Raw genomic sequence first — 115,343 nt, 5'->3', positions numbered from 1 at the left:
ATCCATATTGAGGAAATTTTAAAGCTATTGCCACCTGAGCTCCTATAGTTAGCGATGGCAGGGCAATTTGAACGCCTCTATTTAAAATTAGATTTTTATCCATATTTTAATTTAATAACCACTTGAGGCCAGCATATTATCTCCCCTGTTTGTTTCATCAAGCTCATCTACTTCTTCTAGTTCTACTGTTTCATGACGCTCTATAATCATCTGACAAATACGGTGACCTTTAGCTATTTTGTAAGTTTCTTGCCCTAGATTAATCATAATGATTTGCACTTCACCACGAAAATTGGAATCAAAAACTCCGCCCATAGTGTGAATGCCGTGTTTGGCTGGCAGACCTCCACGATCCCTGACATTGCCCCAATAGCCGTCTGGAATAGCAATAGCAATGCCAGTTTCTACTATTATCCTTTCGCCAGGTTTGATTTCATAATCACGATAACTATAAAAATCCATCGCTGCGTCGCCTGGCCTCATAGTCTGGGGCATCTGGGCATCTGGATATATTTTTTTAGCTTTTATTTTCACCCCGTTAGAAATTAATGATTAAATAACTTTTTCCCTGTTAGTAAAATCAACACTGATTTATTATACTTTAACACCATAACGTTATCTGGTGAATTTCTAACGGGGTTCATGGCTGTCTATATTTTCTAAAACTTTTAATACTTTATTTAAAATTTCATCTCCTCTATCTACATCTTCTTTCTCTGTCCTATCTTTTTCTATGAAATCAGGGCTAGTACAATAATTTACAAAAGTATCTATTTCTGTCACCAATGTTTGAGTCTCATTATTGTCACTGCCCTCCAAATAATCTTCTTTAAATAAGACCAGCTGGCCAACCAAAGCTGTAAACCAGCCTCGTCTTATCTTAAAGTTGCTATCAATGGAATTGCTATGAATAATTTCTTTAGGTACATCATTACTATATCCGTCCCTCAATTTTGTAAACATACCTATATAATATTCAATACTCTCCGATTTTGATTCAGGCAAAGACTCATTACTAGGTATTTCTGTTCTCATATATTTTATCTGGTCAATTCTAAATATTTAAACTTTGTGCCTTCGTATTCTTGTGTTTCTGATTCTGAAACAATATTTTTAAATTCATCGTACTCCGGAAAATAAGTATCTGCTTCAAAAGTCTTGTCTATGATAGTCAAATACAACTTGTCAGCATACTTGATAGATTGTCTATATATTGAGGCACCACCAATAAAAAAAATTTCATCATCGCCTGATGCCTTGGCATATTCAATGGCCTCTTCTATAGAATGTAGCACCACTGCATCATCCACTTTCCAATCTTTGTCCAAAGTAAGCACTATATTTTGTCTATTGGGTAGGGCCTTACCCATAGATTGGTAAGTAGTTTGCCCCATGATGACCATGTGCCCCTGAGTAATTTTTTTAAAATGCTGCAAATCCGGTGGCAAATGCACCAATAATTTATTTTTGTAACCAATACCTCTGTCACGGGCTATGGCTGCTATTAAACTTATTGTCATGATTTTTTATCTGTCATTGCGAGGAACTTAGTGACGAAGCAATCTAAAAGATTTTAGATCGCCACGCCCTTTGGGCTCGCGATGACAATTAATTAAACTGCAATTGGTGCTTTTATAATAGGATATGGATCATAGCCCTCTAATGTAAAATCTTCAAATTTAAAATCTTCAATATTTTTGACATCTGAATTTATTTTCATGATCGGAAGTTGTCTTGGCTCACGTGATAATTGTTCTTTAACCTGGTCAAAATGATTGCTATAAATATGCAAATCACCATAGACATGAACGAATACACCGGGTTTCAAACCAACTACTTGAGCTACCATCATCAAAAGCAACGAATAAGAAGCAATATTAAAAGGCACACCCAAAAATGTGTCACAGCTCCTTTGATACATTTGTAGTGACAATTTACCGTCAGCTACATAAAATTGGTAAAGCAAATGACAAGGTGGCAAAGCCATCTTGGGGATTTCTGGTGGATTCCAAGCAGACACTATCATACGCCTGTCATTGGGGTTTGTTTTTAATCTTTCAATCACATCCTTGAGTTGGTCTACCCCGCCAAAATCACGCCACTGTTTGCCATAAACTGGACCGAGATCACCCCACTTTTTGGCAAACTCGTCATCATTTTTTACATTATCTACAAACTCTTGCATTTTTTCTTCCCACTCAGGTGTATATTTTGGATATTTATCTGCCAATCCATTGGCTTCCAGATATTTTTGGTATGGCCACTCATTCCAAATACGCACACCATTGTCTACCAAATATTTGATATTGGTATCCCCCCTGACAAACCAGATAAGCTCATGAATTATTCCTTTTAAAAATACTTTTTTGGTAGTGAGTAATGGAAAGCCTTCGGACAAATCAAATCTGGCCTGAGCACCAAAAACACTACGCGTACCTACACCAGTACGGTCACTTTTGTCTACGCCCTCATCCATTATTTTTTGAAGTAGTTGTAAATATTGTTTCATTTTCTTACCGTCATTGCGAGAATATTTAGCGACGAAGCAATCTACAATATTTAGATTGCCACGCCCTTCGGGCTCGCAATGACAAATTAATCAACTAATTTATCAAGTTGTTTATATAACTCTTCCAAAGTTCCGTTATTATTTATAGTAATATCAGCTTGTTTCATTAAATCTGGAATATAAATTTCTGTTTCCGCTTTGTGCTCTGCTTGAAATTGCTCCCAAGTTTTTTCTTTATCATCAGAATTCTCTCCTCTGGCTCTTAATCTTTCATAACGCACCTTAGCATCTACTTCTATAGCTATCATTTTAAAACCAGAAATTTTTTTAAGATATTCTATATCAGCTGGACGACGCATTCCATCTATAACTATCATCTCAGCCTGAGAATTTTTAACATCCTCCGATATTACTTTAGCCATTAAGTCTTGACCAAAGGCCTCTCTTAATACTGGAGATATAATTTGAAAATTCTCCCTAGATTGAGGCAAATATAATCTATCTAATATATCTCTGAGCATAGTAGAAAAACGAAAAGTATCAGCATTATATTTGCTTGCAAAATATTTAGCAGCTGTACCTTTGCCACAAGCTATTAATCCAGTAAATCCTAAAATTATTTTTTCTTGTTTCATTGTTTTATTATTTTTTTTCAGTCATACCTTCATAAGTCTGCATTTCATCATCATATATGACATCCAACTCTATACCTGCTTGCTTCAAAATATCTTGTCCACCCTGATGATAGTGTCTTTCAGCTACTACTCGCTTGATACCACAATTGACAAGGAGCATACAGCAGACAACACAAGGTACCATACGACAATAAACAGTCGCCCCTTCTATAGACACTCCCCTTTTGGCAGCTTGGCAAATTAGATTTTGCTCAGCATGAATGGTGCGTACACAGTGATTACTGACTGTACCATCGCCATGGTCTACTTTTTTTATCAAATGACCAACTTCATCACAATCAGGCAATCCTTTTGGTGCGCCGACGTAACCTGTTACCAAAATTTGGTTGTCTTTGACAGCAATTGAACCACTTCTACCGCGACTGCAAGTCGCACGCTTGGAAGCAGTTCTAGCCATTTCCATAAAATATTCATCCCAAGTTGGACGGACATATTTTTCTTCCTTGTTATTGTCTAGGCCTCCGGCCTTCTTTTCTTCTGCCATATAGGTTTATTTTAAAATTTCTAAAATTTTATTATTAATTATTTTGTTGTTAGTAATCAAAAAAGTATTATTTTCATCATCCTTATCTGGATTACCAGCCAAATCTGATATATATGCTCCGGCTTCTTTGGCAATCAATTTGCCCGCCAAAAAATCATGAATATCTAAATTGTTGTGAAGTATTGCCTCTATCTTGCCGGAAGCTAACATACAAAAATCAATTCCTACCGACCAATTAAAACATAATCGTTTAATATCTGATTTGATAATTTTTTGAGTCCAGTCGGCATCCAAATCTTTGTCATGCTCATAACCCCAAACTACTCCAATTGATATGTCTTGAATATTTTCTTTATCGTTGACCAATATCTTTTTTCCGTTTAAAAAAGCGCCCTGGCCTTTGATAGCATAATAGCTCAAATCCAAAATAGGCTGATAAACTAGCCCAAAAATTGTTTCATTATTTTTTTGCAAAGCAATGATAACCGAAAAATTGGGAATGCCAAGTACAAAATTGTTTGAAGCATCTAGTGGATCCACTACAAAAGTATATTCTGATCCATTGTCAGTATTACCATCTTCTTCAGAGTGTATATTGTAGTCTGGAAAATCTTCTTTGAGTATTTTTAAAATAACTTGTTCTGATTCTGTGTCGGCCTTGGTTCTGATATCAGCTGGAATAGTTTTTTGTTCAATATCCAAATTTTGCCCAAAATAGTGCTTCAAAACTTGGCCGCCGGCCTGGGCTGCCTCAATTATTTTTTGATATTTTTCTTCCATACTTGTCTTCTTATTTTAGCAAAATAAGCTAGATTGTTCAAATCAACCTCCGAGGTTACTTTCTTAACTAATATTAGCTAAAACCAGCACCTTTTTATAAAAAGGTGCTGGTTAAATTTTCTTGAGTAATTTTTCTTTATTTTTGTAATCCGGGACAGTCTGAGCAACTAATTGCCAAAAAGCCTTGGAATGATTCATCTGAGACAAATGGCACAATTCGTGGACTATTATATAATCTGCCAAATCAGGTGGAATAAGTGTTAAACGATAATTAAAATTAAGATTTTTATCTGACGAGCAGGAGCCCCAGCGGCTTTTTTGGTTTCTAATTGCAATCCTATTTATCTTAAAACCATAAAACTGATTAAAATAATCAAGCCGACTTTTCACCAATTCTCGAGTAATTTTTTTATATTTTTTTAGCTCGGCCTCACTGTGTTTGATACCCATGACACTAGCTCTGTTTTTTACTTTGGCCAAGCCATTATCTATCCATAAAACACGACTGTGCAAAAACCTGTTTATCAAAAAAATTGGATAAGATAATGGAGCCGTCAAAACCAAAGACCCGTCATGCTCAATAGACAACCTGACATATCTGACACGCCAACGTCGACGCAGTGTATATGAATACTCACAGTCATTTATATTTATTTTTCTTTGTTCTGTTCTAATAGACATAAATTTTCTTCCAAAGTAAGCTGTCCGGCGCTGGTATAAGCTCTGACTAATCCTCCGGTGCCTAATAAAGTACCGCCAAAATATCTAACTACTACTAATAGACAATTCATTACACCTTTATTTTTGAGAAGCGACAAAAGCGGTGGTCCGGCCGATCCCACTGGCTCACGGTCATTGTCAAATTTTTCACGGAGCACCCCATTTTCTTTTAATCTATAGGCATAGACAGTATGAACCGAGCCTTTGTATTTTCCTTCAAAGCTATCAAGAATTTCTTTTACTTTATCAACTGACTCTACATAAAAGCAAAAGCCCAAGAATCTAGATTTCTTGGCTTCTACCTGAGACTCTTTTTCTCCAATTATTTTTTGCATTATTGCTCGTCTACTATTTTGTGTTTTTTGTCCTTTTTTTTGGACGAACACCACCAGTGCCAGCACTCATCTTTATTCTGGTTTTTATTCATCAGACTAAATCCTACGACTATCAAAATGACTGACCAAAAGTAACCCCAAAAATCACCACTAATAATGCCCATTTCCTGAAAAAGAAATAAAACACCTAAAATTACTAATATAAATCCAAACATATTTTTAAAATTAATATTTAATAAGCTTTTAAGATATTAAAATAATCAAAATCTCTAGTAAAGAGCAACATCCCAATATATAATAATGCCGCAAAAGTAATGATTACTCCCAAAAATACAGCTATAGAAACCAATATCTTTTTTTGCCCTTCGTCCATAAGATAATTATAGCAAATTTTTGAGTCATTGACACCCCAAAAGTACTCGTTATATAATAAACATGGTGGTTGACGAAAGCCCGCCATAGACCTGGTTGACAATCACGTTACCAGAAATTTGGTACATCTAGACACGGCCGACACGGCTGTCCGTGCCAAAAAACTGCTTGGGATGCCACAATCTCAAACAGCACGGGAAGCTCTAGAACCAATGTCTGCGGACCAAAGGGTCACACCCAGAGCTGTAGCTAAGGCGGAGAGAAGCGCCTCTCCAAACAAATTAGAAAGGCCGCCTGCTCTCAGAGAGGCAATAAGTCCATTCTAAAAAACGGGGGAATTGACCCCAACGTGCCGAAGCTCAGACGCCTGGATTGCCTCAATCCAGTATAGTGCATGGCGCAAATCAGTGCCTCACTAGTCGTGGTAGCAGCCACCATTCATCGTAGACGGGGCCACCGCTCAGCGCGTGGCCCCTAATTTTTTTTGACAAAAAATGACTGCCTAGAGGCTACCTGTCAGTAGAAATGACTATTCTCAGCAAGGAGGGGCGCTAAGAAATAATCAAAACTGACAAATAGCCTGCAAACAGCCAACTAAAAGATATAATAAATTAACAAAAAAAATTTTCTCTGTCAATGTCAAAGTCCTGTCAGGGGAAAGGCTAAATATTTGTTTTTCTTGGATATTGTCGCCATATTACACTTCACGGGCTCTTTGAAAAGATCAAATTCCATGCTACTCTATATATAGAGTAGAGCGCTTGTTTACTCGCAAATTTCATATCACTAAAAAAGATCAATGTCAGTTTTGGCCAAAAATAAAGAAGCTTATTTTAGTTTCAAAATTGTAGAAGAATTTGAAGCTGGTTTAGTATTGACCGGCCAAGAGGTAAAATCTGTAAAAAGCGGCCACTTAAGTCTAAAAGGTTCTTTTGTTTCCATCAAAAATGGTCAAGCTTACCTAAAAAAGGCTCATATACCAGCCTATTCCAAAGCTTTGGCCAGTAGCCTCAAAAATTATAACCCTGATCGTGATCGCCAACTCCTACTAAATAAGAAAGAAATTGGATATTTATCCAACAAAACCAACGAAAAGGGCTTGACAATTATACCTGTTTCAGTGTATACTACGCGAAGGTTAATTAAGGTAAAAATCGCCTTGGTTAAAGGAAAAAAGAAATTTGACAAGCGAGAAGATATCAAAAAACGTGATATCAAAAGGAATATCCTTAGAAAATTAAAAAATTTTTAATTTGAGGGGATGTTATATATTTGATGTCAAATGAAAAAATATACGGCAAGTGGAGCTATGATCTCCTAAAACATCATCAAAATAAGTGCAAAAAACACTTTTGCGAGAGTCAAAGCATTGTTTACAATGCCTCAGCTTTCCACAGTTGTAGCATAAATTTGCAACAACCATCTCACTTTGACTGCCTAGAATCAATTTGAGGTGTCATTTTACTAGGCTAGGGAAAGCTATCGTTGGAGTGGCCTACCCAAAAACATTCCCAACTGGACATTTGGTTTTTTGCCAATTTTAGAGCCAAGTGTCGAGACAACAAAACTGGCTAAGCTTGTAGAAGTATGTTTGGAAATTTGTCAGACAGGGGCGTAATACCCCTCATCTCCACCAGTTGAAAAAATCCCTAAAGGATTTGATCAAAACCAATAGATAATTATTAAAATAAAATTATAAGAGCACGAAGACCACAAGGCTTTAAAGACACCACCAAAAAATTTCGACGCAATGACAGAATCAGAGTACCGCAAGTAATGGTCATTGACGAAAATGGTGAGCAGCTAGGCATCATGGATACTTTAGATGCGCTTGATTTGGCTACCAATCGGGGATTTGACCTAGTAGAAGTATCTCCATTAGCCAATCCTCCGGTTTGTAAAATCATAGATTACGGAAAATTCCAATATCAGCAAAGTCGTAGTTCACAAAAAGCCAAAAAAGTTGATACCAAAGGTATTAGATTGTCGCTGAGCATAGGTCAGCATGATTTGGAAGTCAAACAAAAACAGGTCAATAAATTTTTGAGCAAAGGGCACAATGTCCAGATTGAACTAAGATTAAGAGGACGCGAAAGAGCCTTCCGTGCTAAAGCTCTGCAAGTAATAAAAGACTTTTTAGAGAAAATAGAAGTAGAATACAAGATGGATAAAAATATCCAACAACAAGGATCTATAATATCTGCCTTGATCAGTAAAAAATAATCTCTCGACTTTGCTCGAGACAAAAAGTATTATGAAACTCAAAACCAAGAAAATTCTCAAAAAAAGAGTAAAACTAACTGGCAAGAAAAAAGTGTTTATCAGAACCGGTGGTCAAGATCATTTTAATGCTCGCGAATCTTCGAAAGTTACCAAAAATAAAAGACGCGACAAAGAATTATCTTCAGTTAACACCAAAACTGTTAAAAAGCTTTTACCTTATCTATAAATCAGTCAGATAACTTTAAACTTTAAACTAACATATGCCAAGAGTAAAACGAGGTACAATCCACAGCAAACGCAGAAAGAATATCCTTAAGAAAACCAAAGGTTATAATTGGGGTCGCAAATCCAAAATCAAACAAGCCCAAGAAGCAATACTTCATGCTGGCAAAAATAGTTTGAGAGACCGACGTAAGAAAAAAAGAGTGAATCGTCGCTTGTGGCAAACCAAATTGAATGCTGCTTTACGCGAACTTGATTGGACATATTCCAAATTTATTGATGCTCTAAAAAAGAACAACTGTGAACTAGATAGAAAGATATTGTCTGAAATTGCTGAGAAAGAACCAAAAATATTTAAGAATATTGTAGAGTCTCTAAAATAAATAAAAATCCCGGTGAAATTCCGGGGTTTTTTTTATTTGATAAATTTTAAAATTTTTTCAGGCGGATGTACCTTATAAAACCAAATACCCAGATAAACCCCCAAAGAGTCTATGACAACGTCCTTGGGGCTGCCCACTCTACCACTTACAAAGGACTGATGAAGTTCGTCTATCAGAGCATAAGATACACCTGCTATTATAACAAATAAAAGATAAATCCTCTCTTTGCTGTCCAAACTGGAAGCTACTAAATATGTCAAAATAAAAAATACAAAAATATGGGCTATTTTTCTAAACACAAAATCATAGCTATGAGGTAAACCACTAGATAAATCAGGTGTAGATGAAAGATAATAAATCAAAGCTCCCCATAAAGCCGCTAAAAGCAAAAATAATAGTTGCTTTTTTTGTTTGCTTGAAATCATAAATATATTATAACAAAACTCTGGTAAATAAAATAGCCCGCGCTAAGTCGCTTTAGGCGACTTAGCGCGGGCCAACAAACTACCTCACAATCCGCAACTCTTGGAGTTGCTTGAGATAATCCCTTGCTTCCTTCTTGGCTCGCATCACCACATTGAGACCCACCACCCTAAGGACAAGAGTCACGATGTGACTCTTGAACTCCACTTTGGGATGAGGTGCCTTGTGGGCAAGCCATCTCCTGAAAGTCCGCCAGTTGCTGACCAAATAGATGTCAGCAGTCTGCCAGAGGTTGTAACCCTTGGGCATAGCTTCCAGCATCACTGCCGCATGCAGCTCCCAAGGTTTCATCAGCTTAGGGAAAAATACAGTGTGATGTCCGTCATACTTCTCCCAGTCATTGTGGATTATTCTACCTTCTCTCTTGAGGCGTGTCCTAAGTGGCGAACCTGGCAAAGGCATCAACACCAAAAATTGATTGGTGTCTATCCTCCATCTGATAGCCGCCTGGACAGTACGTTTGACTGTGTCAAGCGTATCATGATCAAAACCAAGCACCCACATAGCATGGACAGAGATTCCACACTTATGGAAATTGGCTGTCTGTTCTTCCATACGGGAGAAATCCAGCTTGCCACCAGTGGCTTTGGCATTGTCCGGATTGATAGACTCGTAGCCAATGTAGACCCGGTCAAAACCGGCCATGGTCATGACTTCAAGCACCTCGGGATGATCAGCCAAGGCCAGACGAACCTGACCAGAATAGACCCCTTCCAGCCCCCAGTCAATAATCATCTGACAGAGATTACGCAGACGATCATGACCAAAGGCTATCACTAGCCCGTCGTCGTTTTTCAAGTCAGCAGCGATGTTGTCATCGCCAAAGAAGATGGGTACATTACCATATACCCGACGATAGTAAGCAATGTCCCTCATCACCTTTTCCGGCGAACGGGAGCGGTATCTGGCTCCATGCATTGCCCATTCTGAGCAAAACTCGCAGTTGTGGTCACAGCCCTCCGATGTGATCAAAGTGATAAACCGGGGTTTGTAACCACGAATCAGTCCAAGGTCAGGCGTCGGCCAAGTATCAGGATGAACCTGCTCCGGCATCCCCGTCTTGTGCATCTGACTGCCGATCTTGAAAGCCAAGCCTCCGATCTGAGAAAGACTGATCAAATCATCAGCCGACAGCCTGCCGGGTTCTGTAAGCGACTGAAACCAGCCTAGCCACTGGAAAAAGCTTCGGTCAGCCCAGTGACGAAAGACATAGTCTATGCCATTGTCGAGCGCCTCCTGACACTCAAAGGTAAAGTGTGGACCACCACCCAAAATCGGTACCCGTGGGTTCATTTTTCTGATTTGTCTGGCCAACTGATAAGACCGCGGCGCAGTAGAGGTGGTGGAAGAGATCATGACCACATCAGCACAAGCCACATATCCCCAATCGATTTGAGAACTACGCAGCTCTTCACAGAAAATGAAGCAACTATGCCCCAAATTCTGGGCTTGAGTGAGCAGTCTAGGCAGGCCAATCCTAGGGGTATAGGCCTGAGTGAAAATGTGCAGTCCAGGAGCTCGGGGTTCAATCGCTACGATCAACATGACTAGTACCTCGTTTCTTTGTTTTAGGTTTTCTATTGCCAAACAACAATTAACCTTATAAATTTACTACCATAAGCATAAAATATCAAGCAAAACCCCGGCCGCGCTTTGCGCGGCCGGGATTAAAAAAAATATTTTATTCTATTATTTACTCTCTTCTACTTTTCTCTGAGCACTATCTAGCGCCCCTTGAAGCATTGACTGAAGATTATTTTCTACCAAAAATTCTGCCCTATCGCCTTCTCCAAGTTTTTTATATTTAGCTGAAAGCTCTTCATAGCCGACTTGCCAATTTTCTATCACCTTACCGTCTGCGCCAGACAAAACTACGATTTTCATAACTCGTTTGTAAGCATCCGCGCCTGGAAATTCTTCAGTTGCTTTTTCACTATCTAGCTCATCAATAGCTTTTTGAGCCAAATCAATCACCTCTTGGGTAGACAAAGCATCTTCCTGCTCTACTTGAGATTGTTCCATTGTTTCCATTGCCATATATCTTTTGGGTTAATTATAAAAAATTATTCTTTTCTTTCTTTCAAAATTTTATCTCTATACTCATGCGCCAGTAGCTCTAGCTTTTTTTCATTGATCTCATAGCTTTTACCACGCAGTTTGAGTCTGACTTCTCTTTTGCCATTGTCATCTGTTGCAACCTCTATTTCAAAACTTTCTCCTGGTTTGATGGCATCTCCCATATCTTCCAATGTCTTAAAATCATCAACTATGGCCAACAAAAATGGTTCCAATTTTGGTCCGTGAGTAATATTTACCAATCTTATTTCCGTATTATTTAAAAATTTTTCTGTCATACCTACTTCTCTGGCTACCCGATAAGCGATCTGAGTAGCTACTTCATGAGGAGTGTCTACTCCCTCTTTTTGACACAACTCACTATTGTCCAGATAATATTGAATTATCAAATCATAAGCTGACCTTTTTGAACCATCGCCTATTTGTTGTTGAGCCCACTCCTTGGCCAAAGGCATGATTTTTTTAAATTCTTCTACTGTATCCAATTCTTGAGCCAATTTGACCTTAAACTCATTGCCTTCTTTTTGAGAACTGTCTTTAGTCAATCCTTCTGGCAAATTGGATAATTTTTTGTTTACTACATTTACAGCCCCTTCAGAAAATATATCAGCTGATTGCATTTGCAAATCAACTGTCTCCTGAGCTCTTTGTTTTGGTGAAGCATAAGCAGCGACATTGGCTTCATCAATACCTCTACCTCTATTAGCGGCGTTTTGTTTACCTGTCTCTGTCAGATAATCTGCACTCATACCCTCTGGAGTTTTTCCGGGCTCTTCATGACGTCCAAATTCTAATACTGCACGAACATTAAGGCCATATTTTTTATCGACATTTTCCTTACCAGATTCAAAAGTTGTTTTAAAAGGATTTTCCATAATTTTATTTATCAATTAATAAATTATAAAGTTGTAATCGGTCTAGACTGGACTATATAAAATTTATTTTTTTCCATAGCCCACTCTATATCACAAGGAAAAGCGTAGTGTTTTTCAATACCCACACAAATCTTGGATAGTTCCAATATCTGAGCACCTGATAATTTTTGATCATCGCGTTTGTCAGCTGGTACATTAGTAAATTTATTTCCTTTTGGAGTATAAATAATATATTTTTCCTGACTAGCCACATTGATATCCATAATAGATAAATCCGTCTTGTCTATCACATAAGCATCGGGGGTAATCATACCAGATACTATTGCTTCTCCCAAGCCAAAACCAGCTTCTATCACCATCTGTTTTCTATCTTCAGTGACAGGATGGACTGTAAAAGTAATACCAGACACTTCGGACTGAACCATTTTTTGTATTACTACAGCTACAGATACTTTACTATCCTGCAATCCTTTTTCAAAACGATAAAAAATAGCCCGTGGGGTAAATAATGATGACCAACACATCTTTACCTTATTAAGCAGGTCTTTTTCTGTAGTATTGAGATAGCTTTCCAGCTCTCCTGCCCAGGAGGCAATAGACGAATCTTCAGCCGTAGCTGACGAGCGGACAGCCACAAATTTGGCACCTAGTTTTTTAAATTCCGCTTCTACACTTTTGGCGATATCATCAGGAAATTTGGCATCTCTTATCAAATCACGAATTTTTAGAGAAGCTTTTTCTACGGAATTTATATCTTCATGTTTGACTTCTTTTTTGATAATATGATCTATTTCTACATTTAAATCTGTTTCCTCCAAAAATTTTTCAAATGAATCGGCTAGCACGACAAAGCCTGGCGGTACTGGTATCCCTGCCTTGGTCATTTCACCGAGTGATGCGCCCTTACCTCCGGCCAAAGATACATCTTTTTTGTCTAATTTATTAAAATTTCTTACAAATTCCATAATGTTGATATTTTAAATTAAGTTTAATATATACAAAACAAAAAGTCCACCAACTATTTTGTCTGGTGGACAATATTAATTTTCCCATGAGTAGCATCAACCGCCACCAAATCTCCATCTTTTAGAACCTTAGTGGCAATACGAGTGCCTATTACACAAGGTATACCAAGCTCACGAGATACGATAGCCGCATGACAAGTAATACCCCCTACATCTGTGATAATAGCCGATGCCTTCTTGATAGCCGGCACCAAATCCGGATTAGTAGCAATAGAGACCAAGATATTGCCCTCTTCCATTTTTTTCATATCTGATACTACATTTATAAGTTTTATTTCTCCCTGAGCCCTACCAGGAGAAGCACAATCGCCCTCCAGTATTTTGATATCTTTTATTTCCTCTTTGATTATATTAAATCCTGACAAAAACTTTTTTGCCTCGTCGCCAGTCAACATTTTGTCATCCCGCTCCATATCTCCGGTAGAATAATGTAAACTAAATTTATATCTATCATTGAGCTTGGCAGCACTAAATTTGTCTTCCAAAAGTAGATACTTGAACTCAAATGGATGCATAAATCTGACTTGGTTGACTGATAGATAATAACGTCTTCCAATTTCACGATAAAGATTTTCTGAGACCTGATAGCTATAAAACATTGATTCTTTGCGGCTACCCTTGGTAAAAATAATACCGCGAGCTACCTTGAATAAATCTTGGTGATTTTTATCTATCTTAAGTACTCTGACAAATTCCGTCTGTTTATTTTTAGTATTTATTTTTTCCTTTTCCAGTTTGTCCAAGAGCTCTGACGGCTCAGCTTTTTGTCGGGCCAAACTACCTAATATGTCTACAAAATAATCCTTAGCCCAGCCTGGACCGGTGGTACCATAACCAAGAAAAGAATATTTTGCCACGTGGTTATTTATCAGGCTGTCTAATTTTTTATCCAAGTTGACCAAATCTTTAACTATAATTCTGACCTCAGTTTCTTTAAAATATTTTTCTACTTTTGGCTTAGACAAAATATAGCTTAAAATTTTCAGTAAATCCTTATATTCTATAGTTGGCAAACCATCTTTTGTTGGCGTAGTCATCACAGAAAATACTTCTCCCAAAGTATATTTGGTATTTTTTATTTTATCTTTTAAATATTTCATCAAATATTTAGAAAAAAGGTTGTCCCCAAAATCAGCGACCGTTTGAATCCAATGAAAAATATGCAAATTTGTGTAGACATTATTATAATAATAATCAAAAACTTTAAATAATTCCTTGTTGGATAGCTTAGCCAAATTCATTTTTTCCAAATCCTTGGTTGCTTTGATTAGTTTTTGCTCTTCCAAATATAAATCATCCACATATCTTTGGCCCCATTCGGGGCTTTCTTTACATTTATCCAGAACTTCCCGAGACAAAGCATCAAATTCAGTTTTGATAACTAATAGATTATTCATATTGTCATCAAAAATATTTAAAAGCTTGGAAAGTTTATTTTTCAACCCCCGTCTTTTGAAAAAATCGTTAGCAATTTTCACATTCCAGACAACTGACACCATCATAGGATAATAGTTTGGTATTTCTTCCAGTGACATCCATTCTTCTCCGCTACTCTTTTTATATTTAGTAAATATTTTTTTTAAACCAACATAAAAATCATTATCCTTATTAAGCTTAAAAAATTTACGATGATTCTTGGTCTCTGCCAACAAAAAACCACCTTCTAGTAAATTGGCTAACTCTTTATGCACATTAGCTGGATCCAGCTTAGTATTATTTATAATCTGTTGGGCATAAAAACTCTTATCTTGATTTTGAAAAAATAAAGACAAAATAGCTAGTCTGGTTTTTGAGTTTATTATTTTTTCTAACATATACTAAAAATATATTTAAATATATATTGATATATATCAAAATATAGTAAAAATGTCAATATGTATAGTAAAAAATACTACATACCCCCTACTTGGTCTATATTATACCAAATAGTGGTCCATAAAAATTATTTTAAAATATTTTTTGCTTTTCTTACATCTTCCTCTATATTGGCCACCAACTTATCTTTATTATAAAATTTTTCTACATCACGCAACTTGGCAATAAAACGAAAAGAAATCTCAGACGATATATTATCAATATGCCCGTCTAAAACATAAGCCTCAAGCGAAGGTTTTTTTTCTTTAAATGTAGGTATAGCTCCATAATGAAAAGCTGCTTTGTATTGTTTGTTCTCTATCATCAAATAGCCACAATAAATACCATAAGAGTGTTCAAACCCTTTAGGTATATTCATATTGATAGTTGGAAATCCTATCCTATGCCCCCTGCCCGCACCGCTGACAATCCGAGATTTATACAACTTATCAAAAGATGTGTTTTGTCTAGCTACCATATACATAGCCAAGAGTAAAATAACAGCCGCTAAATATTGGCTGGCTTGAAGAAAATTTTTGTACAATATTATATCTATCAAAACTGCTACCAAAGGAAAAGTCAGTTCTAAAATTGTAGATACTTTTACTTGGGTATTTTTGAGGCCTTTATAATAAATCCATAGAGCCAACATACCGGTTGATAGGGCAATCACTACAAACCTCAAAAATTGACTGTCGGTCGGTGCTCCCAGAGAAGAAGTGCTACCCAATATAAAAACAAATACCAAAGACAAAATAGAAGTCAGTAAAAATCTCAAGCCCGTTATCAAAGTATTGGAATGACGCAACAATAGAAATCTGGAAAAAGCAGTAGATGAGCCCCAGGCAAAAGCTGCTCCCAAAGCAAACAAGGCCGCTATAGCTGTGCCCTGGCCAGTTTGTAAATTTATATTACCACTAGGAAAAGTCACAAAATATGCAGCTACCAAAGCCGCCAAAGCCCAGGCAATGTATCTGGTAGTTATTTTCTCTTTTAAAAATACCACCGCAAAAAACATAGCAAAAATAGGTTGTAATTTCTGCAATAAAAATACTACCGAAAAAGAAATAAAATTTGTCTTAGTCAATGCTGTAGTAAACCACAAAGTGCCTAATACTCCTGACAATAGAGATACTAAAAATAAAGCTCCCCATTCTTTTTTGGTAAAGCTAATAGTTTTGATTTTAGGTAAAAGCCAAAAAGATAAAATGGCCAAACCAATTATATGTTCATAAAATACTACTATAATTGGTGGTAAGTCAAACAAAGAACGGCGCAACACACCGTCTAGACCCCACAACAGGGCGGCAAAAAATATAAAATAGGGACCGAATTTTTTTAAATTTTTCATAGTACTATTATTTTATCTTAAAATAGACTAAGGGACAATAACGCAAAGCCCTAGTAAACCTTGACTAAAATATGTAAATAGTGTATACTTTTTTTCGTAAATCAAGTTATATGGGGTCGTAGTTCAGTTGGTTAGAACGTCTGCCTGTCACGCAGAAGGTCGAGGGTTCGAGTCCCTTCGATCCCGCCACTCGATTCGCATTTTGCTTCGCAAAAGCTCACTCGTAATCTACGGCGTTTTTAACGCCTCCGACCATTTTATTATTAGAATAAAGTGTCTCAAGCGACTCCGAGTTTATCGAGGAGGAGTTGAATGGCCTAACCTGCTAGCACAATAACATTAAAAAAGATCTATCAAAAAGGATAAAAAAGATAAATTTGTAACTGGTCAGTCTCGCTATTGTCAAAGCTGCGGAAAAGAATCTCATCAATTGGTGGAAGTCACCAAAAGCGGACAAAGAAGCAGCCAATTAAAATATTGTCCTGACTGTGCCAAACAATACAACAAAAAATAGAACATTTTTTTGTTATGAAAACTAAATAAATATAAAAATATTTTATATCGCCTATTTGGCGATTTTTTGATACCTATTTATTTTAGTATTTTATCAGACATATGTCTGAGGTAGAAAAATGAAATAATAGCCGCGCTCCAGGTAATAGCAAATATACCCCACCAAATACCAACTATGCCCAAGCCTAAAGCTGTTGATAAAAAATAAAAAACAATCGGCGGACTTAGCAACTGCCTATATATACCTATCCAAATAGCATAAAAAGGTTTTTTTAGTCCCTGCAAAAGTGAAGTAGAAATAAATAAGAAAGTGTAAGCTACATAAGCAAATATTGAAATATGTAAATAAGTGACACCGTGTTCTATAATACTAGCCTCTTTGGTAAAGACACTCATTAAAACTCTAGCCAATATAAAAACCAAAAACCCACCAATCAGGCCAACCACTGCCCCATACTTGGTGGTTTTTTTGATTACTTCTCGACAACGATCATATTGCTTGGCACCATTATTTTGACCAATCAAAGACAAGGCCGCCACATTGACACCAATGGCCGGCAAAAGTGCAATCTGATCTATACGAGTGGCAATACCATAGGCAGCTACAGCCTCTGAGCCGTACTTACTGATAAAATAAGTAATAATAAAAATACCTAAGGCCACAGTCATCATATTTAAGCTAGCTGGAAAGCCTTGCTTTGATATTTCAAAAATATATTTTTTTTGGGGTCTTATCATCTTTAGGCAGTCTTTACAAAAAACTCCCGTCTTGGAAACTCTCCAAAACATATAAACAACACTAATAAACTGAATAAAAACCGTAGCCACAGCTACTCCCCTAAGACCCATAGCTGGCAGACCAAAACCGCCAAACATAAACCAAGGATCAAACAAAAGATTTAGTACAAAACCAACAATCAAAATGTTTCTAAAAGTCTTGGTGTCGCCTTGTGAGTTCAATATACCATTTAATATAAAATTGAGGAGAAAAAATATTGCTCCATAAAATATAATATTTATATAAGAAACTGCTAAATCCAAATATTGACCACTAGCCCCTAAAATACCAAACAGCCATGGTGCTAAAAATAATCCCAAGAAACTTAAAGCCACAGCCACCATCACTGAAAAACTAATCGCCTGAATAGCATAATATTTGGCGCTTTGAGAATCGTCCTCTCCCGAAGCATGAGCAATTAGAGCGGTTGCTCCGGTAGAAATACCCGAACCCATAGCAATAATAATAAAAAACACAGGGAAAGATAAAGATAAAGCGGCCAAAGCTTCGGTAGACACAAAGCCAGCATAATAAGTATCTACTACGTTATACATAGTATTGAAGAAAAAACCTATACTAGCTGGCATAGCAATGTTGCGTATAAGCTTTGGTATAGGTTCAGTGACCAAATCTCTATTTATATTCATATATATAAGAAAATAAAAATTAAAAATATGCAAATATAATATCACTTAATAAGACATAAAACAACCTGCCGAGGCCTATCGCCAGAGGAGATATTTTTTGATATACTCAAATTACTTAATATTAATTAAATAATATGAAAAAATTTACTATTATTCTACTTTTTGCTCTTGGTTTTGTCGTCATAAGCGCGCTTATATACAACTTTCTGCCTAGCAAACTAGAGCCTATCCAAATCCCGGGAAATATAAATGGTAACCAGAATATTGCATTAAAAGAGGGCTTTTCTGCCAAAAATACATCTTATATCATAGACGGGCAAAAAATTACCCTAATAAATGGCCAAGCGAGTGAGGGAAAGATTAAAATTTTTGATGAGGAGGCTGGTCCTGATCTTGATTTTGACGCCAAAGATGACACAGTAGTAATATTAACCCAAGACAATGATGGTAGCAGCACATTTTATTATGCAGCCGTAGCTTTAAATACTGAACAAGGATATATTGGTACAAACGGCATATTATTGGGTGATCGTATTGTTCCGCAAAATATAAGCTTCAAAGAAAATCTTATTATAGTAAATTATGCTGATAGACTCCCCGAAGACCCTATGACTACGCCGCCTACAGTCGGTACTTCCAAATACCTAGCTGTAGAAAATAACTCTTTGATAGAAATACCATACCAAAATGAAAATATAATATTAAAAACTCCAACCTTAGGTTCAGTAATCTCATCCCCTTTGACTATCAGTGGATTAGCCAGAGGAGCTTGGTATTTTGAAGCCAGCTTCCCTCTCATCCTAGTAGACTGGGACGGCAAAATCATCGCCGAGAGCTACGCTACTGCCAAAGACGACTGGATGACCGAGGATTTTGTCGAATTTGAGGGGCAGATTACTTTTGATCAGCCCGAATACGGTAGTCGAGGTGCTTTAATCTTAAAAAAAGACAACCCGTCGGGTCTACCTGAGTATGATGAAGCTTTGGAAATTCCAATATTTTTCAAATAGCCAAATTCCCCTATTTTTGCTATAATATATGGAGACTAAATAATTAATCCCAACAATAAAAATTGGTGGGGTAGAAAGGAAAAGTACTATGAAAGCATTGCATATGCTAGCTTTTCTCCTACTAGTAGTCGGCGGACTAAATTGGCTTCTAGTGGGTATATTAGGCTGGGATGTAGGACAACTCTTTGGTGGACAAGAGGCCATGGTATCTAGAATTATCTATGTACTAGTTGGTCTGGCAGCTTTATGGGAAATTTTTACACACAAAGCAAATTGTAAAATGTGTGAACAAAAAGTCCAAAAAGAAATGCCTGCAAACGGAAATCCAAACATGTAATATTCTCTTAAAAAGAAAAAGTCCCTTGTCAGGGACTTTTTCTTTTTCACCAAAATATTTTAAAATCTTCTATTATCTCTTCCAAAATCTTTTCTTGGTGGTTTGTTTTTGCGATAGCAATCTCTGCAGAAGATTGGTCTATCACCATCTGGTTCAAATGGCAATTGAGTAATCTCAGTACCGCAGTCAGAACATTGCCAGTTTCCTTGAACCTTCGGTCCTTGACCGAAATTTTGTTGGTCGTCCATCTAGATGACTTTCTGTATTTTGTCTATATAAAAATTAAACAAAATACTCTTAATTATTAGCTATTTTAGCTTATCATACCCTATTTCTTTTATCAATATGTATATAATAAACAAAAAATAATACAAAAATAAAACCCCACAAACTAATCATCTGCGGGAGACGCATTCCAAAAACAACCGGTGTTTCATCAATACGGACAAACTCCATAAAAAATCTAATCACAAAATAACCAGCAAAATAAAGGAGCGTAACAGTACCTTTTTTAAATCTTTTTTTCCAAAGAAAATAACGTAGGACAAAAAATAAACAAAGATTTAAAATAAATTCGTACAAAAAAGCTGGATGAAAATAATTAAAATATTCATAACCAATCACTCTGTTTACTCTAGCTATAGCTATACCCCAAGAAACAGGTTGTCCATAAAGCTCTTGATTAAAAAAATTCCCCCAACGGCCAAAAGATTGTCCTAGAGCTACAGCTGGCACCACTGCATCAGTCAGTTGCCAAAAACTTATTTTGTTTTTTCTGGCCCAAAAAACAGCTGTCATCAAGCCAAAAAGTAATGCTCCTTGTATAGACAATCCGCCATGCCACACTTTGATAATATCCTGAGGATTTTGTAAATAATAAGAAAAATTAAAAAAAACAACATGCCCAAAACGAGCACCAAATAATCCAAAAATTATCAACCAAAAAGCCAAGTCTTCAAACTGTTCTTTATTTATTAAGGATTTTTTAAGTAAATATTTTCTAGCCACATAGCTGGCCGAAATTATGGCTATGACCAAAATCAGACCATAAAAACGAATGCTAATCGGTCCAAATGATACTAATATAGGATAAGGAAAATAATTTTGCCAAAAATACATTTTATTTTTGTGATGATACTATATAACCTATAATTTGCTCCCAGAGATCATAAGAAATAGTGCCCGGCAACATATTGCCATTTATAACATAAGTAGGTGTGCCTTCAACTCCAAACTCAACACCCTCGGCATAATCCTGTCTTATCTCCTGACTATATTTTTGACTATTCAGACATTCATCAAACTGTTTACTATCCAAGCTCAGTTCTTTGGCATAAGTTTTTAAATCAGCTATCTTAAAATCATTTTGATTCTCAAAAAGTTTTGCCCCATACTCCCAGTATCTATCCTGCTCAAAAGCACAACTGGCCGCCAGATGAGCCTCAAAAACTCCCGGATGTATTCCTTCTGTGGGAAAATCTCGAACCGTAAATCGTACAATCGGAGAAAATCTCTCAATCATGCTTTTGATATTGACCTGATCCTCTTTACAAAATGGACAACCAAAGGATTCGTAGACAACTACATTTACAATTGGCTCCTCTGCTCCTAACCACGGGTCATCATCAGTCAAAATATCAGCCGCCAATTTTTGACTAGCTAGATAATCCTCACCAGTCATCCATATGCCTAGCTCTGGATTAAATATCTCCCCTTTGTTGATATGAGATAGCTGACCAATTACTTTGATGGCCATAAAAATCGCCAATATAAAACTGATAATCAATAAAACAAAAATTGTCTTGACCCAACCTCTCTTGTACCAAGGCCTATAGTAGCTGTGGGCAACTGCATCAGCTACCCTTTCTTTTATTTTTCCGGTTGCCATATATTTTTAATTTTACCCAGTTAAATAAAATTTGAGTTTCTCAAATTTTAAATTTAAATCATGACTATACTATATTATATACTATTCTACTAGATTATATAAATATTTATTTTTATTTAAATTTATTTAACTGGGTGAATTTTTCTATATAATTTCCCAATTTAAATAAATTTGATTCCTTAAAAGGAGCAGCTAGTAATTGCAGGCCAATAGGTAAATTATCTTTATCTTCAGCAATCGGCATAGCTAAGCCGCAAATACCAGCGATATTAGCCCCGACTGTAAATATATCTGCCAGATATAAAGATAAGGGGTCATTTATTTTTTCTCCCAGTTTAAAAGCTGTGCTCGGTGTAACAGGTGTAAGCAGTACGTCCACCTCATCAAAAGCTTTGGCAAAATCATTTTTTATCAAAGTCCTGACTTTTTGAGCTTTCTTATAATAAGCATCATAATATCCAGCTGACAAAACAAAAGTACCAAGTATTATCCTTCTCTTTACTTCTGCTCCAAAACCCTGACTGCGCACAGTCTTATACCAATGATCCAGTGTCATTTCCTTGTCAGGACGAAGGCCATACAAAATACCATCATAACGAGCCAAATTGGAGCTCACTTCAGCCGGCACTATTAGATAGTAAGCGGCCAGTGCATAATCAGTATAAGGCAAGCTTACTTGCTTAATTTGAAAACCTTCTTTTTCCAAAACTTTTATCTTGGCCTCTATTGCCTGTTTTATTTCTTTGTCCAGATGATCAGAAAAATATTCTTTAGGAACTCCGATTCTCAGACTTTTTACATCCTTTTCTATGTCAGCAATGTAATCATCCGCCTCTTGTCTGGAACTGGTAGCATCCAGCTCATCAAACCCGGCCATAGCTTGCAAAAGATAAGCACTGTCTTTGACTGTATTGGAAAACGGCCCAATCTGATCCAAAGAAGAAGTCATTGCTATCAAACCATAGCGTGATATCCGACCATAGCTTGGTTTGAGGCCAACCACACCACAAAAAGCTGCCGGCTGCCGAACTGACCCTCCAGTATCTGTCCCCAGTGATATTGGCGCCAGATTGGCAGCTATAGCCGCCGCTGAACCACCAGATGAGCCACCAGGCACCCTGGTTTTGTCTCGTGGATTCAAAACTGGTCCATAAGCAGAATTTTCATTGGAAGTACCCATGGCAAATTCATCACAGTTGGTTTTGCCCAAGATAACTACAGACTGCTTCTGTAGTTTTTGAATAGCTGTCGCTGTATAAGTAGCCTGATAATCTGCCAGCATCTTGGAACCGGCTGTAGTTTGACTACCTTTTACCAAAATCACATCTTTGACAGCAATGGGCAGACCTGTAAATAAACTGGCTTTACCTTGCTTTATTTTTTTATCCGCTTCTTTGGCTTCACTGATTGCCTGTTCATTTATCGAAATAAAAGAATTGGTATCATCTTTTTTGATCTGTTCCAAATAGGCTGTGGTTATTTCTTCACTAGAAAAATCCCCAGCATCAAGACCTTTGCGAATTTTATCTATTGTAAGTTTATCCAAATTTATCTTAGGCATATTGAATTTGTCGAAATATTATTTTTCAAAAACATTAGGCGCCAAAACATAATCACCTTCCAAACGACCAGCCTGAGAAATAATACTTTTATCAGACTCCACTACCCTATCAGGCCTTGGTCCATTGTCCAGATCTACCGCTCCACTCAAGCTTTCTTTGATGTTTTCCAAATCAAGCTGATTTACTTTTTCTATATAAGACAAAATATCTTCCAACTGCTCATTGTAAGTCTTTAATTCCTCTGGACTGAGCTCCAATTTGGCCAAATCAGCTAAATGAAGCAAATCTTTTTCCTCAAATTTCACCTTGTTAAAAATTTAATTTGTTAAATATTATCTAAGCCCAGTTATTATTATACTTTGTTATAAAAATTATGTCTTGTAAATTTCTAAACCTGTCTTTACATTTTATAACAAATCTATGCTATTAGTCTACCTTTTTATCCAATTGTCAATTCGTAATATATATATAGTGTAAATAGAATGAGCATTATAGTCTGAAAAATAAATAAAGCCAGATTGATTAACCACCAATAGATAATACCCACCGTATGATAATGCCAGACTATAGGCAAAAGTACCAATCCTGACAATAAAATGCTTAGATAATAATCTCTTGGCAAGCCAGCAAACCACTTTTTGTGCCACCAAATATGATCACCGGAAAATGTCTTGAGAGGATGATAAGGATTGAGCACAAACCATAAAAAATCCCATAAAACCACAAAAATAAAAAAGAAAGAAATAGTCCTCAACCAATTGAACATAGAAGGAGCCATACCAAAGACATAAGGCAAATGTAAAATCAAAAATACAAAACTAAACATAGTAATATGATAGCCAGTCACTTCCCTATCACTCATAAATTTTTTGTAAATCCTTATAAAAAAGTTATTACCTTTGGGACGCCAAGTAGGCAAATTTTTTGCCCAGCCGTTTGGACCCTCAATCTGTATTTCCAAAATTGCCAAAACAGTGGCCAAGACAAAAATATAAATATTAGTAATAATTAATTCTCTCATTTTTATTTACCCTGTCAAATAATTTTTAAGCATTTGCTTAAAAATTAAATTTAAATTATTAGAAAAAATATATATAAAATTGTTATAATTTAAAGTATTAAGAAATAAAGTAGTCATGATTATTTTAAATTTATTTGACGGGGTGAATTAATTTTAAAAACTCACTTTCGTTTATGATTTTTATACTATCTATTTCTTGAGCCTTGGCTAGTTTTGATCCTGGCTTATCCCCTACTACCAAATAATCCAAACTCTTGGAAACTCCGGAGACTACTTTAGCACCTGTTGACCTGACCATTTTTTTGGCTTCGTCCCTATCAATATCCATAGAACCAGTAAACAAAAATGTTTTACCAGCCAATTTATGGCTAGAGATTTTTGGGTTATTTATTTTTACACCATTAGCCAATATATCATCTATCAGGGATTTGTTTTCTTCAAACCAAGCTACTATAGAGCCCGCCATTTCAGGCCCAACATCTGGCACATTTTCTAAGCTTTGATGATTGGCCTTGGTAATTTTTGATATTGATCCAAAATAATGAGCCAGTAAAATAGAAGTCTCCTCACCTACATGACGAATGCCTAGTGCATAAATAAAATTACTCAGCTCAATCTGTTTGGCTTGATTGATAGCCTCAATAAGCTTATTGGCTTTTGTTTGAGCAAAACCTTCTAGAGGCTCCAAGTCACCAGCTTTGAGACTAAAAATATCAGCCGGTGAAACCACCAGTCCTTGGTCTATAAGCTGAGCCACAATGCTATTGCCTAATCCGTCAATATTAAAACCTTTTTTGGAAACAAAATGAATAATATTTTCTACATTTTGGCCGTAGCATTTTTTGTTGGTGCAATAATAAGCCACCTCCCCACTCTGTTTACTGACGCTATGCCCACAAACTGGACATTTATCTGGAAAAATAAATTTTTTTTCACGTCCGGTTCTCAATTTTTTTAGGACTTGGATAATATCTGGGATAATGTCACCAGCTTTTTGGATAATCACCGTATCATCTATTCGGACATCAAGCCTATCTATCTCGTCTTGATTGTGTAAAGTAGCCCTGGAGACAGTAGTACCAGCCACAGCAACAGACTCAAGTATAGCTACTGGCGTTAGTGCCCCCGTCCTACCGACCTGAATTTCAATGTCCAGTACCTTGGTAGTAACCTGCTCCGCCGGAAATTTGTAGGCCAGCATCCAACGCTCTGCTTTGCCCACGTGACCGAGTTTTCGCTCCTTTATGATATCATTTACCACTATTACTGCTCCATCGGTCTGATAGGGCAATTTTTTGCGTTTGTTGACCCATTTTTTGAGAAAATCCTCTACTTGATCAAGGTTTTGGCATCTTTGACTATAAATACTAGTTTTAAAACCCATAGCTAGCAAAAGCTGATGGACATCCTCATGGGTTTTTTGTCCCATGTCAGTAATCAACTCAAAAGTCATGCAATCCAGCTTACGGCTGGCCGTCACCTTGGGGTCAAGTTGCCTGATAGAGCCAGCGGCGACATTTCTAGGGTTGGCAAAAAGCGGCAAGCCTTTTTTCTTTTGTTCTTTATTTATTTTTTCAAACACATTTTTGTGCATCACTATCTCACCACGTACTTCTACAATCTTGGGCAAGGTTTTACCTTTTATTGGCTTGAGTTTCAAAGGTATACTTTCTACAGTTTTTAAATTGTTGGTCACATCTTCTCCTACTGAACCATCTCCTCTGGTGGCTCCCCGAAAAAATATACCGTCTTTATAAGTTAAAACAACCGTCAAGCCATCCAATTTTAACTCGGCATAATAATCATTTATTTTTTCTTTTAAAATCTTTTCATTCCTTTCCCGCCAATCTTCTATATCACTTCTAGAAAAGGCATCTACTAGTGACAAAACTCTTTTGGAATGAGCTACTTTGGTAAATTTATCCAGTGGCAAACCACCTATTCTCTGAGTCGGTGAATCAGGCGTCAAAAATTCCGGAAAAATTTTTTCCAATTCCACTAGTTCATTTTTTAGAGAATCTAAAGCACCGTCAGAAATTTCCTGACGGTCCAAAACATGGTATAGATAGCGATGATGATTTATCTCATCTTTCAACTTTGCTATCCTTATTTTTGCTTCAGCTTTTGTCATTGATTAAAGATTTTTTAAAATTTCTTCTTCGGAGAAAATAACATAACTAAATATGTCAGAAACTGGAACCAAAGCAGGTACTTCTGCTTTTATTTTAAAACGTGAATTTTTATAAGAACCTTGAGAAGTCACTGTCATTTCCGAAGGTATGCCAATAGACACAGAATCAGCTAATAAATCAAAATTCAAATAAGCTATTGTATCGTCCAATGCCCTAAAATTGAAACGATAAAATCTATCATCGGCAATAGGAAAAGAACTAATGGAACTGTCACAATCAGGACTGGAAGCATAACTGCAATTGCAAAGCACGACTTTTTTGTCTACATCTGCCCTAGCATTACTAATATCATCTGTAAAAACATTTTCATCAAAAGAATATACAGTAATTTCTAACCTGTCAGAAACATGAGTTGGAAAACAGTCTGCAATACCCCAAGACACAGAATAATCATGACTAATAGCCGCCGAAGGATCCCAATCAATATTTGAAATATCCCCTGACGGGTCAATAATATCTACATGGGCTGGCGTAGTAGTAGTGATATTGTAAGCATTAAAAGTCGGCCTACTAGAGCTAGCCTGCACTATCTCAAAATTTTGATTGTTGCCCACCGAATCACTATATTGATATAGATTATCAAAAGGATCCAGATTACTAAAATCACGAACAAATTTGATATAATACAAGCCTTTTTCTATCCCACTTTCAGCAGCATAAAAAGAAGAAATAGAATTCCCTGTATTGATAGACATCCTGACCTCACCAATGATAATACGACTAAGAAAAACCACTGAGGCCATCATCAAAGACAAAATCATAATAGCCATTATCAAGACCATGCCTTCTTGTTTCTTTATTTTTGAATTTGGTAAATTATCTGGCATATATTCTCGATGAAATAGTAGTTTGAAGCGTCTGACTGACCTGCTCATTTGGAACGGTACTATAAAATTCTGTTTCCAAACGAATAGTTACCTTTGGCTGGAGATCCTCTCCTCCTGCAATATAAGGGTCTGTACTTGGATTGATAATAAAATCAAGAGCTGATACATTTACATTATTTAATTTTCCCGACAAAAACACTGCGCTGTTATTGTTTGTACTACTCCAACTGGTATCACAACTAGTATAATCATCATCGCAATCCAACAAAATATAACGCAAGTTAAGTACCGTCGGATTGAGAGTATCTACCTTATATAAAGCAAATACTACAGTTTGACCGTCTTCTCTTTCCAAAAATATACAATCACTAAAAAGACCCAAGCCATTGCTAAGCATTGTGTCACACCAAACATCAGTAATATTAAAATTTACAATTTTGTCTTTTCTAATTTCTCTAGCCATAACCTCCAAAGCGTACTGGCTATTGTTCAAGAGCTGCTGAGAGGCTCTGGTATGCAACTGACTATTATTGAAAGACGCGTATATCATGGCAATCACCAAAACAAGCAGAGAAAAAACTGAAACCGAAATCAAAAGCTCTAGCAAGGTGAAACCTGAATTTTGACTTTTTATTTTTTTAAAAAATATATTCATTATCTACGCCAATTATAAAGTTTTTCTGAAATATCTATATAATCCAAAGAACCATTGCTCCTAGTCCACTGGACGTGAGATGTCACCTCCATACCTATGTAGCTGTCACCAGCATTACAATTTTCGGTCATGTTTTTCAAATATTCATTGTCCTGTGGATCGACTTCGCCAGGATCGGTACATATTTTTTGTAGGCGTATTAACCTTTTCATATTGGTAGCTAATCCAGTATTGTTATGATCCAAAAAACTCTGGGCATTTCTGTATAAAACACAAGATGTGCAATTGGTTGTGCAATTTATCAAATTATTATTACAGCTATATGACCTACTAATCAAGTCTGGCAAATCATCAAGATAATCAATATATAAAAGATTAGTCTGATAAAGACCAACATCCGGACGACAAATAGTACTGCCGCAATTGGCAACATTATTTGAATCAATTTTTAGCCAATTACTATCTCTGACATTTCTGACAAGCTCTAGACCCTCTCTAGCTAAATTGGCGCCTGTCACCCTCAAAAAATTATCACGATTATTATTAAAATTGGATATGGCTAGCCCAAGAGCCGTGACAATCCCAATAGTTAAAACAGCAATAGATATAAGCACCTCTATCAAAGTAAAGCCCGCCCTATTTTTTTTAAAAAAATGGCGCTCAGTAAAGATTTGGTTTTTATGTTGACTAAACACGTAAAATATTTATAAACTAATTTCATCTATTGGATCTCTCGGTGCAGGGGGCGGCGCTGGTGGGCTATAAGTGGAGTACTCTATACCAATATTTGTCCAAATATAAGAGTCAGTCGATGCCTCTCCCAAATGAAACACAGATTGATAACCTTTGGCCGGATAACCAGTGCCAGGATATCGCAAGAGAAGCTCATAGTTGCCTTCAGTATCAGTAGAAAAATTTGTGTCTACTTCATTTTCTGATTTAAAAGTAAAATAATGAGAAATGCCAGCTGCATTATAATCATCTAAATACAAATCTGTATTAGTGATAGTAACTTCCTTTATAATCGGATCTTTATCAGAATCATAACCAAGTGGACTTGTGCCACCATCTGCGCCATCTACACCAGAATCAGCAAAAATAGTATAAGAAGAGCTACCACTGCTAGGCTTGTAAATATATATTCCATATCCGCCAGGTGGATAGACTTCTCCTAAAGCAGGATATGGGGCTGCAAAATTGTAAACCGTACGAGATACGGCCATATTTCTGGCTAGTCGCAAATCAGCTGCTAAAGCTTCGGAATACATCTCTACCTCATCATTGATATTGCCCCTAACATACAAAACAGACACCGCCGAAATAATAGCAATCACAGCAATAGCCACCATCAATTCCATCAAGGTAAAGCCAGAATTTTTTTTGAAAAAATTTCTAAACATAAGACAAAAAATTAATATTTGATTATGTAAATAATGAAAAATACCAATTGACCAAACTTTGACCATAAAGCATGACCACAAAAGTAGCCACGGTCAAAAAAGTACCAAAGGGAATCTTGTCACCCCAATCTTTTCTGCCCTTTATGAGCAAAAATATACTAAAAATACTCCCCAATATATAAGCCAAAAATAAGGCGGTCAAAACATGCGGCCAGCCCAAAATAAAACCCATCAAAGCTCCCAACCTTATATCGCCTCCTCCTATCCAACGTCCTTTGGAAACTACAAATTGAAAAAGAAAAAAACCACCACCTACCAAAGCTGCGGCCAATAAATTTAAGGGATTAAAACCTAACAATAGATTGGCTACAAAAGCAAATAAAGCGGCCGGCAAAATAACTTTATCCAAAATAAGATAATATTTAAAATCATAGACAAAGATGATTATTAAAAATGAAACAATCACCCACCAATTTAAAACTTTCAATATATCAACAGCTGCTAGATGATAAAAATTGAACTGTGGCAAAAAATGATAAAAAATTAAAACAAAAGCTAAAGCTGTAACAAATTCTACCAAAGGATATTGAGGAGAAAAACGATGTCTACAATAACGACAACTTCCTTTGAGATACAAATAGCTAAAAAGTGGCACTAAATCTTTGGGATAAAGCCTGTGATCACAAAATAAGCATTTGGATGCTCCTTTGACAAATGATTCTTGCCTATGCAAACGAAAAACCACGACATTTAAAAAGCTACCAATAAAAAGCCCGATAATAAACACAAAAACTACTATCATAGTAGCTTTATTATAACATATTTGATAGCTCTTTGGCTATTTTTTATTTATCTACACAACGCATGACCAGATTGTTGCCTATACGACACTGGCCACCATTTCTAGAATCAATCTGCCAGGTGTCCCAGCTATTATCTAGTTCAAACTCTATTATATAATTTTCGCCATTACTAGCCAGCGTAGCGCTTCGTATCCAATCAAAAGACTGTCTAAAATAAATTTCATCGCCAGCTACATTGATGCCATTTTCTGAAATACCTTGTATCAAAGATACTTCGCTCTTGGCCAAAGTAGGATAAGCATTGTACTGGTCATAATATATTTCCAGACCATTGCCCAACTGTCTCAGTTGAGAGACAAATTCTAGATCTCTTGATTTGCTGTTTAGATACAAAGTAATTACAGACAACAAAACCACTAGTGAAACTAGAGCTAATATTAAAAATATTTTTGTCCTGGTACTGTATTTAAACATGACAAATTAATATCATATACATTTATTATCAGTTGTGCCAAAGTCAGTATTATAAGGAAAACCATTGGCCGCTCCACCTTGTAATACAATTCTAAAGGCATTTGTTCCAACACCATTATTGCAATACAAAGCTGAAGCTATTATTGAGTAATACATTTATTATCATTTGGGCCGCCAGTATTATAATCACAAATTATGAGATTATAAGGAAAACCATTGACCGCTCCACCTTGTAATACAATTCTGAAGGCATTTGCTCCAACATCACTATTGCAATACAAAGCTAAGGCTACATCCGAAAATTGAGGCCAATTAACATTGGTACACATAGCCGTGCCAGCTGTAACTGGCGAAGGTTGTGGAGCTGAAAATCCAACACAGGGATTAGTACCATTGTAGCTTATATTTTCCTGCACATTGATGCAATAACTAGCCGCATCATATACACTCCTAGAAGCAGCTTGTATAGCTGCTATTTTTGCTTTGGTTCTAGCACTTTGCAAATTGACCACTGCTACAGTTGATAGTATACCAATGATAGCTATCACAACTAATAACTCTACAAGAGTAAACCCAAAAACATTTTTATTTTTCATATTTTTATTTATTATACAGCTATATTATAGCACAAAAAAACAAATATCCAAAAAGAAGCCTAAATAAATAGGCTTCTTTGGAAATTTATAAACTAATTTATATTAGATACAGCCATCCTGATCGCAAGTAACTGTGGCATGCCCTGAACCAATAATCTGTATTTCCCAAGTACCATCCGAAATAGCGGCATCAATAACGGAAACTGTAGCATAACCTTGAGGAAGCGCAGAAGGCCAAGAACTACCAGTAGTAGCACTACAAACATCTGCTCCGGCAGTGTAGGTTGAAATATTACCCTCTTCATTCTGACAAAGTACTACGGCTGGACCCAATGATGAGCCCCAAGCTTTGGCTGAAGCAACTACTGCTTTTTCACGAGCAGAGTTCAAATTTACTACGGCTACAGTAGACAAAATGCCGATAATGGCAATGACGACTAATAGCTCGACCAATGTAAAACCTTTTTTGTTTTTCATTTTTTTGTCACCCCCTTTCATATCGGCACTTTTTATTTTGTAAAAGAGTTAAAGCCTGAGATCCCCGAGGTTCTAACTCTAATTAAATAAAAAGCACCAAGGATGTTAAAAATTAATTATAAATAAACTTGAATGTATTATAGCATTTTTTTTGCAATTTGCCAATTAAAAAAAACTAACTAATGCTTTGAGCTACCTTAAACATCGGCAGCATTATAGCTGCTACCATACCACCAACTCCCACACCCATGATAATAAGGATCAAAGGTTCAATCAAAGATGTCAGTCCACCCACCAGATTGTCTATTTCACGGCTATAAAAGCTACTAAGCTTTTCCAATACATTATCAAGCTTACCAGTCTTCTCACCTATTACCATCATTTGGGAAAGCATTTTTGGCATTAACTTTGATTTGACAAACAAAGTAGCAATAGAATTACCTCCTTCTACCTCGTCGACACTGTCCAAAATAAGTTTTTCATAAGCTCGGTTATCCACAACCTCAGCGGTGATAGCCAGAGCTGAGGCAATCGGCACCCCGCCTCTTATTAAAGTGGCCAAACTCCTGGTAAATCGGACAATATATACTTTTTTAAATAAGCCACCAAAAATCGGCATTTGTATCTTGACAGTATCCCAAGTAATTTTGCCCGGCTTGGAATTTGTCCACCAGCGGAACAAAAGTATCAAACCAGCTACACCAAAAAGTATATAATACCAATAGCTTCTCATAAAGCCGGAAACATTTATCAATACTCTTGTCAGCAGTGGCAACTCAGCGCCTGACTCTTCAAGCATCTTTACCATATTTGGCACTACAAATGTCATCATCAAAAATCCTACTACAATCATACCTGATACTATAAAGGCCGGATAAATCATGGCACTTTTGATGCGGGAAACCAAATCATAATCTTTTTCCATCTGGTCAGCCAAGTATTGGAGTATTTCATCCAGCTTACCAGAGGTCTCACCAGACTTGACCATGGCCACATAAAAATTACTAAAAATTTTGTCATGCTTGGCCAAGGCATCAGAAAATCTCATACCACCTTCTACATCATCAGCCATTTCCACAATCTTTTCTATAAAAATTGGATTGACGGTTTGTTGAGTCAAAATACGCAAAGCCTGTACAATCGGCACAGTGGCCGAAATCATGACTGATAACTGGCGCGAAAAAATTACCAAATCTTTATGTTTGACTCGACCTATATTTATATTTAAACCTCTTTTCTGTCTTTGAGTGGTTTCAGACAAAGCTAGGACTATCAGTCCTTTTTCAGCCAAAAGCTCAGCCGCTTCATTTTCGGTCACTGCCTCTACCGCTCCTTCTGTAATGCGGCCATCATTGGTTCTAGCTCTGTATTTAAAAATTGCCATAAATCAAATTATTTGAACGATTGTATATCAGCCGATTGCTCTTTGGCATCTTCTGGGCTTATCTCACCTACTCTTACCAACTCCAATAAAGATTTGTCAAAATTGATCATGCCTTCGTCTTTGGAAGTCTGCATAATACTATAAAGCTGACGCAAATTATTATCTTTGATACTAGAACGCACGGCCGGAGTACTAGTCAAAACCTCAGTCACCATACTCAGTCCCCCACCTACACGCGACAACAATTTTTGAGCCAAGATTCCCAAAAATACATTGGCCAATAAATCTCTACCCCAGTCTCTTTTTTCCAAGGGAATGTTACTAATGAATCTTTCCAAAGCTGATACTACCGAGTCAGCGTCCATAGTCATTATCACTAGTTTGCCACTTTCTGCCAATTCTAAAATTAATTCTTCAGAACCTTTATCATGCAAACCATCTACCAAGACAACATCCACATCCTCATCAAGTAAATCTTTTAAACCGTCTTTGAAATTTATTACATCCTTACCAACTTGTCTCTGCTCAATTATTGATTGATTGTTGGAAAAAAGATACTCTACCGGATTTTCCAAAGTCTGGATATGGAGGCCTTTATTTTGATTGAGGGTTTCTATAAGGCTGGCGGCTGTAGAAGTCCGTCCACTACCAAAAACACCAGTGATAATAATCAAACCTTTATCTTTGTTGAGTAGCTGGATAATAACATCTGGCACACCCAAGTCTTTGGGCGGATGTATTATGGCAGAAATCAAACGCAAAGACATAGCCAAATAACCTTTTTGATAAAATACCTTAGCACGATAGCGTGAACGATTGGCCCAACTATAAGTAGTGACAATCTCCCTCTCTTGAGTAAGCATTTCTCTGTCTTCGGGACTCAAAAAAGACTCCGCCAAACCAGTCAAAATATCCGGCGTCAAAATCGGCTGGTCTGTCAAAGTAACCAGTCGTCCATCTACTCGAATCACCGGATTGTTGCCAGCTACCAAATGCACATCAGTAGCCTTTCTTTCCGCAGCAGAATTCAATATATTGTTGATAATCAAAGTATCAGGCATTTATTTTTCTTCGGCTAAGACTGTTTTTATCTTATCTACTACCTCAGATGGTACAAAATGAGCCTTGATAAGATAGTCGTCAGCTCCCAACTCCAAACAACGGTCAATATTGTCCTTTTGAGAGTAATTGGTCAAAATCAAAACTCTGATATTTTTGGTCTCATCGTCTCTTTTGAGCTGACTAAGTACCTCAAAGCCGCTGAGCTCGGGCAGGTTCAAATCCAAAAGTATAAGACTGGGCTTTTCCCGCTGAGCCACTTTGAGACCCTGTAGACCATTGGTGGCCTCCAAAACTTTAAAACCTTCCAGATCAAGCTTGGTAGCATACATCTGGAGCAAAAACTCATCGTCTTCTACTATGAGCACTTTTTTATCTTCCATATAATTACCCGATTAAATAAATTAAATTATTTATATTTTTTAAACTTTACTGACACGCATTACCTCTTCCATAGTAGTCAGACCGAGCAAAACTTTTAATATACCATCTTGCTCCATAGTAATAAAATGTTGTCTTTCCAGCTCGGCATCAGCATCAGCCCTAGCATAACCTTTGGCCACAATATCTTTGAGATCTCTGGTAATATTGATAGCTTCTACAATAGCCAAACGGCCTTTGTAGCCGGTCTGCCCGCAATGAGGACAGCCTTTACCGCGATAAAATTTTAGCTGTGAAATATCAATATCTCCATAAATAGCCTCTTTGGGGATGTTATTTAAATGCCCTTGAGCCATTTCCACAATATCTGGTGGCAAAGTTTCCTCTTCTCGGCATTTGGGACAAATCTTTCTGACAAGCCTCTGGGCAATCACAGCGTTTAAAGTACTAGCCAAAAGAAAGGGTTCTACTTTCATATCAAAAAGTCTGGGGATAGCGCCAGTAGCACTATTGGTGTGTAGTGTAGTCAGCACCGAATGTCCTGTCAGTCCAGCATGGATAGCCAACTCAGCTGTATCATTGTCACGAATCTCACCAACCATGATAATATCTGGATCCTGACGAAGTAGAGCTCTGAGGCCTGTGGCAAAAGTAAAATTGACTTCTGGCCTAATCTGAGATTGATTGACACCTGGAATATAATATTCTACTGGATCTTCTAGAGTAGATATATTTATATCTTCTTTATTCAAAAAACTAAGTGCTGCAAACAAAGTAGTTGACTTTCCACTTCCCGTAGGTCCAGTCAATAGAAAAAGACCGTTTGGCTTGTGAATATTTTGTTCTATTACTTTGAGTTGCAAACCCATAAAACCAAGATCATTGAAAGTCGGAGCCTTATCTGGAGTTTCCAAAATACGCATTACGACTTTTTCTTGACCCATCAAAGGAATAGTGGAAATACGAAAGTCAATTTCCTTGTTGTGTATTTTCATCCTAATACGACCATCCTGAGGAATACGAGTCTCATCAATCTTTAGATTGGCCATAACCTTGATCCTAGATATCAAAGCCGCATGCACATAAATAGGTAAGACAATAGTCGTGTGTAGTACGCCGTCAATCCTATATCTGACTTTGCTTTGGTTGTTTACTGGCTCAATATGAATATCCGAAGCTCGGCCTTCTATGGCGTGCCTGAGTACGACAGACACTATCTTTGACACTGGCGCGCTTTTTACTACATCACCTACTTCGCCCTCCAAATCCAGATCTCCTTCTTTTGGAGCAAAGATAGCTTCAGCTGTATCCAAAGCTTCACCTACTTCCTCTCCCAAAGTCTCATATTGTTTGGCGGCCGCTCGATAGCTGTCCTCGGTAATTATATAATACTTTACTTTATACTTTTGTTTTCTGGATAAAAAATTTAGAGCCTCAAATGCTTTGAAATTGGTCGGATCAACCAAACCGGCATCTATATTGTTGCCTTCTTTATTAAAAATTACCAACCGATAATTTTCTGACAAATCTTGTGGCAATATATTTAAAACTTCAGAATCTATATTTCGGCCTACTAGGTTGACATACTCAATATCATAAAAATTACCTTTGACTTGGGCCCAATCCTCTTCTGAAATCAAAACAATCCTACGGAGCTGTTTTTCTAAATCTTCAAAACTAGAAAAATTTCTCTGGGCTAGTTCTTTATATTGATCTTCATTAATAAAACTCTTTTCCTGTAAAAAACTAAAAATTTTTTGTAATTCCTGTTGGGTCATAATAAAATTTGCAAATTATCGCTCTGACAAGACTTCTTCCGTTGTACTAGCAGCCATAAAAGGATTGGGATTACCCACATTGTCTTTGACATTTATCTCAAAATCAATTTTTTTCAATTCTTTGAATTGATCATTGCTATACAACTCATCCCATACAGTACCTGGATAAAACTCCAAATCCAAAAAATCTTGGACATTTTTGATAGCCACATCTTTGGCACGATAAACATGACCTATCTGTACATCTGTCTGTAATTCTGGCGGCAGCTCAATCGGTTTTAAAGCATTGTATAGCCAAAAAGCGCTACCTGCAGACACCACACCCAAAACTATGAGTAGAATAGTTACTGTTTTTTTGTCGCTCTTTTTGTCCATACTATTGGTAATAAGTGATTATATCCAAATTAAACACTTGACTTTCTGTAGTTTCAAAACTTAATTCTGGAAAATTGATAGCCTGGATATCCATCAGACGGACATAATTTTCCAAATCACTAATATAAGCTTTAAAATCATTATATATTTGCCCTCCGCTCTCCTGCTCCACTCCTTCCAACTCCAATGGTTCACCATTTTCATCAGTATTTTCTATCTGTCTCATAATACTCATATGCACTACCATTGATTTGATACCACTCTGTAAGAGAATATCTTCAATGGTTTTTATATCCGCACTAGCATCAGTAGCTGGCTCTTGTGTATTTGGTATATCAATATCATCTTCAAAATTCTGGTTGCCTGAAATATTTTCCATATTATTTTCACTCACCTCAATAGATAATAATTGAAAATTATGGCTTGCAGCCAAACGATCAGCTATGACAAATAATTCAGCAATCCTAGTGCCCTCTGGTACCATTTCTTTTAGATAATCCAAATCAGCTTGGCGATTTTGTAAAATATCTTTATATTCATTTTCTAGTTCTTTGAGCTTGATAATTAATGCTTCATTTTGCATTTTTCTTTCACTGGTTTCAGTAGTTTCTTGTTCTACGGACCTAATCTGGTCTATTTTTGGTTTGAGTAAAAAGAAATAACCTAACAAGGATACGCTTAGTATTATCATAGCGACAAAGAACATGATATAACGATTAATAAATATCAATATATCAGATGGCTGTTCAAATTTTATATCCTTCTTATCTTTCATAATGTATTAATTTCCAATGTTCATATAATTTTCATCATAAATAAACAAGAACGGATTGAGAACTAATGTAATATCAAAACTTACTTTTTTGTCAGATTCTGAATAGTTAGCTCCCGATACATCGGTAGCAATGACTAGTCTCTTAGCATCTTCTTGCTCAAATACTTTTATCTGGCGGGCTACTGAATCAAAATCATCAGCCACAGCACGGAGAGTAAGTGCTCCGCTATTTCCGGCTGATAGTCCTTCATAATGCACTTCTGGAATAGTATATTTTTCTAACTGGGTAAAGAAATTGCTCCAATAAAAATGAAAACTAAGTAAAAAGTGCATATGCCTAATCTCGTCACCCAAATCACTAATATCATTATTTAATTCTTCATAAGTCAATATCTGTTTTTCCAAATCACTAATTTGGTCTATTCTTGTATTTTTTTGACCTTCTACATTTTTACTTCTATAAAACAAATAACCATAAAAAATACCTAATATAATTGCCGAACCTACAAAAGCTACCAAAACTAGCTTGCTGACTTGTCTCCAGCTTCTGGTCTTGGCCGCGGTTGGTATCAAGTCTACCCCTCCACCACTATCCAAAAATCTAGCCCTAATCCTAGGTTGTGGCTGATGAAATCTAGAAACTTTTTCTTCTTTTTCAGGCTCTTTATGTGTTTTATCCGGCTCTGACTTATACTCACTTGGCCTTAACTGAGGAATGACAAATTTGGAAGGCTCTTGTTCTTGTTTTATTTCCGCTTGTTTGACCTCAGATATTATTTCTTTTGCTGGCTCTGGTTTGGGTACTTCCGGTATTTTGGGTAAAATATCGTCTTCGGCTTTTTCAAATTTTATCTCCGGACTAGGCGCTGTTTTTGGTATTTCTTCTTCCTCTCTGAGCTGACGTGGAGCTATTTCTTTGTTCGCTGCTCTTTCTATTTTTGGATATTTTTTCTTGGCAGTAAAAAGCTTTTTAAATTTATCCCAAAAAGATTGACCATCTTTTTTTTCAGATTTATCAGACTTTGGTTCTGATTTTTTTTCTTCTTTGACAGGCAAGGTCATATCCTTTTCCGGTTCTTTTTTGCTATAGTCCACTGTCAAACTTGTTTTTTCATTGGAAGTAGGTAGATGAAACTCCGGCTTGACTGGTTTTGGCATATCAGGTGTACCAGACTTTGACTTATCATCGTGATGATTCTTATCGTCGTGTTTTTTATCTTTTTCTTTTTTTGGCTGAGCAAAATAACTAATCGGCTTTTTAAAAATCAAGCTAATTTTTTGCCAAAAAGATGTACCACTCTTAGGCCTGGCTGGCTGAGCCTGATTATCGGGCAAAACTAAATCAAAATCAAAATCAGATTTTTTCTTGGCCAAAACACTATCTTCCTTGCTACGCAAGTCTTCTGGCATCAAATTTATGGATTTTTGATCTTTATCTTCCATAAGTTAAATATCACGCATAGCTAAACCAACTGAAGTAGCCATACGAGGGCCTATTTCTTCCAAAATAGGTTGCAAATCTAAAGGATAAATAATCCTATCCCAAGGATCACCAATGATAACCTGCATATTCAAAAGCTCTGACAAATAACCAGGCAAATTTGGCAAAAATGCACTACCACCAGTCAAAACTATTTTATCAATATTATTTTCTCCCTGCCTCTGGTACAACTCAAATACATACTTGATTTCATTGATGATAGAATTTAAAGATTTTTGAATAACATCTGGTATATTTTTAAAACCACCGCCAGCCAATCCAAAATCACGCTTAAACTGCTCAGCTCTGTCCTGATTGACATTGAGACTGTTCATGATGGTTTTGGTAATAAACTCTCCACCAGTATCAATACCTCTGTTGAGAATTGGCACGCCTTCTTCAATAATACAAATATCAGCTGTAGTAGCTCCGATATCAACTATCATGACCGTAGAATTATCATTGCCAATCAATGACCTGGACAAAGCAAAGGCTTCTGTTTCCAAGCTTAGCAGATTGAGCTTGGCTCGTTTGAAAATATCAATGTATCTGGCCACTAAATTTTTGGGAGCAGCTGTGAGTAATATTCTATAATTATTATCGTCTTTTTTGGGTCGTATAATCTGGGTATCATTTTTGGTCACTGCTCTACCTGGCTTGCCTACGCCTTGCGCCAATTCTCTAGCTGATTGATTGAGTTCTTCCATCAAATCAGGGCTTTTGTCTTTTTCCAGCGAAGCATTAGAATTATCTGCTTTATTATCAATGTCTTTATTTTGATTGTCCAATTTTACATCTGGAACTTTTGTCTTAGCTTTGATTTTCTTTTTGTTCAAAATCTTCCAGTCTAAAATCATTTCTTCCAAAGGAACTGGTATAAACTTTTTAGCTTCCCATTTGATAGCTGAAGCCAAATCTTTTTTTGGCATCGGCGGTAAAGAAACAATAAAATTAAAAACCGAAAAAGTAGGCAAAGCTGTCACCACCTGTCTGGTCTGTACATTGGATTTTTGAGCAATCTCGCCTATATAATCGGCAATCAACTGGTTATTTTTATCTATAGAACTGCTCAATATATTTACCGAGATATCAGAATAACCATAGGTCTTTAATCTAGCCTGATTTTTGAAGTTTTCAAGCTCAACCATTTTGATACTTGATGTACCAATATCAACTCCCAAATAACTGCTGGCACTAGAAAATAAACCCATACTTTTTGTCTATATTTTTTATTAAAATTTTATCCAAATTTCTATATTATTATAACATATTTTAGCTAGTAAATCCAAGAAACTAATCTGGATTTTCACTAAATCTGGGGATAAGCTTACTAAAGTCCACAAAACCAGGTGGCGGATTGACTTGTAAACGACCATCATTGATAAATTTTTCAGCCGGCTCCTTAGTCCCAGCATCTATAAAAGTCCTTGATAAATCAAAATATCTAGCTAAAACATTACCCTTTATAGATAAAGAATAATCCCTACAACTTGCATCTTTTTCCTGACAAGTTACAAATTGACCACAACCAGTGTCTAAAGCACTACAATCAGCCGCCCTGTCACTATCCCCCAACACAATAAATGTACCGGCCAACTTATCTACTTGGGAACTTATATAAATATCACCTCTGACAATCCAGACCAAGGAGGGTATTTGTTTCAAATTTGCATAAGTACCAGTGCCATATACAACGTTTCTATTTATAGTCAAATCACCATCTACTACCACAACACCAGAGCCATTGGCATTGACTAACCCAGGTTGAACTACCAAATCAGAGCCAACTGGTAAAGTAAAGCTATTACTATTACCAAGATACAAGACTGAGCCATTTAACGCACTATTAAAATAATTTATAAAATTTGCAGGGGTAGAACCGTCAATATCTATAATAAGAGAACCAAATTTGTTGTAAGGAATACTTCCCACACCTGTAATAATGCCAGTATAATCCAAAGAACCTAGGACATTAGTGTATTTTGAATTAGTGTCTGACCAAGAAAAGAAATTAATTGCCGGCCTATAAGGCAACTCGCCCTGATAAAATACACTCAAGGTACTGGAACTTATAAAATTGGTAATTGTTCCACCTGATTCAATAAGATATGAAGCATTATATTTACCAAATGGCGGAGTGTACCTAGCTTTAATATTTCCTTTGGAGTAAATATCACCGCCTTCTGAAGAAATATATGGCCTAGTACTGGTCACTACCCGAGGGCCAAATTGGAACCAACCAAGACCATAATTATTTATTCCGTCTGTCCAACCGTTCCAAGCCCAACCACACATCTTAGCTTCAGTACTAGGGTCCAAAGCGTAATGCTGATGATCAAGTACTACCCCTGGTGTATAGTAAACTGCCGCGCACGAATCACAACGATTGATATTGCCCTGATAAGCGTTGGTGCCACAGACATTAGCGTAATTTTCTATAGTACAGCTACTGCAAGTATAGCCACCCACTACTTTTTTCAAACTACCTATTTCACGCTCTACACAAAAACTATAACAGTCTGAATCATCTGTACAACCTATATATTGATTATTGCTGCAAATTCCAGCATTGCAAATTTCAGTCAAATCTCCACAATCAGGAGTATCACTAACACATTCTGTATCTACAGCCATACTACAAGTACTAATAGGCTGACAGCTCTCGCCTGTTGGACACTCATCATCGTTGCGACACTGTATAGAATCTGTGGTATCACACCTACCCAAATAATAAAAATATTCCATGCAGTTGTCGCAATTTTGGTTGATACCAGATACTACACAAGCCTGAGGAACGCCAGCAGCAGGAGGGCAACCTATCAACGGATCACAAGCTTGCCCAGTGACAGCACACTCATACAAATACTCTTCATAGCAATTAAAGCACCCTTCCAGTGGATTGGAGCTACTGGGATAATCAATATCATCACTACTATCACCAATCTCATTGGCAATAGGAAAACCAAGCTTCCAAGCTTGATTGCCCAAAGGCTCCTGAGTCAAAATACTGGCATAAGAGCTGGGATCTAGAGCGTTTGGTAAAGCTGGATCAGAACTAGTTGGCACACCATCTATAAGCGCCTCGTTTCCCCCTAATCTAGAAAAACAAACCCAACCCAAAGGATCAGCTCCGTTACTTAATGATGTACCAGCGTAAGCACAACCTTGCACGTGAGAATCATTATTAATATTTACAATATCAAGACCCCAATCATATGGATTGCCACCAGCCACACACTGATCATTTGGCTGTCCGTCACCATCAGTGTCATTTAGACAATCCAAACTAAGCCAACCAGCTGCCTCTGACCAAGCCCAACCATTGATATCATAAGCAGACTCCAAAGCCGTAGTTTCAACCGATCTTTGCATAAATACCAAGGCAAAGGCAAAAACAGCCATAATAGCAATACGACTATAAAAATGGAAATGAAAATCAGATTTCATTAATATCTAAAAAAATAAAAATTAAATTAACCATTTATAAAAAACTACAATGAAGCAGCGCTTTCATAGCGATCCCAAACCGGAGTAACATTTTTGTGAAAATTACAAATTACCAATTGACCAGTCTCAGAATTGAATACCGCCTTTCCTCTATCCAACACACTACCGCAATCACTATCCGGTGGATCTGCCGACACTACCGGAAACTGAAAATAACCATTAGTCACCTTTACTGTACCATCAAAATAACCAGCATAAGCACCAGAACCCTTTGAAGCTAAAATGGCCATACCGCCCGACCTGTTGGATGTAGCCATAAAAGCAATATCACCTAAGGAATACATACCAACGCCATTGTCAGCCGTATTTTCTCCATACACAGCATATTTTCCAACCGTAGCAGTCTTGGCATAAACAGCATTTTGATCTACAGATTCAATATGCAATTGATGAGCTGGTATAGACACTCCAATTCCAACATAACCCGAGTCAGAAAAAACTACTCTATTGTCAGTATTCCAAAAATTCAAATCAGACGTGGCCGAATCCTGATAAATACCCCAATGGGTCAAACCGCTGCCGCTTTGGATGTCAATCTCAGAGTTTGCTCCTTCAGAAAATATATGCAAATTTTTATTTGGAGCATCAGTACCAATACCAACATAAGCGACCGTGCCCATATCATCAATATATAACATGGAATTTCCACTCAAATCTTTTACCTTGAGGTCATTACCAGCTAAATTGAGCCCATCAGAACTATCCAAATATATGATGCTATATTCAGAGCCACTTGAACTGAGTTGTTTCAAACTTTGGTTATTGTCCAATAAAATATTGCCCCCTGATACGTGCAAAAGCTGTGCCGGACTAACTGTGCCCACTCCTACTCTACCACTTGTTCTATAGACATTTCCTCCTGATTCAGTCCAATCGGTATCCACACCCGTTGGCCAGGCAGAGGCACAATCAGTAGTATCAAAACAAATCTGACTGTTTTTAACATTTATTGCTGTACTACCAGCCGAATCAATAGTAACTTTTTCTCCTGTCAAAGTCTGACCATTGAGATCGAGAGATGAAGTCATAGGGCTGACCACTATATTTCTAGAAACCGACGTCCCTGGTAAGGTGTTGGGCTCCTGCCATTGAGCAAAAACATATTTTTGCACCAAAGAAATACTTAAAACTGACACTATTATTACCAAAATTGAAATGTGCCAGTTATTTGTTTTTTTAAACATAACTTTATAATTAATATTTTCTAAATTATTAATATATTATAACACAAAACAATATTTATTAAAAACAAAAACAACCTCGTCATTGACGTGGTTGTTTTTTTAAAAAATAATATTATAGAATAGTAAAGGAAATATTTTTATTTAAATAATTTATCTAGCACAGGTTACTGAAGTGATTCTGTAAGGAAAAGTATTCAAATAGAATCTTGCCGGATTACTCGCGAATCCATCATCAAAATATGTATAATAATTACCACTACTTACCAAATAAGTATAGGCGGAATTCCAAGGAGTGCCCGGAGAGCCCAAGGCCCAACAAATCGCCTCGGCTGTTGCCACTTTTAGTCCAGTGCTAGATTCACCTGGACTATACAAACCAGTTAAATTATTACCTGTTTTAATAAGAGGGTTTACACAGTCAAATTCCCCGTCAGTTATATTTGAAATACTACCACAAGTAACAAAACCGTTATTAAAACTGCCTGAACCAGCAATATTTGCACCAGTGGTAAAGGCCTTGCCAGTAGTCAGTGTATTACCAGTAACATTGAGCATCACTGAAGTATCATCTGGCTGTATACCTATTCCTATCCTATCAGCAAAATAATTTGAAGTGCCCCCATAACCCCAAGAAAATCTATTTGTTGCCCCTCCGTGCCACAAAGCTTCTGTTGAGCCAATTTTTATGGCTACCTCTGAAGTATTTTTACCAATACTTATAGCTCCGTTTGCCAAAAGCCCCTCTCCTGTAGGAGAATTACTCATAATAACCACTTGGCCATCATTTGCTACCAAAATACCCTCCGAGCCACCATCACCACTAAGATAATTGCCATTAAGCTTAATATTTTCCGTAGCAGTATGATTACCAAGATCGTCGCCTCCTCCAGCCGTTACCGTAGCCCAGGTCAAGCCACCTGAACCATTATTTTGTAGATAAGTATTGGCTACTCCTTGAGAACTTGGCCAAGAATAAGTAACATTTTTTATTTTGACTAAATCACCAGTTGAATTGACCTGAAAAAGATCGCCACTACCAACCGTAAGTAGTGATAAAGGTGTAGTATCCCCTATGCCGACATTGCCAGAATTACGATAAATATTTGCACCACTAAGTGTCCACAAACTGCCACTACCACTTTGATCCAAACGACATTTCAGTGAACCGTCATCATTTACACCATAGACATAATTGTTAAGACTACAATCTATGCCAATATCATCTTGAAAGACAGTAGCTTGCTGTCCATCCAACAAATCTGCATTTAAATTTGTTACTACATAAGTGGAATCAACGGAAAAAGGAGAACTGGCGCCTGTAGTGCCGCCATTAAAAGCTGGCCGAGTATTATAAGTCCAATTGCCAGTAATTGTCCAAACTCCCGGTACTGTTTCTACATCATTGTCAAAAATATATCCTTCAACTGTTGGTTCATCAACTGTACCTCCTGTGCCCAACTGATCTGCAGCACAAGTCAGTGTTCCATCAGCGGCAATAGCTTGAATATAATTACCAGAAGTACAATCACCAAAGAAATTAACGCCATTGTTGTCTTCTAAACTGCCTATTTCCAAGTCACCAACCACTTCCAATTTGGCCGAAGGACTGATAGTACCAATACCAACATTGCCATTATCGTCAAAAGTTACTTTATTAGCGCCAGCCGTGGTATTGCCAAACCATAGACGCAAATCATTAGTTCCGTCATCCTGATAAATTGCCCACCAGTCAGGATCTGTTCCGCTTTGGATATCAATTTCCGCATTGCTACCAGCTGGAGTTTTGATATGCAGTTGTTTGTTTGGAGTGCCGGTGCCTATACCTACATAGTTGGTGGCAACAACATTGCCATTGGCTAAAACACGTATACCTTCACTGCCTCCGTCACCGCTAAGATACCAATTGCCAAGAATAATATTCATATCAGCCACATGGTCACCAAGATTATCAGCAAGCCCGCCACCAGTTGGCCAGGCAGAGGCACAATCAGTACCATTAAAACAAATCTGACTGCCATTTTTTACATTGATAGCTGTACTACCAATAGAACCAGTAGGATTTAGCTCAATATTCTGACCAATAATGCTATAGTCCCCCATCTGGAGATCTTCTGCCAAAGGATTGACTACCAACCGGAAGTCTGGTGTCTCACCAGGCAGGCCAATCGGATCAACCCATTGAGCTTGGACATATTTATTTATAAAAAGGACACTTAAAAACGAGACTATCACTACCAAAACTGACAAATGCCAGTTATTTATTCTTTTAAACATACTTTTAAAAATTATTTTTATTTTAACTAATTTATTATAACATATTTTACAAAAATATGGTAGAAATTTTGAGATTTGCTAAAAACCCGGCTATTTAGTAAAATTATATTATCTAAATTAAGTATTAAAAATAAAACTATGGATACAGTGCTAATTGTAATATTAGTAGTAGTCATATTGGTCGCTTTGTGGCTGGTTGGTGTATACAATAGCCTGATTAGGCTCCGAAACAGGGTCAAAGAAGCCTGGTCAGACATTGATGTACAGCTAAAACGCCGCTATGACCTAATCCCCAATCTAATGGAGACCGTCAAAGGCTACATGAAACACGAAGAAGGTGTGCTAACCAAAGTCACCGAAGCTAGAGCCAGTGCCATGAAGGCCAATGGCATTGAAGAAAAGGGTAAGGCAGAAAATATGCTCTCAGACACCCTAAAAAGTCTATTTGCAGTAGCAGAAAATTACCCTGATCTAAAAGCTTCACAAAACTTTTTGCAGCTTCAGGACGAAATATCTGATACCGAAAACAAAATCCAAGCTTCTCGCCGCTTTTACAACGGTCAGGTTCGAGACTTTAATACCAAGATAGAAATCTTCCCAAACAACTTGATTGCTGGCATGCTAAAATTTACTGCCTGGGAATTTTTTGCCATTGGTGATGAAAAAGAAAGAGAAAACGTACAGGTAAAATTTTAAGTTAAACTCTAACAACCTTCGAGGTAACCTCGAAGGTTGTTTTTTATTATTGACAAAACACTAATATTAGTATAATTTTTAATCAAACTAACTAAAAATTATACTAATAACATGGCAAAAAAAATCATTGACCACCTGCCTAAAATAGCTATTTTGATTATTATAGCTTCGGCGGGTATTTTTTTATTTATCAAATCAAATAAAGTTACTGCCGAAACTAATATTATTGGTTTTACTCAGGAAATAATAACTAATGTAGCTGTTGGTGCTGAACGTTCTATAGCTGTAGATATGGATAATGACACAGATATGGATGTCCTGACTACCATTTTGGGCGGCACTACTTTAACTTGGTACAAAAACGACGGTCATAACAACTTTACCCCACATTTTATTTATCTTGCTGATCATATAAATGACCTTTATACTGAAGATATAGATAATGATGGGGATATAGATATCCTAACTATACATAGATATGGTTTGCTATGGCACGAAAATGATGGCAATGAAAATTTTATTCACCACGGTCTTGATAATAGTTACAATTATGGCGAAGTAGTACGAGCCGAAGACATAGATGGAGATGGTGATATGGATATAATAGCTGGTGTTGCAACTGTTGCTAATATTTATTGGTATGAAAATGATGGTAGCCAACATTTTACCAGGCACTCAATACCTTCAGCAACAAAAATTATTAACATATTTCCCGTAGACATAGATGGAGATGGTGACTTAGATTTAACAGCAATAACAGCAAATTATGATGGAGCTATTTATTGGTACGAAAACGATGGTAGTCAACATTTTACTCCGCACAGCATAGCATCTAATGGATTTACCAGAGGCCTTTATATTACTGACCTGGACAATGATAATGATGCTGATATTATAACTGCTAGAGTTCCCAGCGGTATTTATTGGTATGAAAACGATGGCAGTCAAAATTTTACTATACACTCAATAAGTAACTCCAATTATGCCAATTCCATATACGCCGCTGATATAGATGGGGATCAACATATAGACCTTGTAAAAGCCTATGACACTAACAATGAAATATCCTGGTATAGAAACGATGGCAGCCAAAACTTTACCGAAAATATTGTAATTGGTGGTTTTAAAGCTACGTATATCGCCAATATGGATAGTGATGACGATATAGATATTTTGGCTATATCATCTGACGGCAGTACTTTTGCTTGGTATCAGAACGATCTACAAGATCCTGTAGCGACTTGTAATGATGGCGTACAAAACGGCGATGAAACCGGTGTAGACTGCGGCGGAAGTTGCCAATATAGTTGCACAGTGCCAATAATACTTGTACATGGCTATACACAAGATTGGGAAGATATAGGACCACTGATGACTTTACTAGATGATAGATTAGATTCTAATGATCATCCTATATATGCTTTAGACTATGCTCCTGGTCAATGTACTGTGGAAAATAAATCCGCATGTACTATAGGTAATATAAAAACATATGCTAAAAAATTATCTGACAATGTAGAGTATGTTAAAAAAACTCATAATGCTAGATATGTTGATATAGTAGGTTACTCTATGGGCGGACTAATATCACGCTGGTATGTACAAACTACTGATACAAATAAGGTCAGATATCTTATCCAGCTAGCCACACCAAATCATGGCATGCCTACCGCATTAAGGTGGATGAGTCAAGATGGTGACATAATTGACAGAGCTCTCCCCGGATTTATAGTACCTAATTATATAGAAAAATTTGCTGACACAACTGCCGCCAAACAAATGTATAATGCTCATACTAACTTTATGAAAGATTTGAATGGAGGCGATGATTATGATTATGAAAATGTAAATAGTAAAGTATCCTATGCTATAGCGGGTGGCACAAAAGGTGATTTTCTAAGTCAGATAATTTGGCCAGATGATGATGGCGTAGTCAGTACAAATAGTTTAGCCATATATAATTCAAGTGTATCAAATATTTTAGGCCCAGTGTTGGGATATTATAATCATGGGGAAATTTACAAACGCAGTGGTGTTGCAGATTTTATAGCTAATATAATACTAGGAACCTATTCAGCTAAATCTCTGACAGAGCCTCAACAAGCTTTAGATGTCCTTACTGAAGACACCCAGGAAATAAGCTACATTGAAGATAGTGTAGTTGGTCAAAAATCTCATACTGTAAATTTGAACAATGAAAATTATGTATATTTCTTAATGTCCTATGATGGTGATTATACTGATCTGACAATCGAATCACCGGATAGTACTATCTATAATACCGAGGCCACCAGTACTATGAGATATTTACAAATAAACAATCCTCTAGCTGGTGAATGGACTTTAACCGCTAGTTCTACTAATGCTAGTTATCATATATATACTTTTGTAAAAACTGATGTGCTCCTAGAAACAACTATGGAATCAATAGTGGCCCCCGGACAGGATATACTAATTTCAGCTACTTTAACTGCTAGTTCCACTCCTCTGACTGGCGCTGATGTCACAGCTCAAATGATTGATAACCAAGACAATCAATATACCTTAAATCTCATTGACCAAGGAGACGGTACTTACTCCAATACATTTTCTCAAACATCTAACCTTGGCTATTATGATGTTAATATAACTGCCTCTACTACAATTGCCGGTCTCAATATCAATCGAAACGCCTATGATATTTTTGAAGCAATAGATTATCCTGACTTGCGCGCTCATAATATGAATGCTGTATTTAATAATGCAAACTATGAAGTGACCCTAAGCGCTGATGTAGAAAACTTGGAAAATGTAGCAGCTGATGATTTTACTTTAAGATTTTATAATGGCTATCCGGGAGATGTAATGTCTATTATGATAAAAGAAATAGATTTTTCTCTAGGAGCCTTAAGGCAAGCCCAATTTACAGCCACTACTACTCCTGACGCCGGTCAACAAGTATACTATGTAAGCATCTTAAAATACAATGAAGAGGATAACTATGATAATAATGACGATGCTTTTTCTTTAGAAATACCCGCCAAATGTTCTGATGGCACTAATCCTAACCAATGCTCTACAACTAAACCCCTCTATTGTGCCGACGGGGAACTAATAAATAATTGTCAAACTTGTGGCTGCCCCGGCGGTAATAAATGTAGTTATTTAACCGGTGCTTGCGTACCCTATAGCATACCCTACCCCTATCCTCATTCTGAAGCAAACTCAGAAAAACTCAGATAAAACAAAATAATTTATTACCATAAAATGCTTTAGTTAATAAGGTGTTTTGTAATTGACAAAACATAGTTAATATTGTTATATTAAGTTGAAATAAACTCATAAAAATGTATAAACAAATAGATTCAAACAAAAGAAAAAGCTTTTTATTTATGACCATTTTTGTTTTGGTTATTTTTGGCCTGAGTTGGGTCTGGGCTCAGTATTCTGAAGGTGGTTATTTTGTAGTAATATTAGCCACAATAATGGCTATTATGACTAGTATGATTAGCTTTTATGCCGGCGACAAAGTAGCTCTTTCTACTGCTGGAGCCAAAGAAATTACTAAAGATGACAATCCTTATGTCTGGCGCATGGTGGAAAATCTTTCCATCACCGCCGGCATACCCATGCCCAAAATATATATTATAAACGACAGTGCTATGAATGCCTTTGCCACCGGCCGTGATCCAAAGCACTCCTCTATTGCTTTGACTACCGGCATTATACAAGGCCTAAAAAATGAAGAACTAGAAGGTGTGATCGCCCATGAAATGTCGCATGTCAAAAATTATGACATCCGACTAATGATGGTAGTTATAATCTGTGTTGGTATCATCACTCTACTAGCTGACTGGCTACTGAGAAGTTTTATATGGCGCGGACACAGCCGTGAAGAAAACAAAGGCGGTGGTATCCTAATAATAGTAGGACTGGTCTTGGCAATACTCTCTCCTCTTTTTGCCAAATTAATACAATTGGCAATTTCTAGAAAACGAGAATTTTTGGCCGATGCCTCTGGATCACTCCTGACCCGCTACCCAGAAGGTCTAGCTAGAGCCCTAGAAAAGATAAATTTACAAAATAAACCACTTAAAAGAGCCAACAAAGCAACTGCTCACTTATATATATCCAATCCTTTCAAAGATGGATCGGCGGCCAAATTATTTTCTACTCACCCGCCTATTGAGCAAAGAGTAAAGGCTCTAAGGAGTATGTAATATGATAGACCACACTCAAAATATATTGGACAAATTCACTGAGCACTTCAAAAAAGTACTGATTGGTGCCCAAAATCTGGCTTATTCCAAAAAAAGAAATTTTATTGAGCCGGAAGATCTTTTTGTGTCCATCTTAAAGACTAAAGGATCACTTGGTTCAGACATTTTGATAAAACAAAAAATTGACGCCAGTTTTTTAAATAACGACAATATCTTGGATACCTATCAAACTATTGGTATCAATCCGGAAAATCTACCTCAGCCATCTGAAGAAGCCCAAAGAATCATCGAAAAAGCTGTAGTCACTGCCTACAAATTTAGGCACAAATATATTGGTACTGAACATCTGTTGTGGGGTATCAGCCAAAGTGAACATGAAAATACCCTCAAGATACTCAACAAAGCTAATATTAATATCAGCAGTCTTAAACAACATCTAAATTTGATACTCAAGAGTACCTCCAAATTCAGTGAGCTGACTATAGACGAAGACATCAAAGAATTGGAAAACATTTTTGAAGAAGACAAAAGCCCCAACAATCTAGAGAGCTATACTGTCAACCTGACTAGTTTGGAAATCCAAAAAGACATTGATCCGGTCATTGGACGCGTCCAAGAAATAGACAGATTGATTGAGATACTATCTCGCCGTACCAAAAATAACCCAGTGCTTTTGGGCGATGCTGGCGTTGGTAAAACTGCCATTATTGAAGGCCTAGCCAAAAGAATAACTGAAAACAAAGTACCTGATGTACTTCTAAACAAAACTATATTAAATCTTGATATCAGCAGCTTGATAGCCGGTACAATGTATAGAGGTGAATTTGAAAGCCGCCTCAAGCAGACTATCAATGAAATAAAAAATAATCCTGATGTTATTTTGTTTATAGACGAATTACACACTATCATGGGTGCTGGAGCAACTACCGGCTCACTTGATGCCGCCAATATCCTCAAACCAGCCTTATCACGCGGACAGCTCAGATGTATCGGTGCTACTACTTTTGATGAGTACAAAAAACACATTGAAAGTGACAAAGCTCTGGAAAGACGCTTTCAGCCTATCATTGTTGATGAATCCTCCGAAGTAGAGACTCTGGAAATTTTACAAGGTCTACGCCAAAATTATGAAAAATTCCACAAAGTAAAAATTGAAGACAGCGCTTTGAAATCAGCGGTGGTACTGAGCAAAAGATTTTTACCAGACAAAAAACTACCCGACAAAGCCATAGACCTGATAGATGAAGCTGCCGCCAAAATCCGCGTCAAAAATACCAAAAATGGCTTGAGTAAAAAAATTAAAGAAACCCAAGAAAAAATAACTGACTGCCAAAATAATAAAAAACAGGCTATTTTATCAGAAAACTACCTAGATGCCTTGGAGTACAAAAATCAAGAAGACGAGCTACTGGAAGACCTTTTGAGATTGCAGGCCAAAGAAGACAAAACTAAAAACATCCATCTCGGCCTGATAAATGAAGATAATATCAAAGAAGTAATCTCTCGCATTACCGGTGTACCTCTGTCCTCTATCAACCTGGAAGAAAACAAACAACTGGTCAATCTGGAAAACAAACTATCTAGTCAAATTTTTGGTCAGGATATTGCCCTAAAATCCATTGCCGATATTATCCGCAAATCCAAGGCCGGACTACACGACAAAAATCGCCCTCTGGCTAGCTTTATGTTTTTGGGACCCAGTGGCGTAGGCAAGACCGAAACTGCCAAACAAATCGCCAAACATGTTTTTGGTGGCAGCAAAAATATGACTAGGATTGATATGAGTGAATTTTCCGAAAAATTCAATATTTCCAAGCTGATTGGTTCACCCGCCGGCTATGTTGGCTACCGCGAAGGCAACAAGCTGACTGATTTGGTCAAAAACAAACCCTATAGCCTAGTCCTATTTGATGAAATAGAAAAAGCGCATCCCGATGTCTTTAGCCTGCTTTTGCCAATCCTAGAAGAAGGAGAATTGACTGATGCCACCGGCAAAACTGTCAATTTTAGAAATACTATTATTGTCATGACTTCCAATGTCGGCCTCAAAGAATTTAATCGTCAAGCAGTGATGGGTTTTGACACTGACGAAAGTAAAAATGATTTCAAAAATCTCAGCCAAGAAATATTATCTTCTCTTAATCGTTATTTTCCACCAGAGTTTACCAATAGAATAGACAAGATACTGGCCTTTGAAGCCTTGGACAAATCAGCCGCTCGCAAAATAATCCGCGCAGAGCTAGAGCAAATAAAACAAAGGCTCAATGAGCAGGGTATAGCTATAGAGCTAGATGCCAAGATAATCAATTATCTACTTAATATAGAAAATGCCACTCAAGATGGCGCTCGCAGCCTCAAAAGACTGGTAGACCAATATCTGACCAATACTCTAGCCTCTCAATTACTAGACAAAAAAACCCAAAAAATAAAAGTATTTTTACAAGGCAAAAAAATTGCCATAAGATAATTTTTCTGTCATTGCGAGCGCCGAGCATAGCGAGGCGCGTGGCAATCTAAAACAACATAGATTGCTTCGTCGTCTCGCCAAGGCGTGACTTCTCGCAATGACAAACAATAAAGAAAAGCGATGCTAAACCCAGTTAGAAATTCACAAAATTTTACTATTTTAAAAAAGGAAAATATTTTCACTATAATTTTTAATTGGGTAAAAAAAATTCTAAACAATTTACTAGATTTTATCTGGCCACAATTTTGTATAAATTGCCACCGAGAAGGTAGTCTTTGCTGTGGCTATTGTTTGAGTGACATAATACTAGAATACGACAATCAAGTCAGCTGGCCCGACCAGACAGATTTTTATTTTGACGCCTGTTATATCTGTTGTCAGTACCAAAACAAAACAGTCCAAAAAATTCTCAAAAAATACAAATATAGCTATCTGGAACATATGGCCAATCTTTTGACTGATATTTTAGAAAAACAAAGCCGCCGTCTTAATCTGCCAAATAATACTATAATTTGCAACGTACCACTACACAACAAAAAAAGAAAAATTCGTGGCTTTGACCAGACAGAACTCGTAGCTAAAAAACTAGCCCAGCGCCTAGACAAGCCATACTATCCTCTACTGAAAAGAGTAAAACACACCAAAGCCCAAGCTCAGCTGGACAAAAAATCCCGAGAGCAAAATGTAAATAATGCTTTTAGGCTATCAAAAACAGCCCTGGGATTTTCCCAAAACTGTCCGAGTATACTTTTAATAGATGACGTAGTCACTACTGGCTCAACACTCAATCAGGCCGCCAGGACTCTAAAGTCACATGGCTGGCAAAATATCAGTTGTCTGGTGATTGCCAAAAACTGATATTTAAATCTGCAAAAATTCCAACAAGTGATAAACTAGCATCGCTGGCCAGATTACTGCTTTGAGCATGCCAATAAAGCCGGCCATAAATGAATCTGCGTTTTGTATATAGTAGACCAGAGCGCCTATCAAGCCAAGACCATAGACTGCTCCACCCCCTGCTCCGCTGCCTTTTGCCATAATTTTATTTTTAATATTTATAAGCTATTTATTTTTTTGAATCAGCCCGCCTAAAAAGTAGAGCCGATAGGACAAAAATCGTAGCAAAAAATACATTAAGAGCAAACACTCCCAACACGCTAGGATCAAAGTCCAACTGTTTCCCAATCAAAGCAATGACTGGCACCAACATTTGAAGAACAGCCATAGACAATAATATATAAATCATGCCGCGCGCTTTTAAGCGCACTACAAAAGAACCAATCAGTCCAATAAGCAACACGAAAAAATATAGCAAATTAATAGACTCATCCTCACTACCAATAATACCAACTGCTCCATTTACCCAAAAAAGTAAAAACCCTCCCAATAGTCCAATGCCAATAGCCGCTTTGTATTCATACTTATCTGATCTTTTGGATATTAATTCATAAGCTAGCCCAGTGCCAAATATCAAAATACCCATCAAAATAAAATCAAACCAGTCCCACTTTACATCTTTGGTAAATTGACTGGCAATCAAAGGGATTAGTAATATAACCACTGTTATAATGGCCAATCGGATAATCTTTTTTTGCATAATAATATAGTTATGTATTAATTATAGCAAAAAAACCCTCCCAAAACCAGCCCCAGACACGTTTTATGCATATTTTATAATAAATTAATTACTCTTTACAAAAATGATAGAATATATTATTATATAGCAGTTATTATTGACTAGAAGAGTTAGCAGAGTGGTCGAATGCGGCGGTCTTGTTCCCTGTTTGTCCAAGAGTGTAGCGATTGGGAATAAACAGCAATCCCGCCTTTGGCGGGAAAAACTTTCAAATTTGTTTTATAATAAGGAGAGTTGGCAGAGCGGTCGAATGCGGCGGTCTTGAAAACCGTTGAGCCGAAAGGTTCCGGGGGTTCGAATCCCTCACTCTCCGCCAGAAAATAATAGCTAATAGTATAATTGCTTAATTGATTAATTGCTAGATCAATTAGTTTATTATCCTACTAATTAATGTGGAGAGGTGGCTGAGTGGTTGAAAGCGGCACCCTGCTAAGGTGTTACTCCGATTTATTGGGGTCGAGGGTTCGAATCCCTCCCTCTCCGCCATTCGACTCCGTTCTGCTTTGCAGAACTCTGCTCATGGCCTTCGACCACTTATTTAGTATATAAATTGATAAGTTATCGAATGTCCTGAGCGAGTGAACGAAGTGAGTGAGTCGAAGGGCACAAGAATTTCGTGCTAGCACGAGGATGTTAAAAAACACCCTATATTTAAGGGCTGTTTTTTTGTTTGACCATTAATTATAATTGAGATAATATGACTATATTAAGTATATAAATTATGTTAGATAAAGTAAGTTTTAAAAATAAATTTGAATTGCCGTTTTCGTCTTTTCATGAACCTATTGATTATGTTGATGGTACTTTTGGGTTTAGTACAATGAAGGAACATTCAGGTGATTATGCCTCTTTGTTTAAAATTACTATCCCTAAAAAAGAACTAGATAGTATAAATCCCTTAAAACAAATTTATGTGTCAGTAAGTTATGGGAAAAAGACAGAAGAAGGAATTATACTTGCATCAAGTGGGGAAAGAATCAAGGGCTTATTTGATCGGATTGATTTGCGATCAGATGATTTTTTTTGTAATTTTGAAACAGGAGAATTTTTTGAAAAAAATAAGAAAATATACAAGCTTATTGATGCTCATGACATACTTGTAAAACTTGAAAGTTTACATGAGAAACCCCTTAAAAAATTAAGAGGATTTCCACTAAGAATAAAATTGTTTTGGTTTCGTATAGTACTTGCAGGATTTTTTAAATTTCTTTTTTATACATTGTCATGGATTGAAAGTTTAAGATCAGGACAAAAGTTTGAAATTTTTCAGAATCCTATTGATCCTAAAACTCGTGCGGGGGTATTTGATCCTTCTATTGGTAAGTCTAAAAAAGAAGAACCAATAGATATATTTGGTTACAAAGTAAAGCCACAAGTTGCTTTTATATACAGTTTTATACATCTGCTCGTCTATTCCATTTTTTTTGTTAATAACTATAAGTCAGAGTGGATGATAAATATATTTAGTAATATTTTTTTAACAGTGATGTATGTTATTATTTCACTTGGCCTTATGAATATTATGTTGCCACAACTACTAAAACCTTTTATGATGTTGATACCGTCTGGTTTAAAGAAAATGCAATCTCTATATATAAGTTTTTTGAGCAAGAAAATTAACATATAGCGCACGAGCATCTATTAATTTATAATGAAAAATATTGTAGAATCTCCTTACTGGGCTTACTCGGAATACGGTTCCAGTCCGATGTAGCCCGCCACATCGTGCTAGCACGATGAGCTTTAGATAAAGCACCCAAATTGGGTGTTTTTTGATTTAAATTTACAAATACGCAGAAATGAGTTATTGGCGTTTCAATAGAGAATTTGCTAAAATAAACTTAATTAATCATTAAGATAAAAAAATATGTCAAAATATATAGATGGTTTTGTGCTCGTAGTCCCCAAAGACAAAACACAAGAATATACCAAGATGGCCAGCGAAGGCCGCGATATGTGGATGAAGCACGGTGCCCTTGAATATTATGAATGTAAGGGTGATGATCTTGAGCCCAAAGAAACAGGCGGTATGAAACCACTTGCCTTTACTGCGCTGGCAAAAGCAAACGCAGACGAGACTGTCTGGTTTTCATTTATTGTATTTGAGTCCAAACAGCATCGCGGCGAAGTCAATAAAAAAGTGATGGATGAAATGAACGAAAAATACAAGGACGCAAAAGATCTTTCTATGCCTTTTGATATGCAGCGTATGGCCTACGGAGGTTTTAGTGTGGAAGTAGAAGGATAGAAAACCCATAATACAAAGGATTTGCCGTAAAATAAAAAATAAGTTAATATATATAAATATTGGAGTTTGTACTCCGTCTTGCTCTTGAGACACACCAAGGAGTCCCAATCAAAAAAAATCAAGAGCCCCAAAATTATCCAAAAAGGTCGATTGGATAATATAATTCAATTTTTTATTATACTTTTTATGGATCAAAAAGAAAACGACAAACTTAGTCTTACGGCTGATGAGAGATATTGGCTAGAGCGAAAATCTCGCAGACAAAAGTGGGACGAGTGGGGCTCTCCGATTGGCTTAAGCCTTGGCTTCGCGATATTTATCGTCTCAATCGGACTATTTCTCTACTTACTACGCCTAGCAGGATTGCTCAGCTAGTAAATACTAAAAACCACCCCTCAATGCCACTCGGGGTGGTTTTTTAGTTGTCTGTTTTCTACTTACTTAATTTTTTTCATCAACCGCTGGAATACCTTCTTCTTCTATAGCAATGCGGGCACTAATCTCTGTCGCTATATTACGATACGTATCATCAGAGCTTTTTCTTGCCAAGAAGTGCCACCAAGGATATTTGACTTTTACCTCACCATCCTTGGCTACTCTAGCTTCAGCTTTTATTTCTACAGGGATAAAACCAAATACTGAGAGCTTGGTAGTATAAGATACAACCGTTGTATCATCTTCAATATTAATATCAGTTATGGCCTCATTGTCCAGTGCTTGAAGGGCTACAAACAATCCAATATCAGCAGTATCATTTTTGGCATCCCTACTAGCTAGACGGCTACGAACAGCCTCTTTTGTTTCTTGATCCCAAGCGCGCACTAACTTGGCATCTACCCTAATATGAGTACCAAGTTTATATGGATATTGGACAGAGGTTCTAGCTTCGCCTGCTTGTCCCTTGAGTGTAATCTCGGCTTCGTGATCAGCCTCCAAATTGTCATCATCTGAATCATCATCACGATAGTCAATATACAAACCATCAAGCCCTACCATCTTCTCATCGCTCTCACCATCAATCGGTGGAATTTTGATAAACACATCAACCGCAGCGCTTGTTTCATTGTCAATTGCCACATCAATCTCATCAGGCTCAATACCAGTATTGGCTACACCTTCTTCCTGAACTCTCACTGTTGTATCTTGACCTGAATCTTTGGTTTCATTTGAATCTTCGCCGCTATTACCACTATCTAAAAGCACACCAAAATTTGTTTCTTGAGAGCTATCATAGTCAATCTCATCTGGCTCAACACCAGTAATACGCGTTTCGGCGCGCCCATCGCTATCCAGATCATCTTCTCCATTGATATCAATACCAGAAATTGGAGGACCAGATTCCTCAGCTTCTTTTGACTCACCTTGAATATCGTCAATTTTCATATAATAATCAGTGCTCGCTGCCCAGACTGGACCGGCTAGCCCTATCACTACTACAAATAAAAGACTCCCTGATGTTTTGCATATAAAATCTAATTTCTTTATATATCTCATATATTTTATATTATTTAATTATTAAATTAATAATATGTCACTTTTTAATAAAAAACAAGCGCCACAAGTCTCCCTTGATTTTTTAATCAGAATATTGTAGAATCTTGTTACTGGGCTTATTCGGAACACGGTTCCAGCCTGATGAGTTTAAATTTAGTCCTCGTAGCTCAGTGGATAGAGCGTTTGGTTGCGGTCCAAAAGGTCAGAGGTTCGACTCCTCTCGGGGACACCAATATACACCAATTGGGTGTTTTTTTTATTTAATAAACTATGATATAATAAAACCATCACTAATAGGATAAAAATATGACCAAAAAAGAAAAAAACCAACAAAATACAACCGAACCAGAAGAAATAAATTTGGAAGACATTTTTGGTAAAGTAGCGGCGGCTTGGGAATTTTCTGAGTATATAAAACACGAAAAAAGCAAAGTTTGGTATATTAGCTTTACCGTGGTCTTTCTGGCAATGTTAGTCTATTCTTATTTTAGCGACAACCTACTCTTTGCCATCATCCTTCTGGTGTTTGCTGTTGTCTATCTGTCTTTAGAAAAAAAAGATCCTATCAATGTCCAAGTGGCCTTGGCTGAAGACGGTCTACTGATCAATGATAAATTCATGGAGTGGAAACAATTTGCTAATTTTTATATTATCTACTATCCTCCAGAAATAACCAATCTATATCTGCAGCCCAAAAATAATTTTAAACAAAGAATAACCATACCACTGGAAGACCAGGATCCGGTCACGATCAGAGAATTTTTGCTGAGATATATGGATGAAGATTTAGAAAAAGAAGAAATGCCGGCCAGCGAAGGAATCTCCCGCCTGCTAAAATTATAAAAATATTTTACAAAATTTTTACCAATAAGCTGGACTGTCAAAGTTCAGCTTATTAAAACTAAATATCATGGAAAAAGCAAAAATCAACTTGAAGACTAATATTTCCAACCTGCACGCTATAGCAGCCAAGTTGTCTAGTAGCTTCAAAAAAATTGGAGTTGAAAATATCTCTGATTTGCTTTGGTATTTCCCCTATCGCTATCAAGACTTGAGCCAAATTAGCAAAGTGTCCGAACTAACTGTTGATCAAAATGCCATGATCCTGGTAAAAATAAAAACCATCAAAAGCTACCGCTCCTGGCGCAAAAAAATGATAATTACTGAAATACTGGCCAGTGATGATAGCGGTGATATCAAAGCTGTTTGGTTTGGCCAAAAATTCGTGGCTCAAATATTAAAAAAAGACGATTGGGTATATTTAAGCGGTAAAGTTCAAAAAAATGGCTTATTATTGCAACTCGTCAGTCCAACATATGAAAAACTAAAAGACGAGCCAATTCATAGTGCCCGACTAGTCCCAATATATCATCTAAGCGGTGACATATCCCAAAAGCAGCTACGCTTTTTGATCAAAAAATCTCTAGAAGACATCAAAGAGATTGATGATCCATTGCCTGTTGAAATACTCAACAAAGAAAAATACCCTTGGCTCTATGATGCTCTCCGAGAAATCCACTTTCCCAAGGACGACAAGTCTTTGAACAACGCCAGTCAAAGACTAAAATTCCAGGAGCTCCTCTATCTACAGATGAAATACCAACTAGCCAAACAAGACTACCAAAAACAGGCTAGCTACCCCATACCTTTAAATGACAAAACAGTCAATCAAACTATCAAAAATCTGCCTTTTAAACTGACTGTAGATCAACAAAAAGCCTTGTATGACATCTTATCCGACTTAGCTCAAAAACACCCTATGAATCGCCTTATTGAAGGCGACGTAGGCTCTGGTAAGACTGTATTGGCCTTTTTGTCGGCTCTCAATGTCGCCAGCTATGGCTTGCAGAGTGCTTTGATGGCTCCGACTGAGATACTGGCTGCCCAGCACTTTGAGAGTGCCAAAAAAATACTGTCTCAAAAATTTCACACCCAACTGGCTCTGCTGACTAGATCCCAGACTCTGCTGGCTGACAAAGAAATAAGTAAAAAAGAACTTCTAGCCAAAATCAAAAGAGGCACGGTCAAATTTGTAATTGGCACTCATGCCCTTATTCAAGAAAAAATAAATTTTTGCAATTTAGCCCTAGTCACTATAGACGAACAGCATCGCTTTGGAGTAAAACAAAGAAAAACTCTCAAAGAAAAAAATCCTGATGATAGAGTACCTCATCTTTTATCTATGACCGCTACCCCCATCCCTCGTACTCTGACTCTCAGTCTTTATGGAGATTTAGATATTTCTATTATCAAAGAAAAGCCGGCCGGCCGGCAACCGATCAAAACTTTTGTAGTGCCAGAGAAAAAAAGACTGGGCGCTTACAAATTTATCAAAGAAAAAATAGCCGAAGGTCAGCAAGCTTTTGTCATCTGCCCCTTGATTGATGAGAGCGATAAGCTAGGCTCAAAATCTGTCAAAGCAGAATATGAAAAACTAAACGATAAAATATTTACTGATTTGGAAATACGAATGCTACACGGCAAGCTCAAAAGCGCAGAAAAAGAAAAAATAATGAGGGATTTTAAAGATAATAAATTCCCCATACTAGTAGCTACTTCTGTGATTGAAGTAGGAGTTGATATACCAAATGCCACTATGATGATTATAGAAAGTGCCGAAAGATTTGGCCTCAGTCAGCTCCATCAATTTCGTGGTAGGATAGGTCGCAACGACCTGGAAAGCTTTTGTCTTTTATTTAGCGACCAAGAATCAACTGTCAGTAAAAAAAGGCTAAGCGCCTTGACCAAGACCAACGATGGATTCAAGCTGGCCGAGCTAGATCTAGAGCTACGTGGGGCCGGCGATGTCTTTGGTACCAAACAAACCGGTCTGATAAAATTAAAAATAGCCAAACTGTCTGATGCTGACTTAATCAAAAAGGCCCAAAAATGGGCCCAGGATATGCTGGTCAACAAAAAATATTCTAGTCAAAACAACCTACAAAATATAATCGCTGAGCTAAAAAGCGAAACTCATCTGGAATAATTTTAACCTTCGAGGTTAAATTCATCATCTATTTTTGAAAATGCCTTTTTGTAAGAATTTGTTATTTTTTTATATTCTTTAAAATCAACTAAGTAATCATGGTAAATAAGATTATTTTTTGCTTGACCAATATAATTATGGTGAGAGGTATAATACCAATCTTGAATTCTAGTAACCATCTTATGCTTTAAAGGATTCAAATTTATATAAGACAACAAAACATTTAAATAATCATCATCATCTACTAGCTTTGATTTATACGGCCCTTGAAATACCCTGCCCGAATGTTCTTTATTTAAATTAAAATATTTAGTATAAGAGTTAGACAAAAGAGAAATAAATCTAGCAATTGCTGTAATTTTAACCTCCGAGGTTGATTTTGGCTCTTTAAGTAAAAAATGAAAATGATTCGGCAATACGCAATAAGCCAAAATTTTTATTCCTGTTTTATCTCTATAAAAAGCGACTTTTTCAATAAAATATTCGTAATCCTTTTCTGTATAAAATATCGTCCTCTTCTCAACCGCCCGATTATAAATATGATAATAATTATTTGGATAAATATCCCTCGGTTTGTTAGGCATAAATAAAAAATAAGGTTAATACGACCTTATCTAACCTCCGAGGTTGGATAAAATCGCTTTTCTTCAAAACAATTTTAGCTTAATATAAAATAATATAGTTGTCAAACAACCTTCGAGGTTAACCTCGAAGGTTGTGTTTCTAAAAAACAAAACTCACTTAGACTAATTTAATTTTTACATTTTTCAGAATCTATACCATCTGGACCGCCTATTGGACTACATTTATCCCGTCCCAAGATTCCCGGGACGTCCTCACAGCACCACCCCCTAGTATCAGGATTATTAGCTAGTATACAATCTGCAGTTGTGTCACAAGTTTGCTCACTCAGGGGCTTGCACTTGTTATCATCTTTGAGTATACATACAGCGCTCATAGGATCTGAATCCTCTTTTGTAGCTTGACCAAAGCAATAATTTTGTTCACAAAATTCGGGAGTTATGTAATAACCACAAGCCAATGGCCAGTCGTTCGGACCAAAATACATATCACTGCAAAGACTTGATACACAACCACATTGTACATTAGAGGATATATATGGTACCGAATCTGGACATAGCCCTTTACCTTTTGTGCTGACACATATTTGATCTTCCGGACACCTAGTATCAATACAGGTTATCTCTCGACCGGTATAGACTGCGCTAGTAGTTACAAAACTACTACCACAATAACTATAAATACCTTCTTCTGCTCTTTTAGCAAAACCGTCTTGGCATTGAGCAGCATCCTCTTTGATAGAAGTAATCGCTGGTAAACTAAGTTCCTGGAAAACTACCAAATCTTTACTTATCTGTGAAAGTAAGAGTTGTCCACCAAACAAAAGTGCCAAGCCAACCAAAACCCCATTTATCATTTCTTTGGCTGAAGTTATTTTTTGGGAATTACCAGCTGCCATCAGCCACTTCCAACCAGCCAAAACCAGCATAAACATAGCCACAATTCCAGCAAATCCTGCCCCATAAGTATAAATAGCTACTACATAACGACCTATTAATGCCCCGTCGGCTTTTACCGGTACCAGACCATCAAAATCAGTACCAGGAATCCTAACATTTGGTACAAACCAAACTTTTTTATCCCCAAATATATCTGGTTCCGGTAATTCTTCGGGAAACGCATAGACTCCAGCTGCTGAAAAAATAGCCCAAAAGAGCACAGCCACTAGTATTAGTTTAAAAAAAATTTTACCCTTCATGATTTTATTTATCCTATTAAATAAAATTTAAGTCATCTTAAATTTTAAATTCAATTAGTTATTATTACCATTTTATTTTATCTAATTCTAATACTTTGTAAAGCCCCTGTGCTAGAGTCTGTAAAATACAAAATACTGCCGTCAGGAGATAAGGCGAGATTATAGGCATTGTAGCTACCACTATCACCGACTGGGCTAGCCACCAGTGTCTTACTACCAGAATTCAAATCAATATAATAAAAATTGTCAGGATAACGATCAGCTACTTCTGGATAAAAACCAGCTCCTCTAGGCAAGCCCTGTGGTACTGCACAATACAAACCATTTTCTCCGACAAAAGTACATTTGTCTGGCCAAGTGGCAATATTGAGGGACACTTTGATATCACCAAGCTCACTGGTATTACCTTTAGTCACCCACAGGTTTGGATTGTAGTTTGTATCCTGATTATAAACACTATAAAGCATAGAGCTACCTTCCGGTGACCATTCATAATTAAAACCAGCTCCATTGACCTTGAAAGACTTAAAATTCTCTCCATTTAGACCTATTGGATAGACCTCCTGGCGCTCGGCATCAACATATTTGGTATGAAGCACCGCTACCTGATTATCAGGTGAAAATCCCACACTAGTGGCATAGCTTTGGTCGCCCAAAGGTTCTATCAAAAACATGCCCGAGCCGTCATCATTGGCCGCTACCAGCCAATTGTCTTCATCGGTAGGTCCTATCCATTTTGCGGCTATTTGATTACCATTACTATTAAAAGAAAAATTTTCCATTTCCGCTGGCAAAGTTATCTGCTGACCGCTAGTAAAATTGTACAAAATATTTGAACCATCAGGATACTCTAGTATTGCTTTACCCCCGTTTCTATCCCAAGTGACATTGTCTACCTGAAAAAACTTTTCGTCGCTTAGCTCTACCATGTTTCCATTTTCATCCAAACGATAAAATTTTTGACTATTACTGTCATAAAATTGTACACCATTTTGACCGGTAAACACCCCACTTGCTTCAGCTTCTGTTATTTTATTTACCACTGTCAAACCGCCATTGGCTACTTCAGAAACTTTATCAGTGACATAAGGCTGCCAAGGCAAAATATTGATGTTGCCATTGGTGTTGCCATTGGTATTTACAACATTCAAGTTGCCATTGCCTATAAAAGGTAAATTTCCTATAGCCTGATTGTCATTGGGTTGCTGTATACTAGGCGCTGTCCTAAAAAATACCCAATACAAAGCAAAGCCAATTCCCAAGACAAAAAGGAAAAATCCTATTACTATTAATATTTTTTTGATATTCATATAAGGTTTATTTAAGGAATAATGCCTCTTAATGTCTCAAATACTTGCAACCCTAAAGCAGATATTGCCGCCACTGGTTCAAGTGCTATAGCTATTAAAATTATAAATAATATGAAAATACCAATCAAAAGTACTATCAAAAATAAAGTTAAAAATCCCCAGATGATTACTTCCCATGAATCTAATTTTACAGACTCATTGCCCAACCAATTACCAGCTATAAATTGGAATGTCATTATAAGATAGGTCACTATTATACCCACCACTGTTACGGCAAATGCGCCATTTAAAATACGCAGTATGACTTTGGTACTTGTCTTAGCAGCTAATCTTGCAAACTGTCTTTCAGCGACCTGCTCTGATTTTTTTATAGCTTGTTTTTTAGCTTGCTCAAATTGACGCCTAGTAATATCTTGGCGAGCACCAACATTTGAGCCAGCTATATTTTCTTCTAGCTCCTCATCAAGCTCGGGTGTGTATGGTGCATCTAAAACTTCCGCCATTTTTATTTTATATTATTATTCTTGCCAAAAAGCACTGGTGACCAACCACTGATTAGCCGATCTAGTCATACTTATTTCAATATCTTGATAAAAAACATTTTCTGATAAATCCGCCTCGGTCTTTATCCTCTGACAAGAGACCCTAATATTAGCGCTAGTATCATCTATATCCAATATTTCATAAGAAATTGCTTTGGTAGTAATACCACTAAATTGATCGGCTGACATATCTGTATTTATACCGCTAAGATAATTTTTCATAGTATTGCTACTGAGCGGCATTAGCTCTTCCAAGTTGTGTCCCGGATTGTCAGTTGACCAAGTACCAAAACGTTCGGCATAAATCTTGGCCAAATTAGCAGCATCAAACTCTAGATTTGTCTGCTTGGGAACTGTCGGCTCCTGATAAGTAAAATTGGCACTAGGCGGAGTAAAAATAATAGGCGGCTCTTCATTAGTATTTTGAATTGGCGGTTTTTGGTCACTAGTTCTCAATATCCAGAATAAAAAAGCAATCAGTAATATAAGAATAATGACAACTGCCCAAATTATTTTTTTCTTTTTACTTTCTTCCATAGTATTTACCCTGTTAAATAAAATTTAAGTCATCTTAAATTTTAAATTCAATTAATTATATTATTTAAAATTTTACCTGGAATTTCTATACTTATACCCCGCTATATAATGAATCTAGCAATTGAATTTATTTAACAGGGTAAATTAAATTACAAATAAACTAGAGCTTACCCTCAGCTTCCAAAAGCATTTGCTCTTCAAATTCCTTTTTGGCCTCTTCTATTTCTAGTAGCTGTCTTGGATCTGAAGTAATAATCTGATGTTCGGCATAGGATGCCTGTACCTTTATAGCCGCGTGCTTTGAACCGGCAAAGAAAATCCCCTCTCCCAGACCTGATTCCAGCAAAAGGTATTTTTCACCTTCGGTCAACATAAAAGTCTTTTGGATGAGATTGACAGCCGCTGGTGTCTGCTTTAGTAAAAGCTGGAGAGCACAGTTGGTCACAATCGCATTACCATAGGTACTAGTCAAAAAGTCATTGACGTCCTGGGTAATGGTGGTGACTCCTAGATAATATTTTCTACAACGTTTTACCAAAGCGTACATAAATTTGGCACTATCTTCATGTCTCATCATAATCCAGGCTTCATCTACTACCAATATACGACGTTTTAGTTCGCTTCTGATAATATTCCAAATATAAGTCATGATAGTATACATAGCTATTGGTCTAAGCTCATCTTCCAAATCACGAATACAAAATACTATCAGCTGGTTGTCTACTTTGACATTGGTCGGACTATTAAATAAGCCCGAAAAAGTGCCTTCAGTATATTTTTTGATTCTTAAGGCCATATCCTCGCCACCCTCCATACTCAAAAGTACTTCCTCCAAATCAGACATGAGAGGTGGCTCTATTTTGGACAAATCACTGGCTGGAGAAATATCTTTTTTAGCATAAGTTTCAATCAAGGCTCTATCCAAAAGAGAATCTTCAACATTTGTAACATCACCAATCATAAGCCTGATCAAGCCTTTTAGGGTAATGACAGCGCTTCTTAAGATATCTTCCGGCTTACTCTCGCCACCAATACCTAGCGGCAAATCAAAAGGATTTAATTTACTCTCAGAGTTAAGAGATACATTAATATAAGCACCGCCTACTGCCTCTGCCAAATGCTGATACTCATTTTCAGGATCAATAATAATCACATCTGTACCAAGCATCATTGACCTCAAAACTTCTAGTTTAATGGCATAACTCTTTCCCGCTCCGGATGTAGCAAACACTACCATATTGGCATTTTGCAGACTAAAACGGTCAAATAATATCAAACTATTATTATGTCTATTGATACCATATAAAATACCTTCATCTGAAGTAAGCTCTGATGAAACAAAAGGAAAAGACGAGGCAATCGGTGAGCTATTCATATTGGTTGCAATCGCTAATTCATCGTTACCAATCGGTAAAGTAGAATTAAAACCCTGCTCTACCTGAAATAAAGCCCGCTTGGAATAGATAAGCTGCATACCCAAAAGATTTTCTATCCTATCAGTAGCCAGATCAAGCTCCTCTTTATCTTTGGCATAAACTGTCACATACAAAGCAAACTGGAAAAACTTTTCAATACCTTGACTCAGCCCATCACGAAGAGCTTCAATATCCTGTAAAGCTGTTTCAGAAATAGGATCACGAGGAGCTCCTTTTTCATGATCAGCTATAATTTGAGCCTGCATGGTACCTACTTTGTTTTTGAGTTGTTTTAAAACCATTTGGATATCCATAGGATAAAAAAACATGGAAATATCCAAAGTCAAACTTTCATTGATAATCGGGGCAAACCAACCAATAGAAACATACCTCGGATAAGTCACTACAAACATGGTCCTGACCAAACTATCATTGAGCTGCAAAAAATTGCTACTGATTTTGAAAGAAGCTGGAGCAATAATATCTCGGACAGATACTATGCCCTCCCTAAAAGCTTTTTCCGCTTCTAAGAGCTCTTTTTCTTTGGTCAGCTTTTCTTTTTCAGATTGCTTGAGTTTGACCATAGACTCCCCGACTTTGTCAGAGCCGGCGTTTTTTTCAACTTGTTTGATTGATTTAAAGCCAAACATTATTTTTCAACAATTAATTGATTTATATCTTCCAATTTTTCCCGTTGGAATAAATCGGGATTATAACTATTATAATAAAGCTCAATAAGAGCCTGAGTGCTGAGCCTTTGACTGCGCAGCCCCATACTAGATAAACCGCCACCAATAAAATCACAACGTTTATTTAGTTGAGCAGCAAACTCTTCAAAACGTTTACGACTGAGACTGACCACTTTGGCAGCAGAAAATACGGCCGACAATCGGCTAAAGAAGCTCCTTTTTTTGTCTGTGGCTGAGCTATAAGGCACTATCACATAAAACTTTTTACTCATGATTCTTTCCAAGGTCAAAAGCTCGCCCACAAAACCCCGATAATCAGCTGTCTGCATTCTCAAAAGCTCATTGGTCTGCTCTCTTTCCACCTTTTTTAACCTCTCCAAATAATCATCAATATTTAAAGGTCGTGACTGAATAATAATCTGCAAAGGATAGTCCAAAGAATTCAAAAAATTTATATAACCACCAACAATGGCTTTTTGTTCATCTTCAGATTTTAGGTCAAAATTTATAGAAGATACCAGTAGTACTCCCCTAACACTACCATCATTTAAAACCACCAAATCATCTCTGATTTCAGCAATGTCCAAAAACTTCTGGGTTGAATTTTTTGGCCTTGAGCTAGCCAACTTTTCATTTTTCATCCCTTTAAAAATTTATTTTGTTAAACATACACACAATAATTCGCTAATTTATATTTAACGATAAGTTACGTTATTTTCATCATTTGACTGCCTCTCACCTTTATAGACGCCACCTGTATCTATAATAAGAGAAAGCTCTGATAACTTACGATTTGGTACAAGACTCTTAGTGACTATCTGATTGTTTTTGGCTTTTTTTTGTTCTTTTATCTCTTCTTTACTCTTAAATTCTTGCCTTTTTATATATTCTTTTCTCCATATCCTGACAGCCGGTTTTTTCATGGTGGACACTACATTTAGAGCAAAAATATGAAAAGGAGCCCCATTGACTTTATAAAAAGCAAATAATATAACAAGAATTACATTTACTACTGTAAAAAACAAAAATAAACTAAAGTCAGCCAACTTATAAGCAATGAATTCCAGCAAAGCACCGGCTAGGATTATAATAAACTGTCTGACTGTGATAGGCCCCCAGATTTTGTCTTCGGCATCAATAAATTGTGGCACTATAAATCTATCCTGCATCCAGTTAAAAATTTATTTTTTATTAAAATTTTGTAAAACATTTACTTATATCTATTATTAGGCCGCTTATTTATAATTGCCTATTTTAAAATCTCATTTTTCGATTTAAATCAGATATAGCAGAAAATTCTTCAGTGCTTAGAGTTTCTTTGCCCTCTTTTTTAAGCCTCTCAATCAAACTGGATATTTCTTCTCCTTCGCTCATACTTTGAGCTCCCAAATCTAGATACAATTTATACAAAGGACTGTTGCGCCAGGCTTTGATACCCTGAGCCTTTTTGGTATAAGAATCCTGTTCCAATAAATTTATCTTATCTAGTATTTTGGTTACTATATCTTGGGTAGTAGTGCCTAGTCTCCTAAAAGCTACCAAGTCAAAAGACTCTATTTCTTTGACTGGACCTGTCAAAACATGACTCCCTATTGGCCTGTCGTTTTTTTCTGAAGATTTTTGTACATCAGTTATTTGTTGTCTAGGGGCTGACTGAGCCATAGGTCTTGAGACTTTTGGCAGAGATATTTTTGGTTTTTCTTCCAATTTTACTGGAATATCCTGAATTTTTTTTGCTTCTACAGATTTTTCCACTAGCTCAGCTTTTTTGACATCAGGCTCTTTTATAAGATCAAAACCCGAAGCTGGCTTAGTTTCTTTTTTACCCTCTACTGATGGTGAAGAAGCTATTTTTTGCTCTTGAGCTATTTCTCCTTTAGCAATAGTCTCTGCTGTTTTTTCAGGTTTTTCTACGGGTTCTTCTTCTTTTTCTAAAATTGGCTTTGATGTTTCTAAAAGTTTTTCTTTGGTTTCTACTTCTGGTAGCTCAGGGATCTTTTCATTAGCTTTCATTTCTGACATCTTGACTACCAGACCACCGACAGAATCAATTCTGGATTTTATACTCTTGACAACTGAGACTACCTCATCAATTTTTTCAGCAGACAATTTTATATCACTGGACAATCTATCACGAGTGGCTATAATGCTTTTTCTATTTCTAAAAAAATCAAAAAGAATATTAATAAAAGAATCTTTTTTGCCACTATCAATATTTATTTCTTGCTTGTTTATTATCCTGTCTACTATTTTTTCTACACCGTACTTTTTACTATCGTCTTTTGGCATAGTTTTGGCCAGAGTCTCCACTTCTTTGAGATCATCCGGATGAAAAGCAAATTGAGCGGGACTATCAGAGCTGCCGCTTATATATTGAATAGGAACAAAATTATCATTTTTAGGAGCTGCGTTTCCTTCAGAAACTGCCGAAGAAAACTCTTTATTTACACTTTTTACGATTTCTTTACCGCTCAAAGTAGTAAATTTACCAGCCTCATCCTTGACCAAAAGATTGTCCACCCACTTTTTGCTAGTTAAATTATTTGTTGCCTGATCGTCTAAAGTAGACATGGGATATTATACTATATTTTATATTAATTTGAATATATTATAACATATTTATACATTTATAGCCAATAAAAAAACAAGCCTCTAAACATACAATCAATCAGCTTGTTTTATAAATAAACTTTAAGCTCTTTCTACGTACTCTCCAGTCTCTGTATTGACTACTATCTTATCACCTGACTTTACAAATAGCGGTGTCCTGACTTCCGCGCCTGTTTCTAAAACAACTGTCTTGGTAGCGGCTCCACTACTATTACCTTTGACTCCATCTGGAGCTGATTTAACTTCCAAAGTTACCTTGGCTGGCAAATCAACAGCTACTGGCTTGTCATTAAACATCAACACATCCACAGTCTGACCGTCTATCAGATATTTGACCATATCTCCCAGACTATCAATATTAAACTGAAACTGTTCAAAGCTTTCATTGTCCATAAAGAAAAAATCATTTTCTTGTTTGTACAAAAAATTGGCTTTGCGCCTCTCTATATCAGCCTCGGCAATGCTGTCAGAACCAGAAAAAGTTTTTTCAAGTGTATTACCATTGACCAAATTTTTTAATTTTGTCTTTACTACTGCTCCTCCTCTGGCTACTTTTATATGCTGAGTAAAAACTACTTGATAAGGCTCGTCGTTTATATCAATAACGCGTCCTAACTTCAAATCACTAAGTGACAACATAATATTTATTTGTTAACAAATGGTAACAAAGCCATAAAGCGAGCTCTTTTGATGGCTTGAGACAATGTCCTCTGATGTTTTGAGCAAACTCCACTACGTCTTTTTGGCACAATCTTGCCATATGAAGAAGTGAATTTTTTTAACTGCTGCCAATTTTTGTAATCAATGTGTTCTATATTGTTTACACAAAAATAGCAATATTTACTAGTCTGCTTTTTATGCATAATAAAATTTATTATTTATTAAAATGGGATATCTTCTATACTGATTTCTTCCTCTGAATCAGATCTAGAAGCTTTGATATTTGGCTTATCTACATCGACACTTGGCTCTTGACCCATATCAGGCTGATTAGTGTCAAAATCTCCTCCTGAAGGTGCCGATCCCGCCCTATCAAGCATAATCATATTATCAGCAATTATCTCTGTACGATATCTTTTGACACCATTGGGGTCATCCCATGATCTAGTCTGCAAACGTCCCTCAATATATACCTTGCTGCCTTTTTTTAAATACTGGCTACTTATTTCAGCCAATCGACGCCAGGCTACTATATTGTGAAATTCTGCTTTTTCTTGTTTTTGACCATCAGCGTTTTTCCAAACAAAATTGGTGGCGATGGAAAAAGATGTCACATTTTGACCACTAGGAGTGGTGCGCATTTCTGGATCGCGCACTACATTACCAATGATCATTGCTTTGTTTAAATTCATAGATGCTATTGTTTAAATTTTTTAATCAAGTTGGGGGTCTCTCAAAATCTCATCCAATTTTTGATCAATATCATCTAGAGCTATTTTTGGTTTTTCATCTTTATTAACCTTTTCTTCCTGCTTTTTAGGGGCAGAATATGGTCTTTTGGCAACCTGTCTAGCTGGTCTACCACCAGATCTTCTAAGTGGTTTATTATTTGCTGAAGCTGGCAAATCTTTGAGACTAGCCAAGTCAGTGGCTGCTTCCATGGCAGCTCTATCAAGCTTGACCAACAAATATCGAAGCAACTTGTTGTTGTGCTTCAATTTTGTATCAATTTCTTTGAGCTGACGACCACTATCCAAATCAAATTCCAAAAATACATAAAAGCCATGCTTTTGCTTTTTGATTGGATAAGCTAATTTTTTTCGACCAATAAAATAAGGCTCTTTTATAATTTTAGCCTTTACTTCTTCTAAATAGCCCAAAATATCCTGCTCTAGAGTTTTGTGCTCTGTTTCAGGGATAGCTGAACTAATGATAAAACTGAGTTCATATCTCATGATTTTTATCTAATTACCTTGACCTTATTAGCCAAGGGCTTTAATAAACTCTTATTGAGCTTTTAAAACGTGGTTAATTAAATTGATTGTGGAAATACTTTAACATAATGAACATTCTGTGTCAAGTAACCCCTAGGGTTAAAATTAAATTGACAAAAATCTGCATTATATTAAAATAACCATGACCCCAACAATATAATATGAAGAAAAGTGATTTTATCAACCCGACGGGTTAGATAAGGTCAATTATATTAATTAACCTTATTTTTTATGGCTTCAAAACCTAGAAATATTCTACCTGACAATTTCTATCATGTCTACAATAGAGGCGCTCATAAAAATCCCCTATTTTATACGGATAATGACTACAAATATTTTTTGACGAAGGCCTTATTTTATAAGGAAAAATTCAATATAAAAATATTAGCTTATTGTATTCTGCCAAATCATTGGCATTTTTTGGTACAAGAACCAAGGAAAGTAACCCCTGGGGTTAAAATAAATCATCTAAATTCAAGCTCATCCATAAGCGCCTTTTTTTCATCACTATCAAATTCATACACAAAATTTTTCAATATGAACAAGAATCACTCCGGCAGAATTTTCCAGGGGCCTTTTAAATCAAAAATTATAAACGATGATAATTATTTAAAAATCCTAATAAATTATATTAATTTAAACCACGTAAAACATAAAATTTCAGATAAAAACACTTGGGATTATACCTCTTATAATGAGTATATTAATAAATCAAAAACAAAAATAGTTGATCAAGACTATCTCGTGGATTTCAAACTCTGTCACAAAATAGAAAACCTAATAATTGATAGCGAGTTTGACCCCTAGGGTTATTTAAATTATCATATACTTATGGAAAAATATATATTTATGCTTGGTCAGTCAGCTGAGTTGGCCAAAGAAGAATTGATAAGCTTTTTGGGTTCTGTAGAAAATAGCGGTCCGTCCTTTGCACTGGCCACTAGTCCCAAAAAACCAGCCGAATTAATAAAAAATCTGGGTGGCACCATCAAAATTGCCCAATATATTGATACTATTGATGACTTGTCCCCACTTTTTGATATTTGGCTAGCAAATATCAACATAGAATCTGGCAAAACTAATTTTGGTTTTAGCCTGTATAATGACAAAAAAAACTATCCAGCTATCAAAAAAATAAGCATGGCAATAAAAAAAGACCTCAAAAGCCAAGGGCATAAGTGTCGTTTTGTCAGCAGCCGAGAGCCTATCCTCTCTTCCGTTATTGTCACCAAAAATAATCTGATAAATAATGAACTTTTAATAATCAGAAACAACAACCAGTATATCATTGGAATTACCAGAGCTGTCCAGGATTTTGCCAGCTATGGTTTGCGTGATATGGAACGACCAAATCGTGACGACAAAAGTGGCCTACTGCCTCCCAAAATAGCTCAAATAATGCTCAACCTAGCCGGACCAGATAGACAAAAAAATATATTAGATCCTTTTTGTGGCTCTGGTACTATATTACAAGAAGCTGCTCTTTTGGGATTCAATCAAATATACGGATCTGACATAAGTAAAAAGGCTATATCAGATAGCCAAGCAAATCTGGATTGGCTGGCCAAAAAATTTGCTATAAAAATAAACTACGAAATAAGAAAATCTGATATTAACAATTTATCAGAAAATTTCAAAAATAATTCTATAGACCTGATAGTAACTGAGCCATTTATGGGAGACGCCCGCCAAGTGAGTAGAGCCTACAAAATATCCGATCTAAAAAATATACAAACCGAGCTACAAAAATTATATCACAAATCTTTTTTGGAATTTAAAAAAATACTAAAACCAGGTGGAGTTGTCATTTTCATATTTCCTGAATTTGTAATAAAAAATGACAGCTTAAAAACTCTAGACGAATATATCATAGCCAATATAGGTTTTAGACTAAATAAAAATCTGGTCTACTTTAGACCAGATCAAAAAGTCAGACGCCAGATTACTGTCTGGCACCTATAAGAAATCAATTTATAGGGTACACCCAGCTAAACTTGTTGCCCAAAACCTGGACTTCCCTCCATCTTAGCTTATTGTATGCTTTATCAAAATATACTAACTGCCCTGATGATGATACTATATTGCTCAGATAAAAAGCTATAATCAACATTTCATCCTCTGGTATACGAAATTTATCAGACAAAATCATCTCCAAAAATAAACGACGTAGCATGAGTTTGTCTGTCTCATCGCCTATAGCCTGCTCCAAAGAATGCCCATATTTTACGCCAACAAAACGCTTTAAAATATTTTTGAAACGACTGTCCTCACTGATAGTTTGATCGAGGATTCTTTTTTTTATCATCAAACCAATACAACTGATAACCTTGTCTTTATCCTGTATACCAATAGCTTGCCATAAAATATCTCTTATTTTATTTACATCGTTTTCCGCTTCAGACATTAAAATATCTTCCGGTAAAATATTTTCCAACAATTCTTTGATATGCCTTTCTATTTCATTTATCGCTATAGTACTATCCAAAGGCTTGTCAGCATTTTTTTTGCCAATTTTTTTCTTTTCTGCTTGTGATATTTTTAATATTGAATCGGAATAATCAAAAGTCATAGGTGCATCATCATCATAGGAAACAAGAAAATACCGCAAACTCTCACTTTCGTCTTTATTCAATTCCATCACATTGGGAGCTTTTGATAAGTACTGAGCCCTGCTTAATGAATCACGAGAGCTGGCTCCGGCAAAATGAATATAATCTTTTAGCCAACTATCAACAGTAGGTGCTGTCAAAAAACCTTTTTCATTGACTATTTTTTTACTGGACAATTTCAAATCTTTGAAATCTTCATATTTACTCATCATTTCTTTGACTGTACCTACTGTGTGGCCGGGAAAAACATTGGAATTGACCAAATTATCCTCTGATTTGAGTGGCTTCACATGAGGCACTTTGCCGCCCAAGCGCAAAATAAGCCTATCAATATTATCTATATAGAACTGTAAAGGAGAAAAAGCTTTTATAGCTAAATCAAGAGCCAACTCTCTAATATTAAAATTTTTCGCTCCTGGCAAATATTCTAATTGTTTTGGCAAATCAAGAGGCGAAACAATTTTTAAAATTATTTTGTCCTCCAATGAATTTATATAGTCTATTTGGTCAAAATTAAAACCATATTTATTTACCAACTCATCATTTATATCAGTAAAGTTATCCCAAATAAAATCTTGCACCTCTTTTGGTAGTTTGAGCCAATCTTCCGTTTTCATTTAATAAGCCTACTTAATACTATCTATTATATCTTTGGGCGACTTACTTGCAACATGAGCCCTAGCAGCCTCCCTATCCATACCATCTTTTATGGCATTTTGGACTACCACCAACGTGGCCAGCTCCTTTTTGAAAGCTGGTTCCAAATTATCCATAATAATCTTATTTACTTTTTTACCAGTTCTAGCTAGAGTCTCTGCAAAAAGCCTAATCTGTTCTGGCGTACCCTCTTGTAATATATGCCTTTGTTGATCTTGGGTAGCATGCCTGGCAAAATCTTTGAATAACTCTCTATTTTCACCTTTGGAAATATCCATCTCATGCAACCTGGAGTAATCCATACCATCGCTGACTTCTCTTACCATAGCGCCGGCGGCATAATCCCTTCCCGAATCAATCTGTATTCCTGAAATATCCCTACGTCGAGAACTTTGTGCTTTAAACAAAGTATCTCTTTCTCTTTCAAATTTACGCTTTTCGGATATACTGGAGGCATTAGCTATTAATGCAGGGAGTTCCTCCAATCTTTTGGCGTCAGCACCACCATCTATTGATTTAAATCCATCTCTTATTTCCTTCGCTATTTCTCCTTTTTGCTTTTCATAATCAGCTACTCTTTGTCTTTGCTCCTCATATCTAGAGTCGCTCTTATCAACTGTTATTTCAGGCGCCGATCCTAACTTATCTTCCAAAGCTACTTTCAAAACAGATTCCTCATCCTCGACATCAATTAATTTCAAAGGTGAACTAAGAATATTCCTCCTCTGCTCAGATATCTCTGCTTTATTTCTTTTATAGGTTTCTTTACTAATTTTTTTATTTTTATAAGCAGATTCAAGTGATTGCTCTCTCGTATCAATAGATGCTAAATTATTATTTGCTTCATCGTCAGTAAAATAACCAGCCATAAGACGCCTGTTTCTATATAGTTTCTCTCTATCTTTAGCCGTTCTTTTATCCTTTGGAATAGCCTCATAAGCTCTTGTTTCTTCTAGAGCTTGCGCTTTAACACGCTCTTTTCTTTCAGTAAATTGCTCGTCAGACTCACCTACAGACTGCCTCAAATGTTTATAAAAATCTTTAGGCAAGCCTATCTCGCCAGAGGTAATAGCCTTATTTATATCTGAAACCACTCTATTTGCCCTTGGCACAGCCATTTGCGGATATAGGCCAGACTCAAATGTAAGTTGTTTTATGTAACCGTTGTTGCTGTCTAAAGCGATTTGATCTTTATTGGTAAATTGAGCTACTCTTTGCCCATCTTCATCAACAGTGCTCATAAATTTGTGATCTTCTAACTCATCATCCACATCTTCTTGAGCTGAGGCCTGTGCCAATTTTACCCTCAACTGTCTGGAGGCTACTTTACCTAACAAGCTATTGGCAGTTCCAATACCATCAGCATATTCATCCGATCTAAATGCTTTAAATAAATTTTTTATACCCCCAAAAGAATTTCCAGCCTTATCAAGTATAGATTCCGATTTCAAATTTTTGAATAAATTATGATGCAAATCATCAACATATCTTAGAGCATCTTCTTCACTTACTTCATTACCCCACTGCAAATTATGCTTATCTTGCCTTGTCTGATCACCAACCTTTGCCAGTTGTTTATTTACCCAAGAAGCCTGGTCAGCATTTTCTACTTCACCTCTATCAACCAAAGTCTGTGCTAATACAGTGTCATGGTCTGCATTACCACCAATTGAACTGACAGACGAATAAAGTGGTAAAGCCCCTTTGACAACTCCAACTCCAACTTTACCAAGGCTGCGCTTGATCCTGTCTCTAGACGCCGCCCAATTTTCCAATTTCTGCCCTGGCTCTAACGAACTAATAGTTGATCGACTTTTAGCATACTCTATACGATGCGTATCTTTTATGCCTCTCTGGTCATCTTCTTTTTTCTTTTGTATTCTATCAGCATCATAACCCTGCATTCTCATGGCAGTTCTTTGAACTCTACCCCCCCAAAAAGGTACATTGTTCCAGCCAATTTTACCAAACAATTTTTGACCCCTAGCCGAGCCATCTGATTTTATCAAACCTCTAGACGCGAACGCACCAAGTCTAGAAGCAGGAGCTAAAGCATAATTTCTGCCCATATAGCCGGCTCCTTTTTGAACCATGCCCATGCCTTTGCTGGCAAAACTAGCCCCCGCCGCACCTGAAGCAGCGGCCATTTGCAGACCTCCCACCAATAATGATATAGCTATTACATAATTTATAACATTATTAACTGACAGAGCTTCGCTAGGTGCATCAATAGCTGGCGCTTCCTGTACAATGGCATCGTTTTCCTGTGTGTTATTAAAAGAATCAGCTATGTCACCACGACCAGTAATAGTAAAGGCCAGCCACAAGAAAAACGCCAAGATTGGTCCGGAAATCAGATTTTTACCCAAATCTTGTGACCATTTGACATAAAACTTTTTGGCCGATGGAAATATAAAAGCAAAAAAAGCAACAGGAGAAAGAACCATGGCTATCCAGAGATGAACTATCCTCATAGTCAACATGATGATAATCACACCAATCACTACCACAGCAATAGCCAACATAACGCCGCCCAATATCAAGGCTACTATATAATTTCCTAAATCAAGACTATTACCGGATGATGTTATTTTATGCAGACCCAAAGAAACCATTATATTTCCAGCAGCTACATCACTAATTGCAAAAACAAAAGTGAGCATTATAACCTGAGTAATATCAATTGCAAAACCGACTATCGTCCGACTAAAATTGATAAGTATAGCTACTATAATCATCCTAGACAAAAGCTGCCTATAACCATAAGAACTGACATTTATAATAGTAGCAAAAGCAATGACTAGTAGTATCAGGATGAAAAACATATTGACCAAATCTCTCAGAGCTACCCAACCAATTATCACACCTGCTTCACTTCCAAATTTATTGTAAGAAGCTACCAGTGGCAGAATAAACACCTCCAGTTGCAAGGCAAAATAAAATGGTATCATCACAACTCTAAGAATCAAGTCCCCTAGAATATTAATCAAAGGATTTACCGCAAAAACTATTTGAGGTATAAGCAAACCAAAACTGGTAAAAAGGGTAATCTTTTTAAAATACTTAGCCAAACGATAATTAAAAAATTTCATAGCTAACAATTATTTAATATAATATATCTTATTCATCATAGACCATTATCCAACCATTGAAAGGCATAATGGTATTCCATCCCCAACGGTCTGTCACTCTGACCCTAGGCTGATAGCATGAAGCATCGGGGTCAACAGGCTCAGGTGGTGTCCCTGCTGCTCCACCTATACCATCACAACGATGCGCACCCTCAGGATCATATTGATAATCATGATAAAATACTTTATAACCTTCTTGGCAAGCTCTATCTAGTCCTCCAAAACCCATCAGATGAGTATCTCCCAAAATTTCTGGGATACCAGCCGGTGCTTCAGCATTTGGATCACAGTAGCCACTTGGTAAATTATTTTTGTATTTACCAGGATTTGGTACAAAAGCATTAATCGCCCCGTCACCCCAATCAATATCTACACTGTAGACTGGCATATGGTCAGGATGAGCATGGTAGAAAAATTTGACATCAGTAAATAATGCCCCGCCGGTACCTATCAACGCACCTGATGAATCGTCATAAGCCCCATTAACAGTAATGCCTGTTATATTACTTTTGACATTTCCAGATGAATCTCTTAGCTCACAAAGTCTGTCTCCACAAGCTGCCAATACACGAGGATTATAATCACCTCCCGCAAACACATTACTAAAGTTGCCCGGACCGGATATAATATACTCGTTATCAAACTCATAAATGTGTTCTACACTGTTCCACTGCATATTATAAACTTTGGCAAACAAATTGGTCAGACCTTCTACAGCGTGTGCCCAGACCAGAGCCTCATCACTATCATATCCCTCCCAAGAAAAGAAAGTGGCGGCTGATAAATCTGTCACATAATTATTCAAAGGCACTCTGGTGCTTACTATTTCATTACCATCAAATATTCCCAATCCAGCCCCAAAATGAGACCCAATACTGGTACCACCAACATCACCAACATGATCATACTTGACATCATTGATGTATTGGTATTCTCCGGCAGTATAATAGTATGACTCCCAGCGTGGAATAATTACTCTATCCCCTGTTTCTTTGTTTCTCCACCAGATGTCAGTACGTACAAAAGACAAATCGCCTTGTGAATCTAGATATGATATAGTCTTGCACTGTTGGAAACAATTCAAAGGATTGTCATTGGCCGAGCCATCACAATCTGTGCCCTGCTCATCTACAGGATAGTATTGGAATGTACGATCGCGGAAATTATATGTTGAAAAATCAGGGATCTGTAAAGTTTGAGTACAGTTTGCATTGGCAGATTTTCCGTAATATCTGGCATCAGTACCACCACCATATTCCAGACAACCCTCCTGAATCACAGTACCACTGCCATCTGTTTCGCCAAATAAATGAGTATAAAGCCAATCCATCAAATGGTCATCTTTTACAGTGGCTATCGTGTAATTATAAGGTCCGTTATATATATAATTATCCGATGACAGGATATTATTATTATCTACATCCCCCCATAAATTACAATTTTCAGGCTGATGTGCTTGATCAAAAATACTAACTGTCTGTAAATCATAAATATACTGATGGCAACCATCCAAACCAATAATATTGTTAAAGGTACAACTAGTGCCATCATTCAGATTTACTGAGAAGGCGCCCTGATTTTTTGAACCAAATTGACTACAATATACAACACCGCCAGCGGTTGATTCAGAAATATAAGTATCTGTGTCAGCTGGATCTTCTACCAGCACACCAGTGGCATTGTGGGCAGTCAAATCAACATAGTTTTCAATACAATACATAGCTTCACAAGTAGCATAGCCCTGACACTGATCTATACTAGTAAAGCCCTTAATGTTTCCCCCCCACGGCTCATCATTAGAACCAAGAACACCTACATAATTGAGGCTATATATACATTCATATCCCCTTCTAATATCCAAGCCAGCACTACAATTATAATCAGTGCAAACCAAAGGACCTTCTTCATAATATTGCGCTTCAGCATAATAATTGTAGCTCAAAGGATTGCAATATACATTTCGGCATACCTTGCTCTTATTTATACCGCATCCACTAGAACAATTATATACACCACCTCTAGCTCCCTCACCTGAATCAGAGTTGGAATAAACTTGATGATAATTTCCTTCGGGAGAATCTACACGGTTTTCATCTCCACTATATGGATTAGGGCTGTCAAACAACTGTCCACAAACCCAATCACTTGGCTGAGCTTCCAAGTCACATTCTGGACCCCAAATTGCCGGATAGCCATTTGGCGAATTAATAGAAGCATAGGGGTTATAATTTCCACTGCTATTTATTCTTTCATCATAAAAATATATTTCAATATCTATACCCGCATCATGAGTAGTGTCAAAAAGCTGCTTAATAACTGACAAACTGTAAGCATTGGCCGTTTCGCCAGGATTTGATACTTTGAAATGACTCGATTTATTAAACCTAGTATTATCACTGCAGTTACTATTTTTACAAAGGGAATTTTCAATTCTATTTAGACCGACTTGATTATAACTTCCCGTAGCGGGGTTAGGTGTACCATCAATATTGTAGCCACCTAAGCCAAATCTATTATTTGCATCAGCATAAAAGAGTGATGTATATGGATACCATGTAGCTACTTCACCTATCTTCAAATAATCCCTATCAAGCAGATCGCCAAACTCGTTTATTTTATCTACGTTTATCCTAGCACCCGCCGGTACTCTAATGAGATAATTACAATCTCCAAAATTATCAAATTGTCCACAATATATCCTATCCTCAGTTAGCTCAAAAGGCTCAGCTATAGCGCAGAACAAGGCGTCTTGACCAGATGGTTCATAATAACCGGCTCCTGTATAATTATCATAAAGACTGGATGTGCCTTTTATCTTGTCAGCCGGATACCACTGATTGCAATAGAAAGTTCCACCAATATCATTGACCAGTTTATTTTGCAGGTCATATTCCAGACAAATGCCAGGCCAATTTTTGAAAGTAATAGCTTGTGTTTTTTCAGAGCAGACACCATCACCTCTTAGATTGAGATCTCTATCTCTAGTATCACATATACTATCGCTTGGCCGACCAGTATCATCTATACACACTCTTATACTGCCATCTTCCTTATATATATCCCCCGATGTACAAATAGCATTTGGCGCTGTCATGTCAGCAGGATAATAGTATACTTTATCACCATAACCGTAGGTAGTTTTGACAAAAGATTCTTCGCAACCATTTAAATATGACTCATCACTGGTACAAATAGCAGCACTATTGTACTTGGCTAGTCTATCCAATCCTTCCGGAGCAATAGCTGCTGGAAATGGCGCGTCAGACAAAGCATAACCTCTAGTTTCTATAGAAAAAGTACTAGTGCTATTCTGATTGGCTTTTGGACTGACCCAACAAATACCCTGTTGACATTCACCATTGAAGAAATAATCACCGTCAGTATTTATAGTAGCCGTACAAGAAATATCATCTATTGGAATAAGATCAGCATCTACACAACCTGAGAAATACCTTTCTCCTGTTGATACATTATAAGAGTCGTAGGCATCATAGACCAAACGAGGCTGAGGATCTTCAGTAGTACCAAAATCATAAATTGACAATTCATTGACTGGGATAGTATCTGGCACCGCATATCCAATATAGTCCATATCACCCCAAGTCATATGATCTCTAGCACCACTATCCCTAGACTGATATTTTTCATACGTCAAAGCATCAGAATTAGCATAAGACTCCCATCTCTTACACCTTGTAATATTGCTATTGCTGTCATATTCAAACTCTATACAACTATCCAAATCATCACATACTATTCTGTATTCCTGAGTATCGGGATCCAATACCGCTGACGAAGACTTACAAGTCAACCATTCTGAACATTGTCTATCTTTTCTGACTTTTATCAATTTGTTGGCATCTAATGTACAAGTAGGATCAAAACTTGGATTACATACAATAGGACTAGCCTGAAAATTGTCAGCTTCCACTTTGTCATACGTTTTTTGACTATCATACAAAGTAGCAACCTGATCATGAGCACCATTCCAGCTATTGGCATCATAAAATAGTACACAACCATTTTGTTTGTCCACTGTGCCATTGCAGCTTGTCTCATCTATTTGCTCATCATTGATATAATAATAAGCTTCACAACTAGGTGTCCAAGTCTCATTAGCATCATTGCAAAGTCTTTCGTCTTCTATAGCTGGATCGCTGCAATATCCGGAAATATCCGGATTATTTATTTTGGGATCACAATTAACTGGATCAGTTGGATCAATAAAAGCTGTACACATATTTTCTATAGCCGGACACTGAGAGGCTAGACCATAACCAAACCACTCACCACCGGCCTGCTGACAATCAGCTATAGTAAAATAATTGAGTTTTGAATTTGGATCACCAAATGCATGACAATAATCTTTTGGCGCACTCAAATCGGCTATATCAAATATTTGATCAGTGTCCAAACATCCCATTGGTGTTTCGTCACTCAAGGTAGCAGTCAAAAACCATCCGGAAAATAGACTGCCGCTGATTAAAATATTTTCTTGATAGGTACAAGTAGTGCTACCTGGATCTTTGAAATAATAAGTACCCTTACCTGAAGCAAATTCTTCACAATTCAAAGCTTCATAAGTACACAATGAACTATTATATCTATCAGGATCATTTATCTTGTATACGCTAGAATATAAAGTAGCATCTTCTCTATCTGGTAAACCAAGCTCTGAACATCCTTTGACTGAAGATAAACAATAATTTTTCGGATCAGGCACTAGATAATTTATACTGTCCGATGGGACGGTAATCTCTGAATAATCACCTAAGTGGAAGGTCTCTTCATAAGGATAGCTAGAGTTATGAGTATCAATTACTGGTGTACAACCAATCGCCTGCTCGCGACACAGATAATTAAATGATTTTAGATCAAACTGACGAGCGTTAGTGTCTATATAAGTCTGACAACCCAAGTGGTAACCCTCATATGGTGTATCACAAGAAGTTGGTGTCTGCCACGAATCTCTGATGACCGAAAAGCTATCTGAAATTTCCTTAAAGGTAAAATTGTCAATAAATAAATCTCCATCTACAGGCCCATTGACATCCAATATGATTGCCTGGCTATCAATATTATCCATGTCCAAACTAGATATATCCAGATATTTGGAAATAGTATAATAATGCCAGTTACCAGCTTCAATATTAAACAAATCAGTATCTTCTGCGTCATTCAAATTTTCTAAAAATGTATTATTATTGGCATCCTCCAAAAATAGGCGAATATTAAAATCACTCAATGACACACTGCTTTTCATCCACCAGGAGACCTGATATTCTTTGTTATTTTTTATAACTTCGTCAACCATATTTCTGCCATGGCTATGCCCTGTGGCAAGCTTCAAAGAATGACCACCGTCATTTAATGATTCTGAAGACAAATCAATAATACCCGGATCTCCATCTCCCCACGGGGAATAAGTACCACCTTCAAAATTATCAATAAATAACATACGTATATTATTGGCATTATTACCATAATATGATCGGCAATTATTATTGGCTGCCGTACAAGAAATACTTTCTGACGGCAAACCGCTATATTCTGTACCGGTCAAAGTACGTCTATAGTCATGACAGTTATCGCTGGCAAATACTACCCTATCCTGCAAACGCATATGAGAGTCTCCGTCTTGATCAAAGAACTGGCGACAATTTGGGTTTGTATCCAACTCTGAGACATCACAAGTAGCAATACTGACATTGTCACGACAATCAGTGCCATGAGGATCTATGTTAGTGCAAGGCGCATCGCTGATATTACTTTCTAAGATATACCAAGTTTTGATTTGATAACCGGCCACGTCACTACCCTCCCAAGTATAATAAGCCGCCCCAAACTCCGAAGGCACACATTGGCGAAGGAATGTATAATATTCTCTACCCTCACCGCCCTCGGCTAATACATCAAGGTTGGTGAACTCTTCACAACCAACTGCAGTCTCAGGACATGAATTAGCTGTATCTGGTATGAAATTAAAATACCTCACATCCGTATCACCCTCCATAATATCAAACAAATCAGGCTGTTCAGAAAAAGTATCATAGCCAACACATTCATTTGGACAAAGATCACCAGAATTAATAACTGCTGGTATCATTGGGTCTCCATTTATAGGAGTATAGCCCTGACAACCAACTTCTTTTTCAAGACACATAAAACGTCCGCTATCCATATAAACATAACCGCCTTGTCCATAAGGTGTATAAACAGATGAACTGTTTGAAGAGCTGACAATTTCTAATTTTAGATTATCAAACCAAATAACAGAACTAGCCACAGGATTTTCAGATGAAATATTAATCTGACCACCTTTAGTATTTTCATTGGTCATAAATGTACACTTGGCTCTTTGTGCTCCTTGAGACGGTACTGACAGAAGGTCTATATTGTTTGGGTGTCCATCATATCCGATGTCACAAGTAGTAAGCTCCTCTATAGCCCCGCCAATACTAGTATCACCACAAGTACCAGAGGCATCGCAAAGATGCATAGTGATTCTGCCTTGGTCTGTACTTTCAGGAGTATATTGCTCCATGTCCACTGAAATTTGGTACATGGTATTTGGCAAAAGCTCTACTCTTTGCATCAAATCAACTCCCAATCCACCACCATAGGCATAACCATTGGCAATTCTATCGCCATTATAATCAAAACCTACTGAAGACCAGCCATCAGGAGTTCCGTCATCATTGATGTCACCAAAACCACTATTGGGAACTAGATTAACACCAAGATCAGGAGCCATTAATATATATTGATCACAACCAGCCTGATCCGAGCTACAGATATTTGCCTGTTTATTCAAAAATAAATCATTATCATCATATCTGATATCATCTAATATCCAATTGCCTTCAAAGTCTTTTTCTTGGGAATACCTGCGACAACCCGCTTGATCAGCAGTACAATAATCAAGACTATCTTCAACATAAGAAAACTCTCCCAAATCTTCATTTTTAAAAGTCAAACAACCGGCGTAAATATCACCACTTGGACATTTGTCGCCTTCAAAACGCCAAATATTTTCTGTCCTAGTACAATATCCGTATTGACCATCCAGACAATTACCATCATCATCTTCACGCAAACAAATTTTGGCATCAGCACAATATTGTTGACGATTACTACTGTCTGAAGATTCCAAAACAGATGAATTGACATAGGCATCGCATAAGACACTAGGTGCTTTGAGAACCCAATCCGGATCTATCAAATGATAAAAAGGATTGTGTTGATTACCATCTACGGCAAACTTATCTGAAATAGGAAAACGACAATCTAATGATTCTTCAAAACAATCCATAGCCTGCTGTAAACTGACTGGGCCACGAATAGCTGCCAATTCCCATCCAACTGGTACAATATTTGCTTTTCTGAGCTTGACTAAATTACCATAACACAAACCATCACGATAACATTTTTCAGTGCTATGATTGAGTGGATCATTTGGCCCAATCAAAGGAGTCTGCCCGTCAATTACACCATCTTCTATAGCTTGTTTCAAAGTCATCTGAGAATTTACCGCTTGTAAAAAAGCTGGACTCATCACACAATTGTCTGGTTTTTTAAACTGACTTGGACAAATTGCAAATTCATTGAGATAATCAAAAGATTCTATTTTTTCTATCCTTATTTTTTTAAGGTCTTTAAATAAATCCTGACCCCTAGGCTGCAAAAAATCATAACCACCCCTTAATCTAGCTAATAGATCATCTCCTACTATTGCATTATTATTCTTACCACCAAATAAAGACCACATACCGTCTTTTATCCATTCTTTCATCAGTTTGGAAGTAAAAGTATCAACAAAACGACTACCGGCATCTTTTAAAATATCTGACAATTTCCTATTGGTAGCTGCCTCTTTTCTAGCTGCTATGGCTTTAGCTGAGTTTTCAACAGCCGAATCCCATTGTTCTTCCGACATATTCATAGCTACACTACAGTGAGTTTTCACAGCCTCTATAACAGTTGTAGCTTTGTCTATGAATCCCTGACATTCAGAAGCAGATAGTTCTTCCACCTCTTTAGCTTCTATTTTTTTATTGTTGACAGTCGTCTCCAATTTTATTAAGGCGCCCAAGTCACTATTTTCAGGATCCATCAAACCCTGAAAAAATTCTTTGGTGCTGTCAGTCCCTGATCTTTTCGGATCAAGATGAAACTTTACAATATCTGATTGCACTTCTTTTTCAAAATTTTTCCATTCTCTCTGGACATTACGCCAATCACACTTTGGTTTTGGCGGTTTTTGCTCATCAAGCAAAGCTAAGGTAAGCGTCAATTTGACATCAATAGAAGGATCACAAAGATTTATACCCAATTCATCAAAACCTTTGGTAGTAAGCTCACCCAAAAATTCACCAAAAGCCTTATCTTGAGCATTTTGTAAATGTTGTTTTATAGAGGTCGTCCGAAACAATGGTTTACCTCCGGCTGCACCAGTTGCTAGTTCAGTGGCTACATCATAGGCCAGACTATCCATAAACATTCCCACCGTCTTATTTGATAATTCAGCACCCACAATGCCCTGGACAGTATCATAAACTTTCTCTACTTTATCCCAAATCCATTTTAGACTTCCGGTGACATCATGGGCCACCGATACAATAAAAGCATCCGCTGGACGCGGCAAAGATAGACCGGTAAAAGTAACAAAAACTAGAACTAGGGAAAAAATTATTTTTTTATAACTTGCCATATCTTATATTTTATTCTTATCAAAAATATAATAATTATCTTGCTAATAATTCTTGGGCTATACCCAATAATTCCTCATCACTCAAAGCGTTTATTTCTGCTGGATCGGCTCCTGGTTGGGTCAATAAAAACTGTCTGACTTCATCTGGAGTAGGATCATTGGACAAAGCATTTTCGGGTAAAATATTACTCTGATCAAATATTCTAAAAATATTTAGAAGATCCTCATCTGTCAGGGCATCTAGGTCTTCCTGCGGCATACCATTTTCTTTGAGAAAATTCCTAAATTCAGACACAGCCGCCTCTTGGACTGTTATATCTGGGTCAACATTGACCTGCTCAATTATATCGGCCAATTTAGTATTGGGTGTGATGAGTCTCAAAAGATTACAGGACTGCCCATGTGGACAAAGCGGATCATTCCCCAAAGCTACTTCTTCAGAGTCAGTAAAGCCGTCACTATCAGTATCTTCCAAAAACATACTAGTATAATATTGATACTTTTCTTCATAATCTGTCAGACCATCCCCATCTGTATCATTTTCCTTTAGCTCGGCTATAGTCCTAGTCGCTTCTTCATCAGGACTCAATTGATTATCCAGCCAATCAGGAGTGTCATATTTGACTGGCTCAATCAAATTTTTATAAATCTGCGATCCACTTATCAATAATAAAAAAATACTAAACACAAAAAATAACCAAAATTTACCGCGCAAACTTTTTTTATTGGTAGGATTTTCCAAATTCGCCTGGACATTTTCTGGCAAAACTTGATTGTTTAAATCCTGATTTTTTTGTAATTGATTTAGTTCAAAATTTTCGTCCATAATTAAACGATAAGTTGCATTTATTATAACATAAAATTATAAAATAACCAAAGAAAAAATCACCGATTTTCAAGTGTCCGGTGCTTACAGCTTAAAATAAATTTTTGGCTAGCTCCAGCCAATTAGAAACTGACAATTTTTCTGCCCTGATATTTTGATCTAAACCCATTTTATCAAAGATTTTAGCTAATTTTTCTTTATTTATTGACTGGTCAGTCAATAAATTATTAAAAAGTTTTTTTCTTTTATACGCAAAGCCGCGACGAACCAGTTGCCAAACTTTTTTTTCTTCCACCTGGTACTGCCAATCAATAATGTCATAAATATTTAAAATAGCGGAATCAACTTTGGGCTGTGGATAAAAATTTTCTTTAGTCACCACATGAGCAAGTTGTGCTTTGGCATAAAACGCCACTGACAGTGAAAGCAAACTGTGTTTTTGGTGATCCACTACTCTTTGCGCCACCTCCTTTTGAACCATTAGCGTCATGCTAAGTGGCCTCCTCTTTGCCAAGATAAATTTATTTATAAATTTAGCAGTCAGATAATACGGTATATTAGCAACTATTTTGTATTTATTTTTTTTGTACTTAGACATAATACCCAACCACTCGTCATCAGATAAGGAAAGTATATCATGCCATATTATTTCCAAATTTTTTGATACTTTTTTTAATTTGTTTAGAGGCTCAACAAAATTTTTATCAATCTCAAAAGCGACTACTTGCTCTGCCTTATCTACCAAGACAGTAGTCAAGGCTCCCAAGCCAGGACCGACCTCCAAAACCAATTCTTTTTTTGAAATATTTGCAACATCCAAAATGTTTTTTAGCACCTCGTCTGAAACCAAAAAATTCTGACCTCTTATTTTGTTTGGACTAAGATGATATTGTTTTAGTAATAATTGAAGTTGTGTTATATCCATATTAGAGTAGCATGTAAAAAAGTGACATCCCTCCGGCCAAAATAAAAGTTATTTTAAAGGCCAACACTTCATCGGCTACAAATAAAGTCAATATATAGATAGCAATAATGGCCAAAATTTTGCCGACTATCAAACTCATTTCAAAAAATATCACTCTATTCATTACCGAAGTTTTTTTCTGTTGATTTTCAACCAATTTAGCCTGCTCATAAGTCAGTGCTACCAACGGCACTGACACCACATTTTTTCCCAGACGAGACATGGTATCTACAAAAAATACTCCCGCTGTGGTGCTGACAAAAATTCTAAAAAACCAAGCTAATGAATAAAAAACCGCTCCCAGAGATAAAATCTTTCTTTTATTTCTTGAGTCTGTCAATTTACCTATATACAATAGCGCAACAGTAGTAACTAAAGTTGCCAAGGTAACTACCAAACCCAAATCAAAAAGATTGACAATAACAATTGATATGAAAACCGGCCAAATAACCATTACCACCAGTTCTTCCCCATAGCCAGCATAGGCCAAAAATGATTGCCTGTTTTCTTTACTAAACAAACTCTTATATGCATCTTTATAATTAAAATCCCCCGGATTAAATTTTTCTTTGGTGACCAATGTAGCGATATTGGAGGTTAAAAATATAATAGAGGCTACAGTAAACAAAGCCCCATAGCCCCATTGCGACACTAAAAATCCAGCCAAAACAGGCCCCAAAATATAAACCAAAGAAGTAATAGCAGTGATAGAAGAAACTGAACGGCCTTCTTCTCTATTATCTGAAAATCTAGCAAAATCTGCGTGATAAGCCGGCCAATAAAACATTTTTTGTATAGCATACAATATTGGCGCCACAAAAAACATCCAAGGCCAAAAACCAATAGCAAACAAGGCCAAATAAAAAACTATATACATAATAGTCCCTACCAGTATCCCCTGCTCATATCCAAAACGCCTAGAAAACTTAGCGCCTATTGGAACTATCAAAAGATACAGAGCGTAAACTACAAAATAAAAAAACATTATTTTATTTAGACTGTAGCCCGACTGATACAGATAAATTGGTTCAAAAATAATTACCATCGCCAGTGCCAGATTGACCAAAGTCGTAGAGACAAAAAGCTCTCTCATCTGTCTTTGCATGTGATTCGGTAAAAAACTTTTTACAAAATGAAGCATTTTTATTTTATTTAAAAATTTATCTTCAAACTTCCCTTACGCAAGATCTCAGGTTTGCCATTGAATTTTATAATTGTTGAAGGCGGAGTCTCTGGCAAATCACCGGCATTTATAAAAAGATCTGCTTGAGCTTGACCTTTAAAAAGAGCTTTTATCTTTTTACCGCTATAAATATTACCGGCTCCCTGAAAATTGGCCGAAGTGGACACAATCGGTTTTCCAAAATTTCTGGCTAGCTCACTGGCAAAAGGATGACTAGATACTCTCAAAGCCAAAAAATCATCACAGTGTCCTTGCCACTTACAATATTTAAATGGTAATACCAAAGTCAATGGCCCTGGCCAATGAGACAAAGCCAAGCGCCGTGAATTGTCATCAAAATTTACTAGATAAGAAGCTGTTATAATATCTGGCACGATCACAGGCAATGGCTTACCTTGGTCTCTTTTTTTTATCTTATAAATTTTGGCCATGGCTTTTTTGTTGTAAAAATCACAACCTAAGCCATAAGATGTCTCCGTCGGATATATAATCACCCCACCCTCATTCAAAACATGGAGTGCCTCTTGTAAAACCTGTATTCTATTAGTTTTATCTAATTTTATTTCTTTCACTAAGTTAAAAATTAATTATTAAGTTAATTATACTCTATACTATATATTATTGCAGTAGTGTTATAAATAAAGCAGCAAAAGCAGCTAAAACAAAAGTGGCCTGCAAAGGAAAAATAAGCAAAAGTCCAGCTACCACACACAAAACAATTACCTTGCCTAGGTGCATCGCCATTTCTCTAATGAGAGTATATTCATCTATATAATGCCCTCTGTCTGCGGCTTTTTCATAAACTAAGGTGTCTAAAGAAGTCCTTAAAACAATCAAAGCTAAAGTATGATAAATAGAAACCAAAAAAACTTGAACAGTGCTGGCAGCTAAGACTTTTATCAACCAAGCTGAAGAATTAAGAAAAGTGCCCCATCTAACCATCCTTACCTTATGGAATTTATCCAATAAATTCCCGATAAACAAGCGTAATACAACGCCCAATAATAACACCCCACCAGTAATCAAGCCCACCGACTGATAACGGTCATCCAAAACTGAAAAAATAAATAATGGCCAAAAAACTGTATTGATTGTGCCCACTGCCCCATCAGACATATAGGCAGTTACCATCCTACGATTAAAAGGATGGAAAAAATATTTGATAGTCTCCCAATAAGTCCAACTCATATTTTCTTTGGTGTGTGGCAAAAACCAAAAAGGAATAATAGATAATATACAAACCAGCATTGATACAAAAGACAACAAGGCAAAACCCCAAGATTCCATCAAAAAGCCACCTATTACCGGGGCAATTATAGAAAATAATGAAGCCAGAGAAAAAATCACGCCAAACTGCTTGCCTCTATTTCTTTTGGAAGAAAACTTGGCACTGTCAGTTTGAAAGGGCAGCCAAAAAGTCATCCTCAAAAGTACCAAACAAATAGCCGTCACCCACATCCAAAAAATAGGGTCTTCTTCAAACCTATACCAACCATAGAAATAAGGTATACGTAAAAAAACACCTATCAGTAAACTGGCTTTTAGGCCAATCTTGTTTATAATATTGCCACCAAGTGGCGCCAATAAAAAATAACCCAAAGAGATTGCTATATACCAAATAATCAAGGCGTCAAAATTACCAAATTGCTGATATAAAACAATCGGCAAAAACAAACCAAATATATTAGTACCAAAATCAAGCAAAAGTTTGCCTGACCAGAGGGATATCAAGCCGGAAGAAAATCCTAATTTTTTATAGTCCTCTACCAAATGAAAACGCATGGGTTTATTTTTATTTTTTATCCCAAACAAAATCGAGATATTATTTTACAACTATACTTACTATTTTATTTTTTACATATATAAACTTTATAATTTCTTTATCAGCTATAAACTTGGCGACCTTATCCTGAGATAATATCTTTTGTTTTATTTCTTCACTGGGCTCGATATCATAAGGCAAAGATACTTCGTCTCTCAATTTACCATTTATCTGAATACCAATAGTTACCATCTCATCAGTAGCCAAATTTTCATCATACTGAGGCCACTTGGCTAGTGACACAAAATCATCATGCCCTAGATTGTGCCACATTTCTTCAGCTATATGAGGTGCAAAAGGCGTCAGAAGAAGGACAAATTTTTCAAAAATATCTTTTGCTATTTCTTTTTCTTTGTCCAAAGCATTGACCAAAATCATCATTTGAGAAATGGCTGTATTAAAACGCATATTTTCAATATCTTGGTTGACTTTTTTTATAGTTTTGTGGAGCAAGACCTCGTTAGTCTTGTTGCCCTCGCCCAAATCATCCTGCAGTTGCCAGATTTTATTCAAAAATCTATGCATACCTTTGACACCTTTATCATCCCAGGCAATAGACTGATCAAAAGGCCCCATAAACATTTCATAAAGTCTGATAGTATCGGCACCATAATCCAAAACATAACCATCCGGATTGATGACATTACCCTTTGATTTGGACATTTTGACTCCTCCTTCGCCCAAAATCATACCTTGAGCAGTGCGCTTTCTATATGGCTCGTCTCCTATATCGTTATGAATAGGCACTACCCCTATGTCAGCCAAAAACTTATAAACAAACCTAGAATACAAAAGATGTAAGGTAGTATGTTCCATACCACCATTGTACCAATCAACTGGCAACCAATATTTAGCTTTGTCCTGACTGACCAATTGCTCATTATTTTGATTATCAATATAGCGAATAAAATACCAATTTGAGCCAGCCCAGTTGGGCATGACATCAGTCTCACGTTTGGCATCTTTGCCACACTTGGGACACTTGGTATGTAACCAACTTTCTACTTTGACTAGCGGTGATTGTCCGTCATCGGTCGGTTGAAAATCTTTTATATCAGGCAAAACTACTGGCAAATCTGCTTCAGAAACCGGTACCCAATCACAATCCTGACAATAAATCATCGGAATTGGCTCGCCCCAATATCTTTGTCGAGAAAATATCCAATCATGGAGTTTATAATTTACTGCTTCCTGCCCCAAATTTTTCTTTTCCAAATAATCAACTATTTTTTCTTTGAATTCTTCTGTTTTCAAACCATTAAACTCGCCGGAGTTGATAGATAAAGCATCTGGATCGTCAGCACCCTGACTAGTATCAGCTCCTTCAATGACAGATCTTATCTCCAGATTATATTTTTTGGCAAATTCCCAGTCGCGCTGGTCGTGCGCCGGCACCGCCATAATGGCCCCCGTACCATAAGTCATCATTACATAATCAGCTACAAAAATAGAAATTTTCTCATCACTGACTGGATTGACAGCCCAAAGACCTTCTAATTTTACTCCCGTCTTTTCTTTATTTTCACTGCGTTCAATATCTGTTTTTTTCTTAGCTTCTTCAATATATTTCTTAACTTCCTCAATATTTTCTATTTGACTAGCAAATTTATGGATTAGATCATGCTCTGGTGCCAAGACCATAAAAGTCACACCAAATAAAGTATCTGGCCTGGTAGTAAAGACCGTCAGCGACTCTGTCGCACCAGCAAAATTGTCTTTAACGGAGTTAATCTTAAAATTTACTTCCGCTCCCTGGCTACGACCAATCCAATCTATCTGTTGTTTCTTGATAGTTTCCAAAAAATCTACCTTTTCCAAACCATCAATCAGACGATCAGCATAATCTGTTATCCTCAAGAGCCATTGTTCTTTTTCTTTTTTGATCACTTCTCCGCCACAGCGCTCACACACTCCAGCCACCACCTCCTCATTGGCCAGACCGATTTTGCAAGATGTACACCAATTTATATTTTCAGTAGATTTGTAGGCTAGGCCTTTTTTAAACATCTGTATAAAAATCCACTGTGTCCATTTGTAATATTTTGGATCTGAGGTTTCCAAATATCTTGACCAATCAAAAGAAAAACCAGTGTTTTTGAGCTGCCTCTGAAAATTTTCTATATTTTTGCGCGTAGTAATAGCGGGATGAGTATTGTGCTTGATAGCATAGTTTTCTGCCGGCAGACCAAAAGCGTCCATACCAATCGGGTATATCACATTTTGCCCTTCCATTCTTTTTTTTCGACAAACAATGTCCATAGCTGTATAAGACCTCAGATGCCCCGTATGCAAACCGTCACCCGATGGATAAGGAAATTCCACCAAACCATAAAACTTTCTCCCTATTTTATCCTTAGCCAAAAAAACCTGGCTATCTTGCCATTTCTTTTGCCACTTACTTTCAATTTTTCTAAAATCGTATTCCACCCAATTTAGAAATTAATATTTATCTATATTTACCCTTTTAGAAAATATATTTAATTTCTAACGGGGTCCATAATTAGCAACAATTGTAGTAAAATTTTACCATCAGCTAGCTAAAAAATCAAATGAACCTTCTAGTCCTTGACTGTTAAAAAAAGCTCTGATATGTTATTATTTATAGCACAAATTATGTTTTAAAAATTAAAACAAACATATACGTCTATTTTTTAAGAAAATAAGCAATAAACTAGCTATCCGCCTGGCAGATAGCCTTGTTTGGTTCTATAAAAAAAGCTTTATTTTTTGGAAGATTCTAGGTCTGGGTATATTTGTGGTAGGTAAATTTACATTACTACCTACTATATTATTTGTATATAGAAATTTTTTGAAAATAAAACTAAAACTAAAAAACTTCAAACTGAGCCAGTTAAACTACATTATCTTCATACGCAAGTATGTGCCTAGCGCTTTGATAGTTATTATTATCACAGTAGTCAGCACTCACAATATATTGGCTCAGGGCTACAACAGCGATGAATATGCCAACCGTACATTGCTCTCTAGCCTAATATCCCGCCAAGAAGAAGGCTGGAGCGAATTGATAGAAGAGTCTGGCCCAGCTATACAAGCACCCAAAGTTTCAAGTTATTTAGAAGATCAAGGCAATCTACAAGAAGTAGTCATTAAAACTCCCTTTGAAGAAGAATCTGGTTTGGAGACAAATCCGGAATCTGGTAATCTGGCCATCATCAATCCTAGTGATGCCGAACAACTTGAGGAGAGTGGTCAGATCAGAAGGTCTCAACCGATTGAATATGTTGTCCAACCAGGTGACGTGATAGGTAAAATTGCCGAAAAATTTGGCATCAGTGCCAATACTATATTATGGGAAAATGATCTCACTTGGAGTAGCCTAATAAAACCCGGCCAAAAACTTACTATATTACCGAACTCCGGCATAAACCACGAGGTATCTTCAGGCGATACAGTACTAGCTATTGCCAAAAAATACCAAACTGATGCTAAAGAAATTATAGAAGTCAACAAACTAGCTGATGCCTCAGATATTGCCATTGGAGATCTCTTGTTTATACCAAATGGTGTCAAACCAACACCAGTGGTTACTTCATACAAACCAAAAGTGTCAGTTTATAGTAACGAAACATATGAACCAGCTGAGAATATAGATACTGATACAAAATTGCTGTGGCCATTGCTATCAAAACGCATTACTCAATACTACCACTTGGGACACAGCGGATTGGACATAGGTGATAAAACAGGCAACCCAATCTATGCAGCTGAAGCTGGTAAAGTAGAAAGAGCTGGTTGGTCAAAAGGATATGGTTATAACGTCATTATAAATCATGGAAATGGCCTCAAAACCTTGTATGGGCATGCTTCCAAACTGCTAGTTGAGGCTGGCGACTCTGTATCACGCGGTCAGACTATTGCCTTGATAGGTTCTACTGGTTGGTCTACTGGACCACATTTACATTTGGAAGTGCAGATAAATGGAGCAAAACAAAACCCTATAAACTACATTAAATAATCTTTGGATAACAAAAAACCGCCCCGAACGGGGCGGTTTTAAAATAAACAAATTTTAATTACATGTTTCTTCAAAAATACCCTGTGGAGAAAGATATAATTTTTTGCCATCCTCACAAACACACCATGATTCTACCTCCTGACAATAACCAGGCTCATTCCATGAACAACCTGCTACAGCCTGACAATCTGTTTGACTATCAATAAAGCTACATGATATTTCTTCTTCTCTATTTTGAAAGACACCACCACCATCCTGACACTGTCTTATGGCTAAATCTGACAATTGATCACCATATTCAAATATCTGACCATCGCCCAAAGGATTGTAGCCATTTTCCATTTCCTGTCCATCACTATAACCATCACCATCTGTGTCTGGATTATTTGGATCTGTGCCCAATACTGATTCTTCATAATCAGTTAATCCATCGCCATCCGTATCATCTGTATCTGGCAACACACCTGTGCTGCCACCAAAACCGTTCAAAAACTCATCAAGAGTTTTTATATTTTGTGGCGTAATGACCGGATAAGGCTCAACATAATACATCAAATATTTCAGTTGCCCATTTAGCAAAGTATTATAACTTTTTGATTTGATACCTAAATTATCTACATAAATCTCAAACCCACCTATATTTTTTGTTTTATCGTCTATCAAAACAAAGATCTTTATATGGTCCAAATATCCTTTGATGTTTGCCCACTCATCTGGCTTTTCTGTTTTGAATTTTTCAAAACTATTTATCATCTCGGCTTTGACAACTTCTTTGTCAGTATTTAAATAAAGCGATGTATTCACATCTAATTGCATATCTATAGATAAAAGAATCAAGTCGGATAATTTGTTAGCTTTTAAAATCAATTCTATCTTTTTTAAATTTCCTTGTGGAGTCTCAACTGTCTGGTGAGTATCTTTGACTTGAAATATTTTGGATTTTTTTATTTTCTGCAAATACTCATCTACTTTTTGATTTATCTCGGCTATTTTTTGATCATCTATTTCTGTATCTTCAGGTATTTTGCCACTAAGAGTTTTGACAAAATCAATAGGAATCTCAAACCAAGCATCATCGGGCAAACTACTAAAATCTACAAAACCCATCAAGGCTGTTTCTAAATCTTGCCAATTTGTCTTAAAATAAAGATTTTCCCTTATTTTTTTTGATTCCAAATCTATTTGATAATTTATTTTGCTCTTGTCTGAAACTGACAAAAAAATGCTCCCTTCCGAATCAGAACCAAGATAAGCTTGCGATGAATTAATAGTCAAATCAAAATTACTACCAAAAAAACTCATCATAGATATATTTTTGTTGGCTTCATTTTGATTTTTTATGTTAAAAGACATATCAATATTCTGCTGATAACTTTCCATACCAGTACTACCCCAACTCCAAGACACATCTTTGACTAACATTATGGCCTGACCATAAGCATAATACCACCAAGCGCCAAGTCCCAAAATTACTAACAAAATAATAGCCACTATCATTATCCATAATTTATTTTTGCCTTTGACTGGCGTAGACGGCTCGGACCTAGGCATGTTAGGTATAGGATTGTCAGGGGACCTTTTTATATTATCTGGACTTTGACTTGCTTGATTATGATTTTGAAAAGTTTCAAACATATTTTTTTATCCTCTTATTATTAAATAAATAATATAAATTACATAAAGAGCAATTAAAAATATCCCCTGCCAACGCTGCAAAAGATTTTTTTTGCCAACAAACATAAATAAAAATAAAAAACACGTAATAGCCACCAAAAAATATATATCAAAATTCAAGATTGGTGAAAAGACTATCGGCCTAATAAGCGAGCTAACTCCCAATATCCAAAATACATTAAATACATTAGAGCCTATTACATTACCAATAGCAATATCCGATTTATGCTTATAAGCTGCTACAGCGCTAGCCGCCAACTCAGGCAAAGAAGTACCGACCGCAATAATAGTCAGGCCAATCAAAGCTTCACTCATGCCCAGTTTGACAGCAATAGCAATAGCCCCATCTACTATCCACTGCCCTCCTAGGGCTAGGCTCAGCATGCCACCAATAATCATCACTATAGACAGCCAGTTGGATATTTCTTTGATATCTTCCCCCTCTCCCTCTACTTTGGCCATACCAAAACTGTAATACAAAAATATAACAAAAAATGAAAGCAAAACTACTCCATCTATCCTAGTCAAAGCATTAAAACCGACTTTATCAACAATCATATCATTGGCCAAAAACCACAAAATAACTACCCCTAATAATGAAAATGGTATTTCTTTGAAAACAGTACCGTGTTTGACAGCTAAGGGAAAAATAATAGCTGAAATACCCAAAATAAGTAATATGTTGGCAATATTTGAGCCGACTATATTAGCCACTGCCAGATCACTACTGCCCCTAAAAGATGCCATAAGGTTTACTATCAATTCCGGAGCCGAAGTACCAAAAGAGACAATTGTGAGGCCAATCACAATATTGGAAACTTTAAATTTTTTGGCTACAGAAGAAGCGCCATCGACTAACCAATCAGCACCTTTGATAAGAAAATAAAAGCCTGCAATAAATAAAACGTAAGTAAACATATTTTAAAATTATAAATACATTTTAACATAAATAAACCAAAAATAAAAACCCGCCAAAAGACAAATTCAAATGGCGGATTTTATAAAAAGATAAAATTTAAACTGTTTCCGGATTTGGAGTAACTGGACCTTCTTTTTCATGCTTGACTTGCTTCATTACTTCTTTTTCAAAAAGTATTGCTCCTAGGACTGTCACCAATATTACCGCCAAAAGTGAAGCTGAGGCCATGGTAGCATCCAAAGCATGATTAGCCAAAGCAACTGCCACAAAGACTAGACCTACTTCTCCACGAATAGCCATAGCTAATCCGACCAACTGTCCGTCTTTTCTATTTTTAAACAAATATTTAGTAATATATTTGCCAAAGAAGGCTAAAACAGTAAATAATATTGCCCACATCCAGACTTTGGCATCTACCAAAGCTTCACGAGGAAGCATCGTGCCAATACTAACCAAAAATCCACCGACAAAAATATGCATATATCCCTCAATCTTTTCCCAGGCACTGTGTTTTATTTCATTGTCTACTTTAGAGAGTACTACTCCGATTCCAAAAGCACCCAAGACTGGCTCTAGACCCAAAAGTGCTGCCGCTGATCCACCGACCATCAAAGCACCAAAGAAAAATCTAGTATATATTCCAGTTGAACTTTCTACATATCTAGTATCCAAATATTTGGAAATTTTATGAGCAACACCCAAGCTCCATAGAGCATAAGTAGCTACCAAAAATACTATTACACCAATTGCTAAGGCAACAAAAGGATTGATACCGCCCTCGGCAACTGCGTGTTCACCTGCTCCAGTAGAAGACAATTTGGCTAAAATAGTCAAAATAATAACACCCAAAATATCATCTATGACAGCGGCACCAACTATTTGATTGCCAACATTGGTTTCCAGTTTACCAGCCCGTTTCAAAGCCTCGACTGACAAACCAACTGAAGTAGCTGTAAAAATACCGCCCAAGAAAATAGCTGGTATCCAATCTAGATGCACAACATAGTGTCCTAGTGCGGCAAAAGATACCAAAGGTACCAAAACACCACAAAACGCTACTAAGGTAGCAATGCCTATATTCTTTTTGAGAAGCTCCATATCAAAATGTAAACCTGCCTCAAATAATATAAATAAAACACCAGCTAGTCTGGCCAGCTCTACTCCGTGTGAATAAGGATCAAGCACATTCAGAACTGCCGGTCCGGCAATAATACCCATGATAATTTTGCCAGCCATTGGAGCAATACCAATTGCTTTGGCCATCCTACCACCAAAAGAAGCAAACAAGGCCAAGAAGGCAATATCAATCAACATCGGCATATAATTACTGACTTCATGGTTTTCTGAAGAAACCAGCCCATTGCGGACAAAATATAAAATTGCCGAAATGACAGCAACTTCAAGGATAAAGAATATCAACTCTTTTATTTTTCCATTCATAAAATTTACTATTTATTAATTTCTTATTAATTATAAAATAAAACAGGAAAAGTATAACTCAAATAATTAAAAAAATCAAGACTTTTCCAAAAGCAAAGCCCCCGACCGAAATATTTTCAGCTGGGGGCTCAGACCTAGTTTGTCAAGCCGCGTAAGGCCGCAATCTATAGTAAATGATGGGTTTTCTTCTCTGGTGGCAGACAAGCTGCCAACGACTCAAGCGCCTACAAGGTGCTTTCAACCTCTTGCCAGAAAAACAACGCGTGCTGTCAGGCCTGCTAAACGGCTTAGCCATATTGGCTCCTTCCTTGGTTTGGGGAAAAACAAAAACGGCCAAAAAAGCCCTCCTTTCGTCAACACGTGTACAACTAACTACCCTTTAAATATAATAGCTATTCAGATAATGTCAACTTATCAACTTTTTTGGCCGTTTTTTGATAGATTTAAATATTTATTAGCCAACTGCTGACGAATCGTTATTCTTATTGGCAGAATTTGCATCTTGCTTTGACCGAAACTGAGGTTTTGGTATTGAGATATCACTTGTTGTAGAAAACCCTGAACCATAACCATTAGACACCAAAAATAATACGCCAATTACTAGAGCTGGCAAAGCCATGGCCAGATAAGCTGACCAATCAATCTTGCCCCAAGTCATCACTATATACACCACGACTAGGATAAACCAAAGTGCCGCCCCCAACCTTTCCATTTTCCAAGATACAATGAGGACTATCAAAAGTAATATACTCGGTAAAAGGTGCATCAAAAGTGCTAGCCAAGAAAATTGCCCATCAAAAACATCTAGGACAAACAATGAAACAAATAATGTAAATAAAATACCAAATATTCTCGGCAGCCAATAAAATGTTTTTCCCATATTTTTATTGATTAAATTTTAATATAGCGGCAAAAATAAGAGCAATGATTAGAAAAGCAATAATTACCCAAAAAAATACTGGCGGTTTCATAAATTTATTTTTTATTATTTATAATAAAATTATACTATTATTTTACCCTTTTTGGGACTAGATTACAACTATCAAAAACACAGCCACACGTAGCGTAGCCTAAATGCTTATAGTTATAAACATCATAATGTATTTTTTCATAAGTTTTTATTTAATTTTATCTTGTTTTTATATAACTATTACACAATATTTTGACAAATATGAAAAGGATTATTATAGTTTTGACTTCTTACATATTTATCTATATAATGAATCACTGCTATAATAATAACAGGCCGAAGTGGCGCCCCGCTTTGCGGGACTACGAGAATTGGCAAATCTATTGGGGCATCAATATAGCATTATCAAAAAACAAGGTTTATTTGTATGCCGAAGTGGCGGAATTGGTAGACGCGCATGGTTCAGAGCCATGTGTCCAATAGGACGTGGAGGTTCAAGTCCTCTCTTCGGTACCATAAACCAGTCGCGCTTGGCGCTCCGGTTTATGGCAAGCCCCATCTACTTAGATAATTAAGAGGCCTGCCGTGAACTCGAGTCGTCAAACGACGAGTAGTTCACGGGGTGTGGCGCAGTTGGCTAGCGCGCATCGTTCGGGACGATGAGGTCGTGGGTTCAAGTCCCACCACTCCGACCACGTATAACCACTTCCTAGCAACGCGGGCCGTTAGCTCAGATGGCTAGAGCGCTACATTCGCATTGTAGAGGCCGCCGGTTCAATTCCGGCACGGTCCACCACTCGATTCGCCATTTGCTTCGCAAAAGCCTCACTCGTGTTTTTCGGTGTTTAAAAACACCTACGACCATTCTAGATTTGTAGAATCGAGTGTCTTGAGCGAGCGAAGCGAGTCGAAAGGCAATTATTATAAAACCATGAAACAATACATCATAAATCGCAATGAGCTTTTTTACCCACCATCAGACAAAGTAAAAAAAGCTATCAAAAATTTCCCCCAACAAAAAATATCCCGATATATAGGTGGCTATTATCATTCTCCTTTGGCTGAAAAAATATCCAAAAAATTCAATTTTCCTAGCCAGCAAATTTTGATATTTTATGGCTTGGAAGATTTCTTTAGAGGACTTTTTAGATCACTTGATAGAAAAAAAGATTCCATCTTAGTCAACCAATACCACTTTGCTTATTTTTCTAGCTATCTCAAACACCTAAAAATAAAAATGTATGAATCCAAAATGGTGTCTGATAAAAATAGTTTTTATTTTGATATAGATGATTTGATAAAAAAATATAAAAAATATAAACCAAGTATAGTCTTACTCACTTCACCAAACAACCCAACCGGCAATGTACTAAATTTTGCTGATTTAAAAAAAGTTTTAAATACTGTATCAAAAAATACTCTAGTAATACTGGACGAAGCATACTTTGGTTTTGACCCAAACTATCAAGATAAAAAATATATTAACCTTACCAAAAAATACCCTCACCTAATGCTGGTCAGAACTTTTTCCAAATTTTATGGTTTAGCAGGACTGCGCATTGGCTATGCTCTGGCTGGAAAACAGGCTTTAAAAATTATAAATTATCAAGCATATTATTTAAATTTCAGCCAAATTCTGGAAAATATTGCTATCGCTGCCTTAGACTCAACTAATTATTACGGAAATATTGCCAAAAAAATAATTAAAGATCGTGACAATCTGACAGAAGAAATAAACAAACTAAAAAATTTTATAGCCTATAAAAGTTGCACCAACTTTATATTGATCAAAGTAAACAAAAAAATATTGAACAAATTAAAAAACATTGTGGCCAAACAAAATTTTAAAGTAGCGATGTTTTTAGGAGAAGATATGATGAGAGTCTCTATCACTTTGCCAAAATATAGCAAGAGATTTTTAAATACACTAAAAGATATGGATAATAAAAAGATTGGATAATTTATATAAAATGGTGGGGTGGCTGAGTGGTTGAAAGCGCTGGTCTCGAAAACCGGTAGTCGTGAAAGCGGCTCGTGGGTTCAAATCCCACCCCCACCGCCATGTACTATGATGGTACAATGGACAAGAAAAACAAAAAAACGCTTTTTAACAAGCGCTTTTTTATACTTTCTAGTTTTTATATTTTTTGATTAGGAATGCCGCTCCACCCAAGATTAATACTATGGCCACAAATAATAGCACTATATCAAAAAGAAACCTGTCTTGATTAGCTAAAATATTTCATCATTTATTTAAAAGCCAAATTGCATAATTTAAGGCACCGGCAAAACTAACCCAAAAAAAGTATGGCACTAGTAACCAAGCCGCTTTTTTGTCTATCTCACAAAAACTATAAATCAAAGCTATAATCATAAGCCATAAAACTAAAATATCTATCATAGCTAGACCTATATTTTTTAATCCAAAAAATAAAATTGACCAAAAAAGATTAAAAACCAAATGCATTATAAACAGCCAAAAAGCAAAACGCACATTTCTTTTTTTAAGCCCTTTTTGCCAGACAAAAAATAAAGCAATTCCCATCAGTATATAAAGCGTTGTCCAAACCGGTCCAAAAATCCAACTAGGCGGATTAAAATCCGGTTTTTGCAAAGTATTATACCAGGTGTCTATAGCCGGTGTAGTAAAAATTGAACCCAAAAAACCAACTGACAAACACAATACAATTGCAATAAATAATTTGTTAATATTTTGTGATTTTTTCATATTATTAAAATTATTTATAAAAGCCATTTAGCCACCAAGAGATATATTGTCACACTTGTTAGATCCTGAATAATCGTTGCAATCGGGCCACTAGCATTAGCGGGATCAAAACGTAATCTGGAAAATGCATAAGGAATAAATAAGCCCGTAATAATAGAAGACAAAATTGCCAAAAACATAGCCAAAGCCAAGACAAAAGCTACCGAGATATTACTATAAAAAACCAAAGTAACTATAAATATTAAAATACTGACCACTACACCTATAAAAAATATTACCCTAAACTGTTTTATGGTATAAATAAAAAAATTAAGTTTTGGGTTGATAGCTAAATCACGAATAATAAAAAAGCCCACTTGAGTACCAACCGCGCTGGCCATATAAACTACCAATGGTATAAAAGAAGCTAAAATAATATTTTCAGACAGCGTGTGTTCAAAAAGACCTATTATTTGAGCGGCCAATATACCACCCAACAAACCAATGATCAGCCATGGTAAACGATGTTTCAAAGATACAAGCATGGACAAAGAGCTGATGTTATCAATGTTGAATTTGGTGTACTGTTCCACACCAGCTAAGTGCAAAATGTCTTCTTGAGACTCCTGATAAATAGCATCTAATATAGTATCACTCAAAACCGCACCCAAAAATTTATTATCCTTATCAACAACTGGCACAGCTTTGATATTATTTTTCAAAGATATAAATGCCACTCTTTCTCTATCTGTATAGGGATGAGCCGTCACTAAATTTTTGACCATTACCTCCGATACGATTTTGTTTTTTGGCTGACGAAAAATCTCTTTGACCGACATTACACCTTTTAATAAACCTGTTTTGGAAAGGACATAAACATAGTTTATGGATTCCAACTTCCTGACATCTTTGAGAAGATATTCTTCTACGGTTCGGATAGTATTTTCCGGACTGACTATTGGCACCGAGACTGTCATAATGTCTCCGGCTGAATGTTTTGGAAAATTAGTGCTTAGATTTTTATCCATTTTTATTTTAAAATGCTATACTTATATTTTAGCTTATTTCTCAAAATTAAAAAAGCTTTATCAATTGACAAAATAATATTATTATTTAAAAAATAACCACCAAATAAAAGCTAGCACCAAAACTACTACAAATCCTATAGCTCTACCTAAATAAAATTTTCTTAAATTCATATCTATATTTTACCTTATTTCTCAAAATTAAAAAAGCTTTATCAATTGACAAAAATCATTAAATATAGAAAAATTAGTCCGAAAAACAGACAAGGCGCTAGCTTGTCAAAAATAGTTCACTCCCAACAGAAAGGCTAAATCATGTTCATGTGGCTGGAAGTCTTCAAACAAACCGGTGCCCTGTGGCTCCACGACAACAATCCTCAGCGTCCCCACGCTCTTTTGACCAGTGGACTGCACTCCAACGGCTTTGTCAACTGTAGCCTAATTATCCGCAACCCTGCTCTACTGGAAAAGGCTTGCTGGCACCTGGCCAATCAGGCCAACTGGCTACACAATTGTCCATATGATATGGTTATTGGTTCAGCCATGGGCGGCGTCACTCTGGCCTACCAACTGGCTCTGAGTATGGAGAAGGAAGCCGGCTTCACCGAAAAGGTTGACAACCAGATGTTGCTCAAACGCTTTCCACTGAAGCCTGGCACCAGGGTACTAATGGTTGAAGATGTCATGACTACTGGCAAAACCACCCGCCAGAGCATCGCCGGTATAAGCGAAGCAGGCGGGATTGTGAGCCATACCATTCTAGCGCTGGTCAACCGATCGGGATTATCTGATCTGGATGGTCGTAAGATCATCAGCTTGATCGCTCCCCAGATTGACACCTGGCAACCTCAGGACTGTCCCTTGTGTCTGGCCGGCTCCGAAGCTATACGCCCCAAAGGTCGTGAAGAGTGGCTCCGACTCAGAGGTAATTACCCTGTCTAGAAAGGAACTATTATACTAAATCTGCCATCTCCCCCAACGACTGATAGTGGTTGTTGATTTCAACCCCAGCCAATTCGAAAACAAGTCCTAGATACGTACAAGCTAGCTGACCTTGTTTTTCCCTCCGCCCTGGAACGCCAAACGTTCCAGGGCGGCTTTCTTTTTATAAAAATTATAAAAATTTCCCTTATCCTATTTTTTGTGTATAATAAAAATATATCCCCCCGCCACTCGCACCTCACTCACTTCTCTAGCACGGAGGCAACGTCGCAAAGCACTTAATCTTCACCCTCGTTGCTCATCACCCGATGAACCTCATAGACTTTTCCACAGAGGAGGATACCCTGTTCCCAAGCCCTCTTATCCAGGGGAAACCAATAGTCTACGCCGCTGGTACTTACAAGTTGGTCAGGATAGCCAATCCAGGAGATCCTACTATCTTTCCTCATGACCTCTTGGTCATCAAGAAAGAGCTTGACCAAGGTCGCATGGTCGGCCAATCTATAACCAGCTGGATTTGGGCCTCCACCCAAAAAGACTACCCTGGTCTCAGGGTTTCCATCGTGCCTCTCAAGGTCCTGGAGTTGCTGCCACAACTCACACCTACCGAGGACGTATCGGAAGACAATGATGCCGAAGAGGCTGTCAATGCTTCCTAAACATAGCCGCCCGGCTTCTAGTCGGGCGGCCTTCCTTTTCTTGACAAATACCAATATTAATATTATAAATAAATATTACTCTATTTTTCTCCGCCCTGTCCTTAACTCGAAACCTCAAGGAGGTGAAACCATGCAAGAAGACGGCGCCAAACTCATGGCCATGGCTATCCAAAACTTTTACTCCCTACCCGATGAAAAAACCCTACATGCGGCGATTGATGTAGCTCGCCTCTACTGCCGGAAAGAAACGGCCCAAGAAGTTGAACAAGCACTGAGACAGCACCTCCAATTGATCCAAAACGGATCACTAAGCCCCGGCCAAGCTTGAGCCCCCACTATAGACAGACATCTTGGTGGGGGCTTCAATTTTCCCTTTATTTTAAGACTAGTTGACCAAATATTTATTTTTGCTATAATTATAAAGATGAAAAAAAGATATGCCCATCATCAGAAAATGACCCCCGATAAAGGGCTTTTATTTTTTCTCAGTTCTGAATTTGTCAAAGAAAAAAATATTTATATAGAGTGAATTAAATATTCCTGAAAAGGAATATTTTTTTATGCTCAAATCTGTTCTTTTCACTAGGAGGAAAATGTCATGACTCAAGCCGAAAAATTTCAGTCAATCCTCGCTGATCCCAAGACCATTGTCCTGGACACAAACACCAGTGTTGAAGTCATCGACCCTATAACCGGACAAGTCCAAGAAATCATCATTTTGCCAGCTGGCTCCTACACCCTTTACTTCAACTACGACCTTGACCAGATTGGTGAAATTCGAAGCTTTGTCGAAGACCCCAGCATCTTCAATCGGCTGCTTCGCCTGCCTGAAGGGAGCTAAACTCATGTCTACTCTGGAAAAACTCCAAGAACTCCTACCGGAACTGCCTCGCGTAACGGCTATCCTACACCGAGACCTGACCTTGACCAATTCCCTAACCGGACGCAAGGCCATCATCCACAAAGGACGCCGCACTTTCGTGGTCGTCAAGCGTGGTGATATACGCTGGATCTACTGGCTTTCTGGTATCAGACAAGGCCGGCTGGTCGGGATGTCCGATTCCTACTTTGCTGTCCAGTTTGAAGACCCTGGTTTGGCTAGGATCTCCTCCTACCCTACTCTGGCCAAGGTGGCCTGAGTCTACAACACAATAGGCGGTCAGCCTATACTAACGCCCCCTTAATCCTATGTTGGAAAAAGGGGGCGCGATTTTTTATCTTTTAAACCTAACAAAAAACCGCTAATGCCACAATAATCGCGCTAGGCAAAAACGGTTCTTTATTGAATAAATACCTACCTACCGTAGACAGGTAAAAATTATTTATTTTTAAATCTATTGCGTCTCTTGAGTTTCTTTCTGCGACGTCTTTTTACAGATAATCTTTTATTCTTTAGTTTTGTTCCCATATCTTGATAATAAATTTAACGATAGAAATATAGCAAATAGTGGATAAAATGTCAATCTGGTCGTCCTGCTGGGACTTGAACCCAGGACCCCCACTTTATAAGAGTGGTGCTCTAACCAGCTGAGCTACAGGACGATAAATTAAATAAACATAAATATTATAGAGTAAGACGGACTTTTTGTGAAGTCTAGGCACTATTTATAATATCCAATTTCTTTTGTATCTTATCCAACAAAAATTCCTGGGCAGCCTCTATATCTTTATCTATTTCCAATTTAGCGCTGCGACGATTACCTTTACCTTGGATATCTTTGACCAAGTCACTAGCATTTATATTATTACTGGCATAGACCCAGACTTCGGTACGCTGCAGCTCCAGCTGATAAAATATAATTGCTACCTGAGCATCTGGCGTAGACAGTATCAAATCTTTTATCATTTCTTCAAAGCTCTCTGGTAAATATTCAGCTTCTTCGTGACGCAAAAATGAGCTAATAAGTGGCCCCGTTTTTTTTATCCTAGAAAGCACTTTACCCCAACTCTTGAGAGTGCTTATATCTTTAGTACGATATAAAGTGTCTATTATTTTTTCTCGTTGAGCCCCTTTTATTATCAGATTACTGGCAATTTCTAAAGTATAAGGTGTCACTTTTGGCGACTGAAAACTGGACGTGGCAAATATCATGCCAGCCAAAAGATAAGTTGACATTTCTTTATCTAAATATTTTTTTAAAATATTATAGGATATTTCAGATACTGAAGTGGCGCTAGCTTCTACTATATCCAACTCCCCATAATTTTCATTTAAAACAGAATTATCTATATTGACTATAGGACGACTGTGAAATAAATCCCTGTTTTCTGAAAATATATTACCCAAAACATCTAGACTATCCGCCCCCAAGGTAATAACCAAATCATATTTATAATTCCCCCGAGCCGTACTAACATCTTGAGCTGAGAATAAACCGTCTTGTGGCACTATATCAATTTCCAACTTATCTCCCCTGACATCATAGCTAAGTTGCTTGACTTGAGTCTTGGAAACATCCAAAATAATCTTAAATTTATTTAATTCCCCCAGACTATTATCTATATTTATATTTTCTGGAAAAAAATTATACTTAGCTATCTTACCATCAAAAGCAATATCTACTTTCTTTTTATTGGATGATAAAAAAATATGCCAGGCATAAGCCGCGCCTAACACATCCAAATTTGAATCTTTTGGTCCGCTGATCAAGATATTATTTGCTTGCCCCAAAAGCTTATTTAATTTTTTGATTTCTAATTCCATTTAAATTTTATTTTGACCATTAAATCTATAACATTTATGGAATATTGTCAATACTAAAAAACCACAAATTATCTAGCCTGAGCCAAGTGGAAGGATTGACTTTTTTAGGATAATTTAGTAGAGTTAGGGCGAACTATTTAAAAAATACACGTTTTTTCAGTGTATTCATTTAATTCTACAAAATCATGAACCCGTTAGAAACTCACAAAACTCTAACGGAGTAAAACAATTATACTATATTTGACTAATATAATTAGACAGTATAGCTCATAAAATTTTTATGATTTTACCATGTTTAACAAAATAAATTTCTAAATGGGATGAATGTAAGTGCTCTTGCTAGACAACTCAAAGTAACAACCACCGAGCTCCTGGAAAAATTACCGGAACTTGGTTTTGATATTGGAGCTAGAGCTATCAAAGTAGATGACAACTTGGTCCCCAAAATAACCGAGGCTTGGAGAAAACAGGTCAAAAAAGCCCGTATGCAACACGAGCTTTCTCAGGTAGAAGAAAGGGGTAAAGAAAATCTACAAGCTGAAACTGAACAAAAAAAAGCTAGTAAAGAAATATCAATGGGTGAAACCATAATTGTCAAAGATATGGCCGAGCTTATGAAGTTGCCAGTCGCTAAGCTGATGGGTGAACTGATGAAAAACGGCATTATGGTTTCTCTCAATGAGCGTATTGATTTTGATACAGCCACTATCATAGCTGAGGATTTAGGATTCAAAGCTATAAAATCCGACGAAGAAATAATACAAGAGCAGAGCAAAAGAGAAAAACTAGAATCGCTATTGGGCAAGCGCACAGCCAAAGACACTCGCCCACCAGTAGTAGTAGTCATGGGTCACGTCGACCACGGTAAAACAAAGTTGCTTGATGCAATCCGTGAAACCAATGTAGTTGATCAAGAAGCAGGTGGCATTACCCAACATATTGGTGCTTACCAGGTAGTCACTCGCGATAGACTGATTACTTTCTTAGATACTCCCGGACATGAAGCTTTCAAGGCTATGCGAAGTCGCGGAGGCCAAATAGCTGACGTAGCTATCCTAGTGGTTGCGGCTGATGATGGTTTGCAACCGCAAACACTAGAAAGTATTTCTGTCATCCAAAAAGAAAAATTACCTTTCGTAGTAGCAATAAACAAAATCGACAAAGAGGAAGCTGACATCGACAAAGTAAAACAAGGGCTTTCCGAAATTAATTTGATCCCAGAAGATTGGGGTGGCAAAATAATCTGCCAGCCAATATCTGCCAAATTCAAAAAAAATATTCCTGAGCTTTTGGATATGATTCTTTTGGTGGCTGATATGGAAGAAAAGAAAGCTGATTCTACAGGACCGGCTGTCGGCACAATCATTGAATCTCATGTAGACAAAAGCGCCGGACCAGTAGCCACTGTCTTAGTCCAAGCTGGTAATCTGCAACTTGGTGATACTTTTTGTGTTGGCTCAGTATCGGGCAAGATAAAAATCATGCAGGACTGGACTGGTAAAAACCTAAATAGCGCTCTACCCTCTACTCCGGTTAAAATCCTCGGCCTAAAACAATTACCAAAAGTCGGCGAAATATTAGAAGTCATCCAAGACAAAAAAGAATTCAAATCACGTCTCAAGGAAATGAGTAGCCAAAGCAAAGCCGTAAAAGTCAGTAATAGTAGCAATAATAATGGCGAGGAAGAACAAAATACTGCCCATCTTAATCTAATCATCAAATCAGATGTAATGGGGTCAGCCGAAGCCATAGAAGAATCATTGTCAAAAATAAAAGTAGAAGATACCAGATTAAAAGTTATCAAAAAAGGTTTGGGTCAGATTACTGAAGATGATGTCTTAAATGCCGAAGCAACTAATGCTATTATTATTGGTTTTCATATAAAAGAAAACAAAAACACTGCCACCCTAGCCAATGAAAAACATGTTACTATCCTCCACTTTGATATTATATACAAACTATTAGAAGAAGTAGAAAAGATATTGACTGCCATAAAAGGTAAAAAAACTATTCACAAATTTTTGGGTAAAATGCAGGTCTTGGCAATATTTAAAACCACCAAAGGCGGCATGATAGTTGGTGGCAAAGTCATAGAAGGAAAAATAAGCAAAGACAGCAAAATAAAAGTCCTAAAAAATGAACAAGTAGAGACCATTGGCCAACTTGTCAGTCTGCAGTCAGCCAAAGAAAATGTCGCCGAAGTAGTAACCGGCAATGAAGCTGGCTTAGAATATAAAGGTGAACCAATTATAGAAGTCGGCGATATTTTAGAATTTTTCCAAGAATCATATGAGTAAGAGGACTGAACAAATAGCCGAGCTACTGCGTAGCGAAATAAACAATATAATAATCCGTGATTTTGAAGCGCCAATGGGCATGCTCGTCAGTGTGTCACAAGTAACAGTGGCCGACGATTTAAAAAATGCCACTGCTTATGTAAGTGTTATACCTCAAAACAAAACCGGAAGTGGTCTGGAAGCTATCCGTAGATTCACCGGACATGTCCAAAGACAAATCGGCAAAAAAATATCTATCCGGGTAACTCCAAAAATCCAATTTGAATTAGATGATAGAGACCTCAAATACAAAGCAATTGATGAAGCCCTAAAAAATTAACCCTGCTAATCCAGCAGGGTTTTTCAATCAGCAATGACAAAGCATTGACTTTGCTTTAATTTCTGGCTATACTGACTGGCTATATCTTGTTTGGTCAATAAGCAAAAAATAAATAAAAGTTCTAACTGATCTATGCATAATCATAAAGCAATCAGCCAAAGCATTTTTCAACTCTTGGAAAAATCCCAGGATGTTTTGTTGATTTCTCATCAAAAACCAGATGGAGATACACTTGGCTCAAGCTTGGCTTTATTTTCCTATCTGTCTAAACTCAATAAAAATGTAAGTAGTTTTTGTACAGATCCTGTGCCCGATAATTTAGAATTTTTGCCCAACAGCTACCAACTAACTACTGACCACCTTGTTTTTACAAAAAAATATGACCTAGTCATTACCCTAGATTCTTCCAACTTAGATTATGCTGGGATAAATAATCTAATGTCAGCTCTTCCACTAGGCTACACCCTAATCAATATAGATCACCATATCAGCAACCCATTGTACGGCGATATCAATTTAGTGATTGATAGTGCTTCATCAACCTCCGAGGTGGTCTATCGCCTCCTAAAAGATTGGTATATACAATGGGACAAAGATATAGCCACTTGCTTGATAGCGGGTATTATCACCGATACTGACGGTTTCAAAAATGGAGCTACAAACTATCAAGCTTTGGCCGCCGCTTCTGATCTTATAGCCTATGGTGCAAAAACTCAACAAATAATCAAAAACTCTCTAAACAAAATAAACATAGAGAGTTTAAAACTCTGGGGTATTGCCCTAGAGCGCCTAAAAAAAATAGACAAGCATAATATAGTATATACTTGGATTACACAGGATGATTTCAAAAATTGCCAGGCCAATGAAAATGCTTCTGATGGTTTGGCCAACTTTTTACATATTTTAAAAGAGGGACAAATCATCATGGTGCTCACCGAAAGAGCCGATGGCACTGTCAAAGGCTCACTCCGTACAACCTCCAATATAGATTTGACAAAGCTAGCCGCTTTATTTGGCGGTGGTGGACACAAAAAGGCAGCCGGTTTTTCCTTGCCAGGAAAGCTAGTCTATGATAATAATAAACTAAGAATTATTTAATAAAAAATCAAAACTTTCGACTTTAAACTTTAAACTGAATTATATGTTAATACCAACAGTAATAGAAAAAGTCCCTGGTGGCGAACGAGCCTACGACATCTATTCTCGTCTACTCAAGGATAGAATAATCTTTTTAGGTGACCAAATAGACGACCATTTGGCAAATATAATAATTGCCCAACTACTATTTCTGGATGCCCAAGATAATAAAAAACCAATCAAGATGTATATCAACTCAGTCGGTGGATCTGTGACTGACGGCCTGGCAATCTATGATACTATGCAGCACATCAAAAGCCCAGTTTCTACTATTTCGATAGGACTGGCAGCTTCTATGGCCGCCCTGCTTTTGGCCGGTGGAGCCAAAGGCATGCGCTATGCATTACCCAACTCAGAAATACTTATTCATCAAGTTATGGGTGGCGCTAGCGGCCAAGCCAGTGATATAAAAATAAAAGCCGAACAAATCCTAAAACTCAAAGACAGATTAAACAAAATACTCGTTCGTCATACCGGACAACCCATAAAAAATATTGAAAGAGATACTGACCGCGACCATTATATGACAGCCGAAGAAGCACTCAAATATGGCCTAGTGGATAAAATCATAAAATAATCTTTTCAATATTTTCAAAATGTGCTAATATTTTTGCAAGGTGAGTTTTTGGGTTATTTAATCCAACTCGACATAACTCGCCACCAGACCATCAGCGTAAAACATCAATTGATAGTCGAAAGACTTCGAAGGATGTCTTACATCATGCTGATGGTCTTTTAGTTAAATGCCCTTAAGGCTCTTGATTTTAAAAGCCTTTTATGGTAATCTCACCAGTGAGGATTAAAAAATAGTGCCAAATATATAGAAAATAAGGCAAAATCCTCCAATTTTAACAAATTAATTTACTGTTTGGTTCAACATCACTGAAGAGACTACACTCTCAAACTATTCTGAATTTTAAACATATTTTTGGGATAATAACCTCAATGTCTAATAGCAAAATTAGAATCTCATATAAACAATTTTTACTCTAAACGAACACAAATCTCGGGTTATTTTTATCTCTCTATAGAAAAACTAAAACAGTAAACCGGAAAGTCACTATAAAATGGAAATCGTATGGTATTTAGCTGCCGCGCTTGTGGGTATAGTTTTTGGATTTTTCATCAAAAAATTTCTAGCTAGCCGAGATATTGAATCAGCCGAAAGAAAAGCTGAAGATATTATAATGAGCGCCAAGCAAAAAGCCAAAGATGCCCTTTTGGAATCAAAAGAGCAGTCTTTGAAAATTATAGAAGAAGCAAAAAATGAAGAAAGAGAAAGACGAAACAGTCTTCATGATTTGGAAGATAGATTGACCAAAAGAGAAGGTCTGTTTGACAAAAAATTGATGGATTTGGAAGAAGATAAACAAAAAATAAATAACACAAAAAGCCAATTGGAAAAAAATAAGGAGGAAATCAAAAAAATCAAAGATGAACAAATGGCTAAACTGGAAAAAATAGCCAACCTGACTCAAGACGAGGCCAAAGAAGTACTCATCAAAAATACTGAGGTTAAAATGAAAGATGATTTGCTCCAAAGAATGCGCAAGTTAGAAGAACAAGGCACCGATGAGCTTGAATCAAGGGCCAGAGAAATCTTGTCTACTGTTATTGAACGCTGTGCCGCTCCTCATACTGTAGAAACCACTACTACTGCCGTGAATTTACCAAATGAAGAAATGAAAGGCCGCATCATTGGTCGTGAAGGCAGAAACATTAAAACTATCGAGCAGTTGACTGGTGTGGAAATTATTATTGACGATACTCCAGAATCAATCCTGATATCTGCTTTCAATCCCATCAGACGTCAACTAGCCAAAAGGACTCTGGAAAAGCTTATGGCTGATGGACGCATCCACCCAGGAAGAATTGAAGAGACTGTCCAGCAGGCCAAAAAAGAGCTGGCTATTGATATCAAAAAAACTGGCGAAGAGGCTGCTTATCAAGCTGGTGTAGTAGGATTGGATAGTAAACTTATCCAAATATTAGGTCGCTTAAAATACAGAACTAGCTACGGACAAAATCAATTACAACACGCTCTGGAGGTTTCCCACTTATCAGGTCTTTTGGCTGCCGAGTTAAAAGCTGATGTTAATGTATGTAAAAAAGGTGGTTTGCTCCATGACATTGGTAAAGCGCTGGACCATGAAATACAAGGCTCACATCCTGATATTGGTTATGACCTTATGAAAAAATTTGGTCTACCGGAAGAAGTGGCCTATATGTCTGTCTCCCATCATGAAGATCACCCAAAAACACTGGAAGGCGTAGTTGTCAAAATTGCTGATGCAATCTCAGGCTCACGTCCCGGCGCTCGCCGTGATTCATTTGAAGAATATATCCAAAGATTGACTGAGTTAGAAGATACTGCCAAGTCTTTTGAAGGAGTAGATAAAGTATATGCCATCCAGGCTGGACGTGA

108 protein-coding genes, 9 tRNA genes and 1 other RNA gene (2 of these 118 cut by a window edge) are annotated in these 115,343 nt (G+C 36.9%); 38 read left to right on the top strand and 80 right to left on the bottom strand.

All coding sequences use genetic code 11. From position 1 onward, the window contains the following. The 12 genes from KKH39_02695 to KKH39_02640 all read right to left on the bottom strand — a co-directional run. A protein-coding gene (locus tag KKH39_02695) for a hypothetical protein (GenBank protein MBU1202924.1) crosses the window boundary here: on the bottom strand, positions 1-103 show its 5' portion. 146 nt of this gene lie to the left of the window's left edge; the window shows 103 of its 249 coding nt (coding positions 1-103); the start codon lies at positions 101-103; its stop codon lies beyond the left edge, outside the window. Between the two features lie 8 nt (positions 104-111). After that, positions 112-534, bottom strand: a complete 423-nt coding sequence (dut, locus tag KKH39_02690) for a dUTP diphosphatase (protein MBU1202923.1) — start codon at positions 532-534, stop codon at positions 112-114. A 96-nt stretch (positions 535-630) separates the two neighbouring features. Then, a complete protein-coding gene (locus KKH39_02685; protein ID MBU1202922.1) occupies positions 631-1,035 on the bottom strand; it encodes a hypothetical protein in 405 nt (134 codons plus the stop codon). Between the two features lie 5 nt (positions 1,036-1,040). Continuing rightward, positions 1,041-1,520 carry a dihydrofolate reductase gene (locus tag KKH39_02680; protein MBU1202921.1) on the bottom strand — a complete coding sequence of 160 codons (480 nt, stop codon included), beginning with the start codon at positions 1,518-1,520 and terminating at the stop codon, positions 1,041-1,043. A 92-nt stretch (positions 1,521-1,612) separates the two neighbouring features. Continuing rightward, entirely contained in the window at positions 1,613-2,509 is an 897-nt protein-coding gene (locus KKH39_02675) for a thymidylate synthase (protein MBU1202920.1), read from the bottom strand. Positions 2,510-2,595: 86 nt separating this feature from the next. Continuing rightward, positions 2,596-3,144 (bottom strand): AAA family ATPase, encoded by a 549-nt coding sequence (locus KKH39_02670; protein ID MBU1202919.1) that lies wholly within the window; start codon positions 3,142-3,144, stop codon positions 2,596-2,598. A 7-nt stretch (positions 3,145-3,151) separates the two neighbouring features. Beyond that, positions 3,152-3,688: a cytidine/deoxycytidylate deaminase family protein gene (locus tag KKH39_02665; protein ID MBU1202918.1), complete on the bottom strand. Its 537-nt coding sequence runs from the start codon at positions 3,686-3,688 to the stop codon at positions 3,152-3,154. 6 nt (positions 3,689-3,694) lie between these two features. After that, positions 3,695-4,468 (bottom strand): inositol monophosphatase, encoded by a 774-nt coding sequence (locus KKH39_02660; protein MBU1202917.1) that lies wholly within the window; start codon positions 4,466-4,468, stop codon positions 3,695-3,697. 111 nt (positions 4,469-4,579) lie between these two features. Beyond that, a complete protein-coding gene (locus KKH39_02655) occupies positions 4,580-5,149 on the bottom strand; it encodes a M48 family metallopeptidase (GenBank protein ID MBU1202916.1) in 570 nt (189 codons plus the stop codon). Beyond that, entirely contained in the window at positions 5,119-5,523 is a 405-nt protein-coding gene (locus KKH39_02650; GenBank protein ID MBU1202915.1) for a YigZ family protein, read from the bottom strand. The genes KKH39_02655 and KKH39_02650 overlap by 31 nt, the downstream gene beginning before the upstream one ends. Then, a complete protein-coding gene (locus KKH39_02645) occupies positions 5,523-5,738 on the bottom strand; it encodes a hypothetical protein (protein MBU1202914.1) in 216 nt (71 codons plus the stop codon). The genes KKH39_02650 and KKH39_02645 overlap by 1 nt, the downstream gene beginning before the upstream one ends. Before the next feature lie 17 nt (positions 5,739-5,755). Next, on the bottom strand, positions 5,756-5,896 hold the full coding sequence (locus KKH39_02640; GenBank protein ID MBU1202913.1) for a hypothetical protein: 141 nt from the start codon (positions 5,894-5,896) through the stop codon (positions 5,756-5,758). A gap of 798 nt (positions 5,897-6,694) precedes the next feature. Between KKH39_02640 and smpB the strand changes: the two genes are divergently transcribed. The 5 genes from smpB to rplT all read left to right on the top strand — a co-directional run bounded on the left by smpB (position 6,695) and on the right by rplT (position 8,723). Further along, positions 6,695-7,147, top strand: coding sequence for an SsrA-binding protein SmpB (gene smpB, locus KKH39_02635; protein MBU1202912.1), 453 nt, complete (start codon positions 6,695-6,697; stop codon positions 7,145-7,147). A gap of 5 nt (positions 7,148-7,152) precedes the next feature. Further along, positions 7,153-7,531, top strand: a transfer-messenger RNA (tmRNA) gene (gene ssrA, locus KKH39_02630). Positions 7,532-7,671: 140 nt separating this feature from the next. Then, a complete protein-coding gene (gene infC, locus KKH39_02625; GenBank protein MBU1202911.1) occupies positions 7,672-8,118 on the top strand; it encodes a translation initiation factor IF-3 in 447 nt (148 codons plus the stop codon). Between the two features lie 31 nt (positions 8,119-8,149). Beyond that, positions 8,150-8,344 (top strand): 50S ribosomal protein L35, encoded by a 195-nt coding sequence (locus tag KKH39_02620; protein ID MBU1202910.1) that lies wholly within the window; start codon positions 8,150-8,152, stop codon positions 8,342-8,344. A gap of 34 nt (positions 8,345-8,378) precedes the next feature. Then, entirely contained in the window at positions 8,379-8,723 is a 345-nt protein-coding gene (gene rplT / locus KKH39_02615) for a 50S ribosomal protein L20 (protein MBU1202909.1), read from the top strand. A gap of 32 nt (positions 8,724-8,755) precedes the next feature. Here the strand turns inward: rplT and KKH39_02610 are convergent, their stop codons facing one another. From KKH39_02610 to KKH39_02580, 7 genes are all read right to left on the bottom strand, one after another. Beyond that, positions 8,756-9,148, bottom strand: coding sequence for a VanZ family protein (locus KKH39_02610; protein ID MBU1202908.1), 393 nt, complete (start codon positions 9,146-9,148; stop codon positions 8,756-8,758). Positions 9,149-9,227: 79 nt separating this feature from the next. Further along, positions 9,228-10,751 carry a B12-binding domain-containing radical SAM protein gene (locus tag KKH39_02605; GenBank protein ID MBU1202907.1) on the bottom strand — a complete coding sequence of 508 codons (1,524 nt, stop codon included), beginning with the start codon at positions 10,749-10,751 and terminating at the stop codon, positions 9,228-9,230. Between the two features lie 144 nt (positions 10,752-10,895). After that, positions 10,896-11,243: a hypothetical protein gene (locus KKH39_02600; GenBank protein MBU1202906.1), complete on the bottom strand. Its 348-nt coding sequence runs from the start codon at positions 11,241-11,243 to the stop codon at positions 10,896-10,898. Between the two features lie 26 nt (positions 11,244-11,269). Then, positions 11,270-12,157, bottom strand: a complete 888-nt coding sequence (locus KKH39_02595) for a histidine phosphatase family protein (protein MBU1202905.1) — start codon at positions 12,155-12,157, stop codon at positions 11,270-11,272. Between the two features lie 23 nt (positions 12,158-12,180). Further along, the gene (locus tag KKH39_02590) at positions 12,181-13,122 is read right to left on the bottom strand and encodes a hypothetical protein (GenBank protein ID MBU1202904.1); all 942 of its coding nucleotides are present in this window, start codon (positions 13,120-13,122) and stop codon (positions 12,181-12,183) included. A gap of 53 nt (positions 13,123-13,175) precedes the next feature. Continuing rightward, positions 13,176-14,423 (bottom strand): hypothetical protein, encoded by a 1,248-nt coding sequence (locus tag KKH39_02585; protein MBU1202903.1) that lies wholly within the window; start codon positions 14,421-14,423, stop codon positions 13,176-13,178. Positions 14,424-15,124: 701 nt separating this feature from the next. Continuing rightward, positions 15,125-16,387 carry an EamA family transporter gene (locus KKH39_02580; GenBank protein MBU1202902.1) on the bottom strand — a complete coding sequence of 421 codons (1,263 nt, stop codon included), beginning with the start codon at positions 16,385-16,387 and terminating at the stop codon, positions 15,125-15,127. Positions 16,388-16,499: 112 nt separating this feature from the next. Between KKH39_02580 and KKH39_02575 the strand changes: the two genes are divergently transcribed. Then, a tRNA-Asp gene (locus tag KKH39_02575) sits at positions 16,500-16,576 on the top strand. Positions 16,577-16,978: 402 nt separating this feature from the next. Here KKH39_02575 and KKH39_02570 read toward each other — a convergent pair. Beyond that, positions 16,979-18,325, bottom strand: coding sequence for an MATE family efflux transporter (locus KKH39_02570; GenBank protein ID MBU1202901.1), 1,347 nt, complete (start codon positions 18,323-18,325; stop codon positions 16,979-16,981). Positions 18,326-18,459: 134 nt separating this feature from the next. On the opposite strand from KKH39_02570, the gene KKH39_02565 reads away from it, so the two are divergent. Together KKH39_02565 and KKH39_02560 are read left to right on the top strand one after the other, a co-directional pair. Beyond that, on the top strand, positions 18,460-19,335 hold the full coding sequence (locus KKH39_02565) for a Gmad2 immunoglobulin-like domain-containing protein (protein ID MBU1202900.1): 876 nt from the start codon (positions 18,460-18,462) through the stop codon (positions 19,333-19,335). Positions 19,336-19,423: 88 nt separating this feature from the next. Further along, on the top strand, positions 19,424-19,672 hold the full coding sequence (locus KKH39_02560; protein MBU1202899.1) for a DUF378 domain-containing protein: 249 nt from the start codon (positions 19,424-19,426) through the stop codon (positions 19,670-19,672). 59 nt (positions 19,673-19,731) lie between these two features. Here the strand turns inward: KKH39_02560 and KKH39_02555 are convergent, their stop codons facing one another. The 27 genes from KKH39_02555 to KKH39_02425 form a co-directional block, all read right to left on the bottom strand. Beyond that, a complete protein-coding gene (locus KKH39_02555; protein ID MBU1202898.1) occupies positions 19,732-19,920 on the bottom strand; it encodes a hypothetical protein in 189 nt (62 codons plus the stop codon). A 73-nt stretch (positions 19,921-19,993) separates the two neighbouring features. Next, complete coding sequence (gene lgt, locus KKH39_02550) at positions 19,994-20,791, bottom strand: prolipoprotein diacylglyceryl transferase (protein ID MBU1202897.1); 798 nt, start codon at positions 20,789-20,791, stop codon at positions 19,994-19,996. Position 20,792: 1 nt separating this feature from the next. Continuing rightward, a complete protein-coding gene (locus KKH39_02545; GenBank protein ID MBU1202896.1) occupies positions 20,793-21,560 on the bottom strand; it encodes a DsbA family protein in 768 nt (255 codons plus the stop codon). A 112-nt stretch (positions 21,561-21,672) separates the two neighbouring features. After that, positions 21,673-23,112: an Asp-tRNA(Asn)/Glu-tRNA(Gln) amidotransferase subunit GatA gene (gatA, locus tag KKH39_02540; protein ID MBU1202895.1), complete on the bottom strand. Its 1,440-nt coding sequence runs from the start codon at positions 23,110-23,112 to the stop codon at positions 21,673-21,675. A 27-nt stretch (positions 23,113-23,139) separates the two neighbouring features. After that, on the bottom strand, positions 23,140-23,427 hold the full coding sequence (gene gatC, locus KKH39_02535) for an Asp-tRNA(Asn)/Glu-tRNA(Gln) amidotransferase subunit GatC (protein MBU1202894.1): 288 nt from the start codon (positions 23,425-23,427) through the stop codon (positions 23,140-23,142). A gap of 134 nt (positions 23,428-23,561) precedes the next feature. After that, positions 23,562-24,143: a hypothetical protein gene (locus KKH39_02530; protein MBU1202893.1), complete on the bottom strand. Its 582-nt coding sequence runs from the start codon at positions 24,141-24,143 to the stop codon at positions 23,562-23,564. Positions 24,144-24,273: 130 nt separating this feature from the next. Next, positions 24,274-26,274: an NAD-dependent DNA ligase LigA gene (ligA, locus tag KKH39_02525; GenBank protein MBU1202892.1), complete on the bottom strand. Its 2,001-nt coding sequence runs from the start codon at positions 26,272-26,274 to the stop codon at positions 24,274-24,276. A gap of 3 nt (positions 26,275-26,277) precedes the next feature. Continuing rightward, positions 26,278-27,162, bottom strand: a complete 885-nt coding sequence (locus tag KKH39_02520; protein ID MBU1202891.1) for a pilus assembly PilX N-terminal domain-containing protein — start codon at positions 27,160-27,162, stop codon at positions 26,278-26,280. Then, on the bottom strand, positions 27,152-27,817 hold the full coding sequence (locus KKH39_02515; protein MBU1202890.1) for a prepilin-type N-terminal cleavage/methylation domain-containing protein: 666 nt from the start codon (positions 27,815-27,817) through the stop codon (positions 27,152-27,154). The genes KKH39_02520 and KKH39_02515 overlap by 11 nt, the downstream gene beginning before the upstream one ends. Continuing rightward, positions 27,817-28,512 carry a prepilin-type N-terminal cleavage/methylation domain-containing protein gene (locus tag KKH39_02510; protein ID MBU1202889.1) on the bottom strand — a complete coding sequence of 232 codons (696 nt, stop codon included), beginning with the start codon at positions 28,510-28,512 and terminating at the stop codon, positions 27,817-27,819. Before KKH39_02510 ends, KKH39_02515 begins: the two co-directional genes overlap by 1 nt. Before the next feature lie 9 nt (positions 28,513-28,521). Then, a complete protein-coding gene (locus tag KKH39_02505) occupies positions 28,522-29,217 on the bottom strand; it encodes a prepilin-type N-terminal cleavage/methylation domain-containing protein (protein MBU1202888.1) in 696 nt (231 codons plus the stop codon). A 22-nt stretch (positions 29,218-29,239) separates the two neighbouring features. Continuing rightward, complete coding sequence (locus KKH39_02500) at positions 29,240-30,019, bottom strand: prepilin peptidase (GenBank protein MBU1202887.1); 780 nt, start codon at positions 30,017-30,019, stop codon at positions 29,240-29,242. Positions 30,020-30,062: 43 nt separating this feature from the next. Next, complete coding sequence (locus KKH39_02495) at positions 30,063-30,494, bottom strand: hypothetical protein (GenBank protein MBU1202886.1); 432 nt, start codon at positions 30,492-30,494, stop codon at positions 30,063-30,065. Between the two features lie 12 nt (positions 30,495-30,506). Further along, entirely contained in the window at positions 30,507-30,650 is a 144-nt protein-coding gene (locus KKH39_02490) for a hypothetical protein (protein MBU1202885.1), read from the bottom strand. After that, positions 30,635-31,090 carry a type II secretion system GspH family protein gene (locus KKH39_02485; GenBank protein MBU1202884.1) on the bottom strand — a complete coding sequence of 152 codons (456 nt, stop codon included), beginning with the start codon at positions 31,088-31,090 and terminating at the stop codon, positions 30,635-30,637. Before KKH39_02485 ends, KKH39_02490 begins: the two co-directional genes overlap by 16 nt. A 102-nt stretch (positions 31,091-31,192) precedes the next feature. After that, the gene (locus tag KKH39_02480) at positions 31,193-31,588 is read right to left on the bottom strand and encodes a type II secretion system GspH family protein (protein ID MBU1202883.1); all 396 of its coding nucleotides are present in this window, start codon (positions 31,586-31,588) and stop codon (positions 31,193-31,195) included. A 154-nt stretch (positions 31,589-31,742) separates the two neighbouring features. Continuing rightward, positions 31,743-32,951, bottom strand: coding sequence for a type II secretion system F family protein (locus tag KKH39_02475; protein MBU1202882.1), 1,209 nt, complete (start codon positions 32,949-32,951; stop codon positions 31,743-31,745). Between the two features lie 8 nt (positions 32,952-32,959). Further along, positions 32,960-34,012, bottom strand: a complete 1,053-nt coding sequence (gene tadA, locus KKH39_02470) for a Flp pilus assembly complex ATPase component TadA (GenBank protein MBU1202881.1) — start codon at positions 34,010-34,012, stop codon at positions 32,960-32,962. Next, positions 34,013-34,393, bottom strand: a complete 381-nt coding sequence (locus KKH39_02465; GenBank protein MBU1202880.1) for a response regulator — start codon at positions 34,391-34,393, stop codon at positions 34,013-34,015. It lies immediately after the preceding gene. A 39-nt stretch (positions 34,394-34,432) separates the two neighbouring features. Continuing rightward, positions 34,433-36,169 (bottom strand): GspE/PulE family protein, encoded by a 1,737-nt coding sequence (locus tag KKH39_02460; protein ID MBU1202879.1) that lies wholly within the window; start codon positions 36,167-36,169, stop codon positions 34,433-34,435. Between the two features lie 15 nt (positions 36,170-36,184). Continuing rightward, positions 36,185-36,544, bottom strand: coding sequence for a hypothetical protein (locus KKH39_02455; protein ID MBU1202878.1), 360 nt, complete (start codon positions 36,542-36,544; stop codon positions 36,185-36,187). A 1-nt stretch (position 36,545) separates the two neighbouring features. After that, positions 36,546-37,319 carry a hypothetical protein gene (locus tag KKH39_02450; GenBank protein ID MBU1202877.1) on the bottom strand — a complete coding sequence of 258 codons (774 nt, stop codon included), beginning with the start codon at positions 37,317-37,319 and terminating at the stop codon, positions 36,546-36,548. A 6-nt stretch (positions 37,320-37,325) separates the two neighbouring features. Then, positions 37,326-38,762, bottom strand: coding sequence for a hypothetical protein (locus KKH39_02445; GenBank protein ID MBU1202876.1), 1,437 nt, complete (start codon positions 38,760-38,762; stop codon positions 37,326-37,328). A gap of 3 nt (positions 38,763-38,765) precedes the next feature. Then, a complete protein-coding gene (pilM, locus tag KKH39_02440) occupies positions 38,766-40,010 on the bottom strand; it encodes a pilus assembly protein PilM (GenBank protein MBU1202875.1) in 1,245 nt (414 codons plus the stop codon). A gap of 82 nt (positions 40,011-40,092) precedes the next feature. Continuing rightward, positions 40,093-42,246, bottom strand: a complete 2,154-nt coding sequence (locus tag KKH39_02435) for a hypothetical protein (GenBank protein MBU1202874.1) — start codon at positions 42,244-42,246, stop codon at positions 40,093-40,095. Between the two features lie 44 nt (positions 42,247-42,290). Continuing rightward, the gene (locus KKH39_02430; protein MBU1202873.1) at positions 42,291-43,490 is read right to left on the bottom strand and encodes a hypothetical protein; all 1,200 of its coding nucleotides are present in this window, start codon (positions 43,488-43,490) and stop codon (positions 42,291-42,293) included. A 150-nt stretch (positions 43,491-43,640) separates the two neighbouring features. Further along, positions 43,641-45,764: a hypothetical protein gene (locus KKH39_02425; GenBank protein MBU1202872.1), complete on the bottom strand. Its 2,124-nt coding sequence runs from the start codon at positions 45,762-45,764 to the stop codon at positions 43,641-43,643. 138 nt (positions 45,765-45,902) lie between these two features. On the opposite strand from KKH39_02425, the gene KKH39_02420 reads away from it, so the two are divergent. The 5 genes from KKH39_02420 (at position 45,903) to KKH39_02400 (ending at position 53,984) form a co-directional block, all read left to right on the top strand. Then, a complete protein-coding gene (locus KKH39_02420) occupies positions 45,903-46,460 on the top strand; it encodes a LemA family protein (protein ID MBU1202871.1) in 558 nt (185 codons plus the stop codon). A 111-nt stretch (positions 46,461-46,571) separates the two neighbouring features. Further along, positions 46,572-49,682 (top strand): alpha/beta fold hydrolase, encoded by a 3,111-nt coding sequence (locus tag KKH39_02415; protein ID MBU1202870.1) that lies wholly within the window; start codon positions 46,572-46,574, stop codon positions 49,680-49,682. Positions 49,683-49,786: 104 nt separating this feature from the next. Next, positions 49,787-50,659 (top strand): M48 family metallopeptidase, encoded by an 873-nt coding sequence (locus tag KKH39_02410; protein ID MBU1202869.1) that lies wholly within the window; start codon positions 49,787-49,789, stop codon positions 50,657-50,659. Position 50,660: 1 nt separating this feature from the next. Further along, positions 50,661-53,126 (top strand): ATP-dependent Clp protease ATP-binding subunit, encoded by a 2,466-nt coding sequence (locus tag KKH39_02405; protein ID MBU1202868.1) that lies wholly within the window; start codon positions 50,661-50,663, stop codon positions 53,124-53,126. 120 nt (positions 53,127-53,246) lie between these two features. Then, positions 53,247-53,984 (top strand): hypothetical protein, encoded by a 738-nt coding sequence (locus tag KKH39_02400; protein MBU1202867.1) that lies wholly within the window; start codon positions 53,247-53,249, stop codon positions 53,982-53,984. A gap of 3 nt (positions 53,985-53,987) precedes the next feature. On the opposite strand, the gene KKH39_02395 is transcribed toward KKH39_02400, so the two are convergent. Continuing rightward, a complete protein-coding gene (locus KKH39_02395) occupies positions 53,988-54,164 on the bottom strand; it encodes a hypothetical protein (protein MBU1202866.1) in 177 nt (58 codons plus the stop codon). A 28-nt stretch (positions 54,165-54,192) separates the two neighbouring features. Next, positions 54,193-54,723: a hypothetical protein gene (locus tag KKH39_02390; GenBank protein ID MBU1202865.1), complete on the bottom strand. Its 531-nt coding sequence runs from the start codon at positions 54,721-54,723 to the stop codon at positions 54,193-54,195. 267 nt (positions 54,724-54,990) lie between these two features. On the opposite strand from KKH39_02390, the gene KKH39_02385 reads away from it, so the two are divergent. The 4 genes from KKH39_02385 (at position 54,991) to KKH39_02370 (ending at position 57,010) form a co-directional block, all read left to right on the top strand. Beyond that, positions 54,991-55,078, top strand: a tRNA-Ser gene (locus tag KKH39_02385). Positions 55,079-55,156: 78 nt separating this feature from the next. After that, positions 55,157-55,248 (top strand) — tRNA-Ser (locus KKH39_02380). Between the two features lie 235 nt (positions 55,249-55,483). Further along, the gene (locus tag KKH39_02375; protein ID MBU1202864.1) at positions 55,484-56,389 is read left to right on the top strand and encodes a hypothetical protein; all 906 of its coding nucleotides are present in this window, start codon (positions 55,484-55,486) and stop codon (positions 56,387-56,389) included. A 240-nt stretch (positions 56,390-56,629) separates the two neighbouring features. Further along, positions 56,630-57,010, top strand: a complete 381-nt coding sequence (locus KKH39_02370) for a DUF1428 domain-containing protein (protein ID MBU1202863.1) — start codon at positions 56,630-56,632, stop codon at positions 57,008-57,010. 441 nt (positions 57,011-57,451) lie between these two features. Here KKH39_02370 and KKH39_02365 read toward each other — a convergent pair whose 3' ends face one another. Next, a complete protein-coding gene (locus KKH39_02365) occupies positions 57,452-58,504 on the bottom strand; it encodes a hypothetical protein (GenBank protein MBU1202862.1) in 1,053 nt (350 codons plus the stop codon). 156 nt (positions 58,505-58,660) lie between these two features. Between KKH39_02365 and KKH39_02360 the strand changes: the two genes are divergently transcribed. From KKH39_02360 to recG, 3 genes are all read left to right on the top strand, one after another. Beyond that, positions 58,661-58,736, top strand: a tRNA-Arg gene (locus KKH39_02360). Positions 58,737-58,810: 74 nt separating this feature from the next. Continuing rightward, complete coding sequence (locus tag KKH39_02355; GenBank protein MBU1202861.1) at positions 58,811-59,347, top strand: hypothetical protein; 537 nt, start codon at positions 58,811-58,813, stop codon at positions 59,345-59,347. Between the two features lie 67 nt (positions 59,348-59,414). Then, positions 59,415-61,490, top strand: coding sequence for an ATP-dependent DNA helicase RecG (recG, locus tag KKH39_02350; GenBank protein MBU1202860.1), 2,076 nt, complete (start codon positions 59,415-59,417; stop codon positions 61,488-61,490). A gap of 2 nt (positions 61,491-61,492) precedes the next feature. Here recG and KKH39_02345 read toward each other — a convergent pair whose 3' ends face one another. From KKH39_02345 to rpsF, 13 genes are all read right to left on the bottom strand, one after another. Beyond that, positions 61,493-62,074 carry a transposase gene (locus tag KKH39_02345; protein ID MBU1202859.1) on the bottom strand — a complete coding sequence of 194 codons (582 nt, stop codon included), beginning with the start codon at positions 62,072-62,074 and terminating at the stop codon, positions 61,493-61,495. 167 nt (positions 62,075-62,241) lie between these two features. Next, entirely contained in the window at positions 62,242-63,270 is a 1,029-nt protein-coding gene (locus KKH39_02340; protein ID MBU1202858.1) for a pilin, read from the bottom strand. Positions 63,271-63,347: 77 nt separating this feature from the next. Further along, positions 63,348-64,580, bottom strand: coding sequence for a hypothetical protein (locus tag KKH39_02335; protein ID MBU1202857.1), 1,233 nt, complete (start codon positions 64,578-64,580; stop codon positions 63,348-63,350). 11 nt (positions 64,581-64,591) lie between these two features. After that, complete coding sequence (locus tag KKH39_02330) at positions 64,592-65,083, bottom strand: hypothetical protein (protein MBU1202856.1); 492 nt, start codon at positions 65,081-65,083, stop codon at positions 64,592-64,594. 15 nt (positions 65,084-65,098) lie between these two features. Beyond that, positions 65,099-65,659, bottom strand: a complete 561-nt coding sequence (locus KKH39_02325) for a hypothetical protein (protein ID MBU1202855.1) — start codon at positions 65,657-65,659, stop codon at positions 65,099-65,101. A gap of 160 nt (positions 65,660-65,819) precedes the next feature. Next, positions 65,820-67,658, bottom strand: a complete 1,839-nt coding sequence (locus KKH39_02320) for an ATP-binding protein (GenBank protein MBU1202854.1) — start codon at positions 67,656-67,658, stop codon at positions 65,820-65,822. A gap of 65 nt (positions 67,659-67,723) precedes the next feature. Continuing rightward, positions 67,724-68,404, bottom strand: coding sequence for a hypothetical protein (locus KKH39_02315; GenBank protein ID MBU1202853.1), 681 nt, complete (start codon positions 68,402-68,404; stop codon positions 67,724-67,726). 54 nt (positions 68,405-68,458) lie between these two features. Then, a complete protein-coding gene (locus KKH39_02310; GenBank protein ID MBU1202852.1) occupies positions 68,459-68,932 on the bottom strand; it encodes a PrgI family protein in 474 nt (157 codons plus the stop codon). Between the two features lie 85 nt (positions 68,933-69,017). After that, positions 69,018-70,334 (bottom strand): hypothetical protein, encoded by a 1,317-nt coding sequence (locus KKH39_02305; protein MBU1202851.1) that lies wholly within the window; start codon positions 70,332-70,334, stop codon positions 69,018-69,020. A 120-nt stretch (positions 70,335-70,454) separates the two neighbouring features. After that, positions 70,455-71,012 (bottom strand): elongation factor P, encoded by a 558-nt coding sequence (gene efp / locus KKH39_02300; protein ID MBU1202850.1) that lies wholly within the window; start codon positions 71,010-71,012, stop codon positions 70,455-70,457. Between the two features lie 5 nt (positions 71,013-71,017). Then, positions 71,018-71,236: a 30S ribosomal protein S18 gene (gene rpsR / locus KKH39_02295; GenBank protein MBU1202849.1), complete on the bottom strand. Its 219-nt coding sequence runs from the start codon at positions 71,234-71,236 to the stop codon at positions 71,018-71,020. Positions 71,237-71,254: 18 nt separating this feature from the next. Then, entirely contained in the window at positions 71,255-71,725 is a 471-nt protein-coding gene (locus tag KKH39_02290; protein ID MBU1202848.1) for a single-stranded DNA-binding protein, read from the bottom strand. A gap of 21 nt (positions 71,726-71,746) precedes the next feature. Further along, the gene (rpsF, locus tag KKH39_02285) at positions 71,747-72,268 is read right to left on the bottom strand and encodes a 30S ribosomal protein S6 (protein MBU1202847.1); all 522 of its coding nucleotides are present in this window, start codon (positions 72,266-72,268) and stop codon (positions 71,747-71,749) included. A gap of 270 nt (positions 72,269-72,538) precedes the next feature. Between rpsF and KKH39_02280 the strand changes: the two genes are divergently transcribed. Both KKH39_02280 and KKH39_02275 read left to right on the top strand, forming a co-directional pair. Continuing rightward, positions 72,539-73,114, top strand: a complete 576-nt coding sequence (locus tag KKH39_02280) for a transposase (GenBank protein ID MBU1202846.1) — start codon at positions 72,539-72,541, stop codon at positions 73,112-73,114. Between the two features lie 24 nt (positions 73,115-73,138). Continuing rightward, a complete protein-coding gene (locus KKH39_02275; GenBank protein ID MBU1202845.1) occupies positions 73,139-74,269 on the top strand; it encodes a methyltransferase domain-containing protein in 1,131 nt (376 codons plus the stop codon). A gap of 4 nt (positions 74,270-74,273) precedes the next feature. On the opposite strand, the gene KKH39_02270 is transcribed toward KKH39_02275, so the two are convergent. The 9 genes from KKH39_02270 to leuS all read right to left on the bottom strand — a co-directional run bounded on the left by KKH39_02270 (position 74,274) and on the right by leuS (position 94,636). Beyond that, positions 74,274-75,533 carry a hypothetical protein gene (locus KKH39_02270; GenBank protein MBU1202844.1) on the bottom strand — a complete coding sequence of 420 codons (1,260 nt, stop codon included), beginning with the start codon at positions 75,531-75,533 and terminating at the stop codon, positions 74,274-74,276. A 9-nt stretch (positions 75,534-75,542) separates the two neighbouring features. Beyond that, positions 75,543-78,665: a hypothetical protein gene (locus tag KKH39_02265; protein ID MBU1202843.1), complete on the bottom strand. Its 3,123-nt coding sequence runs from the start codon at positions 78,663-78,665 to the stop codon at positions 75,543-75,545. A gap of 28 nt (positions 78,666-78,693) precedes the next feature. Further along, positions 78,694-87,414: a hypothetical protein gene (locus KKH39_02260; GenBank protein ID MBU1202842.1), complete on the bottom strand. Its 8,721-nt coding sequence runs from the start codon at positions 87,412-87,414 to the stop codon at positions 78,694-78,696. A 34-nt stretch (positions 87,415-87,448) separates the two neighbouring features. Continuing rightward, positions 87,449-88,240, bottom strand: a complete 792-nt coding sequence (locus KKH39_02255) for a thrombospondin type 3 repeat-containing protein (protein MBU1202841.1) — start codon at positions 88,238-88,240, stop codon at positions 87,449-87,451. Positions 88,241-88,331: 91 nt separating this feature from the next. After that, positions 88,332-89,165 carry a ribosomal RNA small subunit methyltransferase A gene (gene rsmA, locus KKH39_02250; protein ID MBU1202840.1) on the bottom strand — a complete coding sequence of 278 codons (834 nt, stop codon included), beginning with the start codon at positions 89,163-89,165 and terminating at the stop codon, positions 88,332-88,334. A gap of 1 nt (position 89,166) precedes the next feature. Continuing rightward, the gene (locus tag KKH39_02245) at positions 89,167-90,345 is read right to left on the bottom strand and encodes an MFS transporter (GenBank protein ID MBU1202839.1); all 1,179 of its coding nucleotides are present in this window, start codon (positions 90,343-90,345) and stop codon (positions 89,167-89,169) included. Positions 90,346-90,356: 11 nt separating this feature from the next. Then, positions 90,357-90,959, bottom strand: a complete 603-nt coding sequence (locus tag KKH39_02240) for a threonylcarbamoyl-AMP synthase (GenBank protein ID MBU1202838.1) — start codon at positions 90,957-90,959, stop codon at positions 90,357-90,359. 46 nt (positions 90,960-91,005) lie between these two features. Continuing rightward, positions 91,006-92,169 (bottom strand): MFS transporter, encoded by a 1,164-nt coding sequence (locus tag KKH39_02235; GenBank protein MBU1202837.1) that lies wholly within the window; start codon positions 92,167-92,169, stop codon positions 91,006-91,008. A 40-nt stretch (positions 92,170-92,209) separates the two neighbouring features. Then, positions 92,210-94,636, bottom strand: a complete 2,427-nt coding sequence (gene leuS / locus KKH39_02230) for a leucine--tRNA ligase (protein ID MBU1202836.1) — start codon at positions 94,634-94,636, stop codon at positions 92,210-92,212. A gap of 328 nt (positions 94,637-94,964) precedes the next feature. On the opposite strand from leuS, the gene KKH39_02225 reads away from it, so the two are divergent. After that, on the top strand, positions 94,965-96,185 hold the full coding sequence (locus tag KKH39_02225; protein MBU1202835.1) for a peptidoglycan DD-metalloendopeptidase family protein: 1,221 nt from the start codon (positions 94,965-94,967) through the stop codon (positions 96,183-96,185). A gap of 54 nt (positions 96,186-96,239) precedes the next feature. Here KKH39_02225 and KKH39_02220 read toward each other — a convergent pair whose 3' ends face one another. From KKH39_02220 to KKH39_02205, 4 genes are all read right to left on the bottom strand, one after another. Then, positions 96,240-97,820 carry a hypothetical protein gene (locus KKH39_02220; protein ID MBU1202834.1) on the bottom strand — a complete coding sequence of 527 codons (1,581 nt, stop codon included), beginning with the start codon at positions 97,818-97,820 and terminating at the stop codon, positions 96,240-96,242. 6 nt (positions 97,821-97,826) lie between these two features. Continuing rightward, positions 97,827-98,777 carry a calcium/sodium antiporter gene (locus KKH39_02215; GenBank protein ID MBU1202833.1) on the bottom strand — a complete coding sequence of 317 codons (951 nt, stop codon included), beginning with the start codon at positions 98,775-98,777 and terminating at the stop codon, positions 97,827-97,829. 97 nt (positions 98,778-98,874) lie between these two features. After that, on the bottom strand, positions 98,875-100,218 hold the full coding sequence (locus KKH39_02210; protein ID MBU1202832.1) for a cation:proton antiporter: 1,344 nt from the start codon (positions 100,216-100,218) through the stop codon (positions 98,875-98,877). Between the two features lie 454 nt (positions 100,219-100,672). Further along, entirely contained in the window at positions 100,673-101,098 is a 426-nt protein-coding gene (locus tag KKH39_02205; GenBank protein MBU1202831.1) for a hypothetical protein, read from the bottom strand. Positions 101,099-101,557: 459 nt separating this feature from the next. Between KKH39_02205 and KKH39_02200 the strand changes: the two genes are divergently transcribed. The 5 genes from KKH39_02200 (at position 101,558) to KKH39_02180 (ending at position 103,190) form a co-directional block, all read left to right on the top strand. Beyond that, positions 101,558-101,644: transfer RNA gene (locus tag KKH39_02200), tRNA-Leu, on the top strand. Between the two features lie 102 nt (positions 101,645-101,746). Next, positions 101,747-101,823, top strand: a tRNA-Pro gene (locus KKH39_02195). Between the two features lie 24 nt (positions 101,824-101,847). Continuing rightward, positions 101,848-101,924, top strand: a tRNA-Ala gene (locus tag KKH39_02190). Between the two features lie 135 nt (positions 101,925-102,059). Further along, entirely contained in the window at positions 102,060-103,088 is a 1,029-nt protein-coding gene (locus tag KKH39_02185) for a histidinol-phosphate aminotransferase family protein (protein MBU1202830.1), read from the top strand. Between the two features lie 12 nt (positions 103,089-103,100). Beyond that, positions 103,101-103,190 (top strand) — tRNA-Ser (locus KKH39_02180). Between the two features lie 183 nt (positions 103,191-103,373). Here the strand turns inward: KKH39_02180 and KKH39_02175 are convergent. After that, entirely contained in the window at positions 103,374-103,856 is a 483-nt protein-coding gene (locus tag KKH39_02175) for a tryptophan-rich sensory protein (GenBank protein ID MBU1202829.1), read from the bottom strand. 14 nt (positions 103,857-103,870) lie between these two features. Continuing rightward, the gene (locus KKH39_02170) at positions 103,871-104,863 is read right to left on the bottom strand and encodes a magnesium transporter (protein ID MBU1202828.1); all 993 of its coding nucleotides are present in this window, start codon (positions 104,861-104,863) and stop codon (positions 103,871-103,873) included. A 318-nt stretch (positions 104,864-105,181) separates the two neighbouring features. Here KKH39_02170 and KKH39_02165 point away from each other — a divergent pair, with 318 nt between their 5' ends. The 5 genes from KKH39_02165 (at position 105,182) to KKH39_02145 (ending at position 107,600) form a co-directional block, all read left to right on the top strand. Continuing rightward, a complete protein-coding gene (locus KKH39_02165; GenBank protein ID MBU1202827.1) occupies positions 105,182-105,802 on the top strand; it encodes a hypothetical protein in 621 nt (206 codons plus the stop codon). 308 nt (positions 105,803-106,110) lie between these two features. Then, the gene (locus KKH39_02160; GenBank protein MBU1202826.1) at positions 106,111-106,461 is read left to right on the top strand and encodes a hypothetical protein; all 351 of its coding nucleotides are present in this window, start codon (positions 106,111-106,113) and stop codon (positions 106,459-106,461) included. Beyond that, positions 106,451-106,789 carry a hypothetical protein gene (locus KKH39_02155; GenBank protein ID MBU1202825.1) on the top strand — a complete coding sequence of 113 codons (339 nt, stop codon included), beginning with the start codon at positions 106,451-106,453 and terminating at the stop codon, positions 106,787-106,789. The genes KKH39_02160 and KKH39_02155 overlap by 11 nt, the downstream gene beginning before the upstream one ends. A gap of 270 nt (positions 106,790-107,059) precedes the next feature. After that, positions 107,060-107,302 carry a hypothetical protein gene (locus tag KKH39_02150; GenBank protein ID MBU1202824.1) on the top strand — a complete coding sequence of 81 codons (243 nt, stop codon included), beginning with the start codon at positions 107,060-107,062 and terminating at the stop codon, positions 107,300-107,302. Between the two features lie 139 nt (positions 107,303-107,441). Beyond that, positions 107,442-107,600, top strand: coding sequence for a hypothetical protein (locus KKH39_02145; GenBank protein ID MBU1202823.1), 159 nt, complete (start codon positions 107,442-107,444; stop codon positions 107,598-107,600). Between the two features lie 326 nt (positions 107,601-107,926). On the opposite strand, the gene KKH39_02140 is transcribed toward KKH39_02145, so the two are convergent. Both KKH39_02140 and KKH39_02135 read right to left on the bottom strand, forming a co-directional pair. Next, positions 107,927-108,003, bottom strand: a tRNA-Ile gene (locus KKH39_02140). 52 nt (positions 108,004-108,055) lie between these two features. After that, complete coding sequence (locus tag KKH39_02135) at positions 108,056-109,165, bottom strand: hypothetical protein (GenBank protein ID MBU1202822.1); 1,110 nt, start codon at positions 109,163-109,165, stop codon at positions 108,056-108,058. Between the two features lie 320 nt (positions 109,166-109,485). Between KKH39_02135 and infB the strand changes: the two genes are divergently transcribed. From infB to rny, 5 genes are all read left to right on the top strand, one after another. Further along, positions 109,486-111,462 carry a translation initiation factor IF-2 gene (gene infB, locus KKH39_02130; protein MBU1202821.1) on the top strand — a complete coding sequence of 659 codons (1,977 nt, stop codon included), beginning with the start codon at positions 109,486-109,488 and terminating at the stop codon, positions 111,460-111,462. Beyond that, entirely contained in the window at positions 111,455-111,781 is a 327-nt protein-coding gene (gene rbfA / locus KKH39_02125; protein ID MBU1202820.1) for a 30S ribosome-binding factor RbfA, read from the top strand. Before infB ends, rbfA begins: the two co-directional genes overlap by 8 nt. A gap of 132 nt (positions 111,782-111,913) precedes the next feature. Next, positions 111,914-112,879: a DHH family phosphoesterase gene (locus KKH39_02120; protein MBU1202819.1), complete on the top strand. Its 966-nt coding sequence runs from the start codon at positions 111,914-111,916 to the stop codon at positions 112,877-112,879. Positions 112,880-112,922: 43 nt separating this feature from the next. After that, complete coding sequence (locus KKH39_02115; GenBank protein ID MBU1202818.1) at positions 112,923-113,495, top strand: ATP-dependent Clp protease proteolytic subunit; 573 nt, start codon at positions 112,923-112,925, stop codon at positions 113,493-113,495. Positions 113,496-113,985: 490 nt separating this feature from the next. Continuing rightward, positions 113,986-115,343, top strand: the 5' portion of a protein-coding gene (gene rny / locus KKH39_02110; GenBank protein ID MBU1202817.1) for a ribonuclease Y. 157 nt of this gene lie beyond the right edge of the window; 1,358 of the gene's 1,515 nt are visible here — the first part of the coding sequence; its start codon is at positions 113,986-113,988; the stop codon falls past the right edge of the window.

The organism is Patescibacteria group bacterium, assembly GCA_018819405.1.
Lineage (GTDB): Bacteria > Patescibacteriota > Patescibacteriia > UBA1558 > GWA2-36-10 > XYD1-37-29.
Note: the sequence above shows the minus strand (reverse complement) of the source record. Positions and strands in the feature narration are given on the sequence as shown.

Bases quoted from the DNA above. Each gene is read 5' to 3' on its own strand.
- KKH39_02165 (MBU1202827.1), top strand. From the start codon at position 105,182: ATGTGGCTGGAAGTCTTCAAACAAACCGGTGCCCTGTGGCTCCACGAC.
- KKH39_02245 (MBU1202839.1), bottom strand. From the start codon at position 90,345: ATGCTTCATTTTGTAAAAAGTTTTTTACCGAATCACATGCAAAGACAG.
- KKH39_02375 (MBU1202864.1), top strand. From the start codon at position 55,484: ATGTTAGATAAAGTAAGTTTTAAAAATAAATTTGAATTGCCGTTTTCG.
- KKH39_02430 (MBU1202873.1), bottom strand. From the start codon at position 43,490: ATGTTTAAAAAAACAAATAACTGGCACATTTCAATTTTGGTAATAATA.
- KKH39_02255 (MBU1202841.1), bottom strand. From the start codon at position 88,240: ATGGACGAAAATTTTGAACTAAATCAATTACAAAAAAATCAGGATTTA.
- ligA (MBU1202892.1), bottom strand. From the start codon at position 26,274: ATGACAAAAGCTGAAGCAAAAATAAGGATAGCAAAGTTGAAAGATGAG.
- KKH39_02640 (MBU1202913.1), bottom strand. From the start codon at position 5,896: ATGGACGAAGGGCAAAAAAAGATATTGGTTTCTATAGCTGTATTTTTG.
- KKH39_02175 (MBU1202829.1), bottom strand. From the start codon at position 103,856: ATGAAAAAATCACAAAATATTAACAAATTATTTATTGCAATTGTATTG.
- KKH39_02170 (MBU1202828.1), bottom strand. From the start codon at position 104,863: ATGGATAAAAATCTAAGCACTAATTTTCCAAAACATTCAGCCGGAGAC.
- KKH39_02425 (MBU1202872.1), bottom strand. From the start codon at position 45,764: ATGTTTAAAAGAATAAATAACTGGCATTTGTCAGTTTTGGTAGTGATA.
- KKH39_02160 (MBU1202826.1), top strand. From the start codon at position 106,111: ATGAACCTCATAGACTTTTCCACAGAGGAGGATACCCTGTTCCCAAGC.
- KKH39_02370 (MBU1202863.1), top strand. From the start codon at position 56,630: ATGTCAAAATATATAGATGGTTTTGTGCTCGTAGTCCCCAAAGACAAA.
- KKH39_02680 (MBU1202921.1), bottom strand. From the start codon at position 1,520: ATGACAATAAGTTTAATAGCAGCCATAGCCCGTGACAGAGGTATTGGT.
- KKH39_02280 (MBU1202846.1), top strand. From the start codon at position 72,539: ATGGCTTCAAAACCTAGAAATATTCTACCTGACAATTTCTATCATGTC.
- KKH39_02135 (MBU1202822.1), bottom strand. From the start codon at position 109,165: ATGGAATTAGAAATCAAAAAATTAAATAAGCTTTTGGGGCAAGCAAAT.
- KKH39_02595 (MBU1202905.1), bottom strand. From the start codon at position 12,157: ATGGAAAATCCTTTTAAAACAACTTTTGAATCTGGTAAGGAAAATGTC.
- tadA (MBU1202881.1), bottom strand. From the start codon at position 34,012: ATGCCTGATACTTTGATTATCAACAATATATTGAATTCTGCTGCGGAA.
- KKH39_02520 (MBU1202891.1), bottom strand. From the start codon at position 27,162: ATGCCAGATAATTTACCAAATTCAAAAATAAAGAAACAAGAAGGCATG.
- KKH39_02410 (MBU1202869.1), top strand. From the start codon at position 49,787: ATGTATAAACAAATAGATTCAAACAAAAGAAAAAGCTTTTTATTTATG.
- KKH39_02185 (MBU1202830.1), top strand. From the start codon at position 102,060: ATGAAACAATACATCATAAATCGCAATGAGCTTTTTTACCCACCATCA.
- KKH39_02335 (MBU1202857.1), bottom strand. From the start codon at position 64,580: ATGAATATCAAAAAAATATTAATAGTAATAGGATTTTTCCTTTTTGTC.
- KKH39_02570 (MBU1202901.1), bottom strand. From the start codon at position 18,325: ATGAATATAAATAGAGATTTGGTCACTGAACCTATACCAAAGCTTATA.
- infC (MBU1202911.1), top strand. From the start codon at position 7,672: ATGGTCATTGACGAAAATGGTGAGCAGCTAGGCATCATGGATACTTTA.
- KKH39_02685 (MBU1202922.1), bottom strand. From the start codon at position 1,035: ATGAGAACAGAAATACCTAGTAATGAGTCTTTGCCTGAATCAAAATCG.
- KKH39_02465 (MBU1202880.1), bottom strand. From the start codon at position 34,393: ATGGAAGATAAAAAAGTGCTCATAGTAGAAGACGATGAGTTTTTGCTC.
- KKH39_02395 (MBU1202866.1), bottom strand. From the start codon at position 54,164: ATGGCAAAAGGCAGCGGAGCAGGGGGTGGAGCAGTCTATGGTCTTGGC.
- lgt (MBU1202897.1), bottom strand. From the start codon at position 20,791: ATGTATTTTTGGCAAAATTATTTTCCTTATCCTATATTAGTATCATTT.
- rplT (MBU1202909.1), top strand. From the start codon at position 8,379: ATGCCAAGAGTAAAACGAGGTACAATCCACAGCAAACGCAGAAAGAAT.
- KKH39_02590 (MBU1202904.1), bottom strand. From the start codon at position 13,122: ATGGAATTTGTAAGAAATTTTAATAAATTAGACAAAAAAGATGTATCT.
- KKH39_02565 (MBU1202900.1), top strand. From the start codon at position 18,460: ATGAAAAAATTTACTATTATTCTACTTTTTGCTCTTGGTTTTGTCGTC.
- KKH39_02235 (MBU1202837.1), bottom strand. From the start codon at position 92,169: ATGCGTTTTCATTTGGTAGAGGACTATAAAAAATTAGGATTTTCTTCC.
- rpsR (MBU1202849.1), bottom strand. From the start codon at position 71,236: ATGCATAAAAAGCAGACTAGTAAATATTGCTATTTTTGTGTAAACAAT.
- KKH39_02445 (MBU1202876.1), bottom strand. From the start codon at position 38,762: ATGGAAGATAAAGATCAAAAATCCATAAATTTGATGCCAGAAGACTTG.
- KKH39_02480 (MBU1202883.1), bottom strand. From the start codon at position 31,588: ATGAAAGGGGGTGACAAAAAAATGAAAAACAAAAAAGGTTTTACATTG.
- KKH39_02530 (MBU1202893.1), bottom strand. From the start codon at position 24,143: ATGAGAGAATTAATTATTACTAATATTTATATTTTTGTCTTGGCCACT.
- KKH39_02455 (MBU1202878.1), bottom strand. From the start codon at position 36,544: ATGGACAAAAAGAGCGACAAAAAAACAGTAACTATTCTACTCATAGTT.
- KKH39_02495 (MBU1202886.1), bottom strand. From the start codon at position 30,494: ATGTTTAAATACAGTACCAGGACAAAAATATTTTTAATATTAGCTCTA.
- rsmA (MBU1202840.1), bottom strand. From the start codon at position 89,165: ATGGATATAACACAACTTCAATTATTACTAAAACAATATCATCTTAGT.
- KKH39_02585 (MBU1202903.1), bottom strand. From the start codon at position 14,423: ATGAATTTGGCTAAGCTATCCAACAAGGAATTATTTAAAGTTTTTGAT.
- KKH39_02320 (MBU1202854.1), bottom strand. From the start codon at position 67,658: ATGGTCAAACTCAAGCAATCTGAAAAAGAAAAGCTGACCAAAGAAAAA.
- KKH39_02325 (MBU1202855.1), bottom strand. From the start codon at position 65,659: ATGGAAGAAAGTAAAAAGAAAAAAATAATTTGGGCAGTTGTCATTATT.
- KKH39_02645 (MBU1202914.1), bottom strand. From the start codon at position 5,738: ATGTTTGGATTTATATTAGTAATTTTAGGTGTTTTATTTCTTTTTCAG.
- KKH39_02650 (MBU1202915.1), bottom strand. From the start codon at position 5,523: ATGCAAAAAATAATTGGAGAAAAAGAGTCTCAGGTAGAAGCCAAGAAA.
- KKH39_02265 (MBU1202843.1), bottom strand. From the start codon at position 78,665: ATGAAATTTTTTAATTATCGTTTGGCTAAGTATTTTAAAAAGATTACC.
- KKH39_02415 (MBU1202870.1), top strand. From the start codon at position 46,572: ATGGCAAAAAAAATCATTGACCACCTGCCTAAAATAGCTATTTTGATT.
- KKH39_02355 (MBU1202861.1), top strand. From the start codon at position 58,811: ATGACCAAAAAAGAAAAAAACCAACAAAATACAACCGAACCAGAAGAA.
- KKH39_02220 (MBU1202834.1), bottom strand. From the start codon at position 97,820: ATGTTTGAAACTTTTCAAAATCATAATCAAGCAAGTCAAAGTCCAGAT.
- KKH39_02365 (MBU1202862.1), bottom strand. From the start codon at position 58,504: ATGAGATATATAAAGAAATTAGATTTTATATGCAAAACATCAGGGAGT.
- recG (MBU1202860.1), top strand. From the start codon at position 59,415: ATGGAAAAAGCAAAAATCAACTTGAAGACTAATATTTCCAACCTGCAC.
- rpsF (MBU1202847.1), bottom strand. From the start codon at position 72,268: ATGAGATATGAACTCAGTTTTATCATTAGTTCAGCTATCCCTGAAACA.
- KKH39_02655 (MBU1202916.1), bottom strand. From the start codon at position 5,149: ATGTCTATTAGAACAGAACAAAGAAAAATAAATATAAATGACTGTGAG.
- KKH39_02330 (MBU1202856.1), bottom strand. From the start codon at position 65,083: ATGGCGGAAGTTTTAGATGCACCATACACACCCGAGCTTGATGAGGAG.
- KKH39_02505 (MBU1202888.1), bottom strand. From the start codon at position 29,217: ATGTTTAGAAATTTTTTCAAAAAAAATTCTGGCTTTACCTTGATGGAA.
- KKH39_02120 (MBU1202819.1), top strand. From the start codon at position 111,914: ATGCATAATCATAAAGCAATCAGCCAAAGCATTTTTCAACTCTTGGAA.
- KKH39_02515 (MBU1202890.1), bottom strand. From the start codon at position 27,817: ATGAATATATTTTTTAAAAAAATAAAAAGTCAAAATTCAGGTTTCACC.
- KKH39_02405 (MBU1202868.1), top strand. From the start codon at position 50,661: ATGATAGACCACACTCAAAATATATTGGACAAATTCACTGAGCACTTC.
- KKH39_02605 (MBU1202907.1), bottom strand. From the start codon at position 10,751: ATGTTGATCGTAGCGATTGAACCCCGAGCTCCTGGACTGCACATTTTC.
- KKH39_02555 (MBU1202898.1), bottom strand. From the start codon at position 19,920: ATGGACGACCAACAAAATTTCGGTCAAGGACCGAAGGTTCAAGGAAAC.
- KKH39_02210 (MBU1202832.1), bottom strand. From the start codon at position 100,218: ATGAATGGAAAAATAAAAGAGTTGATATTCTTTATCCTTGAAGTTGCT.
- KKH39_02460 (MBU1202879.1), bottom strand. From the start codon at position 36,169: ATGACCCAACAGGAATTACAAAAAATTTTTAGTTTTTTACAGGAAAAG.
- infB (MBU1202821.1), top strand. From the start codon at position 109,486: ATGAATGTAAGTGCTCTTGCTAGACAACTCAAAGTAACAACCACCGAG.
- KKH39_02205 (MBU1202831.1), bottom strand. From the start codon at position 101,098: ATGGGAAAAACATTTTATTGGCTGCCGAGAATATTTGGTATTTTATTT.
- smpB (MBU1202912.1), top strand. From the start codon at position 6,695: ATGTCAGTTTTGGCCAAAAATAAAGAAGCTTATTTTAGTTTCAAAATT.
- KKH39_02610 (MBU1202908.1), bottom strand. From the start codon at position 9,148: ATGATTTCAAGCAAACAAAAAAAGCAACTATTATTTTTGCTTTTAGCG.
- KKH39_02675 (MBU1202920.1), bottom strand. From the start codon at position 2,509: ATGAAACAATATTTACAACTACTTCAAAAAATAATGGATGAGGGCGTA.
- KKH39_02545 (MBU1202896.1), bottom strand. From the start codon at position 21,560: ATGGCAACCGGAAAAATAAAAGAAAGGGTAGCTGATGCAGTTGCCCAC.
- KKH39_02580 (MBU1202902.1), bottom strand. From the start codon at position 16,387: ATGAAAAATTTAAAAAAATTCGGTCCCTATTTTATATTTTTTGCCGCC.
- KKH39_02290 (MBU1202848.1), bottom strand. From the start codon at position 71,725: ATGAATTTAAACAAAGCAATGATCATTGGTAATGTAGTGCGCGATCCA.
- KKH39_02600 (MBU1202906.1), bottom strand. From the start codon at position 11,243: ATGGCAATGGAAACAATGGAACAATCTCAAGTAGAGCAGGAAGATGCT.
- KKH39_02450 (MBU1202877.1), bottom strand. From the start codon at position 37,319: ATGAAAGATAAGAAGGATATAAAATTTGAACAGCCATCTGATATATTG.
- KKH39_02345 (MBU1202859.1), bottom strand. From the start codon at position 62,074: ATGCCTAACAAACCGAGGGATATTTATCCAAATAATTATTATCATATT.
- KKH39_02150 (MBU1202824.1), top strand. From the start codon at position 107,060: ATGACTCAAGCCGAAAAATTTCAGTCAATCCTCGCTGATCCCAAGACC.
- KKH39_02420 (MBU1202871.1), top strand. From the start codon at position 45,903: ATGGATACAGTGCTAATTGTAATATTAGTAGTAGTCATATTGGTCGCT.
- KKH39_02315 (MBU1202853.1), bottom strand. From the start codon at position 68,404: ATGAAAAATGAAAAGTTGGCTAGCTCAAGGCCAAAAAATTCAACCCAG.
- efp (MBU1202850.1), bottom strand. From the start codon at position 71,012: ATGTTGTCACTTAGTGATTTGAAGTTAGGACGCGTTATTGATATAAAC.
- KKH39_02500 (MBU1202887.1), bottom strand. From the start codon at position 30,019: ATGATAGTAGTTTTTGTGTTTATTATCGGGCTTTTTATTGGTAGCTTT.
- pilM (MBU1202875.1), bottom strand. From the start codon at position 40,010: ATGGGTTTATTTTCTAGTGCCAGCAGTTATTTGGGAGTTGATATTGGT.
- KKH39_02215 (MBU1202833.1), bottom strand. From the start codon at position 98,777: ATGTTTACTTACGTTTTATTTATTGCAGGCTTTTATTTTCTTATCAAA.
- KKH39_02400 (MBU1202867.1), top strand. From the start codon at position 53,247: ATGCTAAACCCAGTTAGAAATTCACAAAATTTTACTATTTTAAAAAAG.
- KKH39_02270 (MBU1202844.1), bottom strand. From the start codon at position 75,533: ATGAAAACGGAAGATTGGCTCAAACTACCAAAAGAGGTGCAAGATTTT.
- KKH39_02670 (MBU1202919.1), bottom strand. From the start codon at position 3,144: ATGAAACAAGAAAAAATAATTTTAGGATTTACTGGATTAATAGCTTGT.
- KKH39_02475 (MBU1202882.1), bottom strand. From the start codon at position 32,951: ATGGCAATTTTTAAATACAGAGCTAGAACCAATGATGGCCGCATTACA.
- KKH39_02485 (MBU1202884.1), bottom strand. From the start codon at position 31,090: ATGAAAAATAAAAATGTTTTTGGGTTTACTCTTGTAGAGTTATTAGTT.
- KKH39_02435 (MBU1202874.1), bottom strand. From the start codon at position 42,246: ATGAAATCTGATTTTCATTTCCATTTTTATAGTCGTATTGCTATTATG.
- KKH39_02620 (MBU1202910.1), top strand. From the start codon at position 8,150: ATGAAACTCAAAACCAAGAAAATTCTCAAAAAAAGAGTAAAACTAACT.
- KKH39_02560 (MBU1202899.1), top strand. From the start codon at position 19,424: ATGAAAGCATTGCATATGCTAGCTTTTCTCCTACTAGTAGTCGGCGGA.
- KKH39_02340 (MBU1202858.1), bottom strand. From the start codon at position 63,270: ATGAAGGGTAAAATTTTTTTTAAACTAATACTAGTGGCTGTGCTCTTT.
- KKH39_02310 (MBU1202852.1), bottom strand. From the start codon at position 68,932: ATGCAGGATAGATTTATAGTGCCACAATTTATTGATGCCGAAGACAAA.
- KKH39_02390 (MBU1202865.1), bottom strand. From the start codon at position 54,723: ATGCAAAAAAAGATTATCCGATTGGCCATTATAACAGTGGTTATATTA.
- KKH39_02665 (MBU1202918.1), bottom strand. From the start codon at position 3,688: ATGGCAGAAGAAAAGAAGGCCGGAGGCCTAGACAATAACAAGGAAGAA.
- KKH39_02305 (MBU1202851.1), bottom strand. From the start codon at position 70,334: ATGTCTACTTTAGACGATCAGGCAACAAATAATTTAACTAGCAAAAAG.
- KKH39_02660 (MBU1202917.1), bottom strand. From the start codon at position 4,468: ATGGAAGAAAAATATCAAAAAATAATTGAGGCAGCCCAGGCCGGCGGC.
- rbfA (MBU1202820.1), top strand. From the start codon at position 111,455: ATGAGTAAGAGGACTGAACAAATAGCCGAGCTACTGCGTAGCGAAATA.
- KKH39_02115 (MBU1202818.1), top strand. From the start codon at position 112,923: ATGTTAATACCAACAGTAATAGAAAAAGTCCCTGGTGGCGAACGAGCC.
- KKH39_02490 (MBU1202885.1), bottom strand. From the start codon at position 30,650: ATGTATTACTCAATAATAGCTTCAGCTTTGTATTGCAATAATGGTGTT.
- KKH39_02275 (MBU1202845.1), top strand. From the start codon at position 73,139: ATGGAAAAATATATATTTATGCTTGGTCAGTCAGCTGAGTTGGCCAAA.
- KKH39_02260 (MBU1202842.1), bottom strand. From the start codon at position 87,414: ATGGCAAGTTATAAAAAAATAATTTTTTCCCTAGTTCTAGTTTTTGTT.
- KKH39_02155 (MBU1202825.1), top strand. From the start codon at position 106,451: ATGCTTCCTAAACATAGCCGCCCGGCTTCTAGTCGGGCGGCCTTCCTT.